This is a genomic window from Chryseobacterium sp. GQ58, from assembly GCF_059758895.1.
Map to the genome: position 1 here is coordinate 634,386 of NZ_JCAXEH010000001.1, position 115,343 is coordinate 749,728.

At 34.1% G+C, this 115,343-nt stretch carries 115 protein-coding genes and 3 tRNA genes (2 of these 118 cut by a window edge); 88 read left to right on the plus strand and 30 right to left on the minus strand.

Going from position 1 to position 115,343, the window contains the following annotated elements:
- The 6 genes from AC6CHK_RS02980 to AC6CHK_RS03005 form a co-directional block, all read right to left on the minus strand.
- Positions 1 to 706: the 5' portion of an FkbM family methyltransferase gene (locus tag AC6CHK_RS02980; protein WP_498093411.1), read on the minus strand. It extends 71 nt beyond the left edge of the window; the window shows 706 of its 777 coding nt (coding positions 1-706); the start codon lies at positions 704 to 706; its stop codon lies beyond the left edge, outside the window.
- Positions 703 to 1,914, minus strand: coding sequence for an ABC transporter ATP-binding protein (locus AC6CHK_RS02985; RefSeq protein ID WP_498093413.1), 1,212 nt, complete (start codon positions 1,912 to 1,914; stop codon positions 703 to 705). The genes AC6CHK_RS02980 and AC6CHK_RS02985 overlap by 4 nt, the downstream gene beginning before the upstream one ends.
- A 1-nt stretch (position 1,915) precedes the next feature.
- Positions 1,916 to 2,758: an ABC transporter permease gene (locus tag AC6CHK_RS02990; RefSeq protein ID WP_498093415.1), complete on the minus strand. Its 843-nt coding sequence runs from the start codon at positions 2,756 to 2,758 to the stop codon at positions 1,916 to 1,918.
- A 149-nt stretch (positions 2,759 to 2,907) separates the two neighbouring features.
- On the minus strand, positions 2,908 to 3,768 hold the full coding sequence (rfbA, locus tag AC6CHK_RS02995; RefSeq protein WP_498093417.1) for a glucose-1-phosphate thymidylyltransferase RfbA: 861 nt from the start codon (positions 3,766 to 3,768) through the stop codon (positions 2,908 to 2,910).
- Positions 3,769 to 3,786: 18 nt separating this feature from the next.
- Positions 3,787 to 4,866, minus strand: a complete 1,080-nt coding sequence (gene rfbB / locus AC6CHK_RS03000) for a dTDP-glucose 4,6-dehydratase (protein WP_498093419.1) — start codon at positions 4,864 to 4,866, stop codon at positions 3,787 to 3,789.
- Positions 4,867 to 6,183, minus strand: a complete 1,317-nt coding sequence (locus AC6CHK_RS03005) for a UDP-glucose dehydrogenase family protein (RefSeq protein WP_498093421.1) — start codon at positions 6,181 to 6,183, stop codon at positions 4,867 to 4,869.
- Between the two features lie 262 nt (positions 6,184 to 6,445).
- On the opposite strand from AC6CHK_RS03005, the gene rimP reads away from it, so the two are divergent.
- The 15 genes from rimP (at position 6,446) to pckA (ending at position 30,787) form a co-directional block, all read left to right on the plus strand.
- Positions 6,446 to 6,913, plus strand: coding sequence for a ribosome assembly cofactor RimP (gene rimP, locus AC6CHK_RS03010; protein WP_498093423.1), 468 nt, complete (start codon positions 6,446 to 6,448; stop codon positions 6,911 to 6,913).
- A 15-nt stretch (positions 6,914 to 6,928) separates the two neighbouring features.
- On the plus strand, positions 6,929 to 8,164 hold the full coding sequence (gene nusA, locus AC6CHK_RS03015) for a transcription termination factor NusA (protein ID WP_498093425.1): 1,236 nt from the start codon (positions 6,929 to 6,931) through the stop codon (positions 8,162 to 8,164).
- A gap of 77 nt (positions 8,165 to 8,241) precedes the next feature.
- The gene (gene infB, locus AC6CHK_RS03020; RefSeq protein WP_498093427.1) at positions 8,242 to 11,211 is read left to right on the plus strand and encodes a translation initiation factor IF-2; all 2,970 of its coding nucleotides are present in this window, start codon (positions 8,242 to 8,244) and stop codon (positions 11,209 to 11,211) included.
- A gap of 271 nt (positions 11,212 to 11,482) precedes the next feature.
- Entirely contained in the window at positions 11,483 to 14,338 is a 2,856-nt protein-coding gene (locus AC6CHK_RS03025) for a SusC/RagA family TonB-linked outer membrane protein (RefSeq protein WP_498093429.1), read from the plus strand.
- 22 nt (positions 14,339 to 14,360) lie between these two features.
- The gene (locus tag AC6CHK_RS03030; protein WP_498093431.1) at positions 14,361 to 15,908 is read left to right on the plus strand and encodes a RagB/SusD family nutrient uptake outer membrane protein; all 1,548 of its coding nucleotides are present in this window, start codon (positions 14,361 to 14,363) and stop codon (positions 15,906 to 15,908) included.
- Positions 15,909 to 15,926: 18 nt separating this feature from the next.
- Positions 15,927 to 16,703, plus strand: a complete 777-nt coding sequence (locus AC6CHK_RS03035) for a hypothetical protein (RefSeq protein WP_498093432.1) — start codon at positions 15,927 to 15,929, stop codon at positions 16,701 to 16,703.
- Between the two features lie 20 nt (positions 16,704 to 16,723).
- Positions 16,724 to 17,371, plus strand: a complete 648-nt coding sequence (locus AC6CHK_RS03040; protein WP_498093434.1) for a hypothetical protein — start codon at positions 16,724 to 16,726, stop codon at positions 17,369 to 17,371.
- Positions 17,372 to 17,583: 212 nt separating this feature from the next.
- Positions 17,584 to 20,400 carry a SusC/RagA family TonB-linked outer membrane protein gene (locus AC6CHK_RS03045; RefSeq protein WP_498093436.1) on the plus strand — a complete coding sequence of 939 codons (2,817 nt, stop codon included), beginning with the start codon at positions 17,584 to 17,586 and terminating at the stop codon, positions 20,398 to 20,400.
- 12 nt (positions 20,401 to 20,412) lie between these two features.
- Positions 20,413 to 21,816, plus strand: coding sequence for a RagB/SusD family nutrient uptake outer membrane protein (locus tag AC6CHK_RS03050; protein ID WP_498093438.1), 1,404 nt, complete (start codon positions 20,413 to 20,415; stop codon positions 21,814 to 21,816).
- 87 nt (positions 21,817 to 21,903) lie between these two features.
- Positions 21,904 to 23,844: a putative porin gene (locus AC6CHK_RS03055; protein ID WP_498093440.1), complete on the plus strand. Its 1,941-nt coding sequence runs from the start codon at positions 21,904 to 21,906 to the stop codon at positions 23,842 to 23,844.
- 11 nt (positions 23,845 to 23,855) lie between these two features.
- Positions 23,856 to 25,442 carry a bacillithiol biosynthesis cysteine-adding enzyme BshC gene (gene bshC, locus AC6CHK_RS03060; protein ID WP_498093442.1) on the plus strand — a complete coding sequence of 529 codons (1,587 nt, stop codon included), beginning with the start codon at positions 23,856 to 23,858 and terminating at the stop codon, positions 25,440 to 25,442.
- A gap of 37 nt (positions 25,443 to 25,479) precedes the next feature.
- Positions 25,480 to 27,195: a LysM peptidoglycan-binding domain-containing protein gene (locus AC6CHK_RS03065; protein ID WP_498093444.1), complete on the plus strand. Its 1,716-nt coding sequence runs from the start codon at positions 25,480 to 25,482 to the stop codon at positions 27,193 to 27,195.
- Positions 27,196 to 27,249: 54 nt separating this feature from the next.
- Positions 27,250 to 28,125, plus strand: coding sequence for an ACP S-malonyltransferase (gene fabD, locus AC6CHK_RS03070; RefSeq protein WP_498093446.1), 876 nt, complete (start codon positions 27,250 to 27,252; stop codon positions 28,123 to 28,125).
- Between the two features lie 10 nt (positions 28,126 to 28,135).
- The gene (locus AC6CHK_RS03075; RefSeq protein ID WP_498093448.1) at positions 28,136 to 29,041 is read left to right on the plus strand and encodes a GYDIA family GHMP kinase; all 906 of its coding nucleotides are present in this window, start codon (positions 28,136 to 28,138) and stop codon (positions 29,039 to 29,041) included.
- A 126-nt stretch (positions 29,042 to 29,167) separates the two neighbouring features.
- Positions 29,168 to 30,787 (plus strand): phosphoenolpyruvate carboxykinase (ATP), encoded by a 1,620-nt coding sequence (gene pckA / locus AC6CHK_RS03080; protein ID WP_498093450.1) that lies wholly within the window; start codon positions 29,168 to 29,170, stop codon positions 30,785 to 30,787.
- A 166-nt stretch (positions 30,788 to 30,953) separates the two neighbouring features.
- Here pckA and AC6CHK_RS03085 read toward each other — a convergent pair whose 3' ends face one another.
- On the minus strand, positions 30,954 to 31,361 hold the full coding sequence (locus AC6CHK_RS03085; protein WP_498093452.1) for a type II 3-dehydroquinate dehydratase: 408 nt from the start codon (positions 31,359 to 31,361) through the stop codon (positions 30,954 to 30,956).
- Positions 31,362 to 31,460: 99 nt separating this feature from the next.
- Between AC6CHK_RS03085 and AC6CHK_RS03090 the strand changes: the two genes are divergently transcribed.
- The 9 genes from AC6CHK_RS03090 (at position 31,461) to AC6CHK_RS03130 (ending at position 42,332) form a co-directional block, all read left to right on the plus strand.
- Positions 31,461 to 31,781 (plus strand): DUF6660 family protein, encoded by a 321-nt coding sequence (locus AC6CHK_RS03090; RefSeq protein WP_498093454.1) that lies wholly within the window; start codon positions 31,461 to 31,463, stop codon positions 31,779 to 31,781.
- A gap of 210 nt (positions 31,782 to 31,991) precedes the next feature.
- Positions 31,992 to 36,353: a CusA/CzcA family heavy metal efflux RND transporter gene (locus AC6CHK_RS03095; protein ID WP_498093456.1), complete on the plus strand. Its 4,362-nt coding sequence runs from the start codon at positions 31,992 to 31,994 to the stop codon at positions 36,351 to 36,353.
- 1 nt (position 36,354) lies between these two features.
- A complete protein-coding gene (locus AC6CHK_RS03100; protein WP_498093458.1) occupies positions 36,355 to 37,608 on the plus strand; it encodes an efflux RND transporter periplasmic adaptor subunit in 1,254 nt (417 codons plus the stop codon).
- Between the two features lie 6 nt (positions 37,609 to 37,614).
- Positions 37,615 to 38,034, plus strand: a complete 420-nt coding sequence (locus AC6CHK_RS03105; protein ID WP_498093460.1) for a Fur family transcriptional regulator — start codon at positions 37,615 to 37,617, stop codon at positions 38,032 to 38,034.
- Positions 38,035 to 38,081: 47 nt separating this feature from the next.
- Positions 38,082 to 40,037, plus strand: coding sequence for a heavy metal translocating P-type ATPase (locus AC6CHK_RS03110; RefSeq protein ID WP_498093462.1), 1,956 nt, complete (start codon positions 38,082 to 38,084; stop codon positions 40,035 to 40,037).
- Between the two features lie 111 nt (positions 40,038 to 40,148).
- A complete protein-coding gene (locus AC6CHK_RS03115) occupies positions 40,149 to 40,508 on the plus strand; it encodes a hypothetical protein (protein ID WP_498093464.1) in 360 nt (119 codons plus the stop codon).
- A gap of 178 nt (positions 40,509 to 40,686) precedes the next feature.
- Positions 40,687 to 40,962 (plus strand): YHS domain-containing protein, encoded by a 276-nt coding sequence (locus AC6CHK_RS03120; RefSeq protein WP_498093466.1) that lies wholly within the window; start codon positions 40,687 to 40,689, stop codon positions 40,960 to 40,962.
- On the plus strand, positions 40,949 to 41,632 hold the full coding sequence (locus AC6CHK_RS03125) for an SCO family protein (protein ID WP_498093467.1): 684 nt from the start codon (positions 40,949 to 40,951) through the stop codon (positions 41,630 to 41,632). Before AC6CHK_RS03120 ends, AC6CHK_RS03125 begins: the two co-directional genes overlap by 14 nt.
- Before the next feature lie 25 nt (positions 41,633 to 41,657).
- Entirely contained in the window at positions 41,658 to 42,332 is a 675-nt protein-coding gene (locus AC6CHK_RS03130) for a superoxide dismutase (protein ID WP_498093469.1), read from the plus strand.
- A 132-nt stretch (positions 42,333 to 42,464) separates the two neighbouring features.
- On the opposite strand, the gene AC6CHK_RS03135 is transcribed toward AC6CHK_RS03130, so the two are convergent.
- The 7 genes from AC6CHK_RS03135 to AC6CHK_RS03165 form a co-directional block, all read right to left on the minus strand.
- On the minus strand, positions 42,465 to 42,668 hold the full coding sequence (locus AC6CHK_RS03135; protein WP_498093471.1) for a hypothetical protein: 204 nt from the start codon (positions 42,666 to 42,668) through the stop codon (positions 42,465 to 42,467).
- 63 nt (positions 42,669 to 42,731) lie between these two features.
- Positions 42,732 to 43,571: a carboxypeptidase-like regulatory domain-containing protein gene (locus tag AC6CHK_RS03140; RefSeq protein WP_498093473.1), complete on the minus strand. Its 840-nt coding sequence runs from the start codon at positions 43,569 to 43,571 to the stop codon at positions 42,732 to 42,734.
- A gap of 72 nt (positions 43,572 to 43,643) precedes the next feature.
- Entirely contained in the window at positions 43,644 to 44,447 is an 804-nt protein-coding gene (locus tag AC6CHK_RS03145; RefSeq protein WP_498093475.1) for a hypothetical protein, read from the minus strand.
- 318 nt (positions 44,448 to 44,765) lie between these two features.
- A tRNA-Glu gene (locus AC6CHK_RS03150) sits at positions 44,766 to 44,837 on the minus strand.
- A 95-nt stretch (positions 44,838 to 44,932) separates the two neighbouring features.
- Positions 44,933 to 45,004, minus strand: a tRNA-Glu gene (locus AC6CHK_RS03155).
- Positions 45,005 to 45,012: 8 nt separating this feature from the next.
- Positions 45,013 to 45,267, minus strand: coding sequence for a 30S ribosomal protein S20 (gene rpsT, locus AC6CHK_RS03160; RefSeq protein ID WP_498093477.1), 255 nt, complete (start codon positions 45,265 to 45,267; stop codon positions 45,013 to 45,015).
- Between the two features lie 67 nt (positions 45,268 to 45,334).
- Entirely contained in the window at positions 45,335 to 45,655 is a 321-nt protein-coding gene (locus AC6CHK_RS03165; protein ID WP_498093479.1) for a hypothetical protein, read from the minus strand.
- A gap of 300 nt (positions 45,656 to 45,955) precedes the next feature.
- Between AC6CHK_RS03165 and AC6CHK_RS03170 the strand changes: the two genes are divergently transcribed.
- The 3 genes from AC6CHK_RS03170 to AC6CHK_RS03180 are packed head-to-tail and all read left to right on the plus strand — an operon-like array spanning position 45,956 to position 47,129.
- Positions 45,956 to 46,276, plus strand: a complete 321-nt coding sequence (locus tag AC6CHK_RS03170; RefSeq protein WP_498093480.1) for an ArsR/SmtB family transcription factor — start codon at positions 45,956 to 45,958, stop codon at positions 46,274 to 46,276.
- A gap of 3 nt (positions 46,277 to 46,279) precedes the next feature.
- Entirely contained in the window at positions 46,280 to 46,747 is a 468-nt protein-coding gene (locus AC6CHK_RS03175) for an SRPBCC family protein (RefSeq protein ID WP_498093482.1), read from the plus strand.
- A gap of 4 nt (positions 46,748 to 46,751) precedes the next feature.
- On the plus strand, positions 46,752 to 47,129 hold the full coding sequence (locus AC6CHK_RS03180; protein WP_498093484.1) for a DoxX family protein: 378 nt from the start codon (positions 46,752 to 46,754) through the stop codon (positions 47,127 to 47,129).
- Between the two features lie 55 nt (positions 47,130 to 47,184).
- Here AC6CHK_RS03180 and AC6CHK_RS03185 read toward each other — a convergent pair.
- Both AC6CHK_RS03185 and AC6CHK_RS03190 read right to left on the minus strand, forming a co-directional pair.
- A tRNA-Glu gene (locus AC6CHK_RS03185) sits at positions 47,185 to 47,256 on the minus strand.
- A gap of 57 nt (positions 47,257 to 47,313) precedes the next feature.
- Positions 47,314 to 48,606, minus strand: coding sequence for an N-acetylmuramoyl-L-alanine amidase family protein (locus tag AC6CHK_RS03190; protein WP_498093486.1), 1,293 nt, complete (start codon positions 48,604 to 48,606; stop codon positions 47,314 to 47,316).
- Between the two features lie 53 nt (positions 48,607 to 48,659).
- On the opposite strand from AC6CHK_RS03190, the gene AC6CHK_RS03195 reads away from it, so the two are divergent.
- From AC6CHK_RS03195 to AC6CHK_RS03220, 6 genes are all read left to right on the plus strand, one after another.
- Positions 48,660 to 51,248, plus strand: a complete 2,589-nt coding sequence (locus AC6CHK_RS03195; RefSeq protein ID WP_498093487.1) for a putative LPS assembly protein LptD — start codon at positions 48,660 to 48,662, stop codon at positions 51,246 to 51,248.
- Between the two features lie 59 nt (positions 51,249 to 51,307).
- Positions 51,308 to 51,856, plus strand: a complete 549-nt coding sequence (locus AC6CHK_RS03200; RefSeq protein ID WP_498093489.1) for a hypothetical protein — start codon at positions 51,308 to 51,310, stop codon at positions 51,854 to 51,856.
- A gap of 24 nt (positions 51,857 to 51,880) precedes the next feature.
- Positions 51,881 to 52,690: a hypothetical protein gene (locus AC6CHK_RS03205; protein WP_498093490.1), complete on the plus strand. Its 810-nt coding sequence runs from the start codon at positions 51,881 to 51,883 to the stop codon at positions 52,688 to 52,690.
- Positions 52,691 to 52,757: 67 nt separating this feature from the next.
- Entirely contained in the window at positions 52,758 to 54,110 is a 1,353-nt protein-coding gene (locus AC6CHK_RS03210; protein WP_498093492.1) for a nitrilase-related carbon-nitrogen hydrolase, read from the plus strand.
- 137 nt (positions 54,111 to 54,247) lie between these two features.
- The gene (locus tag AC6CHK_RS03215) at positions 54,248 to 54,628 is read left to right on the plus strand and encodes a RidA family protein (RefSeq protein WP_498093494.1); all 381 of its coding nucleotides are present in this window, start codon (positions 54,248 to 54,250) and stop codon (positions 54,626 to 54,628) included.
- Complete coding sequence (locus AC6CHK_RS03220) at positions 54,628 to 55,080, plus strand: hypothetical protein (RefSeq protein ID WP_498093496.1); 453 nt, start codon at positions 54,628 to 54,630, stop codon at positions 55,078 to 55,080. Before AC6CHK_RS03215 ends, AC6CHK_RS03220 begins: the two co-directional genes overlap by 1 nt.
- A gap of 56 nt (positions 55,081 to 55,136) precedes the next feature.
- Here the strand turns inward: AC6CHK_RS03220 and AC6CHK_RS03225 are convergent, their stop codons facing one another.
- Positions 55,137 to 56,669, minus strand: a complete 1,533-nt coding sequence (locus AC6CHK_RS03225) for a trypsin-like peptidase domain-containing protein (RefSeq protein ID WP_498093498.1) — start codon at positions 56,667 to 56,669, stop codon at positions 55,137 to 55,139.
- A 278-nt stretch (positions 56,670 to 56,947) separates the two neighbouring features.
- Here AC6CHK_RS03225 and trhO point away from each other — a divergent pair, with 278 nt between their 5' ends.
- The gene (trhO, locus tag AC6CHK_RS03230; RefSeq protein ID WP_498093499.1) at positions 56,948 to 58,303 is read left to right on the plus strand and encodes an oxygen-dependent tRNA uridine(34) hydroxylase TrhO; all 1,356 of its coding nucleotides are present in this window, start codon (positions 56,948 to 56,950) and stop codon (positions 58,301 to 58,303) included.
- A gap of 100 nt (positions 58,304 to 58,403) precedes the next feature.
- Positions 58,404 to 58,976, plus strand: coding sequence for a 5-formyltetrahydrofolate cyclo-ligase (locus AC6CHK_RS03235; RefSeq protein ID WP_498093501.1), 573 nt, complete (start codon positions 58,404 to 58,406; stop codon positions 58,974 to 58,976).
- Here AC6CHK_RS03235 and AC6CHK_RS03240 read toward each other — a convergent pair.
- Complete coding sequence (locus AC6CHK_RS03240; RefSeq protein WP_498093502.1) at positions 58,928 to 59,515, minus strand: hypothetical protein; 588 nt, start codon at positions 59,513 to 59,515, stop codon at positions 58,928 to 58,930. The genes AC6CHK_RS03235 and AC6CHK_RS03240 overlap by 49 nt on opposite strands.
- On the minus strand, positions 59,499 to 60,665 hold the full coding sequence (locus tag AC6CHK_RS03245; RefSeq protein ID WP_498093503.1) for a hypothetical protein: 1,167 nt from the start codon (positions 60,663 to 60,665) through the stop codon (positions 59,499 to 59,501). The genes AC6CHK_RS03240 and AC6CHK_RS03245 overlap by 17 nt, the downstream gene beginning before the upstream one ends.
- A gap of 182 nt (positions 60,666 to 60,847) precedes the next feature.
- Between AC6CHK_RS03245 and AC6CHK_RS03250 the strand changes: the two genes are divergently transcribed.
- Entirely contained in the window at positions 60,848 to 61,081 is a 234-nt protein-coding gene (locus AC6CHK_RS03250) for a hypothetical protein (RefSeq protein ID WP_498093505.1), read from the plus strand.
- Between the two features lie 70 nt (positions 61,082 to 61,151).
- Here AC6CHK_RS03250 and AC6CHK_RS03255 read toward each other — a convergent pair whose 3' ends face one another.
- The 5 genes from AC6CHK_RS03255 to AC6CHK_RS03275 all read right to left on the minus strand — a co-directional run bounded on the left by AC6CHK_RS03255 (position 61,152) and on the right by AC6CHK_RS03275 (position 65,649).
- On the minus strand, positions 61,152 to 61,913 hold the full coding sequence (locus AC6CHK_RS03255) for a TrmH family RNA methyltransferase (protein ID WP_498093506.1): 762 nt from the start codon (positions 61,911 to 61,913) through the stop codon (positions 61,152 to 61,154).
- Between the two features lies 1 nt (position 61,914).
- Positions 61,915 to 63,414 (minus strand): DNA recombination protein RmuC, encoded by a 1,500-nt coding sequence (locus AC6CHK_RS03260; RefSeq protein ID WP_498093508.1) that lies wholly within the window; start codon positions 63,412 to 63,414, stop codon positions 61,915 to 61,917.
- A gap of 193 nt (positions 63,415 to 63,607) precedes the next feature.
- Complete coding sequence (locus AC6CHK_RS03265) at positions 63,608 to 63,799, minus strand: hypothetical protein (RefSeq protein ID WP_498093509.1); 192 nt, start codon at positions 63,797 to 63,799, stop codon at positions 63,608 to 63,610.
- 104 nt (positions 63,800 to 63,903) lie between these two features.
- Entirely contained in the window at positions 63,904 to 65,082 is a 1,179-nt protein-coding gene (gene pncB, locus AC6CHK_RS03270) for a nicotinate phosphoribosyltransferase (RefSeq protein ID WP_498093510.1), read from the minus strand.
- A gap of 90 nt (positions 65,083 to 65,172) precedes the next feature.
- Entirely contained in the window at positions 65,173 to 65,649 is a 477-nt protein-coding gene (locus AC6CHK_RS03275; RefSeq protein ID WP_498093512.1) for a Dps family protein, read from the minus strand.
- Positions 65,650 to 65,785: 136 nt separating this feature from the next.
- On the opposite strand from AC6CHK_RS03275, the gene AC6CHK_RS03280 reads away from it, so the two are divergent.
- From AC6CHK_RS03280 to AC6CHK_RS03305, 6 genes are all read left to right on the plus strand, one after another.
- Entirely contained in the window at positions 65,786 to 67,156 is a 1,371-nt protein-coding gene (locus tag AC6CHK_RS03280; protein ID WP_498093514.1) for a hypothetical protein, read from the plus strand.
- Between the two features lie 141 nt (positions 67,157 to 67,297).
- Entirely contained in the window at positions 67,298 to 67,711 is a 414-nt protein-coding gene (rpsL, locus tag AC6CHK_RS03285; RefSeq protein ID WP_031503575.1) for a 30S ribosomal protein S12, read from the plus strand.
- 22 nt (positions 67,712 to 67,733) lie between these two features.
- The gene (rpsG, locus tag AC6CHK_RS03290; RefSeq protein WP_498093517.1) at positions 67,734 to 68,210 is read left to right on the plus strand and encodes a 30S ribosomal protein S7; all 477 of its coding nucleotides are present in this window, start codon (positions 67,734 to 67,736) and stop codon (positions 68,208 to 68,210) included.
- A gap of 6 nt (positions 68,211 to 68,216) precedes the next feature.
- Positions 68,217 to 70,334 carry an elongation factor G gene (fusA, locus tag AC6CHK_RS03295; protein ID WP_498093519.1) on the plus strand — a complete coding sequence of 706 codons (2,118 nt, stop codon included), beginning with the start codon at positions 68,217 to 68,219 and terminating at the stop codon, positions 70,332 to 70,334.
- A 17-nt stretch (positions 70,335 to 70,351) separates the two neighbouring features.
- On the plus strand, positions 70,352 to 70,657 hold the full coding sequence (gene rpsJ, locus AC6CHK_RS03300) for a 30S ribosomal protein S10 (RefSeq protein WP_002661363.1): 306 nt from the start codon (positions 70,352 to 70,354) through the stop codon (positions 70,655 to 70,657).
- On the plus strand, positions 70,654 to 71,034 hold the full coding sequence (locus AC6CHK_RS03305) for a hypothetical protein (RefSeq protein ID WP_498093523.1): 381 nt from the start codon (positions 70,654 to 70,656) through the stop codon (positions 71,032 to 71,034). Before rpsJ ends, AC6CHK_RS03305 begins: the two co-directional genes overlap by 4 nt.
- Before the next feature lie 47 nt (positions 71,035 to 71,081).
- On the opposite strand, the gene AC6CHK_RS03310 is transcribed toward AC6CHK_RS03305, so the two are convergent.
- Entirely contained in the window at positions 71,082 to 71,726 is a 645-nt protein-coding gene (locus tag AC6CHK_RS03310) for a hypothetical protein (protein ID WP_498093524.1), read from the minus strand.
- Between the two features lie 253 nt (positions 71,727 to 71,979).
- Positions 71,980 to 72,141 (minus strand): helix-turn-helix domain-containing protein, encoded by a 162-nt coding sequence (locus AC6CHK_RS03315; protein ID WP_498093526.1) that lies wholly within the window; start codon positions 72,139 to 72,141, stop codon positions 71,980 to 71,982.
- 254 nt (positions 72,142 to 72,395) lie between these two features.
- Here AC6CHK_RS03315 and AC6CHK_RS03320 point away from each other — a divergent pair, with 254 nt between their 5' ends.
- The 10 genes from AC6CHK_RS03320 (at position 72,396) to AC6CHK_RS03365 (ending at position 78,511) form a co-directional block, all read left to right on the plus strand.
- Positions 72,396 to 72,587: a TIGR04139 family peptide modification target gene (locus AC6CHK_RS03320; protein ID WP_498093528.1), complete on the plus strand. Its 192-nt coding sequence runs from the start codon at positions 72,396 to 72,398 to the stop codon at positions 72,585 to 72,587.
- Positions 72,588 to 72,636: 49 nt separating this feature from the next.
- Complete coding sequence (locus AC6CHK_RS03325) at positions 72,637 to 73,203, plus strand: hypothetical protein (RefSeq protein WP_498093530.1); 567 nt, start codon at positions 72,637 to 72,639, stop codon at positions 73,201 to 73,203.
- Between the two features lie 53 nt (positions 73,204 to 73,256).
- On the plus strand, positions 73,257 to 73,511 hold the full coding sequence (locus AC6CHK_RS03330) for a hypothetical protein (protein WP_498093531.1): 255 nt from the start codon (positions 73,257 to 73,259) through the stop codon (positions 73,509 to 73,511).
- Positions 73,508 to 74,092 (plus strand): MvdC/MvdD family ATP grasp protein, encoded by a 585-nt coding sequence (locus tag AC6CHK_RS03335; RefSeq protein ID WP_498093533.1) that lies wholly within the window; start codon positions 73,508 to 73,510, stop codon positions 74,090 to 74,092. Before AC6CHK_RS03330 ends, AC6CHK_RS03335 begins: the two co-directional genes overlap by 4 nt.
- A 37-nt stretch (positions 74,093 to 74,129) precedes the next feature.
- The gene (locus AC6CHK_RS03340) at positions 74,130 to 74,408 is read left to right on the plus strand and encodes a hypothetical protein (RefSeq protein WP_498093535.1); all 279 of its coding nucleotides are present in this window, start codon (positions 74,130 to 74,132) and stop codon (positions 74,406 to 74,408) included.
- 211 nt (positions 74,409 to 74,619) lie between these two features.
- A complete protein-coding gene (locus AC6CHK_RS03345) occupies positions 74,620 to 74,934 on the plus strand; it encodes a hypothetical protein (protein ID WP_498093537.1) in 315 nt (104 codons plus the stop codon).
- A complete protein-coding gene (gene gwsS / locus AC6CHK_RS03350) occupies positions 74,925 to 75,704 on the plus strand; it encodes a grasp-with-spasm system SPASM domain peptide maturase (RefSeq protein WP_498093875.1) in 780 nt (259 codons plus the stop codon). The genes AC6CHK_RS03345 and gwsS overlap by 10 nt, the downstream gene beginning before the upstream one ends.
- A gap of 119 nt (positions 75,705 to 75,823) precedes the next feature.
- Positions 75,824 to 76,387 carry a DUF6624 domain-containing protein gene (locus AC6CHK_RS03355; RefSeq protein ID WP_498093539.1) on the plus strand — a complete coding sequence of 188 codons (564 nt, stop codon included), beginning with the start codon at positions 75,824 to 75,826 and terminating at the stop codon, positions 76,385 to 76,387.
- A 224-nt stretch (positions 76,388 to 76,611) separates the two neighbouring features.
- Positions 76,612 to 77,913 carry a DUF2254 domain-containing protein gene (locus tag AC6CHK_RS03360; RefSeq protein WP_498093541.1) on the plus strand — a complete coding sequence of 434 codons (1,302 nt, stop codon included), beginning with the start codon at positions 76,612 to 76,614 and terminating at the stop codon, positions 77,911 to 77,913.
- 100 nt (positions 77,914 to 78,013) lie between these two features.
- Positions 78,014 to 78,511, plus strand: a complete 498-nt coding sequence (locus tag AC6CHK_RS03365; protein ID WP_498093543.1) for a low affinity iron permease family protein — start codon at positions 78,014 to 78,016, stop codon at positions 78,509 to 78,511.
- 76 nt (positions 78,512 to 78,587) lie between these two features.
- Here AC6CHK_RS03365 and AC6CHK_RS03370 read toward each other — a convergent pair whose 3' ends face one another.
- From AC6CHK_RS03370 to AC6CHK_RS03380, 3 genes are all read right to left on the minus strand, one after another.
- Complete coding sequence (locus AC6CHK_RS03370; protein WP_498093545.1) at positions 78,588 to 82,913, minus strand: zinc-dependent metalloprotease; 4,326 nt, start codon at positions 82,911 to 82,913, stop codon at positions 78,588 to 78,590.
- Positions 82,914 to 83,372: 459 nt separating this feature from the next.
- Positions 83,373 to 86,081 carry a hypothetical protein gene (locus tag AC6CHK_RS03375; RefSeq protein ID WP_498093548.1) on the minus strand — a complete coding sequence of 903 codons (2,709 nt, stop codon included), beginning with the start codon at positions 86,079 to 86,081 and terminating at the stop codon, positions 83,373 to 83,375.
- 51 nt (positions 86,082 to 86,132) lie between these two features.
- Positions 86,133 to 87,113 carry a hypothetical protein gene (locus tag AC6CHK_RS03380; RefSeq protein ID WP_498093550.1) on the minus strand — a complete coding sequence of 327 codons (981 nt, stop codon included), beginning with the start codon at positions 87,111 to 87,113 and terminating at the stop codon, positions 86,133 to 86,135.
- A gap of 312 nt (positions 87,114 to 87,425) precedes the next feature.
- Between AC6CHK_RS03380 and rplC the strand changes: the two genes are divergently transcribed.
- The 28 genes from rplC to rplQ all read left to right on the plus strand — a co-directional run bounded on the left by rplC (position 87,426) and on the right by rplQ (position 101,256).
- On the plus strand, positions 87,426 to 88,052 hold the full coding sequence (gene rplC / locus AC6CHK_RS03385; RefSeq protein ID WP_050378482.1) for a 50S ribosomal protein L3: 627 nt from the start codon (positions 87,426 to 87,428) through the stop codon (positions 88,050 to 88,052).
- Positions 88,043 to 88,672 (plus strand): 50S ribosomal protein L4, encoded by a 630-nt coding sequence (rplD, locus tag AC6CHK_RS03390; protein WP_498093552.1) that lies wholly within the window; start codon positions 88,043 to 88,045, stop codon positions 88,670 to 88,672. The genes rplC and rplD overlap by 10 nt, the downstream gene beginning before the upstream one ends.
- A gap of 3 nt (positions 88,673 to 88,675) precedes the next feature.
- Positions 88,676 to 88,966, plus strand: a complete 291-nt coding sequence (gene rplW / locus AC6CHK_RS03395; protein ID WP_129535110.1) for a 50S ribosomal protein L23 — start codon at positions 88,676 to 88,678, stop codon at positions 88,964 to 88,966.
- 22 nt (positions 88,967 to 88,988) lie between these two features.
- Positions 88,989 to 89,810, plus strand: coding sequence for a 50S ribosomal protein L2 (gene rplB / locus AC6CHK_RS03400; RefSeq protein WP_047442262.1), 822 nt, complete (start codon positions 88,989 to 88,991; stop codon positions 89,808 to 89,810).
- A gap of 2 nt (positions 89,811 to 89,812) precedes the next feature.
- A complete protein-coding gene (rpsS, locus tag AC6CHK_RS03405) occupies positions 89,813 to 90,091 on the plus strand; it encodes a 30S ribosomal protein S19 (RefSeq protein WP_498093554.1) in 279 nt (92 codons plus the stop codon).
- A 2-nt stretch (positions 90,092 to 90,093) separates the two neighbouring features.
- A complete protein-coding gene (gene rplV, locus AC6CHK_RS03410; protein ID WP_219971497.1) occupies positions 90,094 to 90,492 on the plus strand; it encodes a 50S ribosomal protein L22 in 399 nt (132 codons plus the stop codon).
- Positions 90,493 to 90,499: 7 nt separating this feature from the next.
- Positions 90,500 to 91,243, plus strand: a complete 744-nt coding sequence (gene rpsC / locus AC6CHK_RS03415; RefSeq protein ID WP_498093557.1) for a 30S ribosomal protein S3 — start codon at positions 90,500 to 90,502, stop codon at positions 91,241 to 91,243.
- Between the two features lie 78 nt (positions 91,244 to 91,321).
- A complete protein-coding gene (rplP, locus tag AC6CHK_RS03420) occupies positions 91,322 to 91,747 on the plus strand; it encodes a 50S ribosomal protein L16 (RefSeq protein ID WP_498093559.1) in 426 nt (141 codons plus the stop codon).
- Positions 91,748 to 91,759: 12 nt separating this feature from the next.
- Positions 91,760 to 91,945, plus strand: a complete 186-nt coding sequence (rpmC, locus tag AC6CHK_RS03425) for a 50S ribosomal protein L29 (RefSeq protein WP_498093560.1) — start codon at positions 91,760 to 91,762, stop codon at positions 91,943 to 91,945.
- An 11-nt stretch (positions 91,946 to 91,956) separates the two neighbouring features.
- A complete protein-coding gene (gene rpsQ, locus AC6CHK_RS03430; RefSeq protein ID WP_027387210.1) occupies positions 91,957 to 92,211 on the plus strand; it encodes a 30S ribosomal protein S17 in 255 nt (84 codons plus the stop codon).
- Entirely contained in the window at positions 92,211 to 92,579 is a 369-nt protein-coding gene (rplN, locus tag AC6CHK_RS03435; RefSeq protein ID WP_034684837.1) for a 50S ribosomal protein L14, read from the plus strand. Before rpsQ ends, rplN begins: the two co-directional genes overlap by 1 nt.
- Positions 92,580 to 92,601: 22 nt before the next feature.
- Positions 92,602 to 92,928 (plus strand): 50S ribosomal protein L24, encoded by a 327-nt coding sequence (gene rplX, locus AC6CHK_RS03440; protein ID WP_498093563.1) that lies wholly within the window; start codon positions 92,602 to 92,604, stop codon positions 92,926 to 92,928.
- A 13-nt stretch (positions 92,929 to 92,941) separates the two neighbouring features.
- Entirely contained in the window at positions 92,942 to 93,493 is a 552-nt protein-coding gene (gene rplE, locus AC6CHK_RS03445) for a 50S ribosomal protein L5 (RefSeq protein ID WP_042720937.1), read from the plus strand.
- 3 nt (positions 93,494 to 93,496) lie between these two features.
- A complete protein-coding gene (rpsN, locus tag AC6CHK_RS03450) occupies positions 93,497 to 93,766 on the plus strand; it encodes a 30S ribosomal protein S14 (protein ID WP_047442254.1) in 270 nt (89 codons plus the stop codon).
- A 143-nt stretch (positions 93,767 to 93,909) separates the two neighbouring features.
- Positions 93,910 to 94,308, plus strand: coding sequence for a 30S ribosomal protein S8 (gene rpsH / locus AC6CHK_RS03455; protein ID WP_219971502.1), 399 nt, complete (start codon positions 93,910 to 93,912; stop codon positions 94,306 to 94,308).
- A 17-nt stretch (positions 94,309 to 94,325) separates the two neighbouring features.
- Positions 94,326 to 94,871 (plus strand): 50S ribosomal protein L6, encoded by a 546-nt coding sequence (gene rplF, locus AC6CHK_RS03460; protein WP_498093566.1) that lies wholly within the window; start codon positions 94,326 to 94,328, stop codon positions 94,869 to 94,871.
- A 14-nt stretch (positions 94,872 to 94,885) separates the two neighbouring features.
- Positions 94,886 to 95,239 carry a 50S ribosomal protein L18 gene (rplR, locus tag AC6CHK_RS03465; protein ID WP_498093568.1) on the plus strand — a complete coding sequence of 118 codons (354 nt, stop codon included), beginning with the start codon at positions 94,886 to 94,888 and terminating at the stop codon, positions 95,237 to 95,239.
- Between the two features lie 19 nt (positions 95,240 to 95,258).
- Positions 95,259 to 95,780, plus strand: a complete 522-nt coding sequence (gene rpsE / locus AC6CHK_RS03470; protein WP_498093570.1) for a 30S ribosomal protein S5 — start codon at positions 95,259 to 95,261, stop codon at positions 95,778 to 95,780.
- A 10-nt stretch (positions 95,781 to 95,790) separates the two neighbouring features.
- Positions 95,791 to 95,967: a 50S ribosomal protein L30 gene (gene rpmD, locus AC6CHK_RS03475; protein WP_007839493.1), complete on the plus strand. Its 177-nt coding sequence runs from the start codon at positions 95,791 to 95,793 to the stop codon at positions 95,965 to 95,967.
- 19 nt (positions 95,968 to 95,986) lie between these two features.
- On the plus strand, positions 95,987 to 96,436 hold the full coding sequence (gene rplO, locus AC6CHK_RS03480) for a 50S ribosomal protein L15 (RefSeq protein ID WP_498093571.1): 450 nt from the start codon (positions 95,987 to 95,989) through the stop codon (positions 96,434 to 96,436).
- 9 nt (positions 96,437 to 96,445) lie between these two features.
- The gene (secY, locus tag AC6CHK_RS03485; protein WP_498093573.1) at positions 96,446 to 97,825 is read left to right on the plus strand and encodes a preprotein translocase subunit SecY; all 1,380 of its coding nucleotides are present in this window, start codon (positions 96,446 to 96,448) and stop codon (positions 97,823 to 97,825) included.
- A 3-nt stretch (positions 97,826 to 97,828) separates the two neighbouring features.
- Positions 97,829 to 98,044: a translation initiation factor IF-1 gene (gene infA / locus AC6CHK_RS03490; RefSeq protein WP_034684855.1), complete on the plus strand. Its 216-nt coding sequence runs from the start codon at positions 97,829 to 97,831 to the stop codon at positions 98,042 to 98,044.
- A gap of 115 nt (positions 98,045 to 98,159) precedes the next feature.
- On the plus strand, positions 98,160 to 98,276 hold the full coding sequence (rpmJ, locus tag AC6CHK_RS03495; protein WP_007839480.1) for a 50S ribosomal protein L36: 117 nt from the start codon (positions 98,160 to 98,162) through the stop codon (positions 98,274 to 98,276).
- A gap of 9 nt (positions 98,277 to 98,285) precedes the next feature.
- Positions 98,286 to 98,663, plus strand: coding sequence for a 30S ribosomal protein S13 (gene rpsM, locus AC6CHK_RS03500; RefSeq protein ID WP_219971507.1), 378 nt, complete (start codon positions 98,286 to 98,288; stop codon positions 98,661 to 98,663).
- 12 nt (positions 98,664 to 98,675) lie between these two features.
- Positions 98,676 to 99,065, plus strand: a complete 390-nt coding sequence (gene rpsK / locus AC6CHK_RS03505; RefSeq protein WP_034702879.1) for a 30S ribosomal protein S11 — start codon at positions 98,676 to 98,678, stop codon at positions 99,063 to 99,065.
- Between the two features lie 19 nt (positions 99,066 to 99,084).
- Positions 99,085 to 99,693 carry a 30S ribosomal protein S4 gene (gene rpsD, locus AC6CHK_RS03510; RefSeq protein ID WP_498093575.1) on the plus strand — a complete coding sequence of 203 codons (609 nt, stop codon included), beginning with the start codon at positions 99,085 to 99,087 and terminating at the stop codon, positions 99,691 to 99,693.
- A gap of 33 nt (positions 99,694 to 99,726) precedes the next feature.
- Positions 99,727 to 100,722, plus strand: a complete 996-nt coding sequence (locus tag AC6CHK_RS03515) for a DNA-directed RNA polymerase subunit alpha (RefSeq protein WP_498093577.1) — start codon at positions 99,727 to 99,729, stop codon at positions 100,720 to 100,722.
- A 6-nt stretch (positions 100,723 to 100,728) separates the two neighbouring features.
- Entirely contained in the window at positions 100,729 to 101,256 is a 528-nt protein-coding gene (gene rplQ, locus AC6CHK_RS03520) for a 50S ribosomal protein L17 (protein WP_498093579.1), read from the plus strand.
- Positions 101,257 to 101,313: 57 nt separating this feature from the next.
- Here rplQ and AC6CHK_RS03525 read toward each other — a convergent pair whose 3' ends face one another.
- Positions 101,314 to 101,733 (minus strand): hypothetical protein, encoded by a 420-nt coding sequence (locus AC6CHK_RS03525; protein WP_498093581.1) that lies wholly within the window; start codon positions 101,731 to 101,733, stop codon positions 101,314 to 101,316.
- Between the two features lie 136 nt (positions 101,734 to 101,869).
- Between AC6CHK_RS03525 and eno the strand changes: the two genes are divergently transcribed.
- The 8 genes from eno to AC6CHK_RS03565 form a co-directional block, all read left to right on the plus strand.
- Complete coding sequence (gene eno, locus AC6CHK_RS03530; protein ID WP_498093583.1) at positions 101,870 to 103,162, plus strand: phosphopyruvate hydratase; 1,293 nt, start codon at positions 101,870 to 101,872, stop codon at positions 103,160 to 103,162.
- 89 nt (positions 103,163 to 103,251) lie between these two features.
- Positions 103,252 to 104,538 (plus strand): citrate synthase, encoded by a 1,287-nt coding sequence (locus tag AC6CHK_RS03535; protein ID WP_498093585.1) that lies wholly within the window; start codon positions 103,252 to 103,254, stop codon positions 104,536 to 104,538.
- A gap of 283 nt (positions 104,539 to 104,821) precedes the next feature.
- A complete protein-coding gene (locus tag AC6CHK_RS03540; RefSeq protein WP_498093586.1) occupies positions 104,822 to 105,736 on the plus strand; it encodes a dimethylarginine dimethylaminohydrolase family protein in 915 nt (304 codons plus the stop codon).
- Positions 105,737 to 105,789: 53 nt separating this feature from the next.
- Complete coding sequence (gene ctlX, locus AC6CHK_RS03545) at positions 105,790 to 106,713, plus strand: citrulline utilization hydrolase CtlX (protein ID WP_498093588.1); 924 nt, start codon at positions 105,790 to 105,792, stop codon at positions 106,711 to 106,713.
- 247 nt (positions 106,714 to 106,960) lie between these two features.
- Positions 106,961 to 108,181 carry a protein O-mannosyl-transferase family gene (locus AC6CHK_RS03550; RefSeq protein ID WP_498093590.1) on the plus strand — a complete coding sequence of 407 codons (1,221 nt, stop codon included), beginning with the start codon at positions 106,961 to 106,963 and terminating at the stop codon, positions 108,179 to 108,181.
- A gap of 137 nt (positions 108,182 to 108,318) precedes the next feature.
- On the plus strand, positions 108,319 to 109,290 hold the full coding sequence (locus tag AC6CHK_RS03555; RefSeq protein WP_498093592.1) for a cell wall anchor protein: 972 nt from the start codon (positions 108,319 to 108,321) through the stop codon (positions 109,288 to 109,290).
- Between the two features lie 6 nt (positions 109,291 to 109,296).
- Positions 109,297 to 109,785, plus strand: a complete 489-nt coding sequence (locus tag AC6CHK_RS03560) for a T9SS type A sorting domain-containing protein (RefSeq protein ID WP_498093594.1) — start codon at positions 109,297 to 109,299, stop codon at positions 109,783 to 109,785.
- Positions 109,786 to 109,819: 34 nt separating this feature from the next.
- Positions 109,820 to 115,343, plus strand: partial view of an RHS repeat-associated core domain-containing protein gene (locus AC6CHK_RS03565; RefSeq protein WP_498093596.1) — the 5' portion only. 1,181 nt of this gene lie beyond the right edge of the window; 5,524 of the gene's 6,705 nt are visible here — the first part of the coding sequence; it begins with the start codon at positions 109,820 to 109,822; its stop codon lies beyond the right edge, outside the window.

Here is a 115,343-nt window from a genome sequence, read left to right on the forward strand (position 1 = left end):
ACACGGGAGATTTTGGAAAAGGTCTGTTTAAGTCTGTAATTTCGTACATCTGGAAGCCGCATTTGTCCATGAGACTTACAACTTCAGAAACTGTATTTTTGTATGTGCCATTACAAACTGAAGCCTCTACCAAGAAAATTTCTGTTTTGTCATAAAAATCAGAGGCGCCTTCTATAACTTCCAAATCCAAACCTTCTGCATCGATCTTAATCATGTCCGGAAAAGGGTAATTATTTTCTTTTATAATAGAATTAAGTGTTTTTATCGGGACTTCAATTTGTTTATACCCCATCTTTTCAGCCTCTTCTTCTGAATATATAAAAGAACAGCTGTCATCCCGGTCGTGAATGGTAAATTTTAAGATATCATTTTTATTTCCGGCACCAACTGGTAAATAATTAATCTTTGGCTTTAATAAAAGATCCTGAAAGTCGGTGGAAAGCCGTTCTTGTGGTTCTATCATTAAAACTTGCGCATCAGGAAAATTATTAAGCAATTCTCTCGTCCATGTTCCTGTATTGGCACCAATGTCTACAACAAATTTAAGGGGAAAATTTGCAGATTTTAAATTATTATAAAATATTGTAAGTAAATCTTCTTTGCTTTCCAGAGCTTTTATTATTTGCGTAATGGGTTGTTGAGTAGAATTTTTCGTAATTCTATACCCCATTTTTTTTGCAAAGTTTCCAATAAGGTCTTTTATCATTGTGTAAGTAATTTTGAATTAATTAATATCGGCGTCCAAATCTGTTCGGTATCATAAATAGACAGATTCACAACACGATGTTCCTTGTAAAATATGTCTGATTTTGGGGTTTTGCTGAAAGTTGCAGTTATGGAATACAAGCCTTTTGAAAAAATAAAATTTTTAATTTCAAAAATAAAATTCTTTTTTTCACCAGGTTTTAAATTATAATTTAAGTCCTGGTTTTCAGGAAAAATCTCAGCAATTCCTCTTTGTTCTTTGTCATATACAGCGAAAGAGATGTAAGGCGCTTTTTCCAGGCTTATGTTTTCAACTTCCAATTCAATTTTGAAATCTGAATTCCATTCAATTTCATAAGAATTGTCTTTATTCTCGGCATTCAAAATTTTAGAGTTTATCAATTTAATTTCGCCTGAATCAAAAACTACTTCATTTCCTTCATTTGTTTTAAACATATCATAATACAAATCAATGCCTTTACCAACATCTTTACCTTGATAAGTAACTTTACCGTGATCCATTAAAATGATTTCATTGCATATTCTTGAAACCATTGGCATATTGTGCGAAACAAAAATAACCGCGGTACTTGGTAAAAGCTTATCAATTTTACTGAAACATTTAAGGATAAAACCTAAATCTCCCACCGCAAGCACTTCATCGATAATAAGAACATCAGGCTCCAAATGAGCGGCAATTGCAAAACCGAGTCTTACTTTCATTCCGGAAGAATAGTTTTGGACAGGCATATCGATGAATTTTTCAATTTCGGAAAACTCGATGATCGAATCTATTCTGTCTGCAACTTCTTTTTTCGTAAAACCTAATATGGAAGCGTTATTATAAATATTTTCCCGCCCTGTCAGAATTGGATTAAATCCTGCTCCCAACTCGATAAGAGCGCCTACTTTTCCTTTCATCACAATTTGGCCTTTATCTGGTGTGTAAAGACCATTTAACACTTTAAGAAGGGTGCTTTTTCCGGCACCGTTGTGACCGACCAAGCCAATACATTCGCCTCTTCTCAATTGAAAGCTTATATTCTGCACAGCCCAAAATTCTTTTGGACGTAATTCTTTATTTATTTTGACACCGAACGTGCTTTTAATAATATCTAAAGCACCATATTTCAGTGAAGATTTAAGATCGAGAGAAAACTTCTTCGAAACATTCTGTACGGAAACCAATATGTCGTTGTCATTCTTCATTTTATCCACCAATTTTTTCAATGATAATAGGCATAGATTTTCTAAACACTACCAAGCCAATAAGCATGACCAAGAAACTCACACCCGTAAGTATGACGGCAAACAAGAAGTGTTCATTTGCTAAACCTGTAAGGCTGTTTCGCGCATCGTTAAAAAGAAATGTAAGCGGGTTAAGCTCAAACAACTTTCTGAATAATCCCTGCTTAGGAACTGCATATACCACAGGTGTCACATACATTAAAAATGAAACTCCGGTTGTAATGATTTTATTAATATCAGTATAGATAAGCCCAATAGGTGTAAAAAGTAAACCAAGCGTCAGTGAGAAAATGATTATCGAAAATAAAGCCAGCGGAAAATAAAGTATTTCATATCCGGGATTTACTCTGTAAATTATTAAGATCACAATAATAAAAACAAGCTTTAGAATGAGATTAAAAAACATTTTGTAAAGGCCTGAAATCAGGAGCGCTTCTTTCGGAAAATTAATTTTTGATAATATACTTCTTGCGCTGTTCACTGAAGTTAAAGGAATCAATAATGTTTCATTAAAAATACTCCAAAGTGTGGTCCCTATTATTACAAATAAAATATAAGGCATGGTGTTCTCTGCATTCACATTCACCGTTCCGGAACTGTTTAGAAAAATCCAGACCAAAGAATTGGTAATGATCGGAGCAAAAGCCCAGAAAAACCCCAAAAATGATTGTCTGTATTGTGATTGCAGATCACGTTTAGCCATTTGATAAGCCAAAAAGTTTGACGATCTGATGTCTTTATATAATGCTTTAAGTTCTTGAAAAAAATGCGTCTTTTTATCAGATGTGTATACTACGGTTTTCAAAAGGGAATTTTTTACAAATTTATAATAATTAATTGATTGGCTGTTTCAAAAGGATTAAATGTGACTTGTATCAGAAAGATTTAATGCCATTCTTAAACAAAAAACTATCGACTTTTTGGGTCAATAGTTTAAATATATTAATCATTTATTTAGCTGATCAGTTTTTTTAAATATTCGCCATATCCGCTTTTACCGTATTTTGTAGCAGTTTCCAAAAGTTTTTCAGCATTGATAAAACCATTTCTGAAGGCAATTTCTTCAATACAGCCTATTTTGAATCCTTGTCTTTTTTCGATAACGCTTACGAATTCAGATGCGTCGTTTAGGGAATCAAAAGTTCCGGTATCGAGCCACGCAGTTCCTCTGTCCAGAACGCCTACTTCCAGCTTTCCTTTGCTTAAATAAACGTTGTTTACGTCTGTGATTTCCAGCTCGCCTCTTGGTGAAGGCTTGATGTTTTTAGCGATTTCCACAACTTCATTATCATAAAAATACAATCCGGGAACAGCATAATTTGATTTTGGATTTGTGGGCTTTTCTTCGATGGATTTGGCTTTAAAATTATCATCAAATTCTACAACGCCATACCTTTCCGGGTCAGCAACATGATAAGCGAAAACAACACCGCCATCAGGATTGGTCTTGTTTTTCAGCAAGGTTCCCATTTCGGATCCATAAAAAATATTATCCCCTAAAACCAAAGCAGCAGGATCATTTCCAATAAATTTATCACCTAAAATAAACGCTTGCGCAAGACCATCTGGACTCGGCTGTACCACATACTCAATATTGCACCCGATTTGAGATCCGTCACCCAAAAGTTTAATAAATCCTGCCTGATCGTGAGGCGTGGTAATGATTAAAATATCTTTAATTCCCGCCAACAACAATGTCGAAAGTGGATAATAGATCATTGGTTTGTCATATACCGGCATCAGCTGTTTACTTACGGCAATGGTCAATGGGTACAATCTAGTTCCCGAACCGCCTGCTAAAATAATTCCTTTCATATAATTTGGTGATTTGTGTTAATTGTATTGTCCGTCGTAATATTTTTGATAATCTCCGGAAGTTACATTTTCCAGCCATTCTTTATTTTCTAAAAACCAGTCGATTGTTTTTCCTAAACCTTCTTCGAAAGTTACAGAAGGTTTCCAGCCCAATTCTTTATTTAATTTGTTGGCGTCAATAGCATAACGCTTGTCGTGGCCCGGCCTGTCTTTTACGTAAGTTATTAACTTTTCAGAATAGCCTGCTGGATTTCCAAGCTTTTCATCCATTTGCTTTATCAATTCTTTTACAAGATCGATATTTTGCCATTCATTGAAACCACCGATGTTGTAAGTTTCTCCGGTTTTAGCTTCATTAAAAATCTGATGAATTGCTTTTGCATGATCGATTACGAATAACCAGTCTCTTGTATATTTTCCGTCACCGTAGATTGGTAAAGGTTTTTCATTAATTATATTTGAAATACAAAGCGGAATTAATTTTTCAGGAAAATGATTCGGTCCGTAATTATTTGAACAGTTTGAAACAATAAAAGGCATCCCGTAAGTATTTCCGTAAGCTCTTACCAAATGGTCTGAAGCTGCTTTGGATGCAGAATAAGGCGATTGCGGATCGTAAGGAGTTGTTTCCAGAAAAAAACCTGTTTCGCCTAAGCTTCCGTAAACTTCATCCGTTGATACATGATAAAAAAGATTAATTCTCTTTTCATTTGGGAATCTTCCGTGTGTATGATCAGGATTTAATGTCCAGAATTCTTTACATAAATTAAGAAGATTTGCCGTTCCGTTGACATTTGTATTGATAAAAGCCATCGGATCTGTAATACTTCGGTCTACATGGCTTTCTGCGGCTAAATGAATGACAGCATCAGGATTATATTTTTCAAAAACTTTCCTTAATTCTTCAGGTTTTGTGATATCTGCTTTTTCAAAAACATAATTGGGTTCGTTTTCGATATCTTTTAGGTTTTCAAGATTTCCTGCGTAAGTTAATGCATCAAGATTGATGATTGTAGAATCCGGATTATTCTTTACAAATTCTCTTACAACATGCGAACCAATGAAACCTGCTCCGCCCGTAATGATAATATTTTTCATCTATTTATTTGATATTGTTTTTCTTCCTATACTTTTATAATAGAATCCATTCTGCTCGGGAAGTTCCAAAGGAAACATGTTTCTTCCGTCGAAAATCACTTTATTGGTCATTTTTTCAGCCATTAATTTAAAATTCGGATTTTTAAATTCCGGCCATTCAGTTGCGATAAACAAAGCGTCGGCATTTTCTAAAGCTTCATACATGTTTTTTGCATACTGTATTTTGTCGCCAAGTATTTTTTTAACGTTATTTTCAGCTACAATATCATAAGCAACCACTTTTGCGCCTTTTTTCAAAAGCAAATCTATATTGTCTAAAGAAGAAGCTTCCCTGATGTCGTCTGTATTGGCTTTAAAGGCTAATCCCCAAACAGCAATTGTTTTGCCTTCAATATTTCCGTCGAAGTATTTTTCAATTTCAGAAACTAAAATTACCTTTTGAGAAACATTCACATTTTCTGTCGCTTCTAATATCTGGAAATTAAAATCTTCTTCTTTTCCTGATCTTATTAATGCTTTCACGTCTTTAGGGAAACAGCTTCCGCCGTATCCAATTCCGGGAAATAGAAAACGATGACCGATTCTGTCGTCACTGCCCATTCCGAGTCTCACTTTGTCTACGTCGGCGCCTACTTTTTCGCAATAGTTGGCAATTTCGTTCATGAAAGTGATCTTAACGGCCAAAAAGGAGTTTGAAGCATATTTTGTAAGTTCGGATGACTTTTCATCCATAAAAATAATAGGAATTCCCGTGTTGGTAAATGGTTGGTAAATCTGAGCCATAATGTCTTTCGCCTTTTCAGAGCTCGATCCTACAACTACTCTTGCCGGATTCATAGAATCTTCCACGGCAAAACCTTCTCTTAAAAATTCCGGATTGGAAACTACATCAAAAGAAATTTGGGTTTTTGAAGCAATTACTTCTCTCACACGATCTGCCGTACCTACAGGAACCGTGCTTTTATTCACGACAACTTTATATTCCGTCATCATTTCGCCGATATCGTTGGCTACTTTCAAAACGTAAGAAAGATCTGCAGAACCGTCTTCGCCCGGTGGAGTAGGTAATGCCAGATAAATTACTTCACTTTTGTTTAAGGCTTCTTTCAGATTTGTTGTAAAAAATAATCTTTCAGCCTGTATATTTCGAAGGAACATCTCTTCAAGATTCGGCTCATAAATAGGCACAATGCCGTTTTTCATGTCCTCAACTTTTTTTTCATCAATATCAACGCAGTATACCGAATTTCCAAGTTCTGCAAGCGTAGTTCCTGTGACCAAACCTACATAACCCGTACCTACTATTGTTATATTCAAAATGTATGTTTTTAATAATTCCTGACAAAAATACTAAAAATACTTTCATCGTTTTTTTTAATTGAATGATAACTCATTAAAGATATACAAATCCTTATTTTTCTCCAATCATATATTATTAAACTGTTAAATCTATTTTATTGATTATGAAGTGTATTTGTTTATTTTATAAAAATGTCATATATTTGCCAGAGATTTACAGGAAAAATGAGAAGGCTTCGCAAGAAAGCCTTTTTTCGTACAGGTAGATCATGATAATTATATGGAGTTTAGAAAAAATATTGAAACATTATTAAATGATTTCCTTGAGACCAGAAAGGATTTATTTCTTATTGATTTAAAGATTTCTGCAGCAGATGATGTCACTGTAATTTTAGATGGTGATAACGGTGTAACTTTACAGGATTGTCTGGATGCAAGCCGAGCAATAGAATTCAATGCAGATCGTGATGAGCATGATTTCAGCCTTCAGGTGATGTCTGCCGGTCTTAGTGAGCCTTTGGTCACTCCGAGACAGTTTAATAAAAACCTGGGAAGAGAGATCGAAGTGATGCTTGAAGATTCTTCAAAAATTGAAGGCGAGCTGGCTAAAATAGATGAAGAGAAGATTACATTAATTCTGCGTTACCGCAAACCGAAAGATGTCGGAAAAGGTAAAGTAGATGTGGAAGAGGAAAAAGAAATTTTATACTCTGAGATTAAAAAAGCATTGGTAGTAATTAAATTTTAAAAAGAAAAAAGATAAATGGATAATATAGCGTTGATTGAATCCTTTGGTGATTTTAAAGACGAAAAAGGGATCAGTAAGATCGATCTGATGGCAATTATTGAAGATTCACTGAAAACTCTTTTGAGAAAAAGATACGATTCTGATGATCATTTTGATGTAATTGTAAACCCTGACAAAGGTGACTTTCAAATATTTTTAAATAAAACAATCGTTGAAGACGAAATGTCGGAAGATGATGATCTGGAAATTGAAATCTCCGTGGCTAAAAAAATTGACCCGACTTTCGAAGTTGGTGAAGATTTTACAATGGAGATTCCTGTTGCTCAGCTTGGAAGAAGAAATATTCTTACTTTAAAGCAAATATTGGCTACGAAATTGCAGGAGCATAATAATGCAGCATTATACGAGCAGTTTAAAGACAGAATCGGGGAAATTGTAATCGGAGAGATTCACCATATTCGTCACAAACATGTTATTTTGCTTGATGATGAAGGAAATGAATTTATTTTACCAAAAGAAAACCAGATTTCGTCTGATTTCTTTAAAAAAGGTGAAAGCATCAGAGCCATTGTAGAAAGTGTAGACTTTAAAGGCTCAAAACCACAGATTATTATTTCAAGAACAGCTCCGAAATTTTTGGAGAAACTATTGGAATTAGAGATTCCTGAAATCCAGGACGGAACAATTATTCTTAAAAAAGCAGTAAGAATTCCGGGAGAGAAAGCAAAAATCGCCGTTGACGCTTATGACGACAGAATAGATCCTGTAGGAGCTTGTGTTGGAGTAAAAGGATCAAGAATTCATGGTGTGGTAAGAGAATTGAGAAACGAAAATATCGACGTTATTCAGTGGTCCAAAAATCCTGAAATTCTTGTGAAAAGAGCTTTAGGAAATGTTACCATTAATAAGATTGAAATAAACGAAGAGACAAACTATGCAATGGTTTATACTCCGGTTGAAGAGATTTCTAAAGTAATAGGTAAGCAAGGGCAAAACATCAGATTGGCTTCATGGTTGACAGGTTATGAGATTGACGTGTACAGAGAAGCTAGCGAAGATGATGATGTTGATTTGAGAGAATTTAATGACGATATCGAGCAGTGGATTTTGGATGAGTTTAAGAAAGTAGGTCTTACAACTGCAAAATCTGTATTGGATAAAGACACAGAAAGTCTTTTGAAAATGGTTGATCTGGAAGAAGAAACCATTGAAGACGTAAAACGTATATTGAAGGAGGAATTTGAAGATTAAAATTTTGAAATAAATTTTAATAAACAGTAAAAAGAAAACTTTAATTTTAAAAATTAAAAAAACAGTAAATAATATAGATGCCAAAAATAAGATTAAATAAAGCGGTTAAGGAATTTAACATATCGATGTCGAGACTTGTAGAATTTTTGCAGTCTAAAGATTTCGTGGTTGAAAGCAATCCTAACGCTCAATTAGAAGAAGCGGCATATTCTGCATTGGAAGCTGAGTTTGCCAAAGACGGCGAGCAACGTAAAGCTTCCCATGAGGTGGTTATTTCTAAAGTTCCTGAAGAAAAACTGGAAATTGAAGAAAAGAAAACACCTGAAGTAATAAGAGCTAAAGCTAATAAACCAGAAACCAGGATTTTAGGTAAAATAGATTTGGAACCTAAAAAGCCTGAGGCTATTGAAACTCCTGCTCCTGCTGAAGAGAAAAAAGAGGTAAAGGAAGAAGTAAAAGAAGTGGCCAAAGAAAAACCGGCTCCGGTTTCTGAAGCTAAACCGACACCGGAAAAGCAGGAATTTAAAGTGTTGGATAAAATAGATTTGTCTCAAATTGAGGGAAATAGAAACAGACCTGCCAAAAAAGATAAACCTAAAGTTGAGGAGGTAAAAGCGGAAGTAAAACCGGTAGAACCAGTAAAAGAAAAACCAAAACCGGTTGAAAAACCAATTGAGAAAGTGGAGGAGAAGAAAAGTGAGCCTGCTGCTGAAGAACCTCAGGAGTCTCAAAAAATTGAAACTGTTTATCAGAAGCTTGACGGGCCTAAAATTGTTGGTGAAAAAATTGATTTAACTCAGTTTGCGCCAAAACCAAATTCTGGAGCCAAAAAGAAGAGAAAAAGAATTGAGAAGCCTGGCGGTCCAAACCAAAATACTGGAAACCAGCAAGGCGGAAATAATCAGGGTGGGCAAAACCGTCCTCAAGGTCAAAACGGTCCGGGTGGAAACCGTCCTCCGGGACAAGGTGGTCCTCAAGGAAACAGACCTCCGGGACAAGGCGGACAAAACCGTCCGGGCGGACCTCAAGGGAACAGACCTCCGGGACAAGGCGGTGGGCAAAACCGTCCGGGTGGACAAGGTGGCGGAAACCGTTTTGGAAACAACAACAGACCGGGTCAAAGAACCATGCCTGTTGAATTAACCGACGAACAGGTTAAAAACCAGATCAAGGAAACTCTTGAAAAATTAACAAATAAAGGAGGTAAATCAAAATCTTCTAAACATAGAAAAGATAAAAGAACCTACCGTAGAGAGCAGGATGAGCGTCAGCAAGAGATTGATGCACAAGACAGAACATTAAAAGTAACTGAATTCATCACCGTTGGTGAATTGGCAAGCTTAATGAATGTTTCGCCTACAGAAGTTATTTCGGCTTGTTTCTCTTTAGGTGTTATGGTTACAATGAACCAAAGATTAGAAGCTGATACTTTGTTATTGGTAGCTGACGAATTTGGTTATAAAATTGAATTTTCTGATGCTGATCTTGAAGAAGCCGATTCTGAAGATGAAATCGATACAGAAGAAAGCCTTCAGTCAAGAGCACCAATCGTTACCGTAATGGGACACGTTGACCACGGTAAAACTTCATTATTGGATTACGTAAGAAAAACAAACGTGATTGCAGGTGAATCTGGTGGAATTACTCAGCATATCGGAGCTTATAATGTGAAGCTGGAAAATGGTCAGAGAATTACATTCTTAGATACACCGGGTCACGAAGCCTTTACCGCGATGAGAGCGAGAGGTGCACAGGTTACTGATATCGCAATTATTGTGATTGCTGCCGATGATGATGTGATGCCTCAGACGAAAGAAGCTATTTCTCACGCTCAAGCTGCAGGTGTGCCAATGATTATTGCAATCAATAAAGTAGATAAGTCAAGTGCAAACCCGGACAATATCCGTCAACAACTTTCAGGAATGAATATCTTGGTGGAAGAATGGGGAGGAAATGTTCAGGCTCAGGAGATTTCAGCAAAATTCGGTAACAATGTAGATTCGTTATTGGAAAAAGTATTGCTTCAGGCAGAAATGCTTGAACTAAAAGCTAATCCTGAACGTGCTGCACAAGGTGTTGTGATTGAAGCATCTTTAGATAAAGGAAGAGGTTATGTGGCAACAATGTTGGTGCAAACCGGAACCTTAAAAGTTGGAGATTATGTTGTAGCGGGTAAAAATCATGGTAAAGTAAAAGCTTTGCTTGATGAAAGAGGAAAAAACCTTGAAGAAGCAGGACCTTCTATTCCGGCAACTATTTTAGGTCTAGACGGAGCGCCTACAGCAGGTGACAAATTCCGTGTATATGCTGATGAAGGTGAAGGTAAAGCTATCGCTAATAAGAGAGAGCAACTTCAAAGAGAACTTTCTATCAGAACTAAAAAACATACGACGCTTGAAGAATTGGGAAGAAGAATTGCTTTAGGTGAATTCAAAGAATTAAATATTATCCTTAAAGGTGACGTGGATGGTTCTGTTGAAGCACTTTCTGATCAATTGCAAAGACTTTCAACAGAAGAAATCAGCGTAAATATCCTTCACTCTGGTGTTGGACAGATCACTGAATCTGATATCAATCTTGCCGCCGCATCTGATGCTATTATCATCGGATTTAACGTAAGAGCCGGAGCTAATGCGAAAGAACTTGCAGACCGTGAGGAAATTGAGATCAGAACATATTCTGTAATCTATAAAGCAATCGATGAGGTAAAAGAGGCGATGGAAGGAATGCTTTCTCCTGAAATCCAGGAACAGGTAATCGGTAACGTAGAAATCCGTGAGGTATTCAAGATTTCTAAAGTTGGAACAATTGCAGGTTGTATGGTTCTTACCGGAAAAGTAACAAGACAGTCGAAAGTAAGATTACTAAGAGATGGTATTGTGAAATTCGATGGAGAACTTGAAAGTTTAAAACGTTTCAAAGACGATGTAAGAGAGGTTACAAAAGGCTACGAATGCGGATTGAACCTAAAGGGTTATAATGAGATTGAGCAAGGTGACATTCTTGAAGTTTATGAAGAAGTTGCTGTGAAGAAGAAATTGAAGTAATTTTCAAAATATATTATAATGAGAGCCCGCTGTTAAGCGGGCTTTTTTAATTTATAATGATTCTAAATAGATGATTTTAGCTAGGGTTAGTAATTAAAAAACCATAAATGGTTGATATTCTATCAATATTTATTTTTTTTATAGAAAATTTTAAATGTATTTAATTTATGAATATGAAATTTACAACATTCTTACATTATTTACAGTTAAAAGTTTGTTAATGTTAATTTTTATTAACATATTTGCTTTTTAATATGTTAAAATTGTTAATATGAATGTTAAATTACGGGTGTTAAGTGCTGGAGCTTTATTTTTCTTATATGGCTTATCAAACGCACAGACGACTGACACTGACACGACGCAGACTAAAAGCATTGAAGAGGTTGTAGTATTGGGATATAACAGGACCTCTACAAAGCCAAAAGATGTAACGGCAAATACAACTGTAACTGCTGAGGTTTTGGAAAACCGTCCCAATGTTAGTTTCTTAAGTTCACTTCAGGGCTCTGCTCCTGGGGTAACAATTGCTTCGAACTCAGGTTCGCCTGGTTCGGCAAAGATTGATATGGTAATCAGAGGGATATCTTCTATTTCTGCTGATACGGAGCCTTTGGTTATTATTGATGGAGTACCAACAGGTGCTAATCAATTCAGAAACCTCAACTCTGAGGATATTGAATCGATTTCTATTTTGAGAGATGCTGCTGCCACATCTATTTATGGTAACAGAGGAGCTAATGGGGTATTATTGGTTAAAACAAAAGGAGGAAAGTATAATTCCAAGTTGAAACTGAATTATTCTATGATGACCGGTATCAGTGTTATGCCAAGTCATAAATATAACTTAGCAAATTCTCATCAGCTATTACAGATTCAAAAAAACAATGGTGTTTTATTAGGATCGACATTGTCAGATGCCGAAATTGCAAACTATCCTATAAATACAAACTGGGAAGATGTTTTCTTTAAAGCAGATTTGGTACAACAGCATAATGTTTCTACTACTTTTGGAGGTGAAAACGCATCGGTATATTCTTCATTGGGTTATCTGGAACAAGGAGGTTTAGTGCCTAATACAAATTTCAAAAGATTTACATTTAGAAATAATATTACTGGTAGAAGTAATGACAAAAGGTTTAATTACTCGGCAATTATCGGTTTAGCTTATTCAAGCAGAAAGCAATTAAATCAGGAAACAAATAGTGGTATTAATGGTAATGTTGTGCAGAATCCGCTATTAGGGACATTCCTTGCTTTGCCATATACTCAATCTGGCCAATACGCTAGTGGAAGAGATTTATTTAATGCAATTGGTACCAATTCTGGTGACCCAGGTAACTTTGCTTATGTTCTTGAAGATAATTTAAGAGGAGATCAGTCAGTTTTTGGTAGATTTAACGAAACTTCAATATTTACAAGTGCAACAACATCTTACAAAATTTCAGATGATTTCACTTTAAATAACAGAACGGGTGCTGATGTGAAAATAGGAAATTCAATGGCGGGAAGACATCCTAACGGGTATCTTTCATTAGCTGTAGCAGCACAAAATTCAACTGAATATGGAGGTAGTGAAACTATAGGGAATACCAGAGAACTGAATTTTACAACAGTAACCAGTGTGAACTTTAATAAAGTTTTTGGTGAGCATACGGTAGGATTGGGCGCATATCTAGAATATAACAAAATTCATTACCTAGCTGACTCCCAGACGCAGAATGGCTTAGATCCTAAAACCTTTGCAATTGGTCAAGGAACAGGTTATATCGCACCAGATCTTGTAAAAGATATCTACATACCGACTGTCGGAGCAAATAAGATCACTGCCGGTGCTTTGGCTTATTTTGCAACCGCTGATTATGATTACGCTGATAAATATGGATTTACCGGTACATTAAGAAGAGATGGAAACTATAGATTTGCACCAGGCAATAAATGGGGGACATTTTGGTCTGTAGGTGGTAGATGGAATATTGATAAAGAAAACTTTATGGGTTCTTTCTTTGATATGCTTAAATTAAGAGCTTCTTATGGTACTCAGGGAAATGCTAACGTAATTGGTGCAGGTGATGATACTAATGCAATGCTTTTAGGAGCTGCCATCGTTAGGGATTTAAATGTTGTAGGAAACGGATATTCAAACACACCTGGTTTTTTTGTTGGGAATATAGCAAATCCTTATTTACAATGGGAAGAATTAACCCAGGCCAATATTGGTTTAGATTTTAAGTTTTTAAATAATAAGCTTGAAGGTAATGTAGATGTTTATCGCAAAGACACAGATATGCTTTATTATAATATTCCATCTTCTGCTATTACCAGCCAATACCAGTACAGAGGGAACTATGGTAGTTTAAGAAATGAAGGTGTAGAGGCTGTTTTGAGATATAATATTGTAAATAAGCCTGATGCTAAATTTACCATCTTTGCCAATGCATCTTATAATGAAACTAAAATAACAAAGCTTTTAATTCCTGTAACGACCGGATCTTTACTTTTAGAAGAAGGTGGAACACTTCAGGAATGGAATTTAGTGCCATACTTAGGAGTTAATCCTCATAACGGAAACGAACTCTATTTAGATTCTAACGGAAATGTTTCTGAAACAGCTCTTGATAAGGACAGAAGAAAAACAGGTAAAAACTATTTCCCTAAATATCAGGGTGGTTTTGGTTTCAACAGTGAGTATCGTGGATTTACTTTGGATGCCCTTTTCTCTTTCCATGCTAAATTCTGGAGATCAGACAACCAGCTTACTTGGGCTCTTAACCCTGCATATATGAGAGCAGGATATAATGTGTCTGCAGATTTATTAAATGCATGGACGCCAGATAACCAAGAAACAGATATTCCATCTTTAAATGCACCTATGTCTGCAATTACAGACAGACTTTTATTTGATGCTTCTTATTTAAGATTGAAAAATGTTACTTTAGGATATAGCGTACCTAAACGATTTTTCAATGAGAACTCAGTATTAAAATCTGCCAAGATTTTTGTTCAGGGGGAAAATATAATGACATGGAGTAAATGGAGAGGCTATGATCCTGAAGGATTAGGAACATTTCCTTTAAGTGTTTATCCGAACCCAAGAACCTTCTCTTTAGGAGCAAATTTAGAATTTTAATTAATTATTTATTAATTTCAATATGAAAAATATTTTTAAAACATCCATAATAGCAGTTGTTACTGTATTTAGCTTATCATCTTGCAACGACGCTCTTGATATTATTCAGGATGGCGAGATGCCGGCTGATCTGACTTTTCAGACTACTGCAGATCTAGATAAGTATCTTAATGGAGCGGTATATGCTAGCTTAGACAATTCGAATGAGATTTTTTTATCAGCACAATTCACAGATGAATTAGGAGTTGGTCCTCAGAACTCTGAGCTACAATTGAATGCTCACCAATTTTACTTAGATGTTACTAATGGTTTTGCTGCAGGCATTTGGCTTTCAAACTATGGCACAATCAACAGAGTTAACCGTTTACTTGATGGTGCCAAAAGAATAACACCTTCTACAGCTGAAATGGCGAGCTATAATAATATTATTGCACAGGGAAGACTTATTCGTGCATTTAACTATTTTACACTCTTATCTTATTTTTCTACAGATATGAAAAGCAATAGTGCTTTAGGAGTTATGGTTTTTGACAATGTTCCATTAGTAGATGAGGTAAGACCAAGAGTTGCCAATTCGGAAGTATTTTCTGTAATTGATGCTGATATTGCATTTGCTGAGGCTAATTTGACTAGTAATAGCAATTATTACAGAGCGTCAAGAAATTTATTAAATGCTTTTAAAGCAAGATATTATTTATATAGAGGAATGTATCCGCAGGCTAAATTAGCAGCTGAGGCAGTTTTAAGTTCTTCGGGATTATCACTTACTCCAGCAACTCCAGCGCCATCAGGTTTAGCTTTTGGAAATACAGCACATGCAAGTCTTAATGCACTTGCTACCGCTAATCCATATAAAAAATTGTGGGTTGATACTGCTCAGGGAGAAATTATCTTTGCGTTGAACAGACCTTCAACACCAGTGAATGGTTGGGGAAATATAGGTAGTTTGTTTAATACTAACGTTTCTAGCAGTTCAGGATCTACTCTTTATGATATGGGCAGAAAAACATATAATTTATTATCTAGTGTAAATGGTGATATCAGAAGATTTGCTTACCTAGATCATACTTCAAAAGTCGACCCAAGCTATGCAACAATTACTGATTATAGAGTAAAAGACGTTCTAATTATAGATAAGTATCCTGGAAAAACTAGTCAGCCTATGAGAAATGATCTTAAGGTTTTCAGATTATCGGAGATGTATTTTATTTTGGCTGAATGTGCTACTGAAGAAGGAGATTATGCTACCGCTGCAACAAGAATTAAAGCAGTAAGAGATGCAAGGAACTATTTAGGAGTTACTACTTTACCAACATATACAAGCAAAGCTCAAGCTTATGCTGATATACTTTTGGAAAGAAGAAAAGAGCTTTATCTGGAAGGTCACAGATACTTAGATTTAAAAAGGTTAGGTGCTATAGCTCAAGTTGCTATTGACAGAGATCCTACTGACGACTTAAAGACCATCCCGGTAACTATTCCAATTGATGATTATCGTATGAAATCTTTACCAATTCCAAGGCAAGAAATCCAAGGTAATCCAACAATAGTACAAAATCCTGGTTATTAATTCTTAATATCATTTACAATGAAAATTACAAATTATTTATATTTATGTGTTTTCTTATTAGGTATATCATCATGCTCAAATGAGAAAATTATTTACGACGATGAGCCTTTGCTTACTTTTTATAATTCAAGTTCTCAACAACTTGTTGATCAAGGAAGTGGTTCTAAAATTGTACAAGTGAAGTATGGAACTTTAGCAAAAGTAGATAATGCCGAAGTAAGTTTAGTTGTAGATCCTAGTTCTCAACTTAAAGAAGGTGTAGATTTTGAATTTATGGGATCAAGCAATCCATCAGGTAAATTTGATGGGACAATATCCATTAAATTATTGGAAACAGGAGCAAGTCCTGAAGGAAAGAATGCTGTATTCAGACTTTCCTCACCTACAATCAAAAGCGCTACTATTAATCCTGTTCATACAATGACTGTAGCATTAAAATGCCCACTAACTTATTTTTTAGGAGGTAATTTTGAATCGACAATGCCTTTCTTTGGTGGTGCTACATATCCTATAGAAATTATTGCTGGAACAGAGGCAAATACTTTACTTTTGAAAGATTATTATGCTAATGGTTATGATATCAAATTAAAATATGACCCATCAACCGGAGTTATTACTTTTGACAGCCAACAGACAGGTTACATGCATCCTAACTATGGGATGGTAAGTATGAGACAAGTGACAACAACACCTTCAACAATTAATTTCTGTACAAGAAAAATTACTTTAGTATATACGCCATTTGTAAGTGCGGGTAATTTTGCTAATGTTACAGATTTGATTGTCGGTAATTAGGATACTTTAAAAAATTAAATATGAAATTTATTTTAGTTTCAGCAGTTTTTTTAACTTGTAATCTTTATTTTTCTCAAAGTACAGTATTGCATAATCTTCATCATAGTACACTGACGTCAAATGCATTAAATAAGATAGGTGTTACAGATCTAGATAATAATGATTATGAAGGCTCACCTTTTTTAGAAAAGAATTTTCTACCATCTAAAATTGAAGGTGAAGAAGGTGTTCATCTTTTGCGTTATAATATTTATAATGATGAGATTATATTAAAAAGAGACGATGATTATTTTAAAATTCCAAAGACTAATATAGAATATTTTAATATTAATGATAAACATATAATTAGACTTGTTAACGGGACTTATTATATTCAATCTTCAAATGAGAAAAATAATTTTGTTATTCTGAAAAAAGAGAATATTAAATTTACACAAGGTAAAATTTCTGACAATGGATATAGTCAGAACACATCTTCAAAATTTTCAAATCTTAAGACGGATTATTTTTTGTTTAATATTGAAGATAAGAAACTCATTCCTGCAAAAAAAGATGATTTGCTAATGGTATTTCCTAATAAAAAGACTGAAATAAACCAGATTTTTAAAAAAAGCAAATTTAAAAACGAGAAAGATTATAATGAGCTGCTTATAATAATCGCAAACTAAAATATTATTAAATTAATTTTTAAATCCCCAATTTTTTGGGGATTTTTTATTTATAAAAAATTATGATAATATTATAACAATAAATAAACGTAAAATTATTAAATTTAAAATCATTGCCTGTAGTATAAAATAATAATAAATCAAAAAAATACTTGCAAATATTAATATAAATTAACATCTTTGGTGAATAAATAATATTAAAATTTGTTAATATGAATGTAAAACTACGTGTATTAAGTGCAGGAGCTTTGTTCTTTTTAGGACAGGCTGCTTTTGCGCAGGAAGCAAAAAAGGATACCATTAAAGAAACACAAATTGAAGAAGTTGTAATGGTTGGTTTTGGGCAAAAAAAAACTGTTTCAGAATTAACTGGAGCGGTAGGAACGATTAAGTCTGATGCTATTGAAAACGTTCCTGTTGCATCTGTAGATAAAATGTTACAAGGACGTGTAGCAGGGGTTCAAACAGGTAATGCATCTGGGCAACCCGGAGGATTTGCCAGTGTAAGAGTAAGAGGTATATCTTCGGTAAACGGAGGTGTAAATCCAATTTATGTAATTGATGGTATCCGGGTTACTTCCGGGGATTTGACCAGAGGTGCTATCACAGCAAATGCATTAGCAAACTTAAATACCGATGATATTGAAAGCATGACGGTATTAAAAGATGCTGCATCAACTGCAATTTATGGAGCTGATGCCGGTGCTGGTGTTGTGATTATAACAACAAAATCCGGTAGGAGAGGTAAGCCTAAAATTAATGTTAATTTTGAATATGGAACTAATTCCAGAGCTGTAGAGGGGCAAAGAGGTTTAAATACAGAGCAATACAGATATTTTTTGTCGCATACCTTTGCAAATTATTTTGATCTCACTCCTGAAGAGGTTATTGAAGAAGCTGTTGCAGGAAATATAAATGCGGATGTTAAAAATATTTTCACGACCAATAATAATACAAATTGGCGTGATGTTTTAAGCAGAACAGCTTTCCAACAAACAATTAATGCTTCCATCAGTGGAGGAAATGATAAAGTTACTTATTATAATTCTGCTAATTATTTCTTACAGGAAAGTGAGATTAAAGGTTCTGATTTCAAGAGGATGGGTTTCACAAGTAAGGTAAATTATGATGCGTCAGACAGATTGAAGTTTGGTTCAGATGTTCAATTGGCATACAGCAAAATTAATACTCTTAATAACGGGGGGACTTTTGCTAACCCCATGTTGACAGAATTGTTTGCCAGACCAACCGATGCTGCTTATAATGCTGATGGAAGCTATAACCTAGGAACAAATGGTAGATTGAGTAACAATTTATTCAATAACGCTTATTTGGCAGAAAACAACTATAATAGAGGTGAGACGGCAAGAGTTTTTGCAGCAGTAAATGCCAGTTATGAAATTTTAAAGAATCTTAATTATAGATTTGTATTGGGAGGAGAGTTTCTTAATGTAGAAAATGGGGTTTATCAAAACCCTATTCATGGAGACGGTTATCAAGTTAACGGTAGAAAGACAGAATCAATTGAAAGATTTTTCAATTGGAACTTACAAAATATTTTAAGTTATAATTTCAAATTAGGAGAAAAAAATAACTTTGATGTAAGATTGATTCAGGAATCTTACCAGAGGCAAAATCATGCTGTAGGTGCAAGTGCGACAGCGGTAGGATCTCCTACATTAGAAAGTTTGTCAAATTTTGTTAAGCCTGCTTCGTTCTTTGGAGAAAGAGGAAGAAGTTCCAGAACGGGCTATGCAGCAGCAATTAACTATAATTTCGATAGACTAGTTACTTTAGATGCTTCTTACAGAAGGGATGCTCTTTCGAATTTTACACCTGATCAGAAATGGGGAGATTTCTATTCATATGGTGTAGGTGTTGATCTTGCGCGAGTTAATTTTGTTAGAGAATTGGAACAGATATCCCTGTTTAAATTGAGAGCTTCCTACGGTAAAGTAGGGAACCAAATTTCAAGCAGTCCATATTCTTTATTAGGCTTTACAACCAACTATAATGATTTTGCTGCTGCTACTTATGGTGGGGTTTATAATCCCTATTTAAAATGGGAGGTAATTAAGCCTTTGAGTGTTGGGATTGATGCCGGTTTATTCAACAACAGATTAACTTTTACCGCTGAGTATTATAATAAAAAAACGACGGATCTTGTATTTTCACAACCTTTATCACTTGCACAAGGTTTAGCCTCTATGGATAGAAACATTGGTTCTTTGGTGAATAAAGGTTTTGAATTTGCTGTTAACGGAGAAATTTTTAACACAGATAACTTCTATTGGTCATTGGGTGGAAATTTCAGTACATTAGATAATGAGCTTACAGAATTGTATGGAGGTGAAGATATTATTGGGGGTGCAACAATTTTAAGAGAAGGAGAAGCTGTTGGAACATATTATTTGAGAAAATGGGCGGGTGTAGATGCTTCGAATGGAAGCGCATTATGGTATAAAAATGGAGTTGATGGTGAAACCACATCCAATTATAATGAAGCTGAATTAGCTGTACAAGGTAATAATTTTTCTAAATATTACGGAGGTATTAATACTAGAGTTGTTTATAGAGGCTTCAGTTTGGAGGCGTTGGCTACATATGGATTTGGAGGGAAAGTGATCAACGATTGGGCTAATTACACATCATCAGATGGGCAGTATTCTCTTAGTTTTCCAGGATCGACAGATCAATTGGATTTCTGGACACCTGATAATCCCAATGCAGCTAATCCAAAACCAATTTATAACAACTCAACTCTATCCAATAGGTTGTCAACTAGGTTTTTATCCAAAACAGATTACTTAAGACTGAGTAATGTCAAAATTGGATATAAATTTAGTGCTGATAAATTGAAAGGGACAGGAATGACTGGTTTTGAAGTATATGTTCAGGGTAATAATATTTGGACACATCTTTATGATGATACATTGAGATTTGATCCGGAAAATAACCTTAACACGACTAACAATCTTAATTTACCTGTTCAGAAAACATATTCTTTAGGGTTTAATTTACAATTTTAATAATAAGAAAAAATGAAAAACAGTATATTTAAATATGCATTTGCGTGCTTAACTGTAGGAGTTGCTTTGACTTCTTGCAGTGAAGATTTTATAGAGACAGAATTCTTTCAATCAATTGAACAGCGACCGCTTATTTCAATTGAAGAAATGGAGTCAACGGTTAGAGGGCAATATAATGCAATGAGAGCTGCTTCTTATTACGGATGTGATTTTACAATGATTTCTGAAATAAGAAGTGATAATATGTACTCAAATAATGCGAGTGGATATTATAACACAGTAAGTAATTATTCAATGTTATCTAGTGATAGTTATGCAACTGGGCCTTATACTCAAATGTATAGAACAGTTGCGTTAGCTAACTTAGTAATTAATAACTCTTCTCCAACACCATTAACTTGGAAAGCAAGCACTGATCCGGTAGCTATTGCTAATAAAGAAAAATATCTGAAAGGTCAGTCTTACGCTGCAAGAGCATTAGCTTTTTTTGATGCATTAAGATTATATGGTCAAGAATATGCAGGTGGGACATTAGGAGTTGTGATTCCAACCAAATATAATCCTGAAGCTTTGCAACCAAGAGCTAGCGTTGCTGAAACAAGAGCTCAGATTGAGGCGGACTTTGATCAGGCAATTGCATTAATGTCTCCTACATTGGATAATTTCAATGATAAAACAGTTCTGAATACAATAGCCGTAAAAACATTGATGTCCAGATATTATTTATATAAAGGAGATTTTGCAAGGGTAAGAACTTTAGTAAATGATGTTGTTGCATCAAACAGGTATTCAGTAATTGGAAGAGGTGATTATGCTAATAGCTTCAGAAGTACTTCGGCTCAAAATGTAATGTTTGAACTTGCTATAGGTACATTGGGTGATTTAGGGACTACTTCAACTTCATATAAATTGTTACCCGCACCAAACGGTTATGGAAATATGAGGGTTTTATCTGCACTTAGGGCTTCTTATAGTACAAATGATATAAGATTAAATGGAATTACTACAGGGCTGGTGTTAAATGGTAAATATATCAATACATTTGATAATATTAAGTTGGTACGTTATGAGGAGGCATTGCTTAATGGTGCTGAAGCTGAGCTTAATGGAGGAACAGCAAGCAAGGCAGTAACATACTATAATACTATTTTGCAAAATAGAATTTTAAACTATACTCCAGTAGCTTCTGTTACATTGGCTGACATTTATCAAGAAAGAAAGAAAGAGCTTGTAGGAGAAGGTTTTGGTATGTTTGATTTACTTAGAAGAGGACAGCCTATTACTCAAAGAACTACAGCTGGAGCTGCAGGAACTGTAAGGCCAGTTGGTACTAACTTATTAGCTTTCCCAATTCCTAGAGCAGAAATAAACGTACCTGGTACACCAGTTGTTCAAAATCCTGGATATTCAAATTAATTGAATTGAAATACTTTATTAAACCCACATTTTATGTGGGTTTTTTATTTCCTTTTATTTCTTATTTTTGCTTTACAAAAAAGATTAATGAAATACACACTCATCCTCATATTCTTCTTCACCTCTTTTTTCAAAGCTCAGGTAATCGTCAACAAGACAGATTCCAACACTTTGGAAAAAAAGCTGGAAGATACTTTGGTTATAGATTCCGGGGCTAAGGATTCTTTAAAGATATTTAAACCAACGATTCAGGATTATCAATATCAGACACAATTTTCTGAGAAGAAAGTGTTTGATACGGTGATGACTTTTGATAAAACTTATATTTTCTCTCAATATAATAACCGGGACAATTTTGGAAGAGTGCAGTTTGCGAATATTGGTGCAGGATTTAATCCGCTTTCATACGAGGTGAATTCTGAACAGAATCTTTCACTTTTGCCTTCCAACAAATCTTATGGTATTTTAGGAATTAATGATGTCCGTTATTATGATGTGAAAACGCCGACGGCTACATTTATTTATCATACGGCGATGAGAAATGGCGCGGCTTTGCAGTCAACTTATACACAAAACATTGGCAAGAGATTTAATTTTGCGGTCGAATATATGGGGTTGCGTTCTCAGGGAATGTATCGTAACTCTTTGGCAGCAAATAACAATACTTTATTTTCCGGACACTACAAATCAAAAAGCGGAAACTATGAATTGTTTGCACATTATCTTCATCAAAATGTCGATAATCAAGAAAGTGGGGGAATCATTGACGATAACCTTTTTCAGGACGGCGCCAGTGATTTCAGTAACAGATTTAATGCACAAGTCAATTTGAATAGTAGCAATTCCGAATTTTCTTACAGAAGATATTATCTAAGTCATCAATTGACCCCTTTCAATTCGGAGAAATTTCCTTTCAGAATACGGCATACTTTATTTAATCAGGGAAATAAATATTTTTATCATCAAGGTGCTTTAGAAGATTATTGGTATGACACGCAATCTGAAATTGTAGCTAATTTCCCTATTTCTTCTAAAAAATATTCAAATAATTTCAGCAATACGGTAAGTTTAGTTTTTGATAATGAAAAATTTAAATTGGATGCAGGTCTTCGGTATCAAATGCTAAAATTCGGCTTAAATAATACTTCAATACCTTTCTTAGAAGTTCCTGCAGAGCTGAAAGAAAATAGATTGGGTGCTGTAGGAAATTTACAGGTAAAATTATTTGATAAGTTTCAGCTTAATTCGTTTTTGGAATTTTCAAAAGGAAATCAGTTCGGAAATTATCTGAAAACGACAAATAATGTAAAGTTTGAACCTGTAAAAGATTATTTTGTCAATGCTAAAGTCAACTTCCAAAGCGTGTATCCGTCGTTCAATTATCTGGCGAATACTTCTGTTTATAGAAATTTTAATTATTTTCTACAGGATGCAAAAAATCAGTCAATCACAGAAATTGGAGGAAATGTCAATCTAAAATGGTTTAAAACAGAATTGTTTGCCAATTATTTCAGAATCGACAATTATACCTATTTTGATGCAGGTGCAATGCCGCGGCAAAGTGAAAATTCTCTGAATATATCTCAAATTGGGGGCGATGCGACTTTTGATTACGGTAAATTTCATTTGAATACAAGACTTCAGTTTCAAAGTGCTTTGACGAATAAAGATCTGTTGCCAATGCCTTCATTTATTGGAAGAGCCAATTTTTTCTTTCAGTCTAAAGCCTTCAAAAATGCCGCTGAAATTCAAACAGGGATCAAAGTTTATTATTTCTCAAAGTTTGCGTCACGTGAATATTTTCCGATACTCAACGAATATATTCTGCCGAGCGCAGATTCTTTTTCCATTGGAGGCCAGCCGATTGCAGATGTTTACTTTAATTTGAAGGTAAAAAAAATGTTTTTCTTCATCGAAGGACAGCAAATGGGAACTCTTATTTCACATAATAAAGCCTATGCATTTCCGCATTATCCGGTCTACGATTTTAGATTGAATATTGGAATTGTTTGGTATATGTTCAACTAAAATCTAAAAAGTTGAAAACAGTAAATAAAATAGCATTTTCGGAAATAGAAAGTATTCCTCAGCTTGTCAAGGACTTTTTAAATAATAAGATTAATGGTTTTGAAAAAAGCACTTTTTCATTTGATAATTTTTCAGAGCAGATTCATCTAAAACAGAATTTTTTCAGCACTGCTCAAAGAGAGATTGTATCTGAAACTTTTAAAAATCAGCTTTCACATCTTACTCTTTCCTCAAAACAGAAAGAAAATATAGAAAATTTAAAGTCACCAAATACATTCACAATTACAACCGGGCATCAGCTGAATCTGTTTTCGGGGCCTGTTTTTTTCGTGTATAAAATTTTGCAGACGATAAAAACCTGTACTTTTCTTAAAGAGAAATTCCCGGATTTCAATTTTGTCCCTGTTTATTGGATGGCTTCGGAGGATCATGATTTTGCCGAAATCAACCATTTTAAAACAGAAAATAATTATTATGAAATCAATGAAAATTCGGGCGGAGCAGTCGGAAGAATCAAGATAAATGATACTTTTTTCATTTCTGAATTTGAAAAAGAATTTAAAGATTCAATCTTCGGAACGGAATTGATTTTAATGCTAAAAGAAGCCTATAAAGCCGGAAATACTTTAACGGAAGCCATCAGAATTTTAGTCAACAGATTATTTTCAGAGTTTGGATTATTAATTCTTGATGGAGATTCTAAAGAATTAAAAAATCAGATTAAAGATATTTTTAAAGACGAACTTTTAAATTTCAGCCTTCAAAAAGAATCCAAAGAAAAGGTAGATTTTCTTACTGAAAAATACGGCAAAGTTCAGGTAAATCCGCGAGAAGTTAATTTATTTTACCTTTCAGAAACGAGAGACAGAATAGATTTTGACGGCAAAAAATACATTGTTGTCGACAAAAATATACAATTCACGGAAGAAGAAATTCTAAATGAGCTTGAAAATTCCCCTGAAAAGTTTAGTCCAAATGCTTTGATGCGACCGGTTTATCAGGAAAAAGTTTTGCCGAATTTGGCATATATCGGCGGAAATGCTGAAATAATGTATTGGCTGGAGCTTAAAGATTACTTTTCAAAAGTAAATATTCCTTTCCCGATCTTGATTCCGAGGAATTCTATGCTGTTTATAAAAGAAAAAACTTTAGGAAAAATAGAAAAGCTTGATTTGAAAATTGAAGATTTTTTTCAGAATTTTACTAAAATTACCAATGCCAAAATTTTAGAAAATAATTCTATCCTTGAAAGCCTTGATGAAAAAGAAAATCTTATTATCAACAATTTTTCTGAACTCAGATCTCTAGCTGAAAATACTGAAAAATCTTTCGGCAATATGGTGAAAGCTGAAGAAATAAGACAGCTGAAATCTTTCAGAAGAATGAAAAAAAGATTGCTCCATGCTGAAAAAATTAAGCAAAAAGAATTGTTGGAACGGTTAGAAATGTTATTTTTAGATGTTCATCCGGCAAAAACATGGCAGGAAAGAATTTATAATTTTTCTGTCTTTTTTGCAGATTACGGTTACTCGTGGCTTGAAGCTTGCTTGGAGAAAATGGAAGTGGAGCAGTCAAAATTAATAATTGTTGCCATTTAATTTTAAAGAAGTATTTTTGTAAATTATAATATCGAAAATGATTAAGAGGTTTTTTTTACTGTCTGGTTTATGTATGTTTTTGAGCTTATCTGCTCAGAAAACACACACGGTGATAAAAGGTGATACTCCTTACAATATTTCAAAAAAATATGGAATAACTGTAAACGAGTTGTTGACGCTCAATCCGAAAGTTAAAGACGGAAAACTGGCGATAGGCGATGTTCTTACCGTAAAAAACGGAAATATTAAGCCGGCTTCTTCAAATTCAGCACAGCTCGGGAAAATCATTCTTCAGCCAAAGCAAACTATTTACGGTATTACAAAACAATACAGAATTTCTGAAACAGATTTAAGGAAATTAAATCCGGAATTGGATTCTCACATGAAGATTGGTGATGAAATAATATTACCTCTTGAAAGGATCAAAAAATATGGCGGAAATCAACAGCAAGTAGCAATTACTACAACAAAACCAGTTGATAAGCCAATTGACACAGAAACAAAAAGCAATACAAAAACGACGATAGATTCAGGAAACGAGAGAACTTCTTCAGGCAATGCTTCGTCCGATCAGGATGAATATGCAACATATACCGTTGAGCAGGGCGACACCGTTTTCTCAATTGTAAATAAATTCGGAATTTCCATTGATGAGCTGATTGCGCTTAATCCTGATCTGGCAAAAGGTTTAAAAACCGGAATGGTTTTAAAAATTAAAAAGCTTGATGCAGCTTATGTGAAAAAAAGCGGAGATGCGTTAAGTGTTGTTCTGATGCTGCCTTTCGGGTACAGCACCAATGAAACACAATACAGAAGTATGGCCATGGATTTCCTTACCGGAGCCAAATTAGCCATTGAAAGGAATGCCGCAAAAGGGCAAAAGCTTGACATTAAAATTGTAGATTCGGGGAATGAAGCTTCATTTAAGAGTTCGTTGACGCAAATAAATCCGAATAATACAGATTTAATTATCGGTCCATTCTTTAAATCGAATGTAATTGATCTTTTAGATTTCACAAAAACTCAGAAAATCCCTGTAGTTGCGCCATTTGCAAACTCTCCGGAGCTATATAACTACAGTAATTTAATTATCCTTGAAACAAGTGATAAAACCTATTCCGATAAAATTGTTGAGGAAGTAAAAACAGTTTATTCAGATCAAAAAATATATATCGTTGCGGATTCTAAAAAAGAAAATGCCAATTATATAAAATCAAATCTTGAGAAAGCCGTTAAAAATGCCAATGTTACCATCGTAAGTTCTGCGTCAGATATTCGTTTGGATCAAAATATGATGACTGGGCAATCGGCACCTGTGATTGCTATTTTGGCAAGTGATAATGATAGCGTGGGCGAAGGTTTTTCAAACAAAGTAATCGCTCTTTCAAAAGAAGTTCAGGGCATAAAAGCCTTTAGCCTGTATTCAGTTCCAAGTTTTGAGAAAAAGATTGATGAATTGAGCCAGGTAAGTCTTGTTTATCTGATGGACAGAACAATAAACACAGAAGGGGATTTTGAAAAAGAAATTTTAGCAGCTTACAAAGCCAAATATTGTAAAACTCCTCCAAAATATGCCGTTATCGGTTTTGATGTTGTGAATGATATGTTGTCCAGAGAAAATAAAAAGGGCGAGATATTCAAACACATGAATAAAGTACAAACACAACTTGCAACGAAATTCGAATTTATTAAATCTAAAGCAAACGGAGCCTACGTCAATACTGGTTTCCGAGTGATAAGATTAGTTCCATAAAATAAGAAGCAATTCTTGTTTTAATAATCTATTATTAACATTTTAAATCAATAAATGAAAGCACTTGTATTTCCTGGGCAAGGCTCACAGTTTGTGGGTATGGGAAAAGAATTATACGATTCCCGTAAAGACATCAAAGATCTAATGGAGTCTGCCAATGAAATTTTAGGATTTAATATTCTTTCCATCATGTTCAATGGTGCAGATGAAGATCTTAAAAAAACTGAGGTTACGCAACCTTCTATATTTATACATTCGGTTGCTGCCTTGAAAGCAGTAAATGGTCTTGGAGCTGAAATGGTTGCAGGACATTCTTTAGGAGAATTTTCAGCATTAGTAGCCAATGGAGTCCTGTCTTTTGATGATGGTTTGAAGTTGGTTTCCGAAAGAGCAAAAGCAATGCAGGAAGCTTGTGACGCAAACCCAAGTTCTATGGCTGCAATTTTAGGATTGGATGATGCTAAAGTTGAAGAAATATGTGCAACTATAGATGGAATTGTTGTTCCTGCCAACTACAATTGTCCAGGACAATTGGTAATTTCAGGAGAAACAACAGCAGTAGAAGAAGCATGCGCTAAACTTAAAGAAGCCGGCGCAAAAAGAGCATTATTATTACCTGTAAACGGAGCATTTCATTCGCCATTGATGCAGCCTGCACAGGAAAGATTGGCTGCGGCTATTGAAACTACAAAATTCAGAAATGCTACGATTCCTGTTTATCAGAATATTACAACAACGGCTGTTACAGATCCCGACGAGATCAAAAAAAATCTGATCGCACAATTGACAGGTCCCGTAAAATGGACTCAGTCTGTTCAGAATATGATAAAAGATGGTGCTTCCAAATTCATAGAAGTAGGACCTGGAAAAACGCTTCAGGGATTGATCAAGAAGATTGACGGTTCTGTAGATGTTGCTTCTGCAATATAAATAAACAATTATGGGCGAGATATTTTCACCTGGAAAGCTAATGCTTACTTCTGAATATTTCGCTGTAGACGGTGCTCTTGTCTTAGCAATACCAACAAAGCTGGGACAAGAGTTTTTCTTTGAAGAAAAGAAAGATGAAAAATCATTGGTTTTTTGGGAAGCTTATCATCAAGACAAATTATGGCTAAAAGCAGTCATTGATTATAAAAATTGGCAGATTCTCGAAGCCAATATTCCTTCAAGTGCTGAATTTATTTTAAAAACACTTAAAAACGTTCAGCAGCTTTCTGAAACTAAATTCAAAAATAATTTTACTTACCATTTAAAAACAAATCTTCAGTTTCCTGCCGACTTTGGTCTTGGCAGCAGCTCAACTCTGATGAATAATCTTGCGGAATGGGCTGAAATCGATCCTTTTTATTTAAATACCATAAGTCTTGGGGGAAGTGGTTATGATATTGCTGTTGCCAAAGCAAAATCTGCAGTTCTTTACCAAAACAAACCTGAAATTCACTTCGAAAAGGTAAATTTTAATCCGAAATTTAAAAACGAATTACTATTTATTCATCTTAATCAGAAACAAGACAGCAGGGAAGGAATCAAATTGTATAAGTCTAAAATAAAGTCTCAAAATCTGGTCGATGAATTTTCTGATCTCACAAGAAATATTTTGTTATGTAATGAATTGGAAAACTTTTCTGACTTAATGATGATACATGAGCAAAAGATTTCGGATTTTATTGGAATTCCGACAGTTAAGAGCCAATATTTCCCAGACTGTCCTTCTTTTGTTAAAAGTTTGGGAGCTTGGGGCGGAGATTTTGTAATGAGCACAAAATTTGAAGGCTTTAAGGACTATTTTTGGGGAAAAGGTTTTATCACCATTTTTGAATGGAGTGATTTAATTGATTTGTAATCAGATATTTGCAAGCCGGTTTTTTTATTTGTCATTTTCACTTATATCATTATATTTATCGAACTTTAACAATTAGTTAATATTAATTCTGTTAAGCAAAAAAAAGAAAAAGAAAATATAAGTAAAATGAAAAACGCTAAAATCGTCCAGGATTTACAAAAATTAGGGATTAAAGGAGAGTACGAATTAATTTATAATCCTTCTTACGAAGAATTATATCAAGCTGAAGTTTCGCCTGAAAATAAGGGTTTTGAAAAAGCTGAACTTACAGAATCTGGCGCAGTATCGGTAAAAACAGGAGTTTTCACAGGCCGTTCACCTAAAGACAGATATATTGTAAAGGATGATGTAACGAAAGATACTATTTTCTGGGATGGTAAAGTAAATTTGCCTACAACTCCTGAAATTTTTGAATCTTGTAAAGGTTTGGTTCTTGATCAACTTTCTTCTGCAAAAAAAATCTATGTTGTAGATACTTTTTGCGGGACAAATGCTGATACAAGACTGAAAGTAAGATTCATCGTTGAAGTTGCTTGGCAGGCGCATTTTGTAACCAATATGTTTATCCGTCCTTCTCATTATGAACTGGAAAACTATGGAGAGCCGGATTTCACAGTAATTAACGGTTCTAAAACTACAAATCCGAACTGGGAGGCGCAGGAATTAAATTCTGAAAACTTTGTAATGTTCAACCTTACTGAAAAACTTCAGATTATCGGTGGAACCTGGTATGGCGGAGAAATGAAAAAAGGAATGTTTGCGATGATGAATTATTATCTTCCTTTGAAGGGGATGGCATCAATGCACTGTTCTGCAAACGTGGGTGAAGAAGGAGATGTAGCGTTATTCTTCGGGCTTTCGGGAACAGGAAAAACTACTTTGTCTGCAGATCCTAAAAGATATTTAATTGGTGACGACGAGCATGGTTGGGATAACAACGGAGTATTCAATTACGAAGGCGGATGTTATGCGAAAGTAATCGATTTGTCAGCAGAAAAAGAACCGGATATTTTCAGGGCTATCAAAAGAGATGCGCTTCTTGAAAATGTTGTGGTTAATAACGGAGTTTCTGATTATACGGATGGCTCAATTACAGAAAATACAAGAGTTTCTTATCCGATTTATCATATCAACAAAATCGTTTTACCTTCTAAAGCGGGTCATGCAAGTAAGATTGTTTATCTTTCTGCTGATGCTTTCGGAGTTTTGCCTCCGGTTTCTATTTTAGATGAAAATCAGGCTCAATATCATTTCCTTTGCGGTTATACTTCAAAATTAGCCGGAACTGAAAGAGGAATCACAGAACCTGAGCCATCATTTTCTCCGGCATTTGGTGAAGCGTTCTTGACTTTGCATCCGACAATGTATTCTAAAACATTAATTGGAAAAATGAAAGAGCATGGTGCAAAAGCTTATTTGGTAAACACAGGCTGGAATGGTACAGGAAAAAGAATTTCATTAAAAGATACAAGAGCAATCATTGATTCTATCATTGACGGATCGATTGAAAAAGCTGAAAGAACAACAATTCCTATCATGAATCTTGAAATTCCAACTTCATTGCCAAATGTTTCTGAAGGTATTTTGGACCCAAGAAATACTTACAATGATGTTGCGGAATGGGAAGAGAAAGCAAAAGATCTTGCTGCAAAATATATCAAAAACTTTGATCAGTATTGCGGGAATGACGAAGCGAAAAAGCTGATTGCTTCAGGTCCTCAATTGCAGGGACAGACAACTAACTAAATATAGAAATCCTCATCAATTTGATGAGGATTTTTTTATATATTTTTCAAATGGTACAACTTTATTAGCTTTAAGCCCTATAAATATGCTTTTAAAAGTAAACAAATTAGTATTAAAAAATGTCATGCTGAACGAAGCCGAAGCATCTTAATTTTATGACTTATTCTTATTTCAAACTTAAGATCGCCAATCGATATCCATCCATCCCAAAACCTGATAAAACCGCATCCGTACAAGCCGCCGTCACAGATTTCTGACGAAATTCTTCTCGTTTGTAAATATTGCTGATATGAACTTCAACTTTCTGTTTCTTAATATTCTTTAAACAATCTGCAATCGCATAAGAATAGTGCGTAAAAGCTCCTGGATTAATCACCAAAGCATCAAAATCATCTTCCTGAATTCTATTGATGATTTCACCTTCAATATTAGATTGATAATAATTTAATTCATATGAAGAAAATTCAGATTTCAGTTTCTCCAAATAATTTTCCATAGAAACATTGCCGTAAATTTCAGGCTCTCTTGTGCCTAAAAGATTTAGATTGGGACCGTTTACAATTAAAACTTTCATTGTATAAAAATATGAATTCTTTCACATTTAAAAGATTTATTTCTAAAAAAAGCAAATAAATTATGCCTTAATTTCTGAAAAAAGGTTATATTTATAAAAATGAATTTATTAAGATTAGTTTTAGCAATGTACTTTGCGGTATTATCGGTAATGCCTTGCGAAGATGTGCAAAAACAATCGGGTTCAGAAACACAATTATTATTAGTATCCACCGAATCTCATTCAAAAGATAAAAGCGATATCTGTTCGCCGCTATGCGTTTGCAACTGCTGCCAGATTACGGTTACAGCTTTTAAAATGGATATTGTAATCAATGTTCCAAAACAAATTCAGACCTATTTTTCTAAGAAAATTCTGTTTCAGAAAAACAATTTTGCCTATCAGGTTTACAACCATATCTGGCAACCGCCTAAGATTTAATTTTTTGTTGATTTAAAAACATCTTGAAACTTTGCAATTCCATTTCACAGGTCTTCATGATATTTTTGCATTTCATTATTTCAATGAAAATGCATGTTTTCAAAATAAAAATTAAACAGATTGTTTGAAACAATATTAAATTCCTCACGCATGTTGCATGAGAAAGATTAGTATTTTCACAACAGACAATCACAAATTACATCTCAATTTGTGTTAGATAATATTATAAAATTTAGTATAAAGAACAAGATCATTGTAGGTATAATGACTTTGTTGCTTATTATTTGGGGAGTTTGGAGCGCTACCAAATTACCCATTGATGCCGTTCCTGATATTACCAACAATCAGGTACAGATTATTACAGTATGTCCTACTTTGGCAGGTCAGGAAGTCGAACAATTGGTAACTTTTCCCATTGAACAAAGTATTTCCACTGTTCCCGATATAGAAGAAACCCGAAGCATTTCAAGATTCGGATTATCAGTAATTACCGTTGTCTTTAAAGATGAAGTTGACATCTATTTTGCCCGGCAATTAATTAACGAAAGATTAAAACAAGCTGAAGAATATATCCCAAAAGGAATCGGAATTCCTGAATTGGCGCCGGTAAGCACAGGATTGGGTGAAGTGTATCAGTATATTTTGCATCCAAAAAAAGGAAGTGAAAAAAAATACAATGCCAAAGATTTGAGAACAATGCAAGACTGGATTGTTGCCCGACAATTGTACGGAACAGAAGGCGTTGCAGAAATAAACAGCTTCGGAGGAGATTTAAAACAATATGAAGTCGCTGTAAACCCTTATCGTCTAAAAGCAATGGGAGTGAGCATTTCAGAAATCTTCACGGCTCTTGAAAATAACAACGAAAATACTGGCGGAGCTTATATTGACAAGAAACCGAATGCCTATTTCATTCGTGGAATTGGCTTGGCAACCTCATTGGAAGACGTTAAAAATATCGCAGTAAAAAATACAAGTAATATTCCTGTTTTCATAAAAGATGTTGCAGATGTTCGTTTCGGACACGCAACTCGCTACGGAGCATTGACTTACAACGGACAAACCGATGCGGTCGGAGGAGTTGTGATGATGCTGAAAGGCGCAAATAGTAATGATATCGTTAATAGGGTTAAAGAAAAAATCCCGACCATTCAAAAATCTTTGCCGGAAGATATTATCATTGAACCGTTTTTAGACAGAACGGAATTGGTAGACCGTGCAATAAGTACCGTCGAAAAGAATTTGATAGAAGGAGCTTTGATTGTAATCTTCGTTTTGGTATTGTTTTTAGGTAATTTCAGAGCTGGATTGATTGTGGCATCGGCGATTCCTTTATCATTATTATTCGCATTAGGAATGATGAATGTTTTAGGAGTAAGTGCCAATTTAATGAGTTTGGGAGCGATCGATTTTGGTTTGATTGTCGACGGAGCTGTAATTATTGTTGAGGCAACTTTGCATCATTTGGGCTTACGAAAATCTATGAAAAAGCTTACTCAAAACGAAATGGATGAAGAAGTTTTTCTTTCAGCATCAAAAATTCGTGGAAGTGCCGCTTTTGGTGAAATTATCATTTTAATTGTTTACATCCCGATTCTTACTTTAGTTGGAATTGAAGGGAAAATGTTCTCGCCAATGGCTAAAACAGTAGGTTTTGCGATTTTGGGAGCATTGATTCTTTCATTGACTTATATTCCGATGATGTGTGCGCTTTTCCTTTCAAAGAAAATTTCACACAAAGAAAATTTTTCGGATAAAATGATGAATTGGATACAGAAGATTTATCAGCCACTTTTACAAAAAGCCATTAAAGTTAAATATGCAATTGTAGGATTTACGGTTATTTTGTTCAGTATTTCATTATTTATTTTTAGCAGAATGGGAGGCGAATTTATCCCACAACTGGAAGAAGGAGATTTTGCGTTTCACTGCATTTTACCGCAGGGAAGTTCATTGAGCCAAAGTATCGAAACGTCAATGCAGGCTTCAAGAATTATTAAACAATTTGATGAAGTAAAGATGGTGGTCGGAAAAACAGGTTCGGCAGAAGTTCCTACAGATCCGATGCCGCCCGAAGCAACAGATATAATTATTGTTTTAAAACCTAAAAAAGAATGGAAATCAAGCAAGTCGTATGCTGAACTTTCTAATGAGATAATGGAAAAATTGGAAGTAATTCCGGGTGTTTTCTTTGAAGCCAATCAGCCGATTCAGATGCGTTTCAACGAATTGATGACCGGAATCCGGCAAGATGTTGCCGTAAAGATTTTTGGTGAAAATATGGATTCGCTTTCTATTTATGCAGATAAAGTAAGTGAAGTGATTCAAAATGTAGAAGGAGCAACCACTCCGCAGGTTGAAAGAGTAAGCGGGCTTCCGCAAATCAATGTTACTTACGACAGAACAAGAATTGCCAATTATGGTTTGAATGTAGAAGAGGTAAATAATGTCTTAAGTACTGCATTTGCAGGAAAAGTAGCGGGGCAGATTTTTGAAAATGAAAGACGTTTTGACCTTGTCGTAAAGTTAGATACGCTTTACCGAACCGATATTGATGATGTAAGTAATTTGATGGTTCCTACAAATACGGGGACTCAGGTTCCTTTATCGCAAGTCGCCAATATTGAATATAAACTCGGGCCGGCTCAAATCAGCCGTGAAGCAGGAAAACGCAGAATTGTAATTGGTTTTAATGTAAAAGGCAGAGACGTCGAAAGTGTAGTGACAGATATTCAGGATAAATTATCAAAAGAAATAAAGCTTCCGTCGGGATATTATTTTACTTACGGCGGGCAATTTGAAAATTTAAAAGAAGCCAGCAAACGATTGATGATTGCTGTGCCTGTTTCGTTGTTTCTGATTTTTATGTTGTTGTATTTTACATTTAATTCGTTTAAGCAGGCTGCGTTGATATTTACGGCGATTCCGATGAGTGCGATTGGTGGAATTTTTGCGCTTTTGTTGAGAGATATGCCTTTCAGCATCAGTGCTGGAGTTGGTTTTATTGCGCTATTCGGAGTTGCGGTTCTCAACGGAATTGTCTTGATCGGAACATTCAATCAATTAGAAAAAGACGGAGTTTCGGATGTTTTTAAAAGAGTAATTGAAGGTACAAAAACCAGATTGAGACCTGTTTTAATGACCGCCGCGGTTGCTTCATTCGGATTTTTACCGATGGCGATAAGTACAAGCGCAGGTGCGGAAGTTCAGAAACCTTTGGCGACAGTCGTGATCGGTGGATTGATTTCAGCGACTTTTCTTACTTTATTTGTATTGCCGATGTTGTATATTATTTTTAATTCTAAAATTAAGATTAAAGATAAATTTCTTAAAAAGCCTTTGACGGTTATTGTTTTCTTTGGCTTTTTCTTTGCGGGTCAAAATTTAAACGCTCAAAATTCAAGAGAAATTTCTTTAAATGAGGCGATAGAACTGATGCTGCAAAATAATCCGGCTATAAAGGCGAAAGATTTAAATATTCAATCTTCAGAAGCCTTGAAACCGACCGCAAAAGAACTTCCGAAAATGGATTTCAGCGCGCAGCTCGGTCAATACAACAGTCCGAAATTTGATCAGTCTTTTGTGATTTCCCAAAGCATTCCGTTTCCGACTTTGTTTAAGGCCAGAAAAGAATTGATTCAGGAAGAGATTAAAATAAAAAATATTGAAAAACAGGTTGCAGAAAATGATTTGACGAAACAAGTCCGAACCTATTTTTATCAAATCGAATATTTACAGTATAACCAAACGAAACTTCAATATCTCGACAGTTTATACAGTGATTTCATAAGAATTGCAACGGTAAGATTTAAAGCGGGAGATATTAAAAAAATAGAAATAAGTACGGCAGAAACTCAAAAAGGAGAAATCAATCTTTTGTTTCAGCAGAATAAAGTTTACCTAGATAATGCTTATAAAAACTTAAAAGTTTTGTTGAATATGGACGAAGAAATTTCTGTTCCCTTTTCTCAAAAATATGAACCTTTAGTTGAATATCTTTTAGACGATGCAACGGTGTCAAATCATCCGTCAATCCAGATTTTTAAACAAAATATGGAAATTTTGGAGAAAAATAAAAATGTTGAAAAAGCACAGGGATTACCGGATTTCAGCATTGGATACACCAATCAGTCTTTGATAGGCTTTCATACTTTGAACGGACAGGAAAAATATTACGGAGCTGGAAACAGGTTTAGTTCCGTAAGTGTTGGCGTCGCAATTCCGTTGACGTTTGGTGCGACAAAAGCACGAATTAAGTCTTTGGAATTCCAAAAGCAGGTGGAGGAAAATAACGTCAAATTTCAACAACAGCAATTGGAGACTCAACTAAAAAATTCGTTGGATCAATATCAAATGGATTTCCAGCAGTATCAATATTATTTGAATCAGGCTGTTCCGAATGCAGAAAAAATTGTAAAAGCAGCTCAATTAGGCTACAAAACAGGCGAAATTTCTTATGTTGAATACTTATTTGCGCTTCAAACTGCAACAAATATCGAATTAAAATATCTGCAATCAATTCAACAAGTCAATCAAACTGTTGTCAACATTAACTCTTTAATCAACAAATAAAATGAAATTAAAATTTAATATCATCTTCGTCATATTTCTATTTCTAGTAAGTTGTGGAAAAAGTGAAACGTCCGAGAAAACAGGAGAAGTAAAAGAAAAAACCGAAGAACACGCAGAAGGTGAAGATTCCGAACTTGCTTCGCTTACGCAGGAGCAGATGAATGCAATCGGCGTTACTTTAGGGCAAATAGAAATGAAAGAACTTACCGCGACAATCAAGGCAAACGGAGCTTTGAGTGTTCCCAATAATAACAAAGCCAACGCGACATCTTTGTACGGCGGAGTCATTAAAACCTTAAATGTTCAGGTTGGAGATTTTGTGCGAAAAGGTCAGATAATTGCCACGATCGCCAATCCGGAATTTATTCAGTTACAGGAAGAATATCTTACAGCAGGAAGTCGAATTACGTTTGCAGAACAGGAATACAAAAGACAGAAAGAACTTTTTGATAATGACGCAGGCGCTAAAAAAAATCTGCAAAATGCTGACGCCGAATTAAAAACTTTAAGAACGAAAAGAGCTTCTTTACAAAGACAAATTCAGATGATGGGAATCAGCCCGGGAAATGTTTCCAATAGAAATCTGAAATCAGGACTTGCCGTTACCGCGCCAATCAGCGGAACGATAAGCAATGTTTTTTTACAGATCGGAAGTTATATTGATGTTTCGTCGCCTGTTGCTGAAATCGTTGATAATAGTTCTTTGCACCTTGATTTGCAGGTTTTTGAAAAAGATTTACCATTAATAAAGGTCGGACAAAATATACATTTTACGTTAACAAATAATCCTGTTGAAGAATATGATGCGGAAGTTTACAGCATCGGAACGGCTTTTGAAAATCAGAGCAAAACGATTCCGATTCATTGCAGAGTTAAAGGAAATAAAAACGGTTTGATTGACGGGATGAATACTACAGCGGTTGTAAGTTTAAACAATCAATTGATGCCCGCAGTTCCCAATACAGCGATCACAAGCTCGGACGGAAAAGATTACATTTTTTTTGTAAGCAATAAAGAAGAGGAACATCTTGAAGAAGGCGAAACTGAACCTCATAATCATGAAGGAAAACCTAATGAAAAACACAATGGAAAAACCATTAACTTTGAAAAAGTAGAAGTGGTAAAAGGTACTTCAGAATTGGGTTATACAGCAATCACACCTGTGAAACCAATTCCGGAAGGCGCAGAAATTGCCACAAAAGGAGCGTTTTTTATTAATGCTAAAATGACGAATTCAGGAGGACACGCACATTAAATAATCATGAAAAAAGAAATAGAAAATAAATTGATCGACAAAAACACCAAACCGACAAGCATGAGGATTTTGGTGTATGATTTTTTAAGTTTTCAGGAAACAGCTTTGTCGTTGTCCGAAATTGAAAATCATTTTGAAAATGCTGACCGAACAACTATTTACCGCACTTTGAAAACTTTTGAAGAAAAAGGAATCGTTCACAGTATTCAGGAAAATACAACGACAAAATATAAACTTTGCGATGATGGCTGTGACGAAACCACGCACAAAGACTGGCATCTTCACTTTTACTGTAAAATATGCAAGCAGACAACTTGTAAAGAATATTTTTCGTTTCCTGAAAACATTCAGGCGGATTTTAGAATCGATGAAATAAGGCTTTTTGCCAAAGGAATCTGTGAAAATTGTCTTGAAAGTTTGCAATAGCATTGCATTTAATTTACGGTTAATTTTGTTAAAAAATTATTTTAGTTATGGAAGAATGTTGCAGTACAAAACCAAAAAAAGAGCAGAATCATTTTGATGACGATGGCCACGATCACGGTCATTCTCATGATACAGGAGACAAATCTACATTTCAGATGTTTCTTCCTGCGATTATCTCTTTTTCTTTATTATTAATAGGAATTGCTTTAGATAATTATATAAAAAACGATTGGTTTTCGGGCTGTATTCGTTTAGTTTGGTATTTGACAGCCTACTTTCCTGTCGGGTTACCAGTTTTAATAGATGCCTATAAAAGTATCATTAAAGGCGATGTTTTTTCAGAATTTTTCCTGATGGGAATTGCAACAATAGGTGCTTTCGCAATCGGAGAATATCCTGAAGGGGTTGCGGTGATGCTTTTCTACTCGGTTGGCGAAGTTTTTCAGGCAATGGCGGTAACAAGAGCAAAAAGAAATATTAAATCTCTGCTCGATCAGCGTCCCGATGAGGTGACGATTTTAATAAACGGAAAGCCCCAAACTGTAAAAGCTGAAAACGTAAATATTGGCGAAATCATTCAATTGAAATCCGGTGAAAAATTAGGATTAGACGGAGAATTATTATCCGAAAAAGCTTCATTCAATACAGCTGCTTTGACGGGTGAAAGCAAACCGGATACCAAAATAAAAGGCGAAACAGTTTTAGCCGGAATGATCAACCTGAATACAATAAGTCAGATAAAAGTGACGACTGCCTACAAAGACAGCAAACTGAGCAAAATTTTAGAATTAGTTCAAAATGCAACTGCGCAAAAAGCGCCTACAGAATTATTTATCAGGAAATTTGCGAAAGTTTACACTCCGATTGTGGTATTTCTTGCGATTGGAATTACTTTTCTGCCGTACTTTTTTGTAGCCGATTATCAGTTCAGAGATTGGCTGTACAGAGCGCTGGTTTTCCTAGTGATTTCTTGTCCTTGTGCTTTGGTGATTTCAATTCCTTTGGGATATTTTGGAGGAATTGGAGCGGGAAGCCGAAATGGAATTCTGTTTAAAGGAAGCAATTTTTTAGATGTTTTAGCAAATATTCAGAATGTCGTAATGGATAAAACCGGAACGATGACGGAAGGTGTCTTTAAAGTTCAGGAAGTTAATTTTAAAAATGACTTTAATAAAGAAGAAATTCTAAAATTGGTCAATGCACTGGAAAGTAAAAGCACACATCCGGTTGCAACGGCCATTCACAATTATGTCGGAGAAATCGATCATTCTATTCATCTGGAAAATGTTGAGGAAATTGCGGGTCATGGTTTAAAAGCAACCATTAATGATAAAGAATTATTGGTCGGAAATTTTAAATTGATGGATAAATTCAACATTAATTATGAAATAAAAACTGAAAATATTGTCTATACATTGATTGCTGTTGCTTACGATAAAAAATTTGTTGGTTTTCTTACAATTGCAGATTCTATCAAGGCTGATGCACAATTAACGATCAAGAAATTAAAAGCATTAAATGTAAAAACTACAATGCTCAGCGGTGATAAAACTTCTGTTGTACAATTTGTGGCCAATGAGCTGGGAATTCAAAATGCTTTCGGAGACTTGTTGCCCGAAGATAAAGTGAATAAAGTCAAAGATATAAAAGCAAAAAAACAAACTGTTGCGTTTGTCGGTGACGGAGTGAATGACGCTCCGGTTGTTGCTTTAAGCGATGTCGGAATCGCAATGGGCGGCTTGGGAAGTGATGCAACAATCGAAACAGCAGATGTGGTTATTCAGGATGATATGCCAAGCAAAATCCCGATGGCCATCAACATTGGAAAGCAAACTAAAAGAATAGTTTGGCAAAATATTATTCTTGCATTTGCAGTGAAAGCGATTGTTTTAATTCTCGGCGCCGGAGGTTTGGCCACGATGTGGGAAGCTGTTTTTGCTGATGTGGGCGTAGCTTTATTGGCAATTTTAAATGCTGTCAGAATCCAGAGAATGAAGTTTTGAAGTGTGGATAAAGCAAGTCTGAAACTGAAACTATAAATAATCGATGACTTTCATCATAAGTAAAGCATAAACTCGATATGAGTAGTATATTTGTAAAACAGAATTTAATTATTGAAGCTTTTTATTTCCATATTCATCATTTTCACAATTGCAATACGACCGATTTTGCCATTGATAAATTATGTCCTGAATTATGATTACATCGTAAAAAACCTCTGTGAAAACAAGGAAATCCTCGATTCAACCTGTAAAGGAAAATGCTATGTTAAAAAAGAATTTGCTAAAACTGAAAAGCAAACCAACAATTCTCAAACAGTAAAAATTGCCGTATTAGACGTTTTTTTGCCCAACGGAATATTTTCTTTTGCTGATATAAAAGATTTTGATTTTATAACTAATCCAAATTTGGACTTCTTTAGTTTCCGTCTTTCAGAATATTCTTCCCGGATATTTCATCCGCCTTTACTTTAAATATTTTTAAACTATTAAGATTTGATTAATTTTTAGGAGAATTAAATGTAGCTTCGTTCAATAAAGAAGACTTGACAATTTAGTTTTTCTTAAATGCTTCACTATTCTTAATGACTCAAAACAGCTTTGTTTAAAATCCAAATTATTTCACATTATTATTCATTCAAATTAATTTAAAATGGAATCTAAAATCATTTTGGCAACATTATTGTCAATTTCCATAATTTCTTGCGCTCAGGAAACTCCCAAAGTAAAGCATAAAAAAAGTATGAATTCTTCTGATAAAAACTTAAAAAATATAAAAGTCGTCAATGCAGAAGATCCGATCTGTCATATGAAAACTGCAGAATATTTAAAAGATACTGCCAACTTTAAAAATAAAACGTACGGTTTTTGCAGTGCTTATTGCAAAGAAGAATTTAAGAAAAATCCTGAGAAATATGCCCAGAAATAATAAACCATCCAGCAATACAAAGCGTAAGCTCATTGTTCCGATCGTAATTATTGCTTTACTTTTCTTGGGCATTGGTATTGGAATGAGCTATTTTAAAAGTAGCCTGTACACGGTAATGAAAGTGCCTGATTTTGAATTGACCAACCAAAACAACAAAAAAATAAGTAATAAGGGTATGCTTGGAAAGGTATATTTAGTTGAGTTTTTCTTTAGTAAATGTCCAACAATTTGTCCTGTAATGAACAGCAATATGAAGGCAATTGAAGAAGAGATCAATAATGCAGAATTCGGAATAATCTCAATAAGCATCGACCCTGAAAACGATACACCTGAGATTTTAAAGCAACATGCACAAAAGATTGGTACAAAATCTCCCAACTGGCATTTTTTGACTGGTGACAGAGATTATATTGGGAAAATTGCCGATCAGTTTAATATTTATGTTGGTGATAAAGAAGATGAAGCCGAAAGCCTGAACCACAGCGGAATGATTGCCCTTGTCGACAAAGAAGGAAACATTCGTTGCAGATATAATAAAGATAATATGCCGATTCTTTATTACTCAGGCTTGAATTATGAAGACCCGGAAGGCAAAGTTCCTAAACTCACAGGAAAATACCATCCAGACAGAGAAATATTAATTAAAGACATTAAGAAATTACTAAAATAAAGTTTAATTTTTAAAACAGAAAGTTATGAAGATTTTGAAAGTAGCTGCATTAAGCGCGGTTTTTACGGCGCAGTTTGCGTTTGCACAGTTTAAACAGATACCACTTCCTTATGCATACAACGCTTTGGAGGGAAATATTGATGCTCAAACAATGGAAATTCATTATTCAAAACACGCTGCCGGATATGTATCCAATTTGAATAAGGCAATTGCAGGAACTCCACAGGAAAAAGAAAATTTGGTACAAATTCTTTCTAATGTTTCCAAATTGACACCTGCCATTAGAAATAATGCAGGCGGGCATTACAACCACGAGCTCTTCTGGACGATTCTTACTCCTGAAAAAAACACGAAACCTTCAGCAAAATTGACGAAAGCAATTAATGAAACTTTTGGAAATATGGATGCTTTTAAAGAGAAAATGAATAAAGCAGGAGCAGAACGTTTTGGTTCTGGCTGGGCGTGGCTTTCTGTCGATAAAAACGGTAAGCTGTTTGTTTCTTCAACACCAAATCAGGATAACCCTTTAATGGATGTTGTAGAAGAAAAAGGAACTCCGATTTTGGGAATTGATGTTTGGGAACATGCTTATTACTTAAAATATCAAAACAAAAGAGCAGATTATCTTACCGCAATCTGGAATGTTTTGAACTGGAATGAAGTAAGCAAGAGATATGATGATGCTTTAAGCAAGAAATAGAAAATGAGAATCCTGTCCCAAATATTGAGACAGGATTTTTTACATCATCTGAATTAGTCAATACTTAATCTAACAGTTATAAATAGAAAAACAGGTTATATTAACCTGTTATGTTTTTAAATGAGCATATTTTTAATCTCTTTTGCGTCTGCACTCTTCAAAAGTCATTTCGTCAGCTTCTCCTCCTACAGGAGCATCATAAATAACGGCGCCAAATACTTTAACATCTACAGAATGGGATGCGCACCAAAGCCAGCTATATCCTCCTCCAATATTTTTCATTTTGTTTTTAGAGATTGTTTTTCCTTTGCTCTTTAATAGCTCTAAATTTTTCATTTGGTTAATTTTTTTAAATGTTGTATTGTAAATATATGAATTTTATTCATAAAAAAGACAAAATTATTTTTTTATTTTTACATCAACATTTATTGATGGTGCTCCTGATGAAAACTTTTCCCATTTATCAAAATATAGTCTGTGAAAAGTGTCTTGAGAAAAAGCAAATATATTCCCGCTGAGATATAAATATCCTTCAAAATCGTTTGTAACGCGAATAGAAACAAAAAAATCATCATCTATCCAAATGTTTTTATCTGAAATATCTAGACTAATAACATTATCAGTAATATCAGAACTAGTTATCTCCTTTGTTAAGTATTCTTCCAATAGAGATTCTCCAGGTAACTGATTTTTTACATTATAAATATTATAAACTAATTTTATTGTGTCCTTTGTATTAAATGAACTTATATTTATATTTATTTTTTCTACTTTAATGTGTTTAGTGTTTTTTATTTTTATAGCATATTCACTATACTGTTCTTTTCTTTTTTTAGAATTATAGCCACAATAATTATTATTAGATTTACTTCTAACTCCAAGATTTTTCTCAATAATTTTTCCAGGATTTAGAATCACTTCTTTAATTGCCGTTGTTTTTTCTTCTAATAGGATGTTTTGATTGCTAGAATTTAAAAAGTCCTTTATTTTGATTTTATATAAATTGAAGCCTGGAAAATATGCTATTAAATTTTTATTTTTATCAACATTGGTTAAATCTAAAAAATAGATTCCATTTTGTTGAGAAATACATCCTATATTTTCTCCTTCAACCCCAACAGTTACACCGACTATATTTTGGTTTTCTGATGTATATACTTTACCAGATATGTTTTGTGAAAATAGCCCTAAGTAAATAAAAAAAAGGATCAAAACAAGTACATTTTTTATTTTCATCATATATATTTTAAAATATTAGAAAGAAATTTTTTAAGCGTCAAGAATAGAGGTATTTGAAAAAATCTAATCTCATTAATAATTTTTCTTTAATTCGATATAGTTATTTAATTGTTTTTTTAATAAGTGACTGATTTTTTTTGTGTTAAAATTGATCCAATATTTTTTTGATAAGTTGTATTTTTGATCCATATAAATAACATATTGCTCAAATTCAAAATCATTTAATCCATTATTAATGAAATAATCATTATATATTGAATCTTTGATCTTTTTATAGAATTCTTGAGTTTCAAAAAAGGTTAAATTTTTATTTTTTTTCTGAAAAGCTTCTTTCAATAACATTCCTATAATGCCTTCTGATGAATCTTGCCCTCCCAAGCCAACACTTAGTAGATTCAATTGACCAGTATAGGGATCTTTAGGTTCAAAAGAAGAGGAGATATTTTTTTTTGATTGAATTTCTGTTGTTGTTTTTTTTATATATTCTCCAATCTCTTTATTAAGTAGAGCTACTTTTTTAGAAGACTTAAGATTTATATCTTTATTTAGATTTCCTGTCGGTTCAAAGTCTATTTTCACTTCTTGAATATCAGTAGGCTTTTGAATAAGTACAATTGGACTTAAATTTGAAAAATCCAAAGCGGAAATCTTTTTAATCACTCTTTCATAATTTTCTTTTACAAATCTCAATTCGTCATTAATATTGGCCTTGATACTAAAAAATCCTTCATTATTTGAAGTCGTTTTTTCATTTGTACTTATATTAATAACAAGTACATTTCTCAAAAGATGACCTTGCTCTGAAAAAGTATTTCCAGCAATTATATTTTGAGCAGATATTGAAACGCTAAATAAGAGGAAAAATAAGTATTTCATAACTAATACAATCTGATTTATTTGAAAATTAGCACAATTTTTCAAATGATGTAACTACAGAAATTGTGTTTCTTTTTAATATTCTTAAAGCTTATTATGAATGATAGGAGTAGTGTAAGAGACTGAATTTTATGTTCTTATTTGAACTACATAAAATGGCTAGTATATCAGAAGGTTTTATATTCATTATCCGCGTTTAACCGTAAAATTATATATTTAAATATAAAAACGGGTTAAAAAAATCATAAATTATTAGATGTTTTAAAAAGTCTAACAATTTTAAAGCAAAAAACCACTGAAATCTCAGTGGTTTTTAAGTAGCCCGTAGGGGAGTCGAACCCCTCTTACCAGAATGAAAATCTGAGGTCCTAACCGATAGACGAACGGGCCATCTACCATTACGCTAATTTAGCGTGTTAGTTTTGTTTTTATAAGTTTATCAACTCTTAAAAAACCACTGAAGGTTAGTTTAGTGGTGTGTTTAGTAGCCCGTAGGGGAGTCGAACCCCTCTTACCAGAATGAAAATCTGAGGTCCTAACCGATAGACGAACGGGCCAACTATTGTTACGCCAACTTGTTAACGTGCTTAGTTAATTTACTTTTTAAGTTAGCCGCTTTGTTTTTGTGGATAATATTTTTCTTAGCCAATTTATCCAACAAAGAGATAACTTTTGGCAATTGCTCTGCAGCTGCTGTCTTGTCCTCTTCATTTCTAAGTACTCTCATAGCTGATCTTGCAGTCTTATGATAGTATCTGTTACGAACTTTTCTTTTTTCGTTTTGTCTTATTCTCTTTAATGCTGATTTATGATTTGCCATATCGTTCAAATGTGAGTGCAAAAATAAAACCTTTTTTTATACCTGCCAAATTATTTTTTAACTTTTTTTAAATTTCTTCTGAGAGGTACTTTTTGAGCTTATCTATTGCCTGTTTTATCTTTAAATTTTCGTTTTCGTTTTCTAATTTTTTAATTACGTTTTCCAACATAATCATTGCATTATTCCATTCTCCGGTAGTGTTGGTGAAAGTTATTCCATCAATAGTCGCTTCAAAAGCGATTCTTTCCCCCTTCCTGTAAAGCCTGAAACTTATTTTATCATCATTGCCTGTTATTCCTTCTTCATTGCTTTTTAAATCATAACTTCTTGGGTTAGAGCGGATTTTATTAAAAAGCTTATTTGCTTCTTGAATTTTTAAATCCGGCATGATATTAAATATTTGCAGTCTTTATGGAAACTTCCTCGTGACTTATTAAATTAGTATTCATCATTTTGTTTTTTAGTTAAAAAATATAAACACATTAGTTCTTAATGCTTTATGTATTGTTTTTGAACTAGCGCAAAATTAATGTTTTTTTTAAATTCCTACAACTTCCCTGAAAGAATACTTAATAAAACCTTTTATAATTGAAATAAATTTTAGCTCAATAATTTTTTTTAAACAAATACTTTAAAAATTTGCGTAGTCTAATAACTACAATTATATTTGTAGTCAAATAACTACATAATGAATTTAAGAAGAGATGTATTTCAGGCATTAGCGGATCCTACAAGGAGGTCCATACTTTTATTGGTAGCCTCGCAATCGATGACTGCAGGCGCAATTGCATCACAATTTGATACGGCAAGACCAACGGTTTCAAAACATTTACAGATTCTCACCGAATGTGAACTTGTAAGGCAAGAGCAGCAAGGCAGGGAAATCCATTATCACTTTAATCCTCAAAAAATGAAAGAAGTAGCAGATTTTATAGAACCTTTCAGAAAAATGTGGGACGACAGATTTAATAAATTAGAAGAAGTAATGACAAAATATAAAAACAAATAAGAAATGGAACAAAGAACAAAAATCAAAGCCGAAGACGGCAAGCAGGAATTGGTGATAACACGGGAGTTTGATTTGCCTGTGGATCTGCTTTTTAAGGCCTACACAGAACCCGAAATTGTAGAGCAATGGATGGGAACCAAAGTGATTAAACTTGAAAATAAAAATCACGGCAGTTATGAGTTTGAAACTTCTTACAATGACAATGTGGTGTTTAAGGCAAATGGGACAATTCATGCGTTTTTGCCAAATCAAAAGATCATCCGAACATTTGAAATGGAAAATATGTCAATTGGCGTTCAACTTGAATTTTTAGAGTTTGAGAAAATTACAGATACCACCAGCAAACTGACAATGCAGATCATTTATAAGTCAGAGAAACACAGGGCAGAGCAATTAAAATTACCTTTTGCCTATGGTTTGAATATGGCTCACGACAGATTACAAGAAATTTTGAGTACCCAAAAAAATTAAAGAAATGAAAAATAAGAGAAATATTGGATATTGGATTGCGACAATCTTACTTTGTTTTTTTATGCTTGGTGGTTTTGGGCAGCTATTTCAGGTAAAGCAAGTTGTAGAAGGTTTTGCATCACTTGGTTATCCTACTTATTTTATATCGATCATTGGATTTTGGAAAGTGATGGCAATTATTGCAATACTTTTACCCAAGTTACCATTAATAAAAGAATGGGCGTACGCGGGAATATTTTTTGTGATGACGGGAGCTTCGGTTTCGCATATAGCAGTTAATGATTCTGTATTTCAGATTGTTATACCGTTGATCATTGCAGGTTTGGCTATTTGTTCATGGTATTTAAGACCATCAGCAAGAAAAATAACAATTAATGATTAAAAAATAATTTAGATAAATAAAAAAGGATTTCCGAAAGAAAATCCTTTTTTTGTTGTAGTCTATAGGGGAATCGAACCCCTGTTGCAAGGATGAAAACCTTGAGTCCTGACCACTAGACGAATAGACCAAATTTTGAGGTTGCAAAAGTATTGATTAACTTTTTAACATCAAAATTATTTCATTTTTATTTGCTCTGCTTCTGAATAATGGTGTTTTTAATTCCCTTGCTTTCAAGTTCTTTTTGCAATTTTACAGCTTCTTCCAAAGAGGAAACTTTTCCGTAAGTATAGTAAAAAACTCCGTTGTTTTTTTCTCTTTCAACACCTTTCAAGGTTTGCAAAATAAAGGAGTTGGCGCTTAATTTATCTTTTCCAGTATAAACTTCTATTGTATAATGTCCAGTATTGAGCTTTTGATTAGGCATGAATCCAACCGCATACGCATTTCGAAAGCCGGCATCTTTAGCGGTTTTCAGATTAATATCCTTTATGCTCGCCATATTGGTAACGCCGTAATAATATTTATAAATACCATTTTCTTTTAAAGGAAGAATATAATTTAAACCTTTCAAAGCAGGATCGTCTTCATTATATTTTATCGCTGAAGTTAACAATAATATCCTGAAATCATTTTTTAAAGGAACTTCTTCCTTTACTTTTACGGGCTCTGGCTTTTTTGTATTGACAAAACCTCCTGATTTTCTGTCAACTGCTTTTTTATAATCAATTATAGCATTATAAATACTTTCCGAAATCTCTTCCTGTCCTTTATCGGACGCCAAATAATGGCTTTCTTCGGGATGGTTGATAAATCCGGTCTCAATAAGCACCGAAGGCATGGCATTCATACGAAGTACATGCAGGTTTTTCTGAAAAACTCCTCTCGAAAATCTTTTATCTTTATTTACGAAATTATCTTCAACAAGTCCGCCAAGCAAAAGGCTGGATTCCAAATATTTGCTTTGCTGAAGCTTAAGCGCAATTAAAGATTCCGGAGATTTAGGATCATAAGATCCAAAAATCTGCTTATCTTTTTCATCAAGAAAAATCACATCATTTTCCCGTTTTGCAACTTCCAGATTAGAATCATTCTGATCAGGACCCTGTACAAAAGTTTCCGTACCGTAAGCCGTTGGTCTTACAGAAGAATTACAGTGTACGGAGATGAAAAGATCAGCTTTATTTCTGTTGGCAAGATTGGTTCGGTCCGAAAGGGAAGGGTATTCGTCGATTTTTCTGGTGTAAATTACCTTAAAATCTTTATTTTTCTCAAGCATTCTTCCGACTTTCAGCACAATTGAAAGAGTGATATCTTTTTCTGCAATATGCCCGATATCACTATAGGTTCTGTTGGCTCCGTGATCGCTACCCCCGTGTCCTGCGTCTAAAACGACAGTAAATTTTTTTTGGGCTAAAGCAAAGTGGGTAGAAAGTATGAAGAGAAATGCTAAAATTATTCTAAAATTTTGTGTGTACATCTTACAGTTTTAAAAATTATATTAATTTTGAGCCTAAATTATATAAAACAAAATTGGACAAAACCGTCTTCAAAAATATATTACAAATTTTAATTATCCTAATTTTTAACAATTTTTTAGCACAGGAAACGCCCGGAAGATTGCCTAAAAATACGATAATTAATGATACGATCCCAAAAAAGGATACCATTGTTGTAAGTAAGGAAGCTCTTGAGGATGTGCTGGAAACAAAAGCAGATGATCAGCGAAGAGATGTGCCGAAAAAAATGATTTATCTGAACAAAAATGCTCAGGTAAAATATCAGGATATACAGATTGATGCAGATTACATTTCGATCGACGAAAAAAAGAACCTGATCTTTGCAAGAGGTAAGCTGGATTCTTTGGGTAAGGTTATTGAGCCCGTCATCACAACTCAGGCCGGCAAAAAGTATGAAACCAACGAGTTTAGTTACAATACAAAAACACGCCAGGCGATTGCTTACAATGCCAGAACTGAAGAAAGTGAAGGAGTAATTGTAGCCCAAAAAACAAAAAAATACAACGATTCGGTATTTTACATGAGACGTGGTCTTTTTACGACTGATGACTATTTTATTAAGAAAAAAGACACAGCAGCAGATTATCATTTGCTTGCTCCGCATATAAAATTAATCAAAGGTAAAAACAGTTCTCAGGTAATTACAGGGCCTGTACAGATGTATATAGAGCAGGCGCCGACACCTTTGATCATGCCGTTTGCAATCTTACCGTTTTCTGATAAAAGATCTGCAGGGATTTTAATTCCGAGTTTCGGAGAAAGACAGGATGTCGGGTTTTTCCTGAACGGATTGGGATATTATCAGCCCATCGGAGAACATTTTGATTTGAAGATTTTGGCAGATATTTATACAAAAGGAAGCTGGAATCTCCGCCCTGAAATGAATTATCTTAAAAAATACCGTTATTCCGGTAATTTTGCGGCAGATATCGGGACTACCGTAAGGGGAATAAAAGGGCTTGACGATTATAGCGAAACCGGAACCTACAGAATTGCCTGGAGACACACTCAGGATGCAAAATCAAATCCGTTCCTTACATTTTCTGCTTCTGTGGATGTTACCAGCCAGACATTTTATAATAATACCGTTAATAATAATTATATTTTGGATCAAAGTGTGTTGAGAACTCAGCAGAACTCAACTGTTACGCTTACCAAAAGATTTTTGAAGCTTCCTGTTACCATTACGGGTACAGCGTCTTATCAGCAAAACTTTGCAACAGGGCTTGCAGATTTGCGTCTGCCTCAAATGAATGTGGCTATCAATCAGTTTTATTTATTTAAATCTAAAACAGGTGTGAGAAGCGGCTTGTTAGAAAATATTACCGTAAATACAGGTTTAAACTTAACCAATTTTGTAAGCACGGAAGAAGGCGAGCTGTTTACCAAAGCCATGTGGGATAAGATGCAGACCGGGCTTAAAAACAATATAGCTTTAGGGACGAATACAACCATTGCTAAATATTTTACTTTCAGTTTGGGAGCCACTATTGATAATGCTTTAACGACTAAAACACTGACCAGATTCTATGATCCTATCGAAAATAAAGTGATAGATCAGGTCAACAAAAAAATAGCAGGATATTCTACTTTTTCTACAACGGCAAGCTTGCAGACGCAACTTTACGGAATGTTGAAATTTAAAAAAGGCGCAGCAGTAGAAGCGTTGAGACACATGATGACTCCAAGTATAGGTTTTACTTATTCACCGGATTTTGGTGACGCACAGTTTGGATATTTCAGGAATTATTATGATGCCAACGGGGCTTTGACGCCTTATTCGATTTTTGATAATGGAAATATTGGATCTCCATCTTCTGGTTTGGTAGGTGCTTTAGGTTTTAATATCGGAAACAATATTGAAATGAAAGTGAAATCTAAAAGCGATTCTACAGGAGTAAAAAAAATAAAAATATTCGAATCTTTAAACATTTCCGCAAACTATAATTTTGCTGCAAAAACACATCCGTGGTCTATAATTGATATTCGTGGTCAGTCTTCGTTCTTTGATAATAAGTTAAGTATTAATACTAATCTAACTTTAGATCCTTACAAAACTATTTTTGTTCCCGGATCGGATGTGGGATTCAGGACGGAAGAGTTTGGAGCATTTAGTCTACAAGGATTTGGGATTCAGTTATCATATCCATTAAGTAGTGAGATTTTTGGTAAAAAAACAGATTATGCCAAAAAGTATAAATCAAAAGGAGAAATCAGAAATGAAAATTATTATTTTGATGAAGATAATTATGCACATTTTGATCAGGCGTGGACATTAAATATAAATGCTAATTATGCATATTCAAAAACAAATTTAAGAACTCCAAACAAAATTGCATCGGTTGGTTTAGATGGGAGCGTAAAGCTTACGCCATACTGGAATATTACCGGAAGCACACATTATGACATGGTAACCAAGGATCTGGCGTATACCAGAATCGGTTTTTCCAGAGATCAGCGTAGTTTTACCATTAATTTTAACTGGGTGCCTTTCGGGCAGTATAAAGTGTACGACTTTTTTATAGGAATAAAAGCCAATATTTTAAGTGATGCTTTAAAATATAAAGACAGAAGCTTTACGCAGCCTAATTCACCATTTTGAGAAAATACTTGTGTGATATATTTTTTTTTTATTTATTTGTGAACTTAAAACTTATAACTATGAAAAAAACTAACATGTTAGTTCTTCTGATTACAATTATCGGAAGTTATGTCTTGTTTACATCTGGTAGATCAAAGAGTAATCCACTATCCAATCCACCACCTCCACCTATTGCCGTACAAGAAGGTGATGTGCAATTAAATCTTTACAACACGGCTTCGTTACCATGGTCTTCTGATCGAAAATCTGGTTATCCTTGCCCTTACCAGCCTTTTATTGGACAAGGATCTAGTAGTGCAGCGAATCTGAATGCGGATAAATATTCAAAATTCTATGCTGTTGTGACGGTTGAATGCGTAGGTAGTACTTCATGGGGTAATCAAGGTAAGAAAACTTTCGTTTGGACTTCGGTAACAAATTCAATGTCAGTTAAAGCCCCAACCAATTATCAATTCAAAATGACTGTTGAATACTACGAAGTTTGTGGTACGCATTACACGAGTGGTATGAGCGGTAGAACAAAATGGCAGGCTTCTACAGGTACAACTGGTTACTCAACTGTAAAAGGATTGTCTACATGGTCTAACATCGGTAGGTACGGATGTTAATATTAAATAACTAAATTTAAAAAAATGAAAAAATTACTATATATAATATCACTTATCACATTAACATCTTGTTCAGATGATTACGTTAAACTTCAAAACGATGATGCAAAAGAAATTAGTAACATTTCTAATAAAATTGCCTCTTCGGAAGATTATTACAATTTCTTAAATCCTCAAACTGATGATTTTATAATGATCGAAGACTTGAGAAGCTTTAATGGAGATCCTATTGAAAACAATATTTATTCACAATCTCGAAATTCTTTACCAATAAGCTTAACAGTCGACGGTAGTCCTTTAACGGGCTCCCTAAATAATTCAACAGATTTATCATTTTGGAATGGTAAATTCGATGCGAAAGGATTTTTCAATGGTAACTATGTCTCTTCATTGCTACGTAATAATGTGCTTGAATTAACATCTACACAAGATATTGAAAATTCTACTTACATACCTAAGCAAATGGATGTGAAAATTTCAAATTTAGATGAAGAAGGGAGAGTTATGGTGGGTACAACAATATCATGGAATCCAGATGCTGAAAATCCAAATGGGATTTTGGCTGGTATCGAGTATAGTCCTTATAATCAATGTAATCCGAATATTGCCGCACTTAATCTTGATGTTAATAGAAGATTTTCAACAATTGATGATAATGGAACTTATCGAATAACTGAGAGTGATTTGCAGCATTTTCCGAAAGATGCCACTTTAAAATTTTATATTGGAAGAATAAATAAAATTGTTAAAGTAGATGAGATTACTAAAAGGAGCTTAAGTGTAAACATTTATACTGCTGTTACTACAGATCTTGCAACAAGTACTAAAGAATAATTTTTTTTTTTATAAAATCTTTAAGCTGTTTTAATTTTAAAACAGCTTTTTTTGTAACAGATATTAAATGAAATATAGAATCAAACTTTTTTTATTACTATTGTTATTCTCAATACTAAACTTTTTAGCATGGAATTATTGTGGTTTTTTGATTATAATATGTCTACTTATATTAATAGATTGCATTAAAAAGGTAGAAACAAATAATTATTTAGTAATATTAGTCTTTGCCATATTTGCCTTACTATATAATATCTCTTCTACCTTTTGGCTTTATAGCTCCGATTCATCTAAAAGCATTATGGTGTTTATATTTTCCTCGATCATAATGTGTATAAGTTTTTTGACACTTTTTTTTCTTAAAAAAATTCTAAATAGTTCATTTGTTTTCTTGCTGTGGCCCTTAAATGAATGGCTGCTATCAAATTGGGATCTGGGATGGCCATGGCTTACATTAGGAAATTCATTGGCAAACTGTTGGCCTTTTATAAAATGGTATAATATCGTTGGGGCTTATGGAGGCAGTTTATGGTTGATTTGTGTCAGTTTACTTTTGTACACAATTTTTAAAAGCAAAAAAAAAAGTATCTATTTAATACTTCTTCTATTGCCGTGCTGTGTGTCCTTGTTCAACTATCAATATGAAAAATCAAAAACGTATAATAGCTCCCAAGAATTTTTAATATTTGCTCCAAATTCTAACAATAGCAACCTTATAGAGAAAAATCGTAAAATAATGATGGCAATGAATGGGAATAATCAAAAATCGCCTATTGTCGTTGCTCCTGAACTGTATTATACTTTATCAAGTAAGCAAATTAAAAGTGAAGATTTTCAATTTTTTAAAAGGTTTATTTCACAGAACTTTTCAGAATCTAAAATAGTTTCAGGAGTAGAATTTAGTAGTGATAGTATTTTGTTTAATACAGTGGCCGTAATTAGTTCATCGAATATTATTTTTAAAACAAAAAAAAGATATGTTCCAATTAATGAGTTTACACATCCTATATTAGAACCATTATTTGGCAAATCAATTTACAGGAAAAATTCTCAAGATGATTCAAAAAAAATTAGAAATGATATTGGCACGTTACCATTTGTTTGTTATGAAATTCTTTTTAGTGATTATGTTGCACAAAATTCTATAGATGCAAAGTATATAATACTGTTATCTAGCGAAGATTTTATGAACAATTCATATTATGGTAAAAAGCAATATTTGAACTTGGTAAGATTACGTGCAATTGAGAATAATCGCTATTTAGTCAAAAGTTCTTTCAAGGGTAATTCTTGTGTAATATCTCCAAATGGCGATGTTATGTTGAATGTAAATAAAGAATTTATTAATGCTAACGTTCCGATCATGATAAAAAATAGCCCATATCAGATATTCATAAATTTTTTTTCAGAATTACTTTAAAAAGATTGTTTGTTATTTAAGTATACAAATTCATTTGTGAATTAGTTTTATATTTGCAGTCAAAATTAAAACACGAATTATCATAATTGTAACAAAAGATAATTCTCTCAACGAGTCAGACCCTAATAATGAATTATATGAAACAAATAATTTCTACACTTAATGCTCCTGCAGCTATCGGACCATATTCACAGGCTAATCTTGCTAATGGAGTTTTGTATATTTCAGGACAGATTCCGGTAGATCCTGCAACAGGTAAGCTGGTAGAAGGAATTGAAAAGGAAACTCATCAGGTAATGAAGAATCTTGAAGCCATCCTTACAGAAGCCGGAATGACTTTCAAAAATGTGGTAAAAGCCAGTATTTTCTTAAAAAGCATGGATGATTTTGCCGTAATGAACGATATTTATGCATCTTATCTTGATGCTGAAAGTTATCCTGCGCGCGAAACAGTACAGGTTTCTTGTTTGCCAAAAAATGTTGATATAGAAATTTCTATGATTGCACATCAGGATTAATGAGCTTTATCAGGAATACATTTGCAGTTTTAGTAGGTCTTGTCATTGCAGGGCTTATCATTACTCTTGGTATAAGGGCTTTTCCGCAATGGGTCACTTTCGATGCTTTTGCGCCGTTTGAGCATTGGCAAAGGTTTTTGGAAAGCATGAAAGATGATGATGCATTTTTTGGCTTTCTGCTGTTTATTTCAGGCTTGGGAACGACGGTAGGAGGCGTTGCAACTGCAATGATCGTAAAGTATGCAAAAGTGGCTTATGCTATTCTTATTGGTTTCATCATGCTTTTTATAGCAATGTTGGATGTTATCATTTCACCTTATCATCCCACTTTTTATAAAATATCTATTTTTCTGGTCTTTTTTCCTTTTTCATGGATTGGCGGTAAAATAGTTGAGGTGATTTATGAGAGAAATAAGAAGAAAAGGATTGCTGATAAAATAAATAATCAATAGATTTAAAATAAAAAAACGCTGCAAATTGCAGCGTTTTTTGTTGAATATAATGTCTGTTAAGGCATTTTAAAACCTTTAGTATAAATTCGACCGTAGTTATCTACAAATTTCACTTGTACATTTCCTTTGTATTTGTCTAAGATCTTTTCTATATCTTTTTCGGAATTCACAGGTTTTCCATTAATTTCTATAATAATGTAATCATCTACAATACCGATTTTGGCCATTTCTCCGCCTTCTACAACATTCTTGGTGACAACTCCGCTGTTAAGTCCATATTCAGTCTTGAATCTGTCATTCAAAGGGCTGAAATCAGCACCTATTTTTTCGGTTACACTAAGATCGGCTTTGGATCTTGCGGTAGTTCCTCCTTTCTGGTCTTTCAGTGTTACGGTTGTAGTCGTTTCTTTCCCGTTTCTGAGATAAGTTACCTGCACTTTGTCTCCAGGACGTCTGCTTCCGATAGAAATTGATAAATCTGCAAAATCTGTCACCGGCATATTATCCACTTTCGTGATGATGTCACCAGATTTTAATCCTGCATCCTGCGCACCGCTGCTTTCTGAAAAGCCTGTTACATAAACTCCGGAACCGGTTTTTATGTTAGTTTTATTTTGTTTGTTAAAATAAGATACTTGCTGTTCGTTGGATAAATCTAAAGATGTAACTCCTAAAAATCCTCTTTGTACGATCCCGAATTTTTTGATGTCTTCGACGATTTTTCTGGCAAGATTAGCAGGAACTGCAAATCCGTATCCCTGATAATATCCAGTTGTTGAAGAAATTGCCGAGTTGATACCGATCAGATCTCCGTTTACATTTACCAAAGCACCTCCAGAGTTTCCGGGGTTAATCGCTGCATCGGTCTGAATAAAGCTTTCAATTGGATTGGTCGCCTTTCCTTGCCCTCCTAAAATTCCGATTCCTCTTCCTTTCGCAGAGATAATCCCTGCAGTTACGGTTGAATTCAATCCTAAAGGGTTACCAACGGCTAAAACCCATTGTCCAACGTCTATATTATCCGAATTTGCGAAATTCAAATATGGCAAACCTTTTTCTTCGATCTTTAATAATGATATGTCCGTGTTAGGATCTGTACCAACCAGAGTTGCGATATAAGATTTTTTATTGCTTAAAACAACTTCCAGCTTATTGGCTCCGGCCACAACGTGGTTATTTGAAATGATATATCCGTCTGGTGAAATGATTACTCCCGAGCCCATTCCTGAAGGCATATTATCAGGAACCTGTTGCTGCTGTTGTCTTTGCCTTTGCTGGCCTCTTCCTCCAAAAGGATCTCCGAAGAAAAAGTCAAATAGATCTTGTTCCGAAGCTCTGTTCGTGGTTCTTGTCTGAAAATTTTTGATGGTAACTACAGCCGGAACAGTAGTTTTGGCAGCATTTACGAAATCATCTCCTACAGAAGCAGTATTCATGCCTACAAAAGAGGTATTGGCTGATTTTGTAAAGAAAGACTGATCCTGAATATTTGAATCATGTTCTAAGTATTGTTGTACGCCAATAGTTGTAGCTCCTGAAATAACTCCTACTACTGCAAATGGTAATAGTTTTTTTAAAGTACTCTTCATTTTATGTCTTCTTTTTTTTAATTTATAGTATTGCTGAACACAAATTTAATGTTAAATAAGTAATCAATTAGCATGCTATGTTTCAATTTTAACTAAAATTTAACGAGAATTATGCCATTTTATACATTAAGTCATAATTATTGAGAAAATTATTAACAATGCTTAAGAATTAATTAAAGGAATACTGACATTTTTACCATCATTTAGTTCTGGTTTTATCTCTCAATTGAAATTATTATCTTTGCAAAAATATTTTTCTCACTTAAAACGTTTATAGCATGCAACTGTATAACACCTTAAGCGCAGAAGAAAGAGCTCAACTTATTGATGAAGCCGGTAAGCAGCGCTTTACTTTGTCTTTCTATGCGTACGCCAAAATTGAAAATCCCAAAAACTTCCGCGATGAATTATTTATAGCCTGGAATGCGCTCGACGCTCTTGGCCGTATTTATGTTGCTCATGAAGGAATCAATGCTCAGATGAGTGTTCCTGCGGATCAGTTTGAGGCTTTTCGCGACACGCTGGAAGCATATGATTTTATGAAAGGCATTCGTTTAAACGTAGCGATTGAGCAAGACGATCATTCTTTTTTAAAATTGACCATTAAAGTAAGAAATAAAATTGTTGCCGACGGTTTGAATGATGATTCTTTTGATGTTACCAATAAAGGAATTCATCTGAAAGCACAGGAATTTAACAATTTGCTTGAAGATCCGAATACGATTGTTGTCGATTTTAGAAACCATTACGAAAGTGAAATCGGTCATTTTGAAGGCGCAATTACTCCAGATGTAGAAACTTTTAGAGAAAGTTTGCCAATCATCAACGAACAATTACAGGATTTTAAAGAAGATAAAAACCTTTTAATGTATTGTACAGGCGGAATTCGTTGTGAAAAAGCCAGCGCTTACTTCAAACACCAGGGTTTCAAAAACGTTTATCAACTTGAAGGCGGAATTATTGAATACACGCGTCAAATAAAAGAAGAAGGTATAAAAAGCAAATTTATAGGTAAAAACTTTGTATTTGATCATCGATTAGGCGAGCGGATTACAGACGATATTATTTCGCAATGCCATCAATGCGGCAAACCTTGCGACAATCATACCAATTGCTTCAATGATGCTTGTCATTTGTTGTTTATTCAATGTGACGAATGTAAGGCTGCAATGGAAAATTGCTGTTCTACAGAGTGTCTGGACATTATACATTTGCCTTTAGAAGAGCAGGCAAAATTAAGAAAAGGTTTACAGGTTGGAAATAAAGTGTTCAGGAAAGGAAAATCTGATGCTTTGAAATTTAAAAAGTCAGGCGATTTGCCAACTAAACCTTTAGCAAAAGCTGAAACAAAGAATATTCGTCAAAAAATAGCTGTCAAAAAAGTTCTGATTGGAAAGGGAGAACATTATTACTCAAAATCAAAAATCGGACAGTTTTTAATCGAAAATAAAGAACTTTCAGTAGGTGATAAAGTATTGATTTCCGGACCGACAACAGGTGAAAAGGAATTTACGATTACTGAACTTTTTGCAAACGGAAATCCGTGCGAAAAGGCAAAAAAAGGCGATCAGATTACTTTTGAGGTTCCGTTTAGAATCCGTTTATCAGACAAATTATATAAAATTCTTGGATAACTGAAAACAAATGTTTAAAAACTCAGTAGGAGTTTTATGTCTGTAGAAATTTTCAATAAGAGGTTGCGCTCCTACGGAGCGCAATGTTTAAATTTAGGTAATGAAAAAATCAGAAATCAGAAAATTATATCTCGAAAAAAGAAAGTCTCTTTTAAAGGATGAGGTTTTCTTTTTATCTGAAAGAATTTTTCAAAATTTCATTAATCATTTTAAACCTTTTCCCGGACAAAAAGTTCACATTTTTATTCCGATTGAAAAGTTTAAGGAAATTGATACTCAAATTTTTATTAATTATTTTTTGAGCCACAACATTAGGGTTTTTGTTCCTAAAATTGTTGATACGAAATTAATTGCTGTTGAAATTTTTACTGAAACAAAGTTTGAAACCAACAATTGGGGGATTTCAGAGCCGATTTCAAGCATAGATTCTGAAATTAAGGATTTCGATTTTATTATTACTCCGCTATTATATTGCGACAAAAAAGGAAACAGAGTAGGTTATGGCAAAGGATTTTATGATAATTTCTTTGAAACTGTTTCACCTGGGTCAAAAAAAATCGGAGTCAATTATTTTGACCCCGATGATATGATTGATGACGTATGGGAAAATGATATTCCACTAGATTATCTCGTAACTCCAACTGAAGCGCTGTCTTTTTTTACAGGTTCCTGATAAAAATTAACGAAATAAAATTTAAACTCTTTTTTAAATTTTATAGGCTTTGAAACCAAAGTATATTGTGCATTTTTTTCGAATGTGCCGATTGATCTGTTTTTATTGTCAAAATACTCAACATTGAATTTTGCTAAATCCAGCGTGTCCTGATTCTGTATTTCTTTATAAACTTTTAGATTATTTACCTTGACGCTTTTTACTTTTAGGCTTTCCAGTTCTTTAAAAAGTGGCTTAAAAGTCATGCTGTCGGGTTTGTGAAAATATCCCTGCATCTGCGAATAAATAATAGTGTCAATATCTGTGTTTCTGTTTCCGGAAAGGTACAATGTTGAAAGCTCTAAAAGCTGCTCAACTTTTTGAGTGGTAATATCGTGAATTACCTGCACGCTGTCCATTTGTACGGCGGGATATGTTTTTTTGTTATTGCTGTTTCTTAATTTATCTAAATCGCTGATTGTCGGGTCTTCTTTTTTCACACAAGAAGTCAATGCACCAAACAATATGATAAGAATCCAAAGTTTATTTATTGCTTTCATTGGTCGAGATTTTAAATTTGATTGACACTATTTTACCCTTTTTGTCTTTTTTCATTTCAATAACAGAAAGGTTTTTTAGTGAAGTTGTAGGTGTCGTTACCAGTGTAATGTATTTTTGCTTGTCTAAAGTCTCAATTCCATAAATTTCATTATCATAAACTTGAGAAATGACAGCATCATTGCTGATACGGCTTTCGAGTTGGCGCCTTTTGATATTAATCTGCTCAGAAGGATTTCCTGAAACATCTTTTGTGGAGTAATAAAATACCGCCATTTTATAATCGTCGGGCTTGAGTTCTATAATTTCTTCGTCTGGCGCGTTTTGAAGATTACGATTTATTTCCAGGTTTTCATACACCGTCGAGCTGATCTGCATTCGAAGGTTTTTATCTTTAGTCTGATAATAAAAACATTCACCCGGTTTTATTCTGTAAAACAAAGGCGATTCGTTTTGTTTGATGACCTTTATTTCTATTGTGCTCTGTACTTTTTGATTTCTGTCGGCATCCGTAAAACAATAAGTATATGTTTTCTGAAATATTTCATCTTTAAAACCTAAAAGACCAAGTAAAATCAAAAAAACTAATGTTGCGGCAATCCAAGCGGTTCTTTGGTAGTTTCTTTTTACGGGCCTAATACCATAATCTTGTTGAAGAGATTTTGCAGCTAGGTTTTCTACAATTAACTGATTATCAGATATTGTTTTTTGTAAATCATTATTTTCAGATGGTATTTGTTCTGTTTTTGCGGACTCAATATCTGTTTTAGGAAGATTCTGAGTATTTGAGACTGTTTTCTCCAATTCTCGCAAATCTTCTTCGCTTAGATCTTTCTCGTCCTGTAGCAATTCTCCGGCAAAAAGATGTTGTTTTTTAAACTCGTACCATGATACGTAACCCCCATAAATACTCAATAAATTAAGCATATCAATACGTGGCAGTTTGCTTACTGGTGAATTTTTAAAATAGGTGTAAAAAGATTTTTCGCTAATGTTTCCTTTAGCCTTTTTTCGGAGGTCTTCCTGAAAATATATAATATCTATACCCTTCCATTTAGATATATCATCATAAGAAGGGGTATGTTCTTTTAGAAATTGAGCCTGCACATCCTTTTTCAGCTGCTCAAAGTGTAATATATCTAGATCTGTCAATTTTCTTAAAAATAATTAAAACGTTGAATATCAGTACTATTTATTTGTAAAATTGTTTTACAAATGTATTACAATTATTTTTCATAAACAAATTTATCATCTGCTATACCTTTGTCATGTTCAATTAACCGAACAAGAGAAGATTTAAAAAACAATATTAACAAAATTAAATTTAATTTATTATGAAAAAGTCATTATTCGTAGCTGCTATCGCTGCAATTTCTTTAGTTGCTTGTAAAAAAACAGAAGCTACTGCTACTGAAGGATCTGATTCAATCGAAGCTAACGCTGATTCTTTACAGAACAATATCGATTCTACTGCTAACGCAACTATCGATTCTACTAAAGCTAGCGCTGATGCAATGAAAGATAGCGTTGAAGCTAAGTCTGATTCTGCTAAAGCTGCAACTAAGTAATTAGTATCTGCTAAAAATAAAAGAACCGTTTCGCTCAGCGAAGCGGTTTTTTTATGTCTTCTATTTTAGTTTATTTCTTTTGTCTTAAGGTTTCGTAGCAGGTAATAGCCACTGCGTTGCTTAGATTTAGGGAATCAATGCTTCCGGCCATAGGAATCAAAGTGTTTTTTCCTTTTCCGGACCAGAAATCACTTAATCCGGAATGTTCCGTTCCGAATAAAACTGCGGATTTTTTTGTGAAATCTCTTTTAAATAAATCTTCAGAGCTTTCATCCATAATTGTTGTGTAAATGTTGAATTCATTATTTTGCAGAAATTCAAAAGCTTCATGGTTTTCAGCCTGAAAAACGTCCATACCAAATAAGCATCCAACACTTGAACGGATCACATTAGGATTGTAAAAATCTACTTTTGCATCAGCAACAATTAAGGCATCAATCCCAAAAGCTTCGCAACTTCGTAAAATTGCGCCCAGATTACCGGGTTTTTCTACGCCCTCAACAATAATGATGGTTGAATTTTCTTTAGGTTTAAAAGTATTTAATTCAGCGTCTTTAGCTTTATAAATACCGATAATCCCTTCCGAACTTCCGCGATACGCTATTTTTTCGTACACTTTTTCAGAAACATAATGTATTTTCTCTTTAGGATTTTGACCTTTAAATATACTTTCACAAACAAAAAATTCTGTAGCTTCAAAATTGTATTTCTGAGCTCTTTCGTTTTCCTGTTGTCCTTCCACCACAAAAACCCCTGATTTTTTTCTGAATCGGTTGTCGGTTAAAAGTTTGGTGATATTTTTTATTTTTTCGTTCTGAAAGCTTTCAATCATGTTAAGATTCTAATAAGTTGTCGGAATTTTCAATCAAACTTTGGGGAAGTTCTTTTTTGTTTTTTATTCCTAAAGATTTAAGTTTTTGAGTTTGAATAACCAGATTGTCATTTCCGGTCGACAATTGTTTAAATGCATCATTGTAAACATTTTTGGCTTGATCAAGATTTCGGCCTACTTTTTCAAGATTATCTACAAAGCTTACAAATTTATCGTACAATTTGGCGCCGCGATCCGCGATTTCCATCGAATTTCTGTTTTGATATTCTCTTTTCCAAAGATCGGCAATCAACTTTAATGAAGTGATAAGATTGCTTGGATTTAAAAGTAAAATTCTTTTTTCATACGCAAAATTCCAAAGATTTTGATCAGCCTGCATCGCGGCAATATAAGCGGGTTCGCTCGGAATAAACATCATCACAAAATCCAAAGATTTCCCGTAATCGTCGTATGCTTTTTGGCTCAGCTGATTAATGTGGGTTTTAATAGATAACAAATGCTGATTCAGCTTAATATGATAAATATCCGTGTCATTTTCGTCCACCAATTCTGTGAAAGCCGTTAAAGAAACTTTAGAATCGATAATTACATTTCTATCATCAGGATATTTTACAACCGCATCGGGACGCATTTTTTTGCCTGAAAATTCCGAAAACAAAGCTTTATTATCTTCATCACGAAGCTCATGTTCCAGAAAATATTCCCTTCCTTTTACCAGTCCGGATTTTTCAAGAATGCTTTCAAGAATCATTTCTCCCCAATTTCCCTGCGTTTTGCTTTCACCTTTTAATGCTTTTGTCAGTTTTTTTGCATCTTCCGAAATTTGTTGATTCAGCTGTGCGAGTTCCTTTACTTTTTCGCCAAGAGAAAAACGTTCTTTATTTTCCTTTTCATACACTTCATTTACTTTATTTTTAAGATCAGTAATTTTTTCCTGAAAAGGATCGAGAATGTTTTTAAGATTATTTTGATTAAGCGTGGTGAATTTTTCTGTTTTTTCCTCTAAAATTCTATTGGCCAGATTTTCGAAATGCAGTTTTCCTTCTTCCTGAATTTTTGAAACTTCTTCTTTCTGAGTTTCGAGAGAAGTCTTTAAGCTTTCATTAATTGCCGAAAGTTCAGCGTTTTTTGCCAAAAGCTGTTGTTTTTCATTTTGAAGAATATCAATTTGTGAAATTTGTTTCAGGCTGTTTTGTTTTTGGTCGTGAAATTGTGATTGTAAAGAAGAATATTCCGCCGAAATTTTTGAAAATTCACTTTTCAGATCATTAAAAAGATCCGATTGCTGAAGATATATTTCTTTTTCATTTTGAATAATTTGATTTAACTCAACGATTTTGAGATTTGAATTTTCAAGATCAGAATTAATTTTAATATGTAAATGATTGATTTCATCATAAGAATTCCTCGAAACCATCGACGATTTTAAGACAAAATATAAAATAATTGCCCCAAGAATTCCGCCTGCAAAAAATCCGATGATCAGATAAGTCATTTCCATTTTTCAAAATTACGAAACAAAAAATTATTTTGCGCTTAGGGAAGTTTAATTTAATTTTTTTGAAACTATTAAGAATTGATAAGTTGTTAAGAATTATTAAGTACAAAAAACCTCATAAATTATTACGAGGCTTTATCATTTTGTAGATTTTCTAAAATTTTAATTTTAAACTGGTTCTAAAACAGGTTCGTTATTACAAAAACCTGTATTTGCAATACACTTTCCATTTTCTGCGCAAATATAATCTGTCATTGAAACAGTTCCGTCGGCACATAATTAAAGCTTCTCCGCTACAATTGCAGATTAAAGCTGGTTGAAGGTCATTTCCTCCTTTGATCTCTTTTAGTGCTTTTCTTGAAAGCTTTGTTAAATTCAGTTTTTTCATAGAATAAGTTTTAATGATTTGATAATAAGCTAATTTAATAAAATAAAACTTAATTCTAATTTTAAAATATTCAAATAAAAATAAAGCAGCAGAATAGATTTGTATTAATCTTTTATTCTTAAAAACTCTTTCGCCAGCTCGATCATTTTTGGATCGCCCGTGTATTTCCCGTGTTCATCTGAAAGTTTTACGGTTGGAATCCATTCTTTATTTAAAGACTGAACGCCAATTAATTTCATCACAATATTCATTGGTTTTAAACCGACATCATTGGTGAGATTGGTTCCGATACCGAAAGAAACGCCTATTTTTCCTTTGCAGTAATTGGTGATTTCTTCAACCCGCTCAAGATTCAGCCCATCTGAAAAAATAATATATTTGAATAAAGGATTGATTCCGTTGTTTTGGTAATGTGCAATTGTTTTGTCGGTAAATTCAAACGGATCTCCGCTGTCGTGGCGCACTCCGTCGAAAAGCTTAGCAAATTTTTTATCAAACTGCTGAAAGAAAACATCAGTCGTGTAGGTGTCTGAAAGAGCAACTCCCAAATCGCCACGATAGACATCAACCCAATGTTCAAGCGCCAATTCGTTGGCCATTTTAAATCCAAATTCGGCTCCGTGAAACATAAACCATTCGTGAGCATGCGTTCCGATGGGTTTTACACCATATTTCATGGCAAAATGCACATTAGAACTTCCGATAAATGTAGAATCTCTTTTCTGTGTCAAAGCTTCTACAACCAAATTTTGCACTTTATAAGAATGCCTTCTTCGGGTTCCGAATTCAGCGAAGTTCACACCTAATTTATTCAACGAATCTGCTTTTTCCAAAGTTCTGTTCATTACAATATCGTTCGCATCTCTTTCCATGTGATTCATTTCGTAATGCAGCTCGCTGATTAAAGCCAATAAAGGAACTTCCCACAAAATCGTCCTGTACCAAAGGCCTTCAACGGTAACTGATACATCATTACCGGTCTGAATAATTTTCACTTCAGAAGGATCATAATGATATCCTTCCAGAAAGTCTAAATACGGCAAATCTAAATACGGGCAAGTTCTGGCGAGGTATTTTTTTTCGTCTTTGGTTAATTTCAGTTCTGCCATTTTGTTTACGATTTCTTTCAGAGCGGCATCAAATCCTTCCGGGAAATAGTGTTTTCCACGGTTGATAAATTCATATTTTACAATTTGGCTCGGAAAAAGTTTTACCACGGCATTTTGCATGGTAATTTTATAAAAATCATTATCTAGAATGGAGTTGAGACGTATTTCGGACATATTTAAATTTTAATAAATAAATTTAATAAAATAAATAAAAAAAATCGCCTTTTTGAAAGACGATTTTGAAATTTAAGAAAAGTAATTTTGTTATTTACCCAAATACGAATTGTACATCCAGACTTCTTTTTCCTGCTCCGTAATATAGTCGCTCATTTGAGAATTGGTACCTTCGTCACCCGCTTTTTCTGTAATATCCAGAAGTTCTCTTTGCAGATCAATAACTACTTTAAAGGAATTTAGGATAATCTCAACGCTTTTGTTTCCGTCGCTCACTTCCTTGCTTTCTTTTATGGTAGAAACCTGCAGATAATCTGAATAATTGTGCGCAGGTGTAGCTCCTAAAGTCAATATTCTTTCTGCAATTTCGTCAATTTTTAAAACCAAACTGTTGTATAATTCTTCAAATTTTGGATGAAGGGTAAAAAATTGATCACCTTTAATATTCCAGTGCGAACCTCTTGTATTTTGATAAAAAACCGAATAATTGGCTAAAAGGATATTGAGTTTTTGTGAAATGTTTTTACAGTCGGCTTCCTGCAGACCGATAATACTTGCATTTTTCATAAGTCTATTTTTTAATATCTCTAATTGCAGGAAATATTGTGCCGAAAATGTTTTGTCTCGATTGATGATAGCTATTGTTGAAATTTTCAGAATAGTTAAAAAGATAATTCTTAATATTGTGACTTTGATTTTAAAGATGAAAAAATATAAGATTTTAGCTGTAATAGTTGTTGTTATTTATTTTTTACAATCTTTTTTTGTTCCGTATGGCGGAATAGGAGCGGATAGTTTGTCGTATTTTGGCATTGCTGCAGATTTTCCAAATCCTGAAACTAATCTTTTTCCGCTGGGTTTTCCGTTGATGCTGAAAAGTTTTTATTTTTTATTTCAGGATTATTTTTGGTCTTATAAAGGTCTGAATTTATTATTTACGTTAATTATTCTTTTATTTTCTTGGCATAAAAAGTTTTATTTTAGGGAAACGGTTTTGCTTTTTGCAGGAAAAACTTTCTTTTTTGCTTTTACGCAAGCTGCTTCAGAAAGTCCTTTTGTCTTTTTATTTTATTTCCTTATTTATTTTCTTCATCAGCTATTTACAGGTTCGGGTAGTTTTTATAAAAATGTCGTTTTGGCGTCTTTAATGATGATTGCGATGTTTAGCGTGAGATATTCGGGAATTTATATTTATTTAGGAATCATGTTTTTCTTTGCGCTTTGTTTTTTTAAAATAAAAGACAAAAGATTTAAGCATGGGTTTTTACTGTTTTTAGTATTTTCAGGCGTAGGAATCGGAAGCTATTTGTTATTTAATTTCCTGAAATTTAACAGCTTTACAGGCGAAAATTTAAGAGGCTCGCCAGGCGAGATGCTTCCTGTATATATATTGCGTGATCTTTTGGGAATTAGCAACGTTATTGATCCTTTTATCGGCCTGAAGCCTGCTTCAAATAGCTTTGCAAGTTTGACGTTTCAGTTTTTGATCTTAATAATAGACGTATTTATTTTTGTTTATTTACTTAAATTTTACAAAAAAGCAAAAGAAACTTCACTGCATTATTTTCATGTTTTATTGTGGACTGTTGCGGCTGTATATTCTGTTTCTTTATTGGTTTCGGGATGGTTTCAGCAAATTGAGGAAATGAATGTAAGAATGTTGTCGGCGGCTAATTTTTGTCTGTACTTTTCGTTTCTTATTTTATATTTTAAATACCAGAAAAATGACAAACTGATTTGGCGAACAGCATGTTTTTTTCTTGCGTTTCTTACTTTGTACAGCTTGAAAACTCCTGCCAATTATTTGGAAAAAAGAAATCAAGTTAAAGCTCAAATGCCAAAATTTAAGGGTAAAAAATATTTATTTAATAATGAAAGAAACCTGAAAACCTTAACGATTTATCATATTTCCTTAATCGATAAATCCTTTCAATATGAACATACAAATAGCCAAAAAGGTAAGCTTAAAGAAAGTATGGCGGGAAGTGTAAATCCGAAGATAAAATGGCTTAAATATGATACCATTCGCAAAAAATCTGAAGTTTTGTACACGTCTGAACTTACTTTAGACTGAAATTTCCTTTCAATATTATGATTCATCGACTTATTTAGACTTTTAAAACTTTGATAAAAATATTAAAGATTATTTGGTCATAACATCTTGTCAGTTAAAAAATTATTACTATTTTTGCACCTTAAAATAAAAAGCAATTAAATGCCTACTATTCAACAATTAGTTAGAAAAGGAAGAGTCGCACTTACCAAGAAGAGTAAATCGGCTGCACTTGATTCTTGTCCACAAAGACGAGGTGTATGTACGAGAGTATATACTACCACTCCTAAGAAACCTAACTCTGCACTTAGAAAAGTTGCAAGGGTAAGACTTTCAAACGGTAAAGAAGTTAACGCCTACATCCCGGGCGAAGGACATAATCTTCAAGAGCACTCGATAGTATTGGTACGCGGAGGAAGGGTGAAAGACCTACCGGGAGTACGTTATCATATCGTAAGAGGAGCATTGGACACCGCAGGTGTAAATGGAAGAACGCAGAGAAGATCTAAGTACGGAGCTAAGAGACCAAAACCAGGTCAGGCAGCAGCTGCGCCAGCTAAAGGAAAGAAAAAATAATCATTAAATAAGGTACAAGACAATGAGAAAGACAAAAGCAAAAAAAAGACCGTTGTTACCAGATCCAAAATTTAATGATCAATTGGTAACTAGATTTGTAAATAACTTAATGCTAGACGGTAAAAAGTCTATCGCATTCAAAATTTTCTATGATGCATTGGATATCGTAGAAACTAAAAAAGGAGAAACTGAAAAAACTGCCCTTGAAATCTGGAAAGATGCATTGACTAACGTTATGCCTCACGTAGAAGTACGTTCTAGAAGAGTAGGTGGAGCAAACTTCCAGATTCCTATGCCAATCAGAGCTGACAGAAAAATTTCTATGGCAATGAAATGGTTAATCAAATATTCAAAAGCTAGAAATGATAAGTCTATGGCTTTGAAATTGGCTAATGAAGTGGTAGCTGCTTCAAGAGAAGAAGGTGCTGCTTACAAGAAAAAATCTGATACTCACAAAATGGCGGAAGCTAACAAGGCTTTCTCACACTTTAAATTCTAATCTGAAATGAGTAGAGATCTTAAATTTACAAGAAATATTGGTATTGCTGCTCACATTGATGCAGGTAAAACTACCACTACAGAAAGAATTTTATTCTATACAGGGGTAAACCATAAAATTGGAGAAGTGCATGATGGTGCTTCTACAATGGACTGGATGGAGCAGGAAGCTGAAAGAGGTATTACTATTACTTCTGCAGCGACTACTTGTTCTTGGAATTTCCCAACAGACCAAGGGAAACCACTACCTGAAACTAAACCTTATCACTTCAACATCATCGATACGCCGGGACACGTTGACTTCACAGTAGAAGTAAACAGATCTTTGAGAGTATTGGATGGATTGGTATTCTTATTCTCTGCAGTAGATGGAGTAGAGCCTCAGTCTGAAACAAACTGGAGACTTGCTGACAACTATAAAGTTGCAAGAATGGGATTCGTAAACAAAATGGACAGACAAGGTGCTGACTTCCTTAACGTGGTAAACCAGGTTAAGACAATGTTAGGATCAAATGCAGTTCCAATCGTTTTACCAATCGGTGCTGAAGAAGATTTCAAAGGTGTAGTTGATTTAATTAAAAACAGAGCGATCATCTGGGATGAAGCAGGACAAGGAGCAACTTTTGAAGTAGTGCCAATTCCTGAAGACATGAAGGATGAAGTTTTAGAATACAGAGAAAAATTAGTAGAAGCTGTTGCTGACTACGATGAGACTTTGATGGAGAAATTCTTCGAAGATCCGGATTCTATCTCTGAAGAAGAAATCAACGCGGCGCTTAGAAAAGCTACTATTGATTTATCTATTATCCCAATGACTTGTGGTTCTTCATTCAAGAATAAAGGAGTACAGTTTATGTTGGATGCAGTATGTAAATATTTGCCTTCACCATTGGATAAAGATGATATCAAAGGTACTGACCCTAGAACTGACGCTGAAATTACAAGAAAACCAGACGTAAACGAGCCTTTCGCGGCTTTAGCATTTAAGATTGCTACCGATCCTTTCGTAGGAAGATTGGCATTCTTCAGAGCATACTCTGGAAGATTAGATGCAGGTTCTTATATCTTGAACACTCGTTCAGGAGATAAAGAAAGAATCTCTAGAATCTATCAAATGCACGCTAACAAGCAGAATCCTGTAGAATATATTGAAGCAGGAGATATTGGTGCAGCGGTAGGATTCAAATCTATCAAAACTGGTGATACAATGTGTGACGAGAAAAACCCAATCGTTCTTGAATCGATGGTTTTCCCTGATCCGGTAATTGGTATCGCTGTTGAGCCTAAAACTAAAGCTGACCAAGATAAAATGGGTAATGCATTAGCTAAATTGGCTGAAGAAGATCCAACGTTTACGGTTAGAACTGACGAGGCTTCTGGACAAACGATTATCTCTGGTATGGGTGAGCTTCACTTAGATATCATTGTTGACCGTATGAGAAGAGAATTCAAAGTAGAAGTAAACCAAGGTCAGCCTCAGGTAGAATACAAAGAAAATCTTACAAAAGTTGCTCAGCACAGAGAAGTTTACAAAAAACAATCTGGTGGTAAAGGTAAATTTGCTGATATCGTATTTGAACTAGGACCTGCTGAGGAAGGTAAAGTTGGTTTAGAATTCGTTAATGAGATCAAAGGTGGTAACGTTCCTAGAGAATTTGTTCCTGCAATTGAAAAAGGCTTTAAAGCTGCAATGAAGAACGGTCCTTTGGCTGGTTTCGAAGTTGAAGGTATTAAAGTAGTTCTTAAAGACGGATCTTTCCACGCGGTGGATTCTGATGCACTTTCTTTTGAGATGGCTGCAAAATTAGGATTTAAAGAAGCGGGACGTGCTGCTAAGCCAGTAATTATGGAGCCTATTATGAAACTGGAGGTTGTAACTCCGGAAGAATATATGGGTAACATCATTGGTGACCTTAACAAGAGAAGAGGTACAATCAGTGGACAAGAAGAAAAGAACGGTGCCGTTGTGATCAAAGGTTCAGTTCCACTTTCTGAAATGTTTGGATATGTAACAACTCTAAGAACACTTTCATCAGGAAGAGCTACTTCTTCTATGGAATTAGAGAAATATCAAGCTACTCCTCAAAACGTTGCTGAAGATATTATCGCTAAAGCAAAAGGTTAATTTTTTAAATCAAAGAAATGTCACAAAGAATCAGAATAAAATTAAAATCTTACGATTACAACTTGGTAGACAAGTCTGCTGAGAAAATCGTAAAAACGGTAAAGGCTACTGGTGCTGTTGTAAACGGACCAATTCCATTACCTACAAATAAGAGAATCTTCACTGTATTGAGATCTCCACACGTTAACAAAAAAGCTAGAGAGCAGTTCCAATTATCAGCTCACAAGAGATTGATGGATATTTACTCTTCTTCTTCTAAAACTGTGGATGCTCTAATGAAATTAGAACTTCCTTCAGGTGTAGATGTTGAAATCAAAGTGTGATAAATACAATTTGTCATGATTATATAAATCCCTTTTCGAAAGAAGAGGGATTTTTTATTGATCTAATTGGAAAGCAATCTGTCGGTGCCGGAATATTATGTGTGAGCCTCGCAAAAGTTTCTTACCACATTGCAATGCCATCAGTACTTCTCGCAAAAGCATCTTATCGTGACACAAAGTCAGATGTAAGCTTCGCAAAAGCATCTTGCTACAATACAATGCTATATGTATGCCTCGCAAAACGATTTGTATGCTTACAAAAAGAGATGCATATATTGCAAAATAATCTTACCTCGCTGCAATGTCATCTTCCTGAAAAAAAAAATCATCTTCCTGAAAAGAAAGATGTGCTAAGTTTTGAAAAAGTATATTTGTAAAACATTGTTAAAGCTCAAAGTCTTAACAATATTGTGTGTTTTTGCAGCTATTGTGCTGTGAGATCGCTGCTTTTGCTAGAATGATTTTTGCCATGGTCTGAAATTTTTCTTACGATCCGATAGCGATTATACAATTCCTCGTCTTCTTCTTTGAGTGTATACTTCAGCATCAATTGATCAATTTTTTCTAATTCTGCTTCAATTTTTTTGAGATCTTCTTTTATAAATTGAGTAGCATTTTGGGTATTGTCTTTTGCCGTACCTGCATCAAAAGCTTTTGCATCGAAAAGACTGATCTTTGAAAGCAATGAATCTAAATTTTGTGTAGTCAAATATTGGGGGCTGAGAGCGTCTATATTGCTGTTAAGGGAATCAAGAGTGTGAGATGCTTTGGCTTTAAGCTCTACGCCCGTAAGCCTGAGCAGTTTGGATTTTGAAAGCTTGAACTGCTTGGTAAGTGCCGAATTCTTGTCTGAAAAAAATACAGATGCGGAGTTGGAATATACTGCCAGATGCTTTATGAGGTCTTCTCTGTTGTCGTCTTTGATCTTGGTATGGGCGGTGGTATCTGCGGACTGAATTTTCGCATGGTTCTGCAACTGTGAAACGAAGATGCTAAAGTTGCTGATGTGTCCCTGTAAAGGAATGTTTTGGGAAAAGCTGCTCTGTTCGTCTATGAAAAACTGGAGCACGGCTTCTGCCATTTTCTGCTTGTTTTGTTGTTTGTTGGTCATCGGTTTGTGTTTTTTAAGGTTGTGTTCTCTTGTTTTAGATTTTCTATTTCTTTTTTAAGAAGTAAAATATAATCCTGAAGATTTTCTATAATAGAATTTGGAATATTAAAATGTTGACTATAATAATTACCAGAATTATCATTAAAAGTAGAATTATCATTGTGAACTATTCCGGATAGTCCTTCTTCTTTTATCTCCTCAACAGGAACATTTAAAGCGTCTGCAAGCTTTTGCCACTCTTCATCATGTATCTGGTTTCTCCGCGTTCTTTTCGGGAGTAGTTGGAAGGGTCTGTAGATAGTATTTTTGCCATTTTTTCTTGAGAGATTCCTCTTTCTTTTCTTAGGGTTTTTAGCTTTTCCTGAATCATCATTTTATTATGTTTTATACAAATATGCAACAATATGTGCATATTTTGCAAAAAAATTGCATGGTAATCGCATATTTTTTTGACTTCTATGTTTAAATTATTTTTTAGCTTTAAAATATTAAAGTAACAAAAATCTTTGGCTATTTATTTTTTTGTATGTGTACAGTACAAATGTAAATATAAAAATGCTGATCAGCGCTCCCTATGTCAGGGATTATATGGCAAACAAAATTTACTAAATTTAAAAATTTTACAACATGAAAAAATTAACAGGAATGAAGAGTAGTGTCTCTTCTTTAGAAAACAAAAAATTGAAAGATTTAAAGTCTATTACCGGGGGTAATAAAGCAATACCAAGCAATTTTACAAATGAAAATGGAAGTAGAGATACAGATTATTATGACGATAATGGAAACTATTTAAGTAGAGGTTGGTGCTGTAATGGTTAAGAGAAGAGGGCTTTGTCCCTCTTTATTTTTTGAAAATAAAATTTTTAATATGGATAAAAAAAATATTTTTACTCTTTTTTCATTGATTAGCTTAGCTCTTTTTTTGGCAATTTCCTGCAAGAGTAAAGAAACTAATTATATAGCCTATTATAATAAAGTAAATGAAATTGACAGCATTTATCGTATAGCAAATGAGCCACAAAAAGCTGTAAAAAAATACAGGAAATTATTTAGAGAATATGAGCCTAAGAATCAAGAGCGTATTGAAGAATATGAGACTTATATCAAGCTTGCTGAGCAGTATAATATGAACTTTGGTGGAAAAGAAAGCTTATATAAGCTCATTCCTTTAATTGCACCTTATGGTAATAGTTATAAAGAAAACTTGCCTCTTTTTAAAAAATATGGTATTGACAGCATAGAAGCAGAACAAAAGATCGCGGAGTGGAAAAATAGTTTGAATAGAAAATTAATAGATTCTTTTACAGTGGCCATGATTAGAGATCAAGAGGAAAGACCTTCGAATATTTCAATCACCCAAAAAAATGTAGAAAAAAATGCAAAACTTTTGCTATGGACATTTGAAAAATATGGTTTTCCTTCTTTACAAAAATAGGTAATAGAGGTAATAATAATACGTTTTTACCTATGCATACATTTATCACTCATATGAATGAATCTAAAGAATATCCAGAAATAAAAATAAAATTATTAGAATATGTAAAATCTGGAGATTGTCCTCCTATCAGTTATGCAATGATGATTGATAATTACAACTTTATTCATAAGAAGAATACTGTTTATGGATTCGATTTTAGTGATTCAAAAGATACTATTTTAATCAATACAAACCGCAAAGCCATTGGATTGCCAGGACTGAAGCATTATGCAAGGATCAGAAAAGATTTTTTTAAGAAAGAATGATACTTATTATATCCAATAAAAAAGATCAGACTACGATTGAAGTAATAAAGTGGCTTTCCCTAATGGATAAGCAGTTTATCAGGGTACATGAAGATGAAGCTTTTGAAATTAAGACAAAACGTAAAAGAATTTTCATTGAAAGCCAAAGAAACCGATTCTTCGTAGACGAGATTAGCAGCGTTTGGTACAGAAGAGGTGGTATCAGATTTAAGCATTACCAATATGAAAACGATTCTGTTAACGATCATATGAATGAAACACAACACTGGCTTCAGGATTATGTTTTAAAAACATTAGAATCAAAAAAGCATATCAATAAACAAAGTAACAGCCAAATCAATAAGCTTTTAGTCTTAGAAACAGCGATAAAAACAGGCTTGGATGTTCCTGAATATTTTTTGGCAGAAAATACTGATCAGATAATTTTAAATAAGACTATTGTAAAACCTATTGCAGGAAATCCAATACTGGAATCTTTTGAAAAAGATTTTACAGGTGTTATGTACACATCAATAGTAAAAAAGCAAGAGAAGCATAATTTTTTCATTTCGTTTTTTCAGGAAAAGATTGAAAGATTTTGAAATCCGAAGTTTTTACCTGAACGGAAAAATATATTCTATGGCAATTTTTTCGCAAAATGACGAGCAGACTAAAGTAGATTTCAGAAAGTATAATCAGGAAAACCCTAATAGAAATGTACGATACCAACTTCCCAAAGAGATTGAAGAAAAAGCACATGCGCTAATGCTATGTTTAGATCTTAATTGTGGGTCATTAGATTTTATAAAAAATGGAAATAAATATTATTTTCTTGAAGTTAATCCGATAGGACAGTTTGGAAATGTGTCGGCAGATTGTAATTATAATTTAGAAAAAGAAATAGCGGATTATCTGTAAACATTATTGATTTTTTAAAACTAAAATAATTCATGAAAAATAATTTTGAAGAGAAGCATAAACTTCCTCTCACATTCGAATCTATTGAGATTGTTAAAAATAAAAGCAGGAGGAAAACGACTGTAAATGTAGTATTTTATACAAAGTGCGAAAAATATCAAACAGATTTTTATGCAATTGAAAAACCATTTAAAAATCTTGTAAGAATGCTATGAGATATTTTAATTTGTTCAGCAATATTCTTTTGACAAAAGGTGCAAGCAGAGTTCTAATTTCAGATCTTCAAAGGAATGTATCAGAGCTTTACCCTTTAGAATTGTATAATCTTATCGAAGAGTTGAAAATCCAATCTCTTGAAAACATCATCAAAAATTATGATAATGAATCTAAGGAAATCTTTCATGAGTATCTGAATTTTTTGTTGAAAAAAGAATATGGCTTTATTACACAAGACGACTGGGAAAAAACTTTCAACTCCTTGCGTATGAATACCATGATTATAATATTCTTTCAAATATCTTCGTAGAACTAAAAGATATAGCCGTTTTAAATAAAATAAGAGAGTCTATAGAAAATATGGAGATAAAGCATTTGGTTATTTATTCTAAAAAATATCTTTCTCTTGATGAGTTTTTAGAAATTGATGATAAATTCAAAAATTCTCCATTAGAAGGGATTGAAATTTTGTCGCCGTTTCACCGTGTTATTGATGAGAGTTTCGCTCAAAACCTTAATAATAATACGTCAAGAATATATAATTTAGTTTTTTACGCTTGTGAGCAAATTCCTTTTGAGATAAAAGATGAATATAGATTTACTATGCATTTTTCTGGGCAGGAATTAAAAATATCCTCTTGTGGAAAAGTAAACATTGATTATTTCAATACTAATCTTCCAAAAGTTCTAGAAGCAATCAATCACAACTCTTGTCTTCACAAAAAAATATCTATTGATGTAGATGGAAATATCAAAAACTGTCCGGCAATGTCACAAAGCTTCGGCAATATAAAAGATACAACTTTAGAACAAGCCTTAAATCACAAAGACTTTAAAAAATATTGGAATCTCACCAAAGACGAAGTAGAAACCTGTAAAGACTGCGAATTTCGTTATATCTGCACAGATTGCAGAGCTTACACAGAAAGAACCCATAAAAATGAAGCAGGCTTGGACACTTCTAAACCTTTAAAATGCGGTTACAATCCGTATACAACAAAGTGGGAAGAATGGAGCACAAATCCGTTAAAACAAAAAACGATTGAATATTACGGGATGCAGGAGGAGCTTAAACACTAATATACTTCTAAACTTGATTATACAGACTCAACTTGGAATGTAAAAGTAATCCTAATATTTTTGAACTTTATACAGCAAAATTATATAAGCAGCTTATTTATTTAATTTAAAAAATCATTATGCAAGCGAAATTAAATAATGTAATAATAATTTTTATTTTCTGTTTTTTCGGGTGTAAAAAAACAGAAAGTTATACACAAGTAAAAGAAACGTTAGAAAAAGTATTAGATGACGATCAAAAATTTAGACAATCAAACCATGATAATCCAAGACAAGACTCTTTGGACAATAAAAACATTGAGATTGTAACAAAAATTATTGATAGTCTAGGCTGGCTGGGGAAAGATAAAATTGGGGAAAAAGCAAACACAGCTTTGTTTGCTGTTATCCAGCACGCCGATAAGCTTTCAACAATGGAAAAATATTTGCCTATTATGAAAGAAGCTGCTAAAAAAGGAAATGTTGATAAAGGGCAGTTGGCTTATCTCATTGATAGGGTTGAACTACTGAATAATAGGGAGCAAATATATGGGACGCAATATTCAACAAAAGAAAACGGAAAGGTTTTTATAGAAAAGCTTATTGATTCTTCAAATGTAAATTATAGGAGAAAATCTATGGGTTTGGGCTCTATTGAAAATTATATTAAAGAAAATGATTCATTAAACTCAATAAATAAATAGAAGAAATTTATAGAAAATGATAGTTATTTACGCAGAAAATAATGATATTACTGCAAATATAGTAATGGATTTTTGACCATTAATTTTAATGGCTCTACATGGGAAAAAGTAAATGCATGCCGGTTTGATCCCTACACAAATGAATGGAAGACTGAATGAAAAGATTATGACCCACTTTATCAATAAGTTATACTAAATTATTTCTTTTTTAGTATATTCATTTTATGAAAAAACTGCTATTCTTTTGGAGCGAGCTAAAATCAACGTTTTGGTTTATTCCTGTGATTATTATTATTGGTGCGATACTTTTTGCAATACTTAATTTAAGTATTGACGGGAATTTGGCGCTTAAAAATGAAGGACTCGAAAAATTCTTTTTTATCGGAAGTTCAGACTCTGCCAGAAGTGTACTTTCTACAATATCCGGAGCGATGATAGGCGTTGCAGGAACTGTTTTTTCTGTAACTTTGGTTGCATTAACGTTGGCTTCCTCACAATTCGGGCCTCGATTGATTAAAAATTTTATGTATGTGCGCTTAAACCAAGTGGTTTTGGGAACGTATATTTCAACATACATTTATTGCCTTATCGTTTTAAATACAATAAAAGATACTGAAGATTATAAATTTATTCCTTCTTTGTCAATTTTGTTCGCTATTCTTTTTGCGGTAATGAACATTGTGCTGCTTATCATATTTATTCATCGGATTGCAATAAGTATTCAGGCAGATCATGTCATTTCAGAAATTTCTGCTTCTATTGGAAAAGAGATCAAAAAGCTATTTCCTGAAACTTTAGATCAGGAATCAGAATCTATTATCGATCCAGATATAGAGAAAGAAATAGCAGTTTATCAAAATAAAACATCAATTTCTGCCACAAAATATGGTTATGTAAAATATATAGATATTGATGGTTTACTAAGATTGGCAACTGAAAGTAAAAGTCTGCTAAAGCTAAATTACAGACCCGGAAGTTATATTGTAAAAGGAATTGATTTAGCGACTTTATATTATAATGATATTGAAGATAATATTGTTGATGAAATGCAGAACCAATTTATAGTGGGAAGTTCCAGAACGTCAAATCAGCATATCGAGCTGTCTATTCATCAGATGGTAGAAATTGCGGTAAGAGCATTGTCTCCCGGAGTGAATGATCCTTATACTGCCATTTCCTGCATAGATAATCTTACTTCTACGCTCTGTTATCTGGCAACAAAAAAGTTTCCGCCAAATTATCGTTTTGATGACGAACATACTCTGCGTCTGATTACCAATTCATACGATTTCGAACTCCTTACCGATATTGCATTCAACCAGATCAGATTATATTCTTCAGGAAATACGGCTGTTATCATCAAATTAATGGATGCGTTGGTACTTATGTACAAAATGGTAAAAACCCACGCATATAAAGATGTCGTAAAGAAGCACGCCAGAAAAGTATTGAATGTAGGTGAAAACTGCATAAATGATAAAGAAGATTTAGAAATTTTAAAATCAAAATCTAAAGAAATTTTATGATTGTTTATACAGCTTGATGAAATTTGCCTTCCTAATAATTAAGTATAAATTGAAATCTGCTTCTTCGGCGGAGTTTTTGCTGATTTTATCGAAAAAGAAGATGGCAAAGTTAAAAAAAGGCTTTTTTGAAAGGTTTTCAAACTGGGCAACAAAATTTACCGGCAGCTCTTTTGCTTTTATAGGTGCTGTTGCAATTGTAATAATCTGGGCTGGTTCCGGCCCTTTTTTCAAATATTCGGAAACCTGGCAATTGGTGATCAATACAGGAACTACAATTATTACTTTTTTAATGGTTTTTTTGATTCAGAAAGCACAGAATAAAGATTCAAAAGCCATTCAGATAAAATTGAATGAACTAATCGCAGCCCACGAAAAAGCAAGTAACAGAATTGTAGATATCGAAGATCTTACAGAAAAAGAACTGGATCATCTGCATTTTTATTATGAAAAGCTGGCTGATTTCGCCGAAGAAGATATTGATATCCATTCATCGCATTCTATAGATGCAGCACAACGTAATCAAGATTATAAATTCGCATCTTTTAAAAGAAAATACGACGAATGGCTGCAAAAACAACAAAAAAAGGAATCAAATTGATTCCTTTCTTATTTAAATTATTTGACGATTAAACTTATTGAAGTTACATTCGAATTTTCTTAAATCTTTTCAAGTATTATTTCTTAATAAATTTCTTTGTCAAGATTTCTTTTCCATTAGCGTCTGCATACACAATTAGATATGTTCCGGATACTAAATCCTGAACAGGAATTGTAATCCGATTGTTGTTCAAGCTTAATTGTTTTTTCAGTTGTCCTGATAATGAATAAATAGAAATTTTCGAATCTTTTGTTATAATTGTATTCATCACTTCAACAGTCATCAGCGTACTTACAGGATTAGGGTAAAGAAGCATTTCCGGGTTTTTCTCAACATTCATTCGACTATTGTCTGGCTGAATATTTTTATTCACCAATTCAGAACAATTTCTGAATACATTTATGGTGCTTTCGGAGCTATTTCCCGACTGATCCGTAGCTGTAATTGTTACCAAAGTTTTATCACTTTGCATTGGAGTTCCGCTTTGCGGACTTTGAGTTAATACAACTTCGCATTGATCTTCAGTCACAATATTACTTCCCAATAAATCAGGGACAACTTCGCTACAATTGATATCAACACCTTTTTGGTCACATTCGGCTTTGTTTGCTTTTGCCCAAATTGTAAATCGTGTTGTATCGGAAATTTCTCCGGCGTTATTGCTTTCTCTTTGATAATTGACATTCGGTACCCAATGGAAGCCATTCACATTTCCGCACATATGAATGATACTTGTATGAAGCTCGCTCAAAGGAGAGTTACATGTAATAGAGCTGAAATAATTGCTGCCTGTTCCCAACAGAGATTTTGCAATACTTAAGTCAGAAGTGCTTGCAACAAGCGTTTTGTTTGCTCTTAATCGGGATAACAATGTTGTATTGTTGGATACTACATTTATTTTTCCTGATGAAGATTTTATTCTGATTTGCACTGCATCTGTAAGTGTTGCCAGAACATTCGGTGACAAAACTCCTCTCGTGTCAGCAGAAAAATTCTGTAATTTTGGAAGGTTTCCAATTCCGTTCCCGTAATCCTGCGCTACAAGAATTTCTCCGACATTGTTTACAATTGAGCTGAAAAGCTGACCGTTTATGTTTAAAAAATAAACTCCTTCTTTTGTTATTTCTGCTGCTTGTTTTAAGTTTACAAACGGATCATTTGCGGTGCCTTTTGGACGAAGACTTGGGTCACAGGTAAGAATAAGACCCTCGCTCACAGATTTTATAACAGGAGCCTGATCATCAGTTTTTATATTAACACTTTTTTGAGAACTGTTTCCTTCCTGATCGGTAACAGTGATTATCACCTGTCCTGTTCCTGAAAAGTTAGTTCCAGCCGTTGGAGATTGAGTGATTATCAATTGGTTTTTACTTGTACAGTTATCTTGAGCAATAACATTATTTCCGGTTAAATCTGGGATTATCCCGTTGCATAACAAAACAGCTTCTCCATTAAAACAATCTGTATTGCTAATGTTCGGTTTCACCCACATCGTAAAGCTTGTAGTATCGGATACTTCTCCAAGACTAGCTAATTCCCGTTGATAATTATCTTGAGGAAACCACAGATAAGTATTTATATTTCCACACATATGAATAATCTTGGCATTGAGAGATACAATAGTAGAAGGACATGTAGCTGCAGCAAAGTTGGCAGATCCTACCCCTGTGAATGATGATAGAAGACTGTTATCACCTGATCCTGCTAACAATGTTTGGTTTGATTTTAATCTGGATAATATAGTTGCATTAGTTGAAATCACATCTACTTTCCCTGAAGAAGATTTGAGTCTCACTTGTGAAACATCTGCAAGTGTAGCCAAAACCTCAGGAGGGAAAATTCCTCTGGTGCCAGCCGAAATATTAGATAATTGCGGAATATTTCCTGTGCCATTTCCATAATCCTGTGCAACAAGGATTTCTCCATTGCTGTTGACTATTGAACTGAAAGCTGTACCATTTAGATTAAAATAATAAACGCCTTCTGAAGTTACTCTTCTTGCCTGTTTCAAGCTTATAAAAGGATCATTTGCAGTGCCTCTAGGTTCAAGGCTTGGGTCACAAACGAGCGCTAAACCATTGATTACAGAATCAATTACAGGAGCCTGATTGTCTTTTATTACGGTAAAACTTACGTTGGTGCTGTTCCCGCTTGGGTCAGAAATGGTAATTACAACTTCTGTAGGATTTGTAAAGCTGGTTCCTGCAGCCGGAGTTTGTGTGATTGTAAGCTGATCTTTACTTGCACAATTATCTCCAACGATAAGATTGTCTCCGGTAAAATCCGGGATTATATTATCACATAATAAAACAGTCGTTTTATGAAGACAGTCACCGGATTTTGGTTTAGCTTTTACCCACAAATTAAAACTTGTAGTAGCAGAAACCTGTCCTGCAGCATAGTTTTCACGAACTAGATTTTGACTAGGTATCCATGTAAATCCGTTGGTATCTCCACACATATGAACTAACTTTTCAGCTAATGTGTATTTTGTTGTATTGTAACATGTAATTTTATTGAAAGATGTTCCAGGATGTCCTAAAGTGAAACTTAAAAGTATCCCAAGATCTTCTATGCTTGAAACTAACGCTCTGTTTTCTGTAATTCTCTTCAATGCATTAGAATCATTTGAACTGATAAGATCCACATTTCCTGTAGATGTATTCAATCTAATTTGATTGGCTTGAGTTAATGAAGCCAAAATATTTGGATTGAGTATTCCTCTTTGAGAGTTATTTAATGCAGATGTTGCAGGTAAAGTCCCGATGCCGTTTCCAAAATCAACGGCAACAAGTATGTCTCCATCGGTATTAACAAAAGAACTGAAGGTCTGTCCATTTATATTAAAATGATAAACTCCTGCATTCTGCACATAAGCCGTTTGATTTAAGTGGATGAACGGTTTTGCGACGCTTCCATCCGGATGTCCGTTGTCATCACAAACCGCTTGTAATCCGTTGGTGAAACTTTCAATTACAGGTGCAATAGAATCATTTTCACAAGGGCAAATATTTTCACAAGAGCCACCACAATCAATTCCTGCTTCATTTCCGTTTTTAATTCCATCATAGCATGATTGCGAACAGCTGGAAAGGCAGGCAGCATTTGCAACTCTGCTTCTGATAAGGTTACCCGGCTGAGGACCGAAGCCATTGGCAAAGTTTATTCCCACATTCTGAGTATGGCAATAACTCATAATAGTGCCTCCTGCTGCTGGGATACCTGGTTTAATACAATTTCCTTCCACACTTTTACAGCCATCAATAGCAGTATTATTACCATTCCAAACACAAGCATGAGTGTGGCGAGATCCTAATAGATGTCCCATTTCATGCGTAATTACCATTACCGACCATGAATAATTGGGGACCCCTTTAAAGGATGAATCGATTTTGCTAAAGCATTTGCTATTATCAGGATTGCTGTTACAAAGACCGTTAAAAGCTTCAGAGGCATATCCTCCACTTGCTCTGTATGAAACCAAATGTGCCAAATGTGCATTAAAATGACCGGTATGGCTTTGGTAGCTTTGCAACATTTCAAAAGCGTCGTTGGTTGTATTGCTTGCATTGTAAGTATAAGACGAAGCGGTTGTCCAAACATGAACTTCCTTTAATGACATTGTAATTCCTTCGTTTTCGTAAAGAATAAATGACTGATTAAACAAAGCCGCAATATAATCGACAGAACCTTTTAAGCCTTTATCCAAATAAATATCATGGTCAACTTCAACCCGTAAATCAATGCATCGGGTTGCAGATCTGCTATGCGAAACTGTCTCTTTTGCTGCTTCAGGAAATGACTCCAAAGAATCATTGCTTGTTGAGCCACATTCAAATTCAAAGTTTGTTTCAAGATCACTTTCTTCATACACCATATGTAAAAGCTGCTCATCACCATATTTTCCTACAACATAGCTTTCGCCATTGGCTGTTACTTGGCCAATAACATTATCATCAAAAAAGCTGAAGGCAACAATAGAATTCTGATCACCTTCTACAATTCCTTTATAATGGACGGCTTTCTGATAAGCAAGCTTTTTGCCGGAAGCCCCATCTATAACCTGAAAATTGTCTTTAGCTATTTTGTTTTCTATTAACGTTACTTCAATATTTTCGCTGTCATTAATTGGAACTTGCATTGTAAATGCTGATGGACGTTTTTTAATAACTTCGCCTAGGCCTGTTTTATTTATTCCTACAAAATGATTTTTTCGCAGTTCTTTAGGCTTCGCTTTTTTTGATTTATCTGTTTTGAGCTTTTCAAAAATATTAATAGGAACAGTTTTCCCTCTGCTTTTTAAAGTCTGATTCTGAACTTTTTGATAAAGAATGCTTTGTCCGTTCAGCATATTTGCAATAAATAGAATTATTACAAAAAGAAATAATTTTTTAAAATTCATAGATTTGGCGTTTTTGTGTATTAATATTTTAGTTACATGACGGTAATATTTGAGTTTTTAAATGTTGTTTAGTTTAATATGTTCAAAAAAATCACAAAATATTGAGTTTATATTGTATTTTATTTTATGTATTTTTGAATATGGCAACTAATATACTATTTTTTATGTTCTGAAAAATAAAAAATAAAAATTATTATAAGAATAAGTTGAGAAACAAGAAAATACTATATTAAAAAGTTTAATATATTGTCGATATATAAAGTATTTATATCGTTTTTAAAGAATTTGTGTAACGGAGTTCTTGAGAATGAAAACTAGCTTATAAAAAATATTTCGAGTAATATTTGTCCCCTTTTTGAAAAGGAACTGAATAAATTACACTTAAAACAGTTTGATTTAATTCTAATAATTGTTCAGAATGAAACAAAAAAAGGAATCTAAATGATTCCTTTTTATTAACTATTTCTTCATAAAATAAACAAAATACGAACAGCTTCCCAATAAATCCTTTGCTGTTTCTGTATCCGAATATTGTGTTTTCAGTAAAGCAAAATAGGTTCTGTATTTTTGATTTTTAATGTCGTTCAGTTGTTTTTGATGAGCATCATTTTTCTCAGACCATTTTGGATCGGAATAATCTGTGTTTGCCTGATTTTTGGCTTCGTATTGATAATATTTGCCTTGTTCGGCGCTTGCCATTTGGAAAAGAACTCTTGCTTTATGCTCTTTGTTGGTAGAAATGTTGAGCGCTTTTTTATAATAATTTAATGCTAAATCAAAATTGTCCGGCTCAATGTAAGTTGTATAAGTGAAATTCTTGTAATAATATTGATAAGGTGTTTTTTTATCTGTACTCCAAAAATCATATTTTCCGCCGTTGCTGTTGTCAACATCCATCACAAACAATTCTCTGTAATATCCTAAAATCGAAGTATTATAAAGTAAATTACCAATAAGCTGATTCGCCAGACCCGCTTTTTGATCTTTACCGTTTCCTGTTTTTTTAAGCTGAATTAATGCATCCGCCAATTCAAGTTTGTCCATTTTTGGTTTGATGAACGGAAAAGCAGAATAATCTTCAGCTTTCATGCTTTTCGAATCTGCACTTTGAAAGCTTTCCCAAACATTATGACCAAAAACAAAGCTCGAAACATTTTTGAAACCATCATAATTTTCACCATTATAAACCAGTTTTTCGTATTCACCTGTTTTAGGATTGTAGGTTTCATAATTGTCTCTTGGAATTCCGGAGAAATTTTGAGCTTTTTGATAATAAGATTTAGCTTTATCAAAATCTGCAAGTCTCATGGCGCGATCACCATAAATTAAGTTGAAAAAAGCGTCAATATTTCCAACTTCATCCATATTTTTTGCGATGATCTGCTGTTCAAACTTTGTTTTGTCCGGCTTTCTGTAAAAATCTTCAACACTTTTCACCAATGCCGAATTCGGGTTGTACTGAAGATCCGACAATTTATTATTCATAAGGAAAGACTTTCCGTCTTCACCCTGCAAAAAATAACGGTTTGCCAAAACATCTTTTAGGAAAGAAGCCGTTGAAGGCACGGAACCATAATAATCATAACCGACCTCTTGCGTGCTGTCTTGCTCAATCTTTTTCTCAACAAAATATTCTGCATAATCTTTCATTAAATGATCTTCGTATTCCGCTGTGATTTTAGGTTGCGAAACGATGTCATTCAAAACTTTCATTCTCTTGATTTCTTCAAGATATTCAGGATTTTCGGTTTTAATATCTTCTAAAATTTCTGTGCTTGCTTTGTAATCTTTTTTCAGAAATTTAAGATAAGCGTCTGCAATTTGCCAATATTCATCTGTCGATTTTTCTTTGGTTTTATTTGTAAATTTTTCAAGTTCATCAAGGAAATCTTTCTGCTTTTCATCTTCAGACCAATAATAACTTTGGTTTTTTGTGTAAAACGGAATCCTGTTTGGGTTTTCCAGCAAATCATCATCGCTTTGGTCGGTTTTATTTCCGTCTTTAGCTTTATCAGATTTTGAACCGAAGAGATTCTTGAAAAACAAAACAATCTTTTGCCAAAAACTCAATTCTTTTGGTTTTGCTTCTTTTGTTTCTACAGTATTTGAAACAGATTTTTTTTGATCGGAATTATCTGTGTTTTTTGTTTCGTAATAATAAGTCGGAAGGTAACTTCTTTCCAGCTCGTTGATGCTTCTTGCGGCGAGAACTTTTAAGATTTCCGAGTTGGGATCAATGTCATACATTTTTTCCATGATCGGAATAGGATTAGTGAAATCTTCATATCCCAAAAGAAAATACGCCATATTTTTCTCGTCATTGGTTCCGGCTCTTTTCAGAATATTATTAAAAGATGCCGTGTCTGAAAGTTTCATGGAAACAAAAGCGCCTTCTTTTCGGCTTTTGCTGTTTTTAAAAACCTGAAAAAAATTCCAGTTGGCGTCGCTTCCCATTTGCAAACCTCGTTGTGCGCCGGCAAGCTGGTCAAGCGCCATGTAATAAGCAGCGCCCTTCAATGAAATCGGCTGAACATAAGTTTTGAAAGCCTGAAGTGCGGTGTCGTAATTTCTTGTATAATGATTGAAACGGACAAGCTGAAAACCGTAACGTTGCTTGATTTCCGGGTTTTTTGCGGCGTTGTATAAAGATTTTAATGCCGAAACTGTTTTATTATAATCTAAATTTGTTGCGTTTTTATCACTTTCATTTTCTCTGTAATAGAAAGAATCCGAACTTTCAACATAATTGATTTTCATGTAAGGTTCGAGATATTTAGCCTCAATTAAATAATCTATTCCTTCGCGGTATTTTTGATAAAATCCGGAACCGAGCTTTTTGAGCAGCTGGTTGTTTGGATTTCCTTTTTTCAGATCATTAAGTTCATTCAAAGAAATTTTATTGACTAGATAATCTGTTTCCGAATACGTCAATTGATTATTGAAGAATTTGTGCCACGATTCTATATTTTCATCAGGAATCTGCGATCTTTTAAAATCTGTATAAAACCTCGTCGAATAGCTGTGAAGAAAAGGCAAATAAGATTTATCTTTTACAATGCTCTGCGTAAAAAGGTTGAAGTAATCGTAATCGGGATCCGCCCACGCGCAGGCTTCCGATTTTGTATAAAAAAGCGATGCAACCGCCAATGAGAGAATGTACTTTTTCATATGATATTTTGGTGTTTTGAACTATTTGTCGGAATTAAGAAACGGATTGATTTAATACTGATCAAAATTTCGTCCTTCAACAAATTTACTATCTAATTGATAATATATAATGTTGTAAGTGTTAATTTTTTTGTCTAAAAACTGAACGACATTTTTCAGTTGTTCGTCTGAAATTTCTTCAATTTTTATTTTAAAGCCTTTATTTAAAAAATTACCGAAATAGAAACCGTCTTTCAGGATTTGAATTTCATAATCAGAGATTTTTGCGAAATTAGGATTTTCAAGATCTTTTTTTGATAAAGCATTAATGAGCTTATGTTTTCCTAAATGATTGGTCACAATTCCCCACGAATAAATTGGCAACGCAACTTCAATATTTTTAATCGGATAATCTTCAAGTTTGGATAAATAACTTTTCAGGATATTAATATCAAGAATCGAGTTTTTATCAGAATTTTCCAAAGGCGAAGAAGTCGAATAACACATGAGATATATTTTCGCAACCGGCGGAATTCCCGCAAGATTTTTATCTTTTACCTGATGAAGTCGAAGCGTGCAGGCAATTTCCTTTCCGGATATTTTTTTCAGCTCTTTTAAAAATGCAAAATAATCATCCCTTGTACCAGAAGTCCAATCGCAATCGATCTGAATTTCATTATTGGCTTTTAAATGATAATCGGCAATTTTTTTCTGAACTAAATTTTGAATGTTTTCGGCGAGAAACTGTATTTCTTCTTTTTTGATATTAATAAAAGCTCGGTTTGTGATGAAAACGGTTGGAACAATTTGCTTTTCCGGGTTAAAATCTTTATCTTTAGTGATCACCGCGACCGGCTGAAACTTTCCGTTGACTTTATCAACATCGAAAAACCTTGTATACAAAAAAGGCGAGCTTGCCTGTTGCAAAGTATTTTCCTCAATTTGATTTAAACGGAGATGTGTTTTCCAATAGTAAAAAGTATACGGATGTTTTTCTTTTTTGCTGCACGAAACAACAAGCAGGAAAACGAAAATAAGTTGCAGGAATTTCATTTTAATATAAAATACTTAGGTTCAGGTTATTGAAAATTTCAGTATTATTATTAAAAATAAAACCGATGCTGGGTAAGTTCTCTTTATCAAAAATAGAAATATTTTGACCAAAATCCTGACTGAATTTTCTCAGAATTTGCTAAACGTTTAAAAATCAAAATATTTTGTAATAAATATTTGTCATTTTGAAAATAATTCTTACATTTGCACACTCATTTTAGGGGCGTAGTATGCCTATATCAGAAGTAGAAATTGCTTTAGACCTCAGAAATGATTGAATACAAGGAAATTTTATAACATATTATATAAATAATGTCAGGTATTATTGGAAAAAAAATCGGGATGACTTCTCTGTTTGACGAAAACGGCAAAAATATGCCGTGTACCGTTATTCAGGCTGGTCCTTGCTCGGTTTTACAGGTCAGAACCATTGAAAAGGACGGATACAAATCTGTTCAGTTAGGTTTCGATGACAAGAGTGAAAAGAACGTTGGTAAAGCGTTAGCCGGCCATTTTAAAAAGGCTGGTTCTGCTCCTAAAGCTAAGTTGGTAGAATTCTACAGAGAATTCGTAGACGAAGTAAAAGTAGGAGAGGAAGTAAAAGTTGATTTATTCGCTGAAGGTGAATATGTTGACGTAACAGGAACTTCAAAAGGTAAAGGTTTCCAAGGTGTTGTTAAAAGACACGGATTTGGAGGTGTAATGCAAGCTACTCACGGTCAGCACAACAGATTAAGGGCTCCAGGTTCAATCGGTGCGGGATCAGATCCTTCTAGAGTATTCAAGGGGATGAGAATGGCAGGTAGAATGGGAGGTAAGCAGGTGACTGTACAAAACCTTCAAGTATTAAAAGTGGATCAAGAACAAAATCTTTTAGTAGTAAAAGGTGCTGTTCCGGGAGCTAAAAATTCTTATGTAATTATCAGAAAATGGAACTAGTAGTATTAAATACATCAGGAAAAGAAACCGGAAAAAAAGTAACTCTAGACGAATCTGTATTCGGAATTGAGCCAAATAAGCACGCGGTTTACTTAGAAGTAAAACAATATCTTGCTGCTCAGCGTCAAGGTACTCATAAATCAAAAGAAAGAAGCGAAATTACTGCTTCTACTAAAAAACTTAAGAAGCAAAAAGGATCTGGTTCTGCTAGATACGGTGATATTAAATCTCCTACATTTAGAGGTGGAGGTAGAGTATTCGGTCCTAAGCCAAGAGACTACAGATTCAAATTGAATAAAGCTCTTAAGAGATTAGCAAAAAAATCTGTTCTTTCTCAAAAAATGAAAGACAACAGCATTAGAATCGTGGAAGGTTTGAGCATTGCTGCTCCTAAAACTAAAGATTTCGTTACTATCTTAAATGCATTGGCATTGAACGATACAAAATCTTTATTCATTCTTCCTGATACTAACAAGAATGTGTATTTATCTTCAAGAAACTTACCTAAGACTAAGGTTATGAAATTCAACGAAATTTCTTCTTATGACTTAATCAATGCAGGTGAGATCGTTTTCTTAGAAGGTGCAGTTGAAAAATTCCAGGAAAATTTAAAGAAATAAATCATGTCACTAATTATTAAACCAGTTATTTCAGAAAAAGCAAACTATCTTACAGATTTAAGAGGTGCTTATTCTTTCTTAGTACAACCTAAGGCGAATAAAATCCAGATTAAAAATGCAATAGAGCAAGCTTATGGTGTAAAAGTAGCAGACGTTAGAACCATGATTTATGCTCCTAAAGTTTCTTCGAAATACACGAAAAAAGGTCTTCAAGTAGGAAAGACGAACAAATTGAAAAAGGCGATTATTACCCTTGCAGAAGGAGAAGTAATCGACATTTTTGCTGTAAATTAATTATTAATTATAAATAATAGTAATGTCTGTTAGAAAATTAAAACCTATCACCCCAGGACAGAGATTCAGAATTGTAAACAATTTTGAGGAAATTACTACCAACAAACCAGAGAAGTCTCTAACCGTTGGTATTAGTAAGTCAGGTGGACGTAACCAAACTGGTAAAATGACCATGCGTTACACCGGAGGTGGACACAAAAAGAAATACAGAATTATCGACTTCAAAAGAAACAAGCATGATGTTGAAGCAACGGTAAAAACTGTAGAATATGATCCAAACAGAACTGCTTTCATCGCTTTAGTGGAGTACGCAGACGGAGAGAAGAGATATATCATCGCTCCAAACGGGATCAAAGTTGACCAAAAAATCATTTCAGGAGAAAGCGTAGAGCCTAATGTAGGTAACGCAATGAAATTGAAAAGTATTCCTTTGGGAACTGTAATTTCTTGTATCGAAATGAAGCCTGGTCAAGGTGCAATCTTAGCAAGAAGTGCTGGTTCATCAGCTCAATTGACTTCAAGAGATGGAAAATATGCAATCATCAAATTGCCTTCAGGAGAATCTAGAATGATCCTTACTGAATGTTATGCAATGATTGGATCTGTTTCAAACTCAGATCATCAGTTAACTGTATCAGGTAAGGCTGGTAGAAGCAGATGGTTAGGTAGAAGACCTAGAACTAGACCGGTAGTAATGAACCCTGTAGATCACCCAATGGGAGGTGGTGAAGGTCGTTCATCTGGAGGTCACCCAAGATCTAGAAACGGTATGCCGGCTAAAGGTTACAAAACCAGAAAGAAAAACAAAGCGTCTAACCGTCATATCATATCTAAAAGAAAATAATTATGGCAAGATCACTTAAGAAAGGACCGTTCATCGCATATACTTTAGATAAGAAGGTTCAGGCAAATGTAGAGTCTGGTAAGAAGACAGTTATTAAAACTTGGTCTAGAGCGTCTATGATCTCTCCGGACTTCGTAGGACAAACTATTGCAGTACACAACGGGAAATCTTTTATCCCTGTTTATGTTACTGAAAACATGGTAGGTCACAAGTTAGGCGAATTTTCTCCAACAAGATCTTTCAGAGGTCATGGTGGTAATAAAAACAAAGGAAGTAGATAATCATGGGATCAAGAAAAAGAGAAAGTGCATTAGCACGTAAATTAACAAATCAAGATGTAGTAAAAGCATTACACAATGATTGCCCGACATCTCCTAGAAAGATGAGATTGGTTGCTGATATTATCAGAGGGGTAGAAGTTGACAAAGCTTTAAGCATCCTAAAATATTCAAAGAAAGGTGCTTCTGAGAAATTAGAAAAAGTATTACTTTCTGCGATGGCCAACTGGCAAACGAAGAACGAAGGTGCCGATATTGAAGAAGCAAACCTTATCGTTAAAGAAATTTTTGTAGACAGTGCAAGACAATTGAAGAGACTAAGACCAGCTCCACAAGGTAGAGGGTATAGAATCAGAAAAAGATCAAACCACATTACACTAATCTTAGGTACAAAAGAAAATTAATCAAGGTATGGGACAGAAGACAAATCCAATTGGTAACAGACTAGGTATCATCAGAGGATGGGATTCTAACTGGTTTGGTGGTAAAGATTATGGAGACAGAATCGCTGAAGACTACAAAATCAGAAGATACCTTGAAGCAAGATTATCTAAAGGTGGTATTTCAAAAATTTATATTGAAAGAACTTTAAAGTTAGTTACAGTTACAATCACTACTGCTAGACCGGGACTTATCATCGGTAAAGGAGGTCAGGAAGTTGACAAGTTAAAAGAAGAATTGAAGAAACTTACAGGTAAGGATATTCAAATCAATATTTTCGAAATCAAAAGACCTGAGCTTGATGCAGTATTAGTTGCAGACAGTATCGCTAAGCAAATCGAAAACAGAATCTCTTACAGAAGAGCTGTAAAGATGGCTATCGCAAGCACAATGAGAATGGGTGCTGAAGGTATCAAAGTTCAAATCTCTGGTAGATTGAACGGTGCTGAAATGGCAAGAAGCGAATCTTTCAAAGACGGAAGAATCCCATTGTCTACTTTCAGAGCAGATATCGATTATCACATTGCCGAATCTAATACTACTTATGGTAAATTAGGAGTAAAAGTTTGGATCATGAAAGGTGAAGTTTACGGTAGAAGAGATCTTTCTCCACTAGTAGGACAACAGAAGAAAGGAGGTCCTTCAGGTGGCGGAAACAGAGGAGGCGGAGACAGAGATAACAGAAGACCTTCAAGAGATAAAAAGAATAATTAATAAAATTTTAGAGGATAGTTTTTAAATGACCGTTACTTTTTTAAAATCTAAATTCTAAAATCTAAAATTTAAGAAATTATGTTACAACCAAAAAGAACCAAATTCCGTAGAGTTCACAAGATGAAGATGAAGGGGATTGCCCAAAGAGGTAATCAACTCGCTTACGGAACTTTCGGAATCAAAGCGATAGAAGGTGCTTGGATCACTGCAAGACAAATCGAAGCTGCTCGTATCGCTGCGACAAGATATATGAAAAGAGAAGGTCAACTATGGATCAAAATCTTCCCGGATAAGCCGATTACCAAAAAACCAGCCGAAGTAAGGATGGGTAAAGGTAAAGGTGCTGTGGAATATTGGGTAGCGGTAGTAAAACCAGGTAAAATTATGTTCGAAGTTGGAGGTGTACCTTACGATATCGCTAAGGAAGCTTTAAGACTTGCTGCACAAAAATTACCGGTAGTTACCAAATTTGTAGTTGCTAACGATTTTGTTAAACCTCTTTAATCTCTGAATACAATGAAAAAAGCTGAAATTAAAAATCTAAGCGCTGAAGATATTCAAGCAAAATTGACTGAAGCTCAAGCTGAATTTACAAAAATGAAATTGGCTCACAAAATCAGTCCGCTTGAAAATCCTATTCAAATCAGAGATTTGAGAAAGACAATCGCAAGACTAAACACTGAGTTAACTAACAAACAATAATCCTTTTTACAATGGATAGAAATTTAAGAAAAGAAAGAATCGGAGTGGTTTCCAGCAATAAAATGGAAAAAACTATTGTTGTTAGTGAAACTACAAGAGTGAAACACCCGATGTACGGTAAGTTCGTTTTGAAAACGAAAAAATATACCGCACACGACGAAAACAACGAATGCACAGAAGGAGACACAGTTCTTATCCAAGAAACTAGACCTATGAGCAAGAGTAAAAGATGGAGATTAGTAAGAATCATTGAAAAAGCTAAGTAATGTTACAAACAGAATCAAGATTAAAAGTTGCTGATAACACAGGTGCTAAAGAAGTACTAGTGATCAGAGTTCTGGGTGGTACCAGAAGAAGATATGCTTCAGTTGGTGATAAAATCGTAGTTACTATTAAGGATTCTACACCATCAGGAAACGCAAAAAAAGGTCAGGTATCTAAAGCGGTAGTAGTAAGAACTAAAAAAGCAGTAAGAAGAAAAGATGGCTCGTACATCAAATTTGAAGACAATGCTTGTGTATTGCTAAACGCTGGAGGAGAAATGAGAGGAACGCGTGTTTTCGGACCAGTTGCTCGTGAGTTGAGAGACAAAGAATATATGAAAATCATTTCATTAGCTCCTGAAGTACTTTAATTTTTAAAATTTTTAAAAGAAAATGTCAAAGTTAAAAATAAAAAGAGGAGATAACGTAATCGTAACTACCGGAAAGAAAACTCTTAAAGGTAAAACAGGTGAAGTTATTGAAGTGATCAAAAAAGAAGGAAAAGACCCTAGAGTTATCGTTGCAGGACTTAACATCGTTAAAAAACACGTTAAGCCTTCAGCTTCAAATCCTCAAGGAGGAATTACAGAAAAAGAAGCTTCTATTCATATCTCAAACGTAGCTCTAGTCGGTAAAGACGGAAAAGCTATCAAAGTAGGTTACAAAACTGAAGGAGATAAGAAGGTAAGAATCGACAGAAAAACGGGTGAAACTTTATAATTTTAAATAACAAATGGAATATATCGCAAGACCCAAAAAAGCATATAAAGAAACAATTGTTCCAGCAATGATGGAAGAATTTGGATATAAATCGGTAATGCAGGTACCAAGACTTGAGAAAATTATTTTATCTCAAGGTTTAGGTGATGCTACTGCTGATAAAAAAATCATCGATTATGCTGTTGAAGAACTTACAAATATTACCGGGCAAAAAGCCGTAGGTACTATTTCAAAAAAGGATGAAGCTGCTTTCAAATTAAGAAAAGGTATGCCTGTAGGCGCTAAGGTAACTCTTAGAGCTCACAAAATGTACGAATTCTTAGATAGATTGACTTCTTCTGCTTTGCCACGTATTAGAGATTTTTCTGGTATCAAAGCTGACGGTTTCGATGGTAGAGGTAACTACAACTTAGGTATTACTGAGCAAATTATCTTCCCTGAAATCGTAATCGACAAAGTGAAAAAAATCCAAGGGATGGACATTACTTTCGTTACAACTGCAAAAACAGATAAAGAAGCTAAAGCATTATTAACTCACTTCGGTTTACCTTTCAAAAAGAACTAAGAAATGGCTAAAGAATCAATGAAAGCGCGTGAGCGCAAAAGAGAAGCTACTGTAGCTAAATACGCTGAGAAAAGAAAAGCTCTTAAAGAAGCGGGTGATTACGAAGGACTTCAAAAATTGCCTAAAAATGCTTCTCCTGTTAGATTACACAACAGATGTAAATTGACAGGGAGACCAAGAGGTTACATGAGAACCTTTGGTATTTCTAGAGTAACTTTCAGAGAAATGGCCAACAATGGTCTTATCCCTGGAGTGAAAAAAGCTAGTTGGTAATAATTACTAATTAATCGGGGCAATTAAGTTGTCTAGAAACTAAAGAATAAAAATATCAGACTAAAGTTTTCTGAAGTCTGATATTTTAATCTTCAAGTCTTTTCAATACTGATTGTCTTTAACCAATAATTTAAAATAGAAAAATGGTAACAGATCCAATTTCAGATTTCCTAACAAGAGTAAGGAACGCACAAAGCGCAGGCCACAAAGTGGTGGAAATTCCTGCATCGAAAATCAAAAAGGAGCTTACGAAAATCTTATTTGATCAAGGGTATATCTTAAACTACAAGTTTGAAGATAGCGCTGTTCAAGGGACAATCAAAATCGCTCTTAAGTACGACAAGCAAACAAGCAAGCCTGCAATCAAATCTATCCAGAGAGCTTCAAGACCAGGTCTAAGACAGTACAAAGGTTCTACAGAACTTCCAAGAGTATTGAACGGTTTGGGTGTAGCAATTATCTCAACTTCTAGAGGAGTAATGACGGATAAAAAAGCTAGAGAAGAAAAAGTAGGCGGTGAAGTAATCTGCTATGTTTATTAATTTTTAATCAAAGGAAAATGTCAAGAATTGGTAAAGCAATTATAACAATTCCAGCTGGAGTTACCATCACTGAAAAAGACGGTGTTGTAACTGTAAAAGGTCCAAAAGGAGAACTTACTCAGGAGCTTACAGAAGGAATTACTTTAGAACAAGAAGATGGCGTGCTTACATTCAGCAGACCGTCTGATTCTAAACAACACAGAGCGCTACACGGTTTGTACCGAGCGTTAGTAAATAACATGATTATTGGAGCCACTGAAGGTTTCTCTAAGAAGTTAGAACTAGTGGGAGTAGGATACAGAGCTTCGCATTCAGGTCAAAAACTTGAATTGGCTTTAGGATTCTCTCACGGTATCGTTTTAGAACTTCCAAAAGAAGTAGTAATCGATACATTGACTGAAAAAGGTAAAAACCCAATTATTACTTTAACGTCTTTTGACAAGCAACTTCTTGGAATGGTAGCGGCGAAAATCCGTTCATTCAGAAAGCCTGAGCCATACAAAGGAAAAGGTGTAAGATTCGTAGGAGAAAATGTTAGACGTAAAGCTGGTAAATCTGCTTAATAAATTTTAAGAAAATGGCACTAAGTAAATTAGAAAAAAGAATAAGAATAAAAAGAAGAGTAAGAGGGAAAATCTCTGGATCTTCTGTTTTGCCAAGATTATCTGTATATAAGAGTAATAAGGAAATTTACGCTCAGTTAATCGACGATAAAGATGGTAAAACTTTAGTAGCAGCTTCTTCTAGAGAGAAAGGAGTTGATGCTAATGGTACCAAGATTGAAGTTTCTGCTGCTGTAGGTAAAGCTATCGCTGCCAAAGCTATTGCTGCAGGAATCGAAAATATTGTATTTGATAGAAACGGTTTCGTATATCACGGTAGAGTTAAGGCTTTAGCTGATGGTGCGAGAGAAGGAGGACTTAAATTCTAATCATTAAATTTCGGAAAATATGTTAGGACTAGATAATATAGAAAGAGTAAAACCGGGAGGATTAGAACTTAAAGATCGTCTCGTATCCGTAAACAGGGTAACAAAAGTAACTAAAGGGGGTAGAGCTTTCGGATTTTCTGCAATTGTTGTTGTAGGAGATGAGAACGGAACTATCGGTTTTGGTTTAGGAAAATCTAAAGAGGTAGCTTCTGCTATTGCTAAAGCAGTAGAAGATGCTAAGAAAAATCTTGTGAAAGTTCCTGTAATGAATTATACAATTCCTCACCAGACTACTGCCAGATATGGTGGTGCAGATATCTTCTTGAGACCTGCTTCTCACGGTACGGGTCTTATCGCCGGTGGTGCGGTAAGAGCGGTATTAGAATCAGCTGGTATTCATGATATCCTTTCAAAATCTAAAGGATCTTCAAACCCTCACAATGTGGTAAAGGCGACTTTCAAAGCATTGTTAGACATCAGAAGACCGGAAGAGATTGCAAGAATGAGAGGAGTTTCTCTAAGTAAAGTGTTTAACGGTTAATAAATAAACAATGGCAACAATTAAAGTAAAACAAGTAAGAAGCGCTATTGGTAGAACAAAAACCCAAAAGAGAACGCTTGAAGCATTAGGATTTAAGAAACTTCACCAAGTTGTAGAGCACGAAGCTACACCTTCTATTTTAGGGATGATAGCTGCAGTCAGTCACTTACTTGAAGTTCAAAAATAATTTTTAAAATAATTTTAAAATGAATTTAAACAACATAAAGCCTGCTGCAGGTTCTACATTTAGTTCAAAAAGAATTGGTAGAGGACAAGGTAGTGGAAGAGGAGGAACTGCAACAAAAGGTCACAAAGGTCAGAAAGCCAGAGCCGGATATTCTCAGAAGATCGGTTTCGAAGGTGGACAGATGCCTTTGCAAAGAAGATTACCTAAGTTTGGTTTCAAAAACGTAAACAGAAAAGAATTTAGAGCGATTAACCTTGATGATATTCAAATTATGATTGATAACAAATCGATCACCGGAGATATCACAAAAGAAGTTTTGGTACAAAACGGTTTAGCTACTAAAAATGAAATAGTGAAAATTATGGGTAGAGGTGAATTGAAATCTGCGGTTTCAATTTCTGCAGACAAATTCACTAAATCTGCTGAAGAGCTTATTGCTAAAGCAGGCGGAAAAGCAATTACCTTATAATACTTACTAATGAAAGAATTTATACAAACCCTCAAAAATATTTGGACCCTAAAAGAATTAAGAGATAAAATTATCTTCACTTTAGGTATTATCCTTGTGTATAGATTCGCATCTTTCATCTCCTTACCTGCGATTAACCTTGCAGAAGTGGGAGATCTCTTAGAGCATTATAAAGATCAAGGCGGTAACAAGCAAGGAGCAGGTCTCCTTGGCTTGCTTTCGTCGTTTACGGGAGGAGCTTTCAGCCATGCTTCCGTGATGGCGTTGGGTATCATGCCTTATATTTCTGCATCTATTATCGTTCAGTTGATGGGAATGGCAATTCCTTATCTTCAAAAACTTCAAAAAGATGGAGAATCCGGTAGAAATACCTTGAATCAGATCACCAGATGGTTAACGATCGGAGTTTGTCTTGTACAGGCGCCATCATATTTGGGATCTATTACAGGTCTGTTTTTACCGTATGCTCAGTTTCAGTCTGCATATCTTATAGACCCCAATTCTATTATGTTCTGGTTGCCAAGTATTGTAATCTTGGTAGCAGGTTCTGTATTTGCAATGTGGCTAGGTGAGAAAATTACTGATAAAGGTATTGGAAATGGTATTTCCATCCTTATTATGGTAGGTATTTTATCTAGATTACCAGAAGCATTTGTACAGGAAATAGCAGTACAGAATGGAAAAGGCGGACTGGGTTCTATCATGATCCTTATTGAAGTGATATTCTGGATGGTGGTCGTTCTTTTAGCAGTAGTATTATCTGTTGCGGTAAGAAAAATCCCTATTCAGTATGTAAGCAGAGCTCAGGCAAGAGGAGGTGTAAACAAAAATCTTATGCAGGGAGCAAGACAGTGGATTCCATTAAAGGTGAATGCAGCCGGGGTTATGCCAATCATTTTTGCTCAGGCATTAATGTTTGTACCGGGCTTATTGACAAAATTTGATGAATCTAATACTTTTCTTGCAGGTTTCAAAAATGTTTTTAGCTGGCAGTACAATGTATTGTTTGCGTTATTGATTATTATCTTTTCATTTTTCTATACCGCAATTACAATTCCGGTAAACCAGATGGCTGATGATTTAAAGAGAAACGGAGGTTTAGTACCGAAAGTAAGACCAGGTAAAGAAACAGCAGATTATTTAGATGATATTTTATCGAAAATTACCTTGCCAGGTGCAATATTTTTATCTATCTTTGCAGTCCTTCCAGCAATAGTGCATGGAAGTTTGGTTCAGACAGATGCGTTCGCCTTATTTTTCGGGGGAACTTCGTTGCTAATTATGGTTGGGGTAGTACTAGATACTGTTCAACAGATTAACACTTATCTGCTGAATCATCATTATGATGGCTTAATGCAGTCTAAATTATCAAGATCGACTGGATATTAATTTATGGCAAAACAAAAACATATTGAACAAGATGGCGTAATTACGGAAGCACTTTCGAACGCCCAGTTCCGTGTAGAGCTAGAAAACGGGCATATACTTATTGCTCATATTTCTGGTAAAATGCGAATGCATTATATTAAACTTTTACCCGGTGATAAGGTAAAACTAGAAATGTCTCCTTATGATTTGACAAAAGGGAGAATTACATTTAGATATTAAAAACAACCGCCAAATGGAATCTTCTGATCTCCATTTGGCTATTGTTAAAAAAATAAATGCTATTAAATGAAATCGAAGGATTCCATTTGTAAGTAAAAAAATATAAATATTTCAAATGAAAGTTAGAGCATCAATTAAAAAAAGAAGTGCTGATTGCAAGATCGTACGCAGAAAAGGTGTACTATTTGTGATCAACAAGAAGAACCCAAAATTTAAACAAAGACAAGGCTAATATTAAATTATGGCGAGAATTGCAGGTATTGATTTACCAAAAAACAAAAGAGGCGTTATCGGTTTAACTTATATTTATGGTGTTGGAAGAAGTACTTCTTCTGAAATCTTAAAAAATGCCGGTATCAGCGAAGATAAGAAAGTCAACGAATGGAATGACGATGAATTGGCCGCAATCAGAAACTATATCACTGAAAACATTAAAGTTGAAGGTGAATTGCGTTCTGAAGTGCAATTGAACATCAAGAGATTGATGGACATAGGATGCCAACGAGGAATACGTCACAGACTAGGACTACCTTTAAGAGGCCAGAGAACGAAAAACAACTCGAGAACCCGTAAAGGAAAGAGAAAAACAGTTGCTAACAAGAAAAAAGCAAGTAAATAATCGTTAGGAATTATGGCAAAACAAAGTAAAGTAGTTAAAAAAAGAAAAGTAAAAGTTGAAGCTATTGGTGAAGCGCATATTCAAGCTTCTTTCAATAACATCATCATTTCTTTAACAAATAAAAGCGGAGAAGTTATCTCTTGGGCATCTGCCGGTAAAATGGGGTTCAGAGGTTCTAAAAAGAACACTCCTTTTGCTGCTCAAATGGCAGCTGAAAATTGCTCTAACGTAGCTCACGAGGCTGGGTTAAGAAGAGTAAAGGTGTATGTGAAAGGTCCTGGTGCAGGTAGAGAATCTGCAATCAGAACAATTCACAATTCAGGTATCGAGGTTAGCGAAATTATTGACGTTACTCCTATGCCGCACAATGGATGTAGACCACCAAAAAGAAGAAGAGTTTAATTTTTAGAATTTACCCATTATGGCAAGATATATTGGACCTAAAACTAAGATTGCTAGAAAGTTTGGCGCTGCAATCTACGGAGATGACAAAAACTTCGAAAGAAGAAAAAACCAACCACCAGGACAACACGGTCCTAACAAAAGAAGAGGTGCTAAAAAATCAGAATACGCAGTTCAGCTAGCTGAAAAACAAAAAGCTAAATATACTTACGGTATTTTAGAAAGACAGTTTGCTAACTTATTCGAAAAAGCACACAGAAGTAAAGGTGTAACAGGTGAAGTTTTATTACAGCTTTGCGAATCAAGATTGGATAACGTTGTGTACAGATTTGGTTTTTCTAAAACCAGAGCAGGTGCAAGACAATTGGTTTCTCACAGACACATCACTGTGAATGGTGAAATCCTGAACATCCCTTCTTATTTGGTAAAAGCAGGTGATGTAATCGCTGTAAGAGAAAAATCAAAATCTCTTGAAGTAATTACTGATTCTTTAGCTTCTAAAGCAAACTACGAGTGGTTACAATTCAACGATGAGAAAAAGCAAGGTACTTTCGTATCTGCTCCTGAGAGAATCCAAATCCCGGAAGACATCAAGGAACAGCTTATCGTCGAACTTTACTCTAAATAATTTTTTAATCAAATTTTTGCTCAACCCAATAATATGGCAATTTTACAATTCATAAAACCCGATAAAGTAATTCTACTTAACTCTGATGAATTTAAAGGTCAATTCGAATTTAGACCTCTAGAACCAGGTTTCGGGCTTACAATCGGTAATGCTTTGAGAAGAGTGTTGCTTTCTTCTCTGGAAGGATACGCTATTTCATCTATCAAAATAGAAGGTGTAGAGCACGAATTTTCAACTATTCCAGGAGTAATTGAAGACGTTACCGAAATTATTCTTAACCTTAAACAGGTTAGATTAAAAGCTACAGCAGAAAACCAGACGAATGAGCAGGTTGTTGCTAAAGTTTCCGGTCAAACTGTAATTACTGCTGGTGATTTAGGCAAATCAATCAACGGTTTTGAGATTCTTAATCCAGAATTGATGATCTGCAACCTAAACACTGATGTAACTTTCGAAATTACGTTTAACGTAGAAAAGGGAAGAGGGTATGTGCCTTCTGAACAAAACAAGTCAAACAATGCGCCGGTAGGTACTATTGCGATCGACTCTATTTTTACGCCAATCAAGAAAGTACAATATAGTGTTGAAAATTATCGTGTAGAGCAAAAAACAGACTACGAAAAATTAGTATTAGATATTGAAACTGACGGTTCTATAAGCCCTCAGAATGCTTTAACTGAAGCTTCTAAGATATTGATTTATCACTTCATGTTGTTCTCTGATGAGAGAATAACGCTAGAGACTGAAGCTGTGAAAGCATCTATCCAATACGATGAAGAAACTCTTCACACAAGACAACTTCTTAAGTCAAAATTAGCAGATATGGATCTTTCTGTAAGAGCCCTAAACTGTCTGAAAGCAGCTGAAGTAGAAACTCTTGGAGAATTGGTTTCTTACAGTAAGTCTGATTTGATGAAATTCAGAAATTTTGGTAAAAAATCTTTGACAGAACTAGAAGAATTAGTGCATTCAAAAGGTCTTAACTTCGGTTTCGACGTTGCAAAATATAAGTTAGACGCTGATAAATAAATAATAATGAGACACGGTAAAAAATTCAATCACTTAGGAAGAACAACTTCTCACAGAAGTGCGTTACTTTCTAATATGGCTTGTTCTCTGATTGAGCATAAAAGAATCAACACTACTGTAGCTAAAGCGAAAGCTTTAAGAGTATATGTTGAGCCTCTATTAACAAAAGCAAAAGAAGATACTACACACAACAGAAGAATTGTTTTTTCATATCTTCAAAGTAAAGAAGCGGTTGCTGAATTATTCAGAACTGTAGCTCCGAAAATCGCTGAAAGAAACGGTGGTTATACGAGAATCATCAAGACTGGTTTCAGACCTGGTGATGCTGCAGATACTGCTCTTATCGAGTTAGTTGATTTCAACGAGCTTTACAATCCTAATGCTGAAGAGAAGAAGACTACAAGAAGAAGCAGAAGATCTGCAACAGCTACTAAGAAAGAAGCTGTAGCAGCTGAAGCTCCTGTAGTAGAAGAAAAAGTTGCAGAGCCTAAGGCAGAAGCAGCAGATTCTACAGAAGAAAAGACTGAAGAATAATATTCTTTCAGAGATATAATAAAAAACCGTTCAGACTTCTGAACGGTTTTTTTTGTTTTAAATTTTGGTTTTTACCAGTTCTATAATGCTTTCACCCTGATGCAGAATCAGGCTGTCGCCCTTTACTTTTGCCTTCATTTCATCTTTCTCATAGGTAGTTTCACTTCCTGTAGATTCTACCTTATCCAATGTAAAAGTTTTATTGTTGTTGGTAATAGAAACATTGTGTTCAGCAGGACCATATTTAAAAACAACTTTTACCAAAGTGCCGTCTGTAGCGCTGTAAACATAATCAGTTTTTATAGTTCTTTTACCGTTTATATCAACTTTATAGCCAATCGTAGAATCTATTTTACCATTATCAGCAAGAATTACCTGCTCGGAAGAATCAGATTTTACAATTCCTTTATTTCCTTCTTTTTTACATCCGGTCATTACAATGAACAATACAAGTAATGAAATACTTTTTTTTATCATATCATTTATTTTTTAGAAATATTTATCAACGTAAAATTAACTAAAATTTAACTCACAAAAGATCAAATGTGACTCCCAATATAATGAAAAAAGTTAAATTTTGATTAAATTTGTCTAAACTATAAATAAACATAAAATGAGTTACATTTCTTACATAGAAGCGAGACAAATTTTGGATTCAAGAGGAAATCCTACAGTAGAAGTAGATGTATTTACAGAAAGTGGTGCAATGGGACGTGCTGCTGTACCTTCCGGAGCATCTACCGGAGAACATGAAGCGGTAGAATTGCGCGATGGCGGTTCAGAATGGATGGGTAAAGGCGTCTCTAAAGCTGTAGAAAATGTAAGAGAAGTAATTGCGCCTGAATTGGTAGGTCTTCCTGTGTTTGATCAGAATCTTTTAGACCAGATCATGATCGATCTTGACGGAACCAACAATAAAGGAAATCTTGGTGCCAATGCAATTCTTGGTGTTTCTTTGGCTGCTGCAAAAGCTGCTGCTACAGAACTGAGAATGCCGTTATACAAATATGTAGGTGGTGTAAATGCAAATACACTTCCTGTTCCGATGATGAATGTAATCAATGGAGGCTCTCATTCGGATGCTCCGATTGCTTTTCAGGAATTTATGGTAATGCCGGTAAAAGCAGATTCTTTTTCTCATGCTTTGAGAAAAGGAACTGAAATTTTCCATAACCTTAAAGCTATTCTTCATTCAAGAGGTTTGTCTACTGCGGTAGGTGACGAAGGTGGTTTTGCGCCAACATTTAAAGGAACGGAAGATGCTTTGGATACTTTGCTTCAGGCAATCGAAAAAGCAGGTTACAAGCCTGGTGATGATGTAATGATCGCATTAGATTGTGCAGCTTCAGAATTTTATAAAGATGGAGTTTATGATTACAGAAAATTCCAGACACAAGATTCTGCACAATTCAGCAGCAGTGAACAGGTTTCTTATTTAGCTGAATTAGCAAACAAATATCCTATCATTTCTATCGAAGACGGAATGCATGAAAATGATTGGGAAGGCTGGAAAATGTTGACTGATAAAATAGGTGACAGAGTACAATTAGTTGGAGATGATTTATTTGTAACCAATGTAGAAAGATTAGCAAGAGGCGTAAAAGAAGGAATTGCAAACTCAATTTTGGTTAAAGTAAACCAGATTGGTTCTCTTTCTGAAACGATGGCAGCGGTACAAATGGCTCAGCACAACAAATTTACATCGGTAATGTCTCACAGATCCGGAGAAACTGAAGATTCTACTATTGCAGACCTTGCAGTAGCTATGAATTGTGGCCAGATCAAAACAGGATCTGCTTCAAGATCAGACAGAATGGCGAAGTACAATCAATTGTTAAGAATTGAAGAAGCTTTGGGAGAAACAGCTGTTTTCCCAGGATTAGATGCATTCAAAATCAAAAGATAATTAAATATAAAAAAAACAGCGTACTATTTTTTGGTTGCTGTTTTTTTATGTATTTTTAAGGGATTTAAAAAAAAATAAATAAATATATAATGTCAGACAACAAAGTTATATTGAATTACGACGGTAATTCGTATGAATATCCTATCGTTGATAGCACAATCGGAGACAGAGGAATAGATATTTCAAAATTAAGAGACCAAACAGGCCTTATTACCTTAGATTTAGGGTACAAGAATACAGGTGCTACAATTAGTGATATTACTTATTTAGACGGAGACAAAGGAGAATTGTTTTATAGAGGTTACCCGATCGAGCAGATTGCGGAAAAATCAAACTTCACGGAAGTAATGTATCTTTTGTTACAAGGTGAATTACCAAATAAAGATCAGTTCAATACCTTCAATGGTAATATTAAAAAATATAACTTCGTGGCAGAAGAGATGAAAAGGCTGATTGACGCTTTTCCTCGTTCTGCCCATCCAATGGGAGTTTTATCTTCATTAACTTCGGCACTTACTGCATTTAATCCTAAAGCAGTTGACGTAAGCTCTACAGAACAGATGGATCATGCTGCGGAACTGATGATTGCTAAGTTCTCTCATCTTTGCGCATGGACCTACAGAAAAACTCAAGGTTTACCATTGAACCATGGTGATAACAGCCTGAATTATGTTGAGAATTTCTACAAAATGGCTTTCAGAATGCCAAATCAGGAATTTGAAATGAATCCGGTTGTTGTAGATGCTTTAGATAAATTATTGATTCTTCATGCTGATCACGAGCAAAACTGTTCTACTTCTACTGTAAGAATGGTAGGTTCTGCTCATACAGGACTTTTTGCTTCTGTTTCTGCAGGTGTTTCTGCGCTTTGGGGTCCGCTTCATGGTGGTGCAAACCAAGCCGTTATCGAAATGCTTGAATTGATTGAAAAAGATGGTGGAGATGTAAACAAATGGGTTGCTAAAGCTAAAGATAAGAGCGATAGTTTCCGTTTGATGGGCTTTGGGCACAGAGTATACAAAAACTTCGACCCAAGAGCAAAAATCATCAAAAAAGCTGCTGACGATATTCTTAATGCATTAGGAATTCAGGATAAAGCGCTTGATATTGCAATGCAGTTGGAAAGAGTTGCTTTGGAAGACGAGTATTTCGTAGAAAGAAAACTTTATCCAAACGTAGATTTCTATTCAGGAATCATTTACAGAGCATTAGGAATTCCGACAGAAATGTTTACTGTAATGTTTGCATTGGGAAGACTTCCGGGATGGATTTCTCAGTGGAAAGAAATGAGACTGAAAGGCGATCCGATCGGAAGACCAAGACAGGTTTATCAAGGCGCTCAGAAAAGAGATTATATTGATATTTCAAACAGATAACATATTTTATCATATAAAATTGAATCCCAAAGTTTATGCTTTGGGATTTTTATTTTATTAAAGATAATGTGTGTGATATATAGAGGATTAACATTAATTATATCTGGTAAATTCCAATAAATCAGATGAAATGATTTGCTTTTTGCAGATGCACAAAAGTTATTCTAAAAGGAGCAATAATAATTAAAAACAAAAATTTTTCACTTCAAAGCCGTTTGATTATATTTGTGGTTAATGCTATGTAAATAATGCTTGGATAAAGCAAATACATTAGAAATACTTTATGAAACTAAATATTAAAAATGAAACCGGAAGGCTGAAGTCAGTCGTTTTGGGACAGCCAAATTCTATTGGACCGGTACCTACACTTGAGGAAAGTTATGATGCCAAATCATACCATTCTATTCAACATAATATTTATCCGAAAGAAACAGATATTATCAATGAAATGAATGCTTTTGAAGCTGCTTTAAAAAAATATGACGTAGAAGTTCTTCGCCCGGATATTATTAAGGATTACAATCAGGTTTTTGCGAGAGATGTAGCTTTTGTAATTGATGATAAAATGATTATTTCTAATGTAATTGCAGACAGAGCAGACGAACAGGAAGCTTATAAAAATGTTTTTGAAAAAGTAGCATGGCGAAATATTATTAATCTTCCGGAGACTGCTCATATTGAAGGCGGCGATGTTATCGTTTGGGATGATTTTCTTTTTATCGGAACGTGTTTCAGTCAAGATTACAGAAATTATAAAACAGCAAGAACCAACGAATATGCCATTGAAATTCTAAAAGAATATTTTCCTAAAAAAAGGATTATTGATTTAGAATTAAAGAAAAACGACAAAATTCCGTATGAAGGGATTTTGCATTTAGACTGTACATTCAATCCGGTCGGAAAAGATAAATGTATTATTTACGAAAAAGGTTTTGTAGACGAAAGTGATTACCGTTTGATTATCGATATTTTCGGTGAAGAAAATTGTTTTCATGTTACAGACGAAGAAATGTTTGAAATGGTGCCAAATATTTTCTCTATTTCTCCTGAAATTGTCGTTTCAGACCAGGCTTTCACAAGATTGAACGACCATTTGAGAAACGAATGGGGAATGACGGTTGAAGAAATTCCTTACAGAGAAATCTCTAAAATGGGTGGGTTGTTGAGATGCTCGACGATGCCGCTTGTTAGGGAATAATTTGTAGAATAACTTAAAATTTGAGAATACTTTAATTTTTAATTCAAAAAAAGATGCAGACAACGGATACAGTTTTAATGATAGAGCCAATTGCTTTCGGATATAATGCGGAAACGGCGGAAAATAATTATTTTCAGATCGAGCAGGAAGGTTTAGATATTCAGGAACAAGCTTTGCAGGAATTTAAAGCTTTTGTTAAAAAGTTACGAGACAAAGGTATTAACGTGATTACGATTAAAGATACTGTTGATCCTCACACTCCGGATTCTATTTTTCCAAACAACTGGGTGAGTTTCCATAATGATGGGAAAGTAGTTTTGTATCCCATGTTTGCTTCAAACAGAAGGGTAGAAAGACGAGAAGATATTATTGAAAGTATAAAAAAACAGGGTTTTGAAGTGGCTGAAATTGATGACTGGTCTTTTCCGGAAATCCAAGGGCATTTTCTGGAAGGAACTGGAAGTATGATTTTCGATCATGATAATAAGTTGGCGTATGGCTCAGTTTCTTTAAGGCTTGATGAGCAGTTATTCAGAGAATTTTGCGAGAAATATGGTTTTGCACCGATCGTTTTTCATTCTTACCAAACGGTTGGTTCTGAAAGACTTCCTATTTATCATACCAATGTTATGATGTGTGTTGCAGACCGATTTGTGGTAATTTGTCTGGATTGTATCGACGATGATCTGGAAAGAAGCAAAGTAATTGAAACCATTAAAAACTCGGGAAAAGAAATTATAGAAATCACCGAGGAACAAATGCAGCAGTTTGCCGGAAACATGCTTCAGGTGCAGAATAAAGATGGTGAAAAGTTTCTGATTATGAGCGAAACAGCTTATAAATCTTTAAATCAAGACCAACTTTCGAATATCGAAAAATACTGCGAAATTATTTTTTCAGATCTAAGTACGATTGAAACCAACGGCGGCGGAAGTGCTCGCTGTATGCTGGCGGAGGTTTTTCTACCGAGAAAGTGAAATAAATAATTTTCATAGAAATATAACTTCTGGCTTTAGATGAGTTCAGAAGTTTTTGTTTCTAAATTATAATAGTATATTTGAAATAATTATAAAAATGTAATATTTTCACTTCATTAATCAATTAAATATTGCATTTTAATGAAATTTATTTATTGGTCAATAGTTTGATATTTAAATAAATACATTTCTAAATTGTTGTAAAGTCATTGTTGGATAAGAAATTATTATTAAAAAAACATAAATAATGATGAAATTAGTAAATGAAAAATATCAAACCAACATTGTATTTTGGTTATTACTTTTAGCAATTGTTTATGTATTTTCAATAGCAAAAGATCCCGCATTAGGAGACAGTTTACCTTTTACTATCCAAGCATATCACGGATTTACTTTTGAATCAAACGCTACAAATCATTTTTTGTATACCAATTTCTTAGCGTTAGTTTATAAAATATTACCTTTTATAAATCCTCATTTTCTTTTTGTAGGAGTTAGTATTTTTTCAGGTATACTATCATTATTTTATTTACATAAGCTTTTAGGATTATTGGATGTTTCTCCAAAATCTTCCTTAATGTGTATAATGATTTTTGGGTTGTCATTTACTTTTTGGAGACAATCTATTATGACAGAAGTGTATACATTTTACTTGGTGTTTGTGATATTATTTTTGATTAACTTATTTAAGTTCCTTAAAGAGAAAAGTCTTAAATATTTTTATTACTTGTCAATCTTTTTAGGCGTGCTTTTTTTGATACATATACAAACAATTCTTTTTATCCCGCTTTATATTTACTTACTTTTTAAGAATTTCAGATATCTAAAAAAACATATTATTTATGGAGGATTAATTACTATTCTCATATTCTTAATCTTGTTGATTCCTGTTGTATTGGGACATAATTCGTTTTTATCTATTTTTACTGATAACGCTTATCAAGATTCTATTTTCAACTTCAATGTTGTAACTATTGTAAAAAGCAGTGCAAAAAATTTAGGCTTTTTAATATATAATTTTATATTTTTTATTGTTTTTATTTTTTTTGGACTGAAAAATAAGAATGTGCTTAATTACATTATAATAGGAATTGTTCCTTTTTTAGCATTTTGTATAAAACACAATATATCGGATATATATGTTTTTCATTTGGTTCCTTATATGTTTCTTTTAATCCTTTTAGGAAGAGGTTTAGATCATTTTCCTAAAATTTATTTGCTACTGCCATTATTATTACCTCTATTCTATTTTGTGACATATAAAACTGTAGCACAAACAACTTTGGAAAAAAATTTTGAAAAAGAAAAAGGTTTCAAAGGCGGAACTCGGTATATGTTCTTCCCACCATTGAATAAGAATCCGGATCTACAATATTTTATTCAAAAATATCATGAAGATTCATTACATAAAAAACCTGAACTAAAATATTTATATCCTTTTGCTCTTGAATGGGAAAAGATTAAGTAAATCAAAAATGACTTTCCGCTTTATAAAATCATTTATAACAAAATAGGTTAATTTTATTAATTAACCTATTTTATATTAATAAAATATTATATTTACAAAACATTTTAATATTTTATTAATAAATTAAACGCATAAAGATGAAAGAAAAATTACTTTTAGTTGGGATTGTGATGCATTCACTATTGTATTCACAAGTGTCAAATACTCAAACCAGAGATAACGCTGGTACACCAACTGTCACAAGTGGTTTCTATCAAACCAATAATCCTATTAATTATCCTAATAATTCACCGGGGTGGTGGCATCTTCTAGATGTGAGACATACTAATATGACAAATAATTACGGGATGCAATTTGCTGGTAATTTTTATGACCAAGAGTTATGGTTCAGAAAAACTAATGACAATGGATCACAACCTTGGCGAAAAGCTGTTCTGGAAACTCCTTCAGGCACTGTGAAAATAGGTATAAATGATACTTTTAATTCTGATGCCAACTTAAGAATCTATAAAAATGGTGATGTAAGTGTAGAACTAGCAAATCAATTAGGTCGTTTTCAAATAGCAAAAGCGAATTGTAATAATTGCTTTGCACTTGGTGCATTAGCTGGAGATGCTGTATTAAGAAACTTGGGACAATCACACAACATTATATTTTATAGTCCTAATAATTTGAATAATGGTTCATCTTATATAGGATTTGGCGATGACGCTAATGGTGTGTGGGCTAAAGTATTAAATAATAGAACAGCAAGATTTGATGGTAAAATATTTGCCAAAGAAGTAGAAGTTAAAGCAAATGTTTGGGCAGATTATGTATTTAATGATAATTATAATCTTAAATCACTTGAAGAAGTGGAAAAATATATCAAAGAAAAAGGACATTTACCTAATGTTCCGTCCGCTAAAGAAGTATCAGAAAAGGGAATTAATGTTGCAGAAATGGATTCAAAGCTTTTAGAAAAAATAGAAGAACTTACTCTATATTCTATCGAGCAAAATAAAAGAATTCAAAAGCTTGAATCTGAAAATAAATCTCTTCAAGTTCAGTCAGAAGAATTTCAGCAGTTAAAGAAAGAGGTTCAAAAACTCATGACAACTCATAACTAATTAGATATGAAAAGAAAAGTATTATCTGCATTCTCTTTTTTTATTGGTTTTTTAGGATATTCCCAGACTGAAGTTTATTTTAAGTATGACGAAGCAGGAAACCAAAGATACCGCGGAACAAATGCCAACGCAAGATCAGCTTCCAAAGAATTGGTCGCTGCCGAAAGTAAAAGTGATACAATAAAAGCTGAAGAAAATATATTAGTTTCTAATAAAACTATTGAAGCAAAGACTTTCTGGAAACAGATGAGATTATATCCTGTGCCTGTCAATGACATTCTAACAATAGACTGGACAGATGAATTGGATGAGTTGATTGAAACGGTTTCATTATACCAGCACAGCACAGTTCACTGGAAATTTCAACAGCAAAATCTCCCAAATCTGAATAAGCGATTAAAGATAAACATGACCGGCTACGAATGGGGTGTTTATATCTTACATGTGAAGCTGAGAGACGGAAGAGTTTTCAGCAGAAACATCACAAAACGATAGAAAATTATTTTAATTAACACTTTATCTTAAGAATATGAAATTATTCTACTCAATAGTTATATCCTTTATTTCTATAATTGGATATTCACAAACCATATTGCATCAGCCGGAAAGTACAACCAGAACGGTACAAGATCCCCAAACAGTTGTAATGGCCCCTGGTTTTCGTGCTACTTCAGAGGTTTCGAATCCTTTTATTGCCAAAATTGGTCCTGCTACAGAAAATCCTGGGGGAGGACCTGCCGATTCAGGAGCCGGAGCTACAAACCCTTCCGGAACTACAACACCACAAGGAATGAGTTTCCATGATACCAAAGGGAATATTGAAGTGAATGGAGCTGGCCAGTTGCAATTTACTTTACCTATTGCGTTACCTCCGGGAGTGAAAAGTGTAGCTCCACAGATTAATCTTGTATACACCAGTGGCTCGTCCAACGGAATCTCTGGTTATGGATGGAATTTATTAGGTTTAACAGCTGTGTCAAGAGCCGGCAAAACCGTAGAAAAAAATGGAGAAGCTAAAGGTGTGCAATTAGATGAATTAGATTATTATAGCTTTAACGGACAAAGACTAATTCTAAAATCAGGAGAATATGGAAAAGATGGAGCAGAATATGTGACAGAAAAATACTCTAATATAAAGATAAAGTCCATTGGAACAATCACCGGACAAATATGGAAAGGTCCTGAATGTTGGGAAGTGACTTTTGAGGATGGTTCACAGGCCTGGTATGGGACAACTGCTTCAGGTCTTAGTAACGCCAGAACTCCAATTGAATACAATATTGTAAAATGGAAAGATATTAAAGGTAATTGTATCACTTATAATTATTTGCAGGCAAGCCTCTCAAATATTGCTACGATTTCAAGCATTCAATGGGGAGGAAATGAAACGCTGAGCAAACCTCATTTTAATACAATAGATTTTACATATATTGTCAGAAGCCTAGCTGAAGATTCTTATGTAGGAGGAATTCGTTTTTTACAAACTCAGCTTTTGTCTGAAATTAAAGTAAGCTCCAATGGCATCCAATTTAAAAAATATACAGTCGATTACCTGAAAAACGGGATGAATTATCAGACAGTTGATAAAATAACGGAATATAATACTGATAATAATGCTGCTAATCCGGTAGCTTTTTCCTATCCTGCTCCAACACAGCCAAATTTAGAATATTCGAACAATAATGTAGATAGTTTTGAAAACGTAAAATTGTCAGGTGACTTTAATGGTGATTCCTATTTGGATTTCGTAATGAACAATGGTATTGTTAAGCTTGGAGGGCTAAATGATATCTATACTGATATTTCCACAGGCAAGACCTTTAATGCTGAAGCTAAGGTTATCAGCACACTTTTAGATGAAGAAGGGCAAATCCATAACGGAAATGGAATTGTTCAATATGAAGGGGGGAAAGTAGTAGGTTACATTTTCAGAGATAATATTTTTGTTAAAGTATTTGAGAAGGTGGTTTATATTGATCCAAACTGTACGTATCAGGGAGGTGGTGTAGGTTGCCGTGTAACAATAGCTTCATTCAATGAAGGAGATATTAATGGAGATGGTATTTCGGATGTATTTTTATCTTTAAGCAAAGAAGAATGTCAATTTGTACCTATTAATAACTTAAACACTAATTTTAGTAATAAAGATATTGTAAACAGGCCTCCCCCTGGTTATGAATTGGAATGTAATAGTTATGATATCGGAAATTTTATTGTTGATTTAAAAAACAGTAATAACCCTCTGTCCACTTATACTCTTGATTCAGGGTTTAATAATAGCCAGCATTATAAACAACAATATCTGGATGTAGATGGTGATGGCAAAGTTAATATTATTGATGTTTCCAACACTGCCTATACGGTATTTGAGTTTGTGAAAACTGCTCCTACCCAATATTTAAAAAAAATTAGGTTTACGGGCAGTCTGGCTGAAACAAAAGCTCCAGAGTTTCCCGTTTTGTTTGGAGATTTTAACGGTGACGGAAATCTTGACTTTACCATTCCAACTACAGATAAACAGGAAAAAGATAATTGGAGATTCTATTTAGGAACAGAAAAAGGATTTTCCAATTTTCTAAAAACAGGTTTCTTAAAATACAGAAAACCTAACGACTATCAAAATAGCAATTACCCTACTTTTAATATATACCAGCATGTGTATTCGGTGTCAGATATCAATAAAGACGGTAAATCTGATATTGTACATATTCTTCCTTTTAACAAGGCGGGGCAGGTAAATTCAAGCGGATTTATACTTACCCGATACTTTGGCTATACTATTGACGCTTATACAGCTAACGGAGTTACAACAAATGGTAGTCCTGATTTCTTTACCAGCTATACTTATGGAGGATATAATTATGTAACCACCGATGTTGGCAATTTTACTTTATTTTCTCCGATTACTTCACAGGTTAAAGTTAATAATAACTATTATGATATTTTCTTATTCTGGAAAGAAAGGATGCACAAGCTTAAATCCCCTTCTTCTGTTGGAAAGCTGTCCCGAGTACAAACGATTACCCAGGGAGGAATTATCACATCAGTAGATTACTTAGAGGTGATCCCGAATAACCCTCTTAATCCTAATTTTTATAAAAAAGTTAAAAAAGAATATTATCCCTATTTTTCACTTATTCGCGCTGATCAATCTTATGCCGTATCTCAGCTTCAACAAGCAAGCCGAAAACAAGATTTCAGGTATAGAGGAATGACAGGGCATCTGCAAGGAAAAGGAATGATTGGATTTCAGCAAACTGCTCGTTCTTCATGGTATGCTGATGGATTTGAAAATACCAAAATTTGGTCTGGTGTAGAAATAGATCCGCTCAATAACGGATTACCTGCAAAAGAATGGTCTATTAGGACGACTGATGAATCCAAAATTTTTCCGGATAATCTTTCTATAAATAATACTCTATCAATATCATTTAAAGAATATAAATACAAGCTTGATAATCTGCTTAACGGAAATATTGTCACCAATGTTCCGGATTCAGATAAATCAAAAGTAGTTCTTGCAATTAATCCGTATATCACCACTTCAAAAGATTTTTTAACAAATACAAAAACCGTTCATACAGTAGAACAGTACGATAACTTGTATCTTCCTAAGAAATCAATAACTAACATTAATGACGGTTATGCTATTTCAACATCTGAATTAGAATATTATCCACCTAATTTTAATCCCGGAACTAATTATAGTATTGGCAAGCCTAAAGTTAAAAAAGAGACTGTACAAGCATATGGAGACACCAAATCTACCAAAGAAGAATATACTTATGAAAATAACGGGATTAAAACTTTAAAGTCTTGGAACAGAGATAATACAGGATATCTTTTGGAAACCTACAATTATGACGGTTTCGGAAATATTACTCAAAAAACAATCACTAATAGTATAGATTCTCAGACACAGACTTCGAAAACAGAGTATGATTCTAAAGGAAGATTTGTAGTAAAGAAAACAGATAATTTAGAATTAGAAACTAACATTAGTTATAATGACTGGGGGCAAATTTTAATCCAAACCGATCCGCTGGGAAATATTCTTACAAACACCTATGACGGTTGGGGCAAAATATTAACTTCCAAAACCAATTTAGAAGGAACTACGACCTACCAGTATGAAAGAGATAACAATTCGAATATTATTGTAACTCAATACGATTCGGGCGGAAATATTTCTAAGAAATATATTAATATATTAGGACAGAATTATAAAGCATCTACCAAAGCATTCGGGCAGGGGCAATTTGTATCCCAAGAAACGCAATATGATGTATTGGGAAGAAAATTGAAAGAATCTGAACCTTATTTTGAAGGACAAAGTGCTTCTCAATGGAATATTATAACATATGATGATTCTGTATTTCCTACAAAAATAACCGCTACTTCTTTTAACGGAAAACAAATGGAAACTATGGTTTCCGGCTTAACAACTACGGTAAAAGAGCTTAACGGTTATGGAAGAACAAATTCCAAAACTGCGGACGCATTGGGCAATGTAGTTTCTTCAACAGACAAAGGAGGGACAATAGCTTTTTCTTACAATGCTGCAGGAGAACAGATCAAAGCGCAATATGTTGAAAATATTGTCACCACTAAATATGATTCATGGGGAAGAAAATTAGAGTTTAACGATCCTTCGAATGGATTATATAAATATGAATACGATGGATTTGGACAGCCTAAGAAAATTATCAGCCCTAAAGGAACGAAAGAATATATATATAATAACTTAGGACAACTCATCACTCAAAAAGAGCTTTCTACTGCCGATGGCGGACAGGCAACAGATAAAACGATCATTTATTCTTATGATAACAAAGGAAGGGTAATTTCAAAGGCAGGTACCTCAAAAGGAAAAACATATAGTTCAAATATATTGTATGATCAACAAGGAAGAGTTTTATCATCTTCTGAAAGCAGCAATGGTAAATATTTTATTCAAAAAGGAATTACTTACGATGATATGGCAAGAGTAATTTCTTATGAAAAACAACTCTACTCTTCCGGGATTTTAACTAAAGTTAATGTAGAAAACATTTACAGTGCTTGGAACGGAGAATTGTATCAGGTAAAAGATAAGAATTCAGGAAAGATTCTTTGGGAACTGAAAGAAAGCAATGCTAAAGGACAGGTTTTAAAAGCAAAATTAGGAGATGCTGATGTTAATAATATTTATGATGTCAACGGTTTCTTAACAAATGTAAACCATTCTTCGACTATAAAGCCATCCATTCTTCAAATCTCTTATTCGTTCAATGCGATTAAAAATGAACTGAATAGCAGAACAACTGGAGGCGATTTTAATATCTTAGAGACCTTTGATTATGACGACAATAATAGATTGATCAATTGGACCAATCCTGTGACAGGAATTAAACCTTCATCCAACAGAAATGTATACGATGTAAAAGGAAGAATTATCCAAAATGATCAGGTAGGAACAATCAAATTTGAAAATTCTGCAAAAATTTACCAGCCTACTGGGATGACATTGAATGCAGGAGGAACACAGAATTATAATAATGATTTAATTCAATCTATTGTTTATAATGAGAATAATGATCCTGTATTTTTAGATGGTGAAAAAGGAGATGTTGCTTTCCAGTATGGTTTGACAAGCATGAGACAACGGGTGACCTACGGAGGTAATTTTAATACAGATGGAGAAGGTAAATTTACCAAGTTCTACAGTGAAGATGGAAGTTTTGAAATTGTTAAAGATAATACAACTGGGAAAGAAAAACATATTCTTTACATTGGTGGAAATCCTTACGAAAGTAATATTGTATATTTGAAAAACTTTGATGATAGCAGCAGTAGTTCTTATAAATTTTTACACAAAGATTATATCGGAAGCATCTTGGCAATAAGTGATGAAGCAGGAAATAAATTAGAGCAAAGACATTTTGATGCTTGGGGCAATTTCACCCATTTAAAGATTGGTAATGGAGCAGTAGTTACAGATAAAAATGTGATCCTGAGCTTGTCGAAGGATCTTATCATTAGCAGAGGATATACCAGTCACGAGCATTTTGCAG

Excerpts from the sequence above, each read along its gene's own strand:
- AC6CHK_RS02985 (WP_498093413.1), bottom strand. The coding sequence starts at position 1,914 with ATGAAGAATGACAACGACATATTGGTTTCCGTACAGAATGTTTCGAAG.
- rfbA (WP_498093417.1), bottom strand. The coding sequence starts at position 3,768 with ATGAAAGGAATTATTTTAGCAGGCGGTTCGGGAACTAGATTGTACCCA.
- rfbB (WP_498093419.1), bottom strand. The coding sequence starts at position 4,866 with ATGAAAAATATTATCATTACGGGCGGAGCAGGTTTCATTGGTTCGCAT.
- rimP (WP_498093423.1), top strand. The coding sequence starts at position 6,446 with ATGGAGTTTAGAAAAAATATTGAAACATTATTAAATGATTTCCTTGAG.
- nusA (WP_498093425.1), top strand. The coding sequence starts at position 6,929 with ATGGATAATATAGCGTTGATTGAATCCTTTGGTGATTTTAAAGACGAA.
- infB (WP_498093427.1), top strand. The coding sequence starts at position 8,242 with ATGCCAAAAATAAGATTAAATAAAGCGGTTAAGGAATTTAACATATCG.
- AC6CHK_RS03025 (WP_498093429.1), top strand. The coding sequence starts at position 11,483 with ATGAATGTTAAATTACGGGTGTTAAGTGCTGGAGCTTTATTTTTCTTA.
- AC6CHK_RS03030 (WP_498093431.1), top strand. The coding sequence starts at position 14,361 with ATGAAAAATATTTTTAAAACATCCATAATAGCAGTTGTTACTGTATTT.
- AC6CHK_RS03035 (WP_498093432.1), top strand. The coding sequence starts at position 15,927 with ATGAAAATTACAAATTATTTATATTTATGTGTTTTCTTATTAGGTATA.
- AC6CHK_RS03040 (WP_498093434.1), top strand. The coding sequence starts at position 16,724 with ATGAAATTTATTTTAGTTTCAGCAGTTTTTTTAACTTGTAATCTTTAT.
- AC6CHK_RS03045 (WP_498093436.1), top strand. The coding sequence starts at position 17,584 with ATGAATGTAAAACTACGTGTATTAAGTGCAGGAGCTTTGTTCTTTTTA.
- AC6CHK_RS03050 (WP_498093438.1), top strand. The coding sequence starts at position 20,413 with ATGAAAAACAGTATATTTAAATATGCATTTGCGTGCTTAACTGTAGGA.
- AC6CHK_RS03055 (WP_498093440.1), top strand. The coding sequence starts at position 21,904 with ATGAAATACACACTCATCCTCATATTCTTCTTCACCTCTTTTTTCAAA.
- AC6CHK_RS03065 (WP_498093444.1), top strand. The coding sequence starts at position 25,480 with ATGATTAAGAGGTTTTTTTTACTGTCTGGTTTATGTATGTTTTTGAGC.
- fabD (WP_498093446.1), top strand. The coding sequence starts at position 27,250 with ATGAAAGCACTTGTATTTCCTGGGCAAGGCTCACAGTTTGTGGGTATG.
- AC6CHK_RS03075 (WP_498093448.1), top strand. The coding sequence starts at position 28,136 with ATGGGCGAGATATTTTCACCTGGAAAGCTAATGCTTACTTCTGAATAT.
- pckA (WP_498093450.1), top strand. The coding sequence starts at position 29,168 with ATGAAAAACGCTAAAATCGTCCAGGATTTACAAAAATTAGGGATTAAA.
- AC6CHK_RS03085 (WP_498093452.1), bottom strand. The coding sequence starts at position 31,361 with ATGAAAGTTTTAATTGTAAACGGTCCCAATCTAAATCTTTTAGGCACA.
- AC6CHK_RS03090 (WP_498093454.1), top strand. The coding sequence starts at position 31,461 with ATGAATTTATTAAGATTAGTTTTAGCAATGTACTTTGCGGTATTATCG.
- AC6CHK_RS03100 (WP_498093458.1), top strand. The coding sequence starts at position 36,355 with ATGAAATTAAAATTTAATATCATCTTCGTCATATTTCTATTTCTAGTA.
- AC6CHK_RS03105 (WP_498093460.1), top strand. The coding sequence starts at position 37,615 with ATGAAAAAAGAAATAGAAAATAAATTGATCGACAAAAACACCAAACCG.
- AC6CHK_RS03110 (WP_498093462.1), top strand. The coding sequence starts at position 38,082 with ATGGAAGAATGTTGCAGTACAAAACCAAAAAAAGAGCAGAATCATTTT.
- AC6CHK_RS03120 (WP_498093466.1), top strand. The coding sequence starts at position 40,687 with ATGGAATCTAAAATCATTTTGGCAACATTATTGTCAATTTCCATAATT.
- AC6CHK_RS03125 (WP_498093467.1), top strand. The coding sequence starts at position 40,949 with ATGCCCAGAAATAATAAACCATCCAGCAATACAAAGCGTAAGCTCATT.
- AC6CHK_RS03130 (WP_498093469.1), top strand. The coding sequence starts at position 41,658 with ATGAAGATTTTGAAAGTAGCTGCATTAAGCGCGGTTTTTACGGCGCAG.
- AC6CHK_RS03135 (WP_498093471.1), bottom strand. The coding sequence starts at position 42,668 with ATGAAAAATTTAGAGCTATTAAAGAGCAAAGGAAAAACAATCTCTAAA.
- AC6CHK_RS03140 (WP_498093473.1), bottom strand. The coding sequence starts at position 43,571 with ATGATGAAAATAAAAAATGTACTTGTTTTGATCCTTTTTTTTATTTAC.
- AC6CHK_RS03145 (WP_498093475.1), bottom strand. The coding sequence starts at position 44,447 with ATGAAATACTTATTTTTCCTCTTATTTAGCGTTTCAATATCTGCTCAA.
- rpsT (WP_498093477.1), bottom strand. The coding sequence starts at position 45,267 with ATGGCAAATCATAAATCAGCATTAAAGAGAATAAGACAAAACGAAAAA.
- AC6CHK_RS03165 (WP_498093479.1), bottom strand. The coding sequence starts at position 45,655 with ATGCCGGATTTAAAAATTCAAGAAGCAAATAAGCTTTTTAATAAAATC.
- AC6CHK_RS03170 (WP_498093480.1), top strand. The coding sequence starts at position 45,956 with ATGAATTTAAGAAGAGATGTATTTCAGGCATTAGCGGATCCTACAAGG.
- AC6CHK_RS03175 (WP_498093482.1), top strand. The coding sequence starts at position 46,280 with ATGGAACAAAGAACAAAAATCAAAGCCGAAGACGGCAAGCAGGAATTG.
- AC6CHK_RS03180 (WP_498093484.1), top strand. The coding sequence starts at position 46,752 with ATGAAAAATAAGAGAAATATTGGATATTGGATTGCGACAATCTTACTT.
- AC6CHK_RS03190 (WP_498093486.1), bottom strand. The coding sequence starts at position 48,606 with ATGTACACACAAAATTTTAGAATAATTTTAGCATTTCTCTTCATACTT.
- AC6CHK_RS03200 (WP_498093489.1), top strand. The coding sequence starts at position 51,308 with ATGAAAAAAACTAACATGTTAGTTCTTCTGATTACAATTATCGGAAGT.
- AC6CHK_RS03205 (WP_498093490.1), top strand. The coding sequence starts at position 51,881 with ATGAAAAAATTACTATATATAATATCACTTATCACATTAACATCTTGT.
- AC6CHK_RS03210 (WP_498093492.1), top strand. The coding sequence starts at position 52,758 with ATGAAATATAGAATCAAACTTTTTTTATTACTATTGTTATTCTCAATA.
- AC6CHK_RS03215 (WP_498093494.1), top strand. The coding sequence starts at position 54,248 with ATGAAACAAATAATTTCTACACTTAATGCTCCTGCAGCTATCGGACCA.
- AC6CHK_RS03220 (WP_498093496.1), top strand. The coding sequence starts at position 54,628 with ATGAGCTTTATCAGGAATACATTTGCAGTTTTAGTAGGTCTTGTCATT.
- AC6CHK_RS03225 (WP_498093498.1), bottom strand. The coding sequence starts at position 56,669 with ATGAAGAGTACTTTAAAAAAACTATTACCATTTGCAGTAGTAGGAGTT.
- trhO (WP_498093499.1), top strand. The coding sequence starts at position 56,948 with ATGCAACTGTATAACACCTTAAGCGCAGAAGAAAGAGCTCAACTTATT.
- AC6CHK_RS03235 (WP_498093501.1), top strand. The coding sequence starts at position 58,404 with ATGAAAAAATCAGAAATCAGAAAATTATATCTCGAAAAAAGAAAGTCT.
- AC6CHK_RS03240 (WP_498093502.1), bottom strand. The coding sequence starts at position 59,515 with ATGAAAGCAATAAATAAACTTTGGATTCTTATCATATTGTTTGGTGCA.
- AC6CHK_RS03250 (WP_498093505.1), top strand. The coding sequence starts at position 60,848 with ATGAAAAAGTCATTATTCGTAGCTGCTATCGCTGCAATTTCTTTAGTT.
- AC6CHK_RS03255 (WP_498093506.1), bottom strand. The coding sequence starts at position 61,913 with ATGATTGAAAGCTTTCAGAACGAAAAAATAAAAAATATCACCAAACTT.
- AC6CHK_RS03260 (WP_498093508.1), bottom strand. The coding sequence starts at position 63,414 with ATGGAAATGACTTATCTGATCATCGGATTTTTTGCAGGCGGAATTCTT.
- AC6CHK_RS03265 (WP_498093509.1), bottom strand. The coding sequence starts at position 63,799 with ATGAAAAAACTGAATTTAACAAAGCTTTCAAGAAAAGCACTAAAAGAG.
- pncB (WP_498093510.1), bottom strand. The coding sequence starts at position 65,082 with ATGTCCGAAATACGTCTCAACTCCATTCTAGATAATGATTTTTATAAA.
- AC6CHK_RS03275 (WP_498093512.1), bottom strand. The coding sequence starts at position 65,649 with ATGAAAAATGCAAGTATTATCGGTCTGCAGGAAGCCGACTGTAAAAAC.
- AC6CHK_RS03280 (WP_498093514.1), top strand. The coding sequence starts at position 65,786 with ATGAAAAAATATAAGATTTTAGCTGTAATAGTTGTTGTTATTTATTTT.
- rpsL (WP_031503575.1), top strand. The coding sequence starts at position 67,298 with ATGCCTACTATTCAACAATTAGTTAGAAAAGGAAGAGTCGCACTTACC.
- rpsG (WP_498093517.1), top strand. The coding sequence starts at position 67,734 with ATGAGAAAGACAAAAGCAAAAAAAAGACCGTTGTTACCAGATCCAAAA.
- fusA (WP_498093519.1), top strand. The coding sequence starts at position 68,217 with ATGAGTAGAGATCTTAAATTTACAAGAAATATTGGTATTGCTGCTCAC.
- rpsJ (WP_002661363.1), top strand. The coding sequence starts at position 70,352 with ATGTCACAAAGAATCAGAATAAAATTAAAATCTTACGATTACAACTTG.
- AC6CHK_RS03315 (WP_498093526.1), bottom strand. The coding sequence starts at position 72,141 with ATGATGATTCAGGAAAAGCTAAAAACCCTAAGAAAAGAAAGAGGAATC.
- AC6CHK_RS03320 (WP_498093528.1), top strand. The coding sequence starts at position 72,396 with ATGAAAAAATTAACAGGAATGAAGAGTAGTGTCTCTTCTTTAGAAAAC.
- AC6CHK_RS03325 (WP_498093530.1), top strand. The coding sequence starts at position 72,637 with ATGGATAAAAAAAATATTTTTACTCTTTTTTCATTGATTAGCTTAGCT.
- AC6CHK_RS03330 (WP_498093531.1), top strand. The coding sequence starts at position 73,257 with ATGAATGAATCTAAAGAATATCCAGAAATAAAAATAAAATTATTAGAA.
- AC6CHK_RS03335 (WP_498093533.1), top strand. The coding sequence starts at position 73,508 with ATGATACTTATTATATCCAATAAAAAAGATCAGACTACGATTGAAGTA.
- AC6CHK_RS03340 (WP_498093535.1), top strand. The coding sequence starts at position 74,130 with ATGGCAATTTTTTCGCAAAATGACGAGCAGACTAAAGTAGATTTCAGA.
- AC6CHK_RS03345 (WP_498093537.1), top strand. The coding sequence starts at position 74,620 with ATGAGATATTTTAATTTGTTCAGCAATATTCTTTTGACAAAAGGTGCA.
- AC6CHK_RS03355 (WP_498093539.1), top strand. The coding sequence starts at position 75,824 with ATGCAAGCGAAATTAAATAATGTAATAATAATTTTTATTTTCTGTTTT.
- AC6CHK_RS03360 (WP_498093541.1), top strand. The coding sequence starts at position 76,612 with ATGAAAAAACTGCTATTCTTTTGGAGCGAGCTAAAATCAACGTTTTGG.
- AC6CHK_RS03365 (WP_498093543.1), top strand. The coding sequence starts at position 78,014 with ATGGCAAAGTTAAAAAAAGGCTTTTTTGAAAGGTTTTCAAACTGGGCA.
- AC6CHK_RS03370 (WP_498093545.1), bottom strand. The coding sequence starts at position 82,913 with ATGAATTTTAAAAAATTATTTCTTTTTGTAATAATTCTATTTATTGCA.
- AC6CHK_RS03375 (WP_498093548.1), bottom strand. The coding sequence starts at position 86,081 with ATGAAAAAGTACATTCTCTCATTGGCGGTTGCATCGCTTTTTTATACA.
- AC6CHK_RS03380 (WP_498093550.1), bottom strand. The coding sequence starts at position 87,113 with ATGAAATTCCTGCAACTTATTTTCGTTTTCCTGCTTGTTGTTTCGTGC.
- rplC (WP_050378482.1), top strand. The coding sequence starts at position 87,426 with ATGTCAGGTATTATTGGAAAAAAAATCGGGATGACTTCTCTGTTTGAC.
- rplD (WP_498093552.1), top strand. The coding sequence starts at position 88,043 with ATGGAACTAGTAGTATTAAATACATCAGGAAAAGAAACCGGAAAAAAA.
- rplW (WP_129535110.1), top strand. The coding sequence starts at position 88,676 with ATGTCACTAATTATTAAACCAGTTATTTCAGAAAAAGCAAACTATCTT.
- rplB (WP_047442262.1), top strand. The coding sequence starts at position 88,989 with ATGTCTGTTAGAAAATTAAAACCTATCACCCCAGGACAGAGATTCAGA.
- rpsS (WP_498093554.1), top strand. The coding sequence starts at position 89,813 with ATGGCAAGATCACTTAAGAAAGGACCGTTCATCGCATATACTTTAGAT.
- rplV (WP_219971497.1), top strand. The coding sequence starts at position 90,094 with ATGGGATCAAGAAAAAGAGAAAGTGCATTAGCACGTAAATTAACAAAT.
- rpsC (WP_498093557.1), top strand. The coding sequence starts at position 90,500 with ATGGGACAGAAGACAAATCCAATTGGTAACAGACTAGGTATCATCAGA.
- rplP (WP_498093559.1), top strand. The coding sequence starts at position 91,322 with ATGTTACAACCAAAAAGAACCAAATTCCGTAGAGTTCACAAGATGAAG.
- rpmC (WP_498093560.1), top strand. The coding sequence starts at position 91,760 with ATGAAAAAAGCTGAAATTAAAAATCTAAGCGCTGAAGATATTCAAGCA.
- rpsQ (WP_027387210.1), top strand. The coding sequence starts at position 91,957 with ATGGATAGAAATTTAAGAAAAGAAAGAATCGGAGTGGTTTCCAGCAAT.
- rplN (WP_034684837.1), top strand. The coding sequence starts at position 92,211 with ATGTTACAAACAGAATCAAGATTAAAAGTTGCTGATAACACAGGTGCT.
- rplX (WP_498093563.1), top strand. The coding sequence starts at position 92,602 with ATGTCAAAGTTAAAAATAAAAAGAGGAGATAACGTAATCGTAACTACC.
- rplE (WP_042720937.1), top strand. The coding sequence starts at position 92,942 with ATGGAATATATCGCAAGACCCAAAAAAGCATATAAAGAAACAATTGTT.
- rpsN (WP_047442254.1), top strand. The coding sequence starts at position 93,497 with ATGGCTAAAGAATCAATGAAAGCGCGTGAGCGCAAAAGAGAAGCTACT.
- rpsH (WP_219971502.1), top strand. The coding sequence starts at position 93,910 with ATGGTAACAGATCCAATTTCAGATTTCCTAACAAGAGTAAGGAACGCA.
- rplF (WP_498093566.1), top strand. The coding sequence starts at position 94,326 with ATGTCAAGAATTGGTAAAGCAATTATAACAATTCCAGCTGGAGTTACC.
- rplR (WP_498093568.1), top strand. The coding sequence starts at position 94,886 with ATGGCACTAAGTAAATTAGAAAAAAGAATAAGAATAAAAAGAAGAGTA.
- rpsE (WP_498093570.1), top strand. The coding sequence starts at position 95,259 with ATGTTAGGACTAGATAATATAGAAAGAGTAAAACCGGGAGGATTAGAA.
- rpmD (WP_007839493.1), top strand. The coding sequence starts at position 95,791 with ATGGCAACAATTAAAGTAAAACAAGTAAGAAGCGCTATTGGTAGAACA.
- rplO (WP_498093571.1), top strand. The coding sequence starts at position 95,987 with ATGAATTTAAACAACATAAAGCCTGCTGCAGGTTCTACATTTAGTTCA.
- secY (WP_498093573.1), top strand. The coding sequence starts at position 96,446 with ATGAAAGAATTTATACAAACCCTCAAAAATATTTGGACCCTAAAAGAA.
- infA (WP_034684855.1), top strand. The coding sequence starts at position 97,829 with ATGGCAAAACAAAAACATATTGAACAAGATGGCGTAATTACGGAAGCA.
- rpmJ (WP_007839480.1), top strand. The coding sequence starts at position 98,160 with ATGAAAGTTAGAGCATCAATTAAAAAAAGAAGTGCTGATTGCAAGATC.
- rpsM (WP_219971507.1), top strand. The coding sequence starts at position 98,286 with ATGGCGAGAATTGCAGGTATTGATTTACCAAAAAACAAAAGAGGCGTT.
- rpsK (WP_034702879.1), top strand. The coding sequence starts at position 98,676 with ATGGCAAAACAAAGTAAAGTAGTTAAAAAAAGAAAAGTAAAAGTTGAA.
- rpsD (WP_498093575.1), top strand. The coding sequence starts at position 99,085 with ATGGCAAGATATATTGGACCTAAAACTAAGATTGCTAGAAAGTTTGGC.
- AC6CHK_RS03515 (WP_498093577.1), top strand. The coding sequence starts at position 99,727 with ATGGCAATTTTACAATTCATAAAACCCGATAAAGTAATTCTACTTAAC.
- rplQ (WP_498093579.1), top strand. The coding sequence starts at position 100,729 with ATGAGACACGGTAAAAAATTCAATCACTTAGGAAGAACAACTTCTCAC.
- AC6CHK_RS03525 (WP_498093581.1), bottom strand. The coding sequence starts at position 101,733 with ATGATAAAAAAAAGTATTTCATTACTTGTATTGTTCATTGTAATGACC.
- eno (WP_498093583.1), top strand. The coding sequence starts at position 101,870 with ATGAGTTACATTTCTTACATAGAAGCGAGACAAATTTTGGATTCAAGA.
- AC6CHK_RS03535 (WP_498093585.1), top strand. The coding sequence starts at position 103,252 with ATGTCAGACAACAAAGTTATATTGAATTACGACGGTAATTCGTATGAA.
- AC6CHK_RS03540 (WP_498093586.1), top strand. The coding sequence starts at position 104,822 with ATGAAACTAAATATTAAAAATGAAACCGGAAGGCTGAAGTCAGTCGTT.
- ctlX (WP_498093588.1), top strand. The coding sequence starts at position 105,790 with ATGCAGACAACGGATACAGTTTTAATGATAGAGCCAATTGCTTTCGGA.
- AC6CHK_RS03550 (WP_498093590.1), top strand. The coding sequence starts at position 106,961 with ATGATGAAATTAGTAAATGAAAAATATCAAACCAACATTGTATTTTGG.
- AC6CHK_RS03555 (WP_498093592.1), top strand. The coding sequence starts at position 108,319 with ATGAAAGAAAAATTACTTTTAGTTGGGATTGTGATGCATTCACTATTG.
- AC6CHK_RS03560 (WP_498093594.1), top strand. The coding sequence starts at position 109,297 with ATGAAAAGAAAAGTATTATCTGCATTCTCTTTTTTTATTGGTTTTTTA.